General features: G+C 72.2%; 104 protein-coding genes and 2 pseudogenes (2 of these 106 only partly in view). 46 read left to right on the top strand and 60 right to left on the bottom strand.

Going from position 1 to position 111974, the window contains the following annotated elements; all coding sequences use genetic code 11:
- Both purB and ACWENQ_RS18590 read left to right on the top strand, forming a co-directional pair.
- A protein-coding gene (purB, locus tag ACWENQ_RS18585; RefSeq protein ID WP_452415292.1) for an adenylosuccinate lyase crosses the window boundary here: on the top strand, positions 1–1386 show its 3' portion. It extends 45 nt beyond the left edge of the window; the window shows 1386 of its 1431 coding nt (coding positions 46–1431); its start codon lies off the left edge, out of view; the stop codon is at positions 1384–1386.
- The gene (locus ACWENQ_RS18590) at positions 1383–2123 is read left to right on the top strand and encodes a GNAT family N-acetyltransferase (protein WP_452415294.1); all 741 of its coding nucleotides are present in this window, start codon (positions 1383–1385) and stop codon (positions 2121–2123) included. Before purB ends, ACWENQ_RS18590 begins: the two co-directional genes overlap by 4 nt.
- On the opposite strand, the gene ACWENQ_RS18595 is transcribed toward ACWENQ_RS18590, so the two are convergent.
- Positions 2072–2470, bottom strand: coding sequence for a DUF3817 domain-containing protein (locus ACWENQ_RS18595; RefSeq protein ID WP_452415296.1), 399 nt, complete (start codon positions 2468–2470; stop codon positions 2072–2074). The genes ACWENQ_RS18590 and ACWENQ_RS18595 overlap by 52 nt on opposite strands.
- Positions 2471–2635: 165 nt before the next feature.
- Here ACWENQ_RS18595 and ACWENQ_RS18600 point away from each other — a divergent pair, with 165 nt between their 5' ends.
- A complete protein-coding gene (locus ACWENQ_RS18600) occupies positions 2636–3652 on the top strand; it encodes a DUF4037 domain-containing protein (protein WP_452415298.1) in 1017 nt (338 codons plus the stop codon).
- 105 nt (positions 3653–3757) lie between these two features.
- Here the strand turns inward: ACWENQ_RS18600 and ACWENQ_RS18605 are convergent, their stop codons facing one another.
- A complete protein-coding gene (locus tag ACWENQ_RS18605) occupies positions 3758–4720 on the bottom strand; it encodes a LysR family transcriptional regulator (protein WP_452415299.1) in 963 nt (320 codons plus the stop codon).
- A 134-nt stretch (positions 4721–4854) separates the two neighbouring features.
- Between ACWENQ_RS18605 and ACWENQ_RS18610 the strand changes: the two genes are divergently transcribed.
- From ACWENQ_RS18610 to ACWENQ_RS18620, 3 genes are all read left to right on the top strand, one after another.
- The gene (locus ACWENQ_RS18610) at positions 4855–6099 is read left to right on the top strand and encodes an MFS transporter (protein ID WP_449922344.1); all 1245 of its coding nucleotides are present in this window, start codon (positions 4855–4857) and stop codon (positions 6097–6099) included.
- Between the two features lie 225 nt (positions 6100–6324).
- Positions 6325–6957: a cysteine hydrolase family protein gene (locus ACWENQ_RS18615; protein ID WP_452415300.1), complete on the top strand. Its 633-nt coding sequence runs from the start codon at positions 6325–6327 to the stop codon at positions 6955–6957.
- A 43-nt stretch (positions 6958–7000) separates the two neighbouring features.
- On the top strand, positions 7001–7267 hold the full coding sequence (locus ACWENQ_RS18620) for a Tn3 family transposase (protein WP_452415302.1): 267 nt from the start codon (positions 7001–7003) through the stop codon (positions 7265–7267).
- On the opposite strand, the gene ACWENQ_RS18625 is transcribed toward ACWENQ_RS18620, so the two are convergent.
- Positions 7197–7916: a TetR/AcrR family transcriptional regulator C-terminal domain-containing protein gene (locus ACWENQ_RS18625; protein ID WP_449922339.1), complete on the bottom strand. Its 720-nt coding sequence runs from the start codon at positions 7914–7916 to the stop codon at positions 7197–7199. The two genes, ACWENQ_RS18620 and ACWENQ_RS18625, sit on opposite strands and share 71 nt — an antisense overlap.
- Before the next feature lie 66 nt (positions 7917–7982).
- Between ACWENQ_RS18625 and ACWENQ_RS18630 the strand changes: the two genes are divergently transcribed.
- The 3 genes from ACWENQ_RS18630 (at position 7983) to ACWENQ_RS18640 (ending at position 11787) form a co-directional block, all read left to right on the top strand.
- Positions 7983–9698, top strand: coding sequence for an ABC-F family ATP-binding cassette domain-containing protein (locus ACWENQ_RS18630; protein ID WP_452415303.1), 1716 nt, complete (start codon positions 7983–7985; stop codon positions 9696–9698).
- A 187-nt stretch (positions 9699–9885) separates the two neighbouring features.
- Positions 9886–10713, top strand: a complete 828-nt coding sequence (locus ACWENQ_RS18635) for an alpha/beta fold hydrolase (protein ID WP_449922335.1) — start codon at positions 9886–9888, stop codon at positions 10711–10713.
- Between the two features lie 276 nt (positions 10714–10989).
- Entirely contained in the window at positions 10990–11787 is a 798-nt protein-coding gene (locus ACWENQ_RS18640) for a putative protein N(5)-glutamine methyltransferase (RefSeq protein WP_449922333.1), read from the top strand.
- Positions 11788–11850: 63 nt separating this feature from the next.
- Here the strand turns inward: ACWENQ_RS18640 and ACWENQ_RS18645 are convergent, their stop codons facing one another.
- The gene (locus ACWENQ_RS18645) at positions 11851–12615 is read right to left on the bottom strand and encodes a MerR family transcriptional regulator (RefSeq protein ID WP_452415305.1); all 765 of its coding nucleotides are present in this window, start codon (positions 12613–12615) and stop codon (positions 11851–11853) included.
- A gap of 81 nt (positions 12616–12696) precedes the next feature.
- On the opposite strand from ACWENQ_RS18645, the gene ACWENQ_RS18650 reads away from it, so the two are divergent.
- From ACWENQ_RS18650 to ACWENQ_RS18665, 4 genes are all read left to right on the top strand, one after another.
- Positions 12697–13467 (top strand): MerR family transcriptional regulator, encoded by a 771-nt coding sequence (locus tag ACWENQ_RS18650; RefSeq protein ID WP_452415307.1) that lies wholly within the window; start codon positions 12697–12699, stop codon positions 13465–13467.
- Positions 13468–13469: 2 nt separating this feature from the next.
- Positions 13470–13994, top strand: a complete 525-nt coding sequence (locus ACWENQ_RS18655; protein ID WP_452415308.1) for a GyrI-like domain-containing protein — start codon at positions 13470–13472, stop codon at positions 13992–13994.
- Positions 13995–14185: 191 nt separating this feature from the next.
- A complete protein-coding gene (locus ACWENQ_RS18660; RefSeq protein WP_452415309.1) occupies positions 14186–14902 on the top strand; it encodes a helix-turn-helix domain-containing protein in 717 nt (238 codons plus the stop codon).
- A gap of 12 nt (positions 14903–14914) precedes the next feature.
- Positions 14915–16084, top strand: a complete 1170-nt coding sequence (locus ACWENQ_RS18665; protein WP_452415310.1) for a cytochrome P450 — start codon at positions 14915–14917, stop codon at positions 16082–16084.
- A gap of 331 nt (positions 16085–16415) precedes the next feature.
- Here the strand turns inward: ACWENQ_RS18665 and ACWENQ_RS18670 are convergent, their stop codons facing one another.
- The 7 genes from ACWENQ_RS18670 to ACWENQ_RS18700 all read right to left on the bottom strand — a co-directional run bounded on the left by ACWENQ_RS18670 (position 16416) and on the right by ACWENQ_RS18700 (position 23519).
- Complete coding sequence (locus ACWENQ_RS18670; protein ID WP_452415311.1) at positions 16416–17045, bottom strand: LysE family translocator; 630 nt, start codon at positions 17043–17045, stop codon at positions 16416–16418.
- An 80-nt stretch (positions 17046–17125) separates the two neighbouring features.
- Positions 17126–18157, bottom strand: coding sequence for a tyrosine-type recombinase/integrase (locus tag ACWENQ_RS18675; protein ID WP_452415313.1), 1032 nt, complete (start codon positions 18155–18157; stop codon positions 17126–17128).
- Positions 18158–18265: 108 nt separating this feature from the next.
- Positions 18266–19795, bottom strand: coding sequence for a helix-turn-helix domain-containing protein (locus ACWENQ_RS18680; protein WP_449922319.1), 1530 nt, complete (start codon positions 19793–19795; stop codon positions 18266–18268).
- 49 nt (positions 19796–19844) lie between these two features.
- Positions 19845–21518: an enoyl-CoA hydratase-related protein gene (locus ACWENQ_RS18685; RefSeq protein ID WP_449922318.1), complete on the bottom strand. Its 1674-nt coding sequence runs from the start codon at positions 21516–21518 to the stop codon at positions 19845–19847.
- A 384-nt stretch (positions 21519–21902) separates the two neighbouring features.
- Positions 21903–22145, bottom strand: coding sequence for a hypothetical protein (locus ACWENQ_RS18690; RefSeq protein WP_354922778.1), 243 nt, complete (start codon positions 22143–22145; stop codon positions 21903–21905).
- 17 nt (positions 22146–22162) lie between these two features.
- Positions 22163–22621, bottom strand: coding sequence for a ribosomal protein L7/L12 (locus ACWENQ_RS18695; RefSeq protein ID WP_449922317.1), 459 nt, complete (start codon positions 22619–22621; stop codon positions 22163–22165).
- Positions 22622–23339: 718 nt separating this feature from the next.
- A complete protein-coding gene (locus tag ACWENQ_RS18700) occupies positions 23340–23519 on the bottom strand; it encodes a hypothetical protein (RefSeq protein ID WP_452415314.1) in 180 nt (59 codons plus the stop codon).
- 321 nt (positions 23520–23840) lie between these two features.
- On the opposite strand from ACWENQ_RS18700, the gene fxlM reads away from it, so the two are divergent.
- The gene (gene fxlM / locus ACWENQ_RS18705; protein ID WP_452415316.1) at positions 23841–25076 is read left to right on the top strand and encodes a methyltransferase, FxLD system; all 1236 of its coding nucleotides are present in this window, start codon (positions 23841–23843) and stop codon (positions 25074–25076) included.
- Between the two features lie 915 nt (positions 25077–25991).
- On the opposite strand, the gene ACWENQ_RS18710 is transcribed toward fxlM, so the two are convergent.
- Positions 25992–26378 carry a nuclear transport factor 2 family protein gene (locus tag ACWENQ_RS18710; RefSeq protein WP_452415318.1) on the bottom strand — a complete coding sequence of 129 codons (387 nt, stop codon included), beginning with the start codon at positions 26376–26378 and terminating at the stop codon, positions 25992–25994.
- Between the two features lie 56 nt (positions 26379–26434).
- Here ACWENQ_RS18710 and ACWENQ_RS18715 point away from each other — a divergent pair, with 56 nt between their 5' ends.
- From ACWENQ_RS18715 to ACWENQ_RS18725, 3 genes are read left to right on the top strand one after another with little or no spacing between them, the layout of a single operon-like run.
- Positions 26435–27367, top strand: a complete 933-nt coding sequence (locus ACWENQ_RS18715; RefSeq protein ID WP_449922309.1) for an ABC transporter ATP-binding protein — start codon at positions 26435–26437, stop codon at positions 27365–27367.
- Positions 27367–28125, top strand: coding sequence for an ABC transporter permease (locus ACWENQ_RS18720; RefSeq protein ID WP_449922307.1), 759 nt, complete (start codon positions 27367–27369; stop codon positions 28123–28125). Before ACWENQ_RS18715 ends, ACWENQ_RS18720 begins: the two co-directional genes overlap by 1 nt.
- A 2-nt stretch (positions 28126–28127) precedes the next feature.
- On the top strand, positions 28128–28931 hold the full coding sequence (locus ACWENQ_RS18725; protein ID WP_354918504.1) for an ABC transporter permease: 804 nt from the start codon (positions 28128–28130) through the stop codon (positions 28929–28931).
- On the opposite strand, the gene ACWENQ_RS18730 is transcribed toward ACWENQ_RS18725, so the two are convergent.
- Both ACWENQ_RS18730 and ACWENQ_RS18735 read right to left on the bottom strand, forming a co-directional pair.
- Positions 28910–29227, bottom strand: a complete 318-nt coding sequence (locus ACWENQ_RS18730) for a DUF952 domain-containing protein (RefSeq protein ID WP_354918507.1) — start codon at positions 29225–29227, stop codon at positions 28910–28912. The two genes, ACWENQ_RS18725 and ACWENQ_RS18730, sit on opposite strands and share 22 nt — an antisense overlap.
- Entirely contained in the window at positions 29224–30240 is a 1017-nt protein-coding gene (locus tag ACWENQ_RS18735; protein WP_452415320.1) for an aminotransferase class V-fold PLP-dependent enzyme, read from the bottom strand. The genes ACWENQ_RS18730 and ACWENQ_RS18735 overlap by 4 nt, the downstream gene beginning before the upstream one ends.
- 141 nt (positions 30241–30381) lie before the next feature.
- Between ACWENQ_RS18735 and ACWENQ_RS18740 the strand changes: the two genes are divergently transcribed.
- Both ACWENQ_RS18740 and ACWENQ_RS18745 read left to right on the top strand, forming a co-directional pair.
- A complete protein-coding gene (locus ACWENQ_RS18740) occupies positions 30382–30945 on the top strand; it encodes a GNAT family N-acetyltransferase (RefSeq protein ID WP_354918513.1) in 564 nt (187 codons plus the stop codon).
- Between the two features lie 1012 nt (positions 30946–31957).
- Positions 31958–32590 carry a class I SAM-dependent methyltransferase gene (locus ACWENQ_RS18745; protein WP_449922301.1) on the top strand — a complete coding sequence of 211 codons (633 nt, stop codon included), beginning with the start codon at positions 31958–31960 and terminating at the stop codon, positions 32588–32590.
- 111 nt (positions 32591–32701) lie between these two features.
- Here the strand turns inward: ACWENQ_RS18745 and ACWENQ_RS18750 are convergent, their stop codons facing one another.
- The 4 genes from ACWENQ_RS18750 to ACWENQ_RS18765 are packed head-to-tail and all read right to left on the bottom strand — an operon-like array spanning position 32702 to position 34456.
- Positions 32702–32920: a hypothetical protein gene (locus tag ACWENQ_RS18750; protein WP_452415322.1), complete on the bottom strand. Its 219-nt coding sequence runs from the start codon at positions 32918–32920 to the stop codon at positions 32702–32704.
- On the bottom strand, positions 32917–33342 hold the full coding sequence (locus tag ACWENQ_RS18755; protein WP_452415324.1) for an arsenate reductase ArsC: 426 nt from the start codon (positions 33340–33342) through the stop codon (positions 32917–32919). The genes ACWENQ_RS18750 and ACWENQ_RS18755 overlap by 4 nt, the downstream gene beginning before the upstream one ends.
- A complete protein-coding gene (locus ACWENQ_RS18760) occupies positions 33339–34079 on the bottom strand; it encodes an aquaporin (RefSeq protein WP_449922295.1) in 741 nt (246 codons plus the stop codon). The genes ACWENQ_RS18755 and ACWENQ_RS18760 overlap by 4 nt, the downstream gene beginning before the upstream one ends.
- A complete protein-coding gene (locus ACWENQ_RS18765) occupies positions 34076–34456 on the bottom strand; it encodes a metalloregulator ArsR/SmtB family transcription factor (protein WP_449922293.1) in 381 nt (126 codons plus the stop codon). The genes ACWENQ_RS18760 and ACWENQ_RS18765 overlap by 4 nt, the downstream gene beginning before the upstream one ends.
- A gap of 90 nt (positions 34457–34546) precedes the next feature.
- Here ACWENQ_RS18765 and ACWENQ_RS18770 point away from each other — a divergent pair, with 90 nt between their 5' ends.
- Positions 34547–35050: an ArsI/CadI family heavy metal resistance metalloenzyme gene (locus tag ACWENQ_RS18770; protein WP_449922291.1), complete on the top strand. Its 504-nt coding sequence runs from the start codon at positions 34547–34549 to the stop codon at positions 35048–35050.
- A gap of 176 nt (positions 35051–35226) precedes the next feature.
- Here the strand turns inward: ACWENQ_RS18770 and ACWENQ_RS18775 are convergent, their stop codons facing one another.
- Positions 35227–36786 (bottom strand): OmpA family protein, encoded by a 1560-nt coding sequence (locus ACWENQ_RS18775; protein WP_452415326.1) that lies wholly within the window; start codon positions 36784–36786, stop codon positions 35227–35229.
- A gap of 59 nt (positions 36787–36845) precedes the next feature.
- A complete protein-coding gene (locus ACWENQ_RS18780) occupies positions 36846–37262 on the bottom strand; it encodes a RidA family protein (RefSeq protein WP_452415327.1) in 417 nt (138 codons plus the stop codon).
- A 148-nt stretch (positions 37263–37410) separates the two neighbouring features.
- Here ACWENQ_RS18780 and ACWENQ_RS18785 point away from each other — a divergent pair, with 148 nt between their 5' ends.
- Positions 37411–37845 carry a MarR family winged helix-turn-helix transcriptional regulator gene (locus tag ACWENQ_RS18785; protein ID WP_354918524.1) on the top strand — a complete coding sequence of 145 codons (435 nt, stop codon included), beginning with the start codon at positions 37411–37413 and terminating at the stop codon, positions 37843–37845.
- 123 nt (positions 37846–37968) lie between these two features.
- Here ACWENQ_RS18785 and ACWENQ_RS18790 read toward each other — a convergent pair whose 3' ends face one another.
- Together ACWENQ_RS18790 and ACWENQ_RS18795 are read right to left on the bottom strand one after the other, a co-directional pair.
- The gene (locus ACWENQ_RS18790) at positions 37969–38910 is read right to left on the bottom strand and encodes a GNAT family N-acetyltransferase (RefSeq protein ID WP_452415328.1); all 942 of its coding nucleotides are present in this window, start codon (positions 38908–38910) and stop codon (positions 37969–37971) included.
- An 82-nt stretch (positions 38911–38992) separates the two neighbouring features.
- The gene (locus ACWENQ_RS18795; protein ID WP_452415330.1) at positions 38993–40039 is read right to left on the bottom strand and encodes a methyltransferase domain-containing protein; all 1047 of its coding nucleotides are present in this window, start codon (positions 40037–40039) and stop codon (positions 38993–38995) included.
- 151 nt (positions 40040–40190) lie between these two features.
- Between ACWENQ_RS18795 and ACWENQ_RS18800 the strand changes: the two genes are divergently transcribed.
- Complete coding sequence (locus tag ACWENQ_RS18800) at positions 40191–43184, top strand: BTAD domain-containing putative transcriptional regulator (RefSeq protein ID WP_452415331.1); 2994 nt, start codon at positions 40191–40193, stop codon at positions 43182–43184.
- Here the strand turns inward: ACWENQ_RS18800 and ACWENQ_RS18805 are convergent.
- From ACWENQ_RS18805 to ACWENQ_RS18820, 4 genes and pseudogenes are all read right to left on the bottom strand, one after another.
- The gene (locus tag ACWENQ_RS18805) at positions 43171–43653 is read right to left on the bottom strand and encodes a PIG-L deacetylase family protein (RefSeq protein WP_452415474.1); all 483 of its coding nucleotides are present in this window, start codon (positions 43651–43653) and stop codon (positions 43171–43173) included. The genes ACWENQ_RS18800 and ACWENQ_RS18805 overlap by 14 nt on opposite strands.
- Positions 43654–43693: 40 nt before the next feature.
- Positions 43694–43906, bottom strand: a pseudogene (locus ACWENQ_RS18810) (PIG-L deacetylase family protein); the annotation flags it as partial.
- Positions 43903–45087 (bottom strand): MFS transporter, encoded by a 1185-nt coding sequence (locus ACWENQ_RS18815; protein WP_452415332.1) that lies wholly within the window; start codon positions 45085–45087, stop codon positions 43903–43905. The pseudogene ACWENQ_RS18810 and the gene ACWENQ_RS18815, both read right to left, overlap by 4 nt.
- A 128-nt stretch (positions 45088–45215) precedes the next feature.
- Positions 45216–46151 (bottom strand): NmrA/HSCARG family protein, encoded by a 936-nt coding sequence (locus ACWENQ_RS18820; RefSeq protein WP_354918542.1) that lies wholly within the window; start codon positions 46149–46151, stop codon positions 45216–45218.
- Between the two features lie 126 nt (positions 46152–46277).
- On the opposite strand from ACWENQ_RS18820, the gene ACWENQ_RS18825 reads away from it, so the two are divergent.
- Both ACWENQ_RS18825 and ACWENQ_RS18830 read left to right on the top strand, forming a co-directional pair.
- The gene (locus tag ACWENQ_RS18825) at positions 46278–46865 is read left to right on the top strand and encodes a TetR/AcrR family transcriptional regulator (protein ID WP_452415334.1); all 588 of its coding nucleotides are present in this window, start codon (positions 46278–46280) and stop codon (positions 46863–46865) included.
- Between the two features lie 130 nt (positions 46866–46995).
- On the top strand, positions 46996–47133 hold the full coding sequence (locus ACWENQ_RS18830; protein WP_452415335.1) for a hypothetical protein: 138 nt from the start codon (positions 46996–46998) through the stop codon (positions 47131–47133).
- A 19-nt stretch (positions 47134–47152) separates the two neighbouring features.
- On the opposite strand, the gene ACWENQ_RS18835 is transcribed toward ACWENQ_RS18830, so the two are convergent.
- From ACWENQ_RS18835 to ACWENQ_RS18845, 3 genes are all read right to left on the bottom strand, one after another.
- The gene (locus ACWENQ_RS18835) at positions 47153–47848 is read right to left on the bottom strand and encodes a TetR family transcriptional regulator (protein WP_452415337.1); all 696 of its coding nucleotides are present in this window, start codon (positions 47846–47848) and stop codon (positions 47153–47155) included.
- Complete coding sequence (locus ACWENQ_RS18840; protein ID WP_354918551.1) at positions 47845–48168, bottom strand: DMT family transporter; 324 nt, start codon at positions 48166–48168, stop codon at positions 47845–47847. Before ACWENQ_RS18840 ends, ACWENQ_RS18835 begins: the two co-directional genes overlap by 4 nt.
- A 171-nt stretch (positions 48169–48339) precedes the next feature.
- Complete coding sequence (locus tag ACWENQ_RS18845) at positions 48340–48885, bottom strand: YceI family protein (protein WP_452415339.1); 546 nt, start codon at positions 48883–48885, stop codon at positions 48340–48342.
- 94 nt (positions 48886–48979) lie between these two features.
- On the opposite strand from ACWENQ_RS18845, the gene ACWENQ_RS18850 reads away from it, so the two are divergent.
- Positions 48980–49471, top strand: a complete 492-nt coding sequence (locus tag ACWENQ_RS18850) for a MarR family winged helix-turn-helix transcriptional regulator (RefSeq protein ID WP_452415340.1) — start codon at positions 48980–48982, stop codon at positions 49469–49471.
- A gap of 377 nt (positions 49472–49848) precedes the next feature.
- Here the strand turns inward: ACWENQ_RS18850 and ACWENQ_RS18855 are convergent, their stop codons facing one another.
- Positions 49849–50334: a hypothetical protein gene (locus ACWENQ_RS18855; RefSeq protein WP_449922269.1), complete on the bottom strand. Its 486-nt coding sequence runs from the start codon at positions 50332–50334 to the stop codon at positions 49849–49851.
- Complete coding sequence (locus tag ACWENQ_RS18860; RefSeq protein ID WP_452415341.1) at positions 50331–50855, bottom strand: RNA polymerase sigma factor; 525 nt, start codon at positions 50853–50855, stop codon at positions 50331–50333. The genes ACWENQ_RS18855 and ACWENQ_RS18860 overlap by 4 nt, the downstream gene beginning before the upstream one ends.
- A gap of 342 nt (positions 50856–51197) precedes the next feature.
- On the opposite strand from ACWENQ_RS18860, the gene ACWENQ_RS18865 reads away from it, so the two are divergent.
- Entirely contained in the window at positions 51198–52619 is a 1422-nt protein-coding gene (locus ACWENQ_RS18865; RefSeq protein ID WP_452415343.1) for a hypothetical protein, read from the top strand.
- Between the two features lie 35 nt (positions 52620–52654).
- Here the strand turns inward: ACWENQ_RS18865 and ACWENQ_RS18870 are convergent, their stop codons facing one another.
- Positions 52655–53146 (bottom strand): VOC family protein, encoded by a 492-nt coding sequence (locus ACWENQ_RS18870; protein ID WP_354918568.1) that lies wholly within the window; start codon positions 53144–53146, stop codon positions 52655–52657.
- Positions 53147–53423: 277 nt separating this feature from the next.
- Here ACWENQ_RS18870 and ACWENQ_RS18875 point away from each other — a divergent pair, with 277 nt between their 5' ends.
- The 4 genes from ACWENQ_RS18875 to ACWENQ_RS18890 all read left to right on the top strand — a co-directional run bounded on the left by ACWENQ_RS18875 (position 53424) and on the right by ACWENQ_RS18890 (position 57527).
- Entirely contained in the window at positions 53424–54389 is a 966-nt protein-coding gene (locus ACWENQ_RS18875) for a radical SAM protein (RefSeq protein ID WP_452415344.1), read from the top strand.
- Positions 54390–54464: 75 nt separating this feature from the next.
- Positions 54465–55181 (top strand): phytanoyl-CoA dioxygenase family protein, encoded by a 717-nt coding sequence (locus ACWENQ_RS18880; protein WP_452415345.1) that lies wholly within the window; start codon positions 54465–54467, stop codon positions 55179–55181.
- A 139-nt stretch (positions 55182–55320) separates the two neighbouring features.
- A complete protein-coding gene (locus ACWENQ_RS18885; RefSeq protein WP_449922258.1) occupies positions 55321–55827 on the top strand; it encodes a GNAT family N-acetyltransferase in 507 nt (168 codons plus the stop codon).
- Between the two features lie 143 nt (positions 55828–55970).
- Complete coding sequence (locus tag ACWENQ_RS18890; protein ID WP_452415346.1) at positions 55971–57527, top strand: protein kinase domain-containing protein; 1557 nt, start codon at positions 55971–55973, stop codon at positions 57525–57527.
- 61 nt (positions 57528–57588) lie between these two features.
- On the opposite strand, the gene ACWENQ_RS18895 is transcribed toward ACWENQ_RS18890, so the two are convergent.
- Entirely contained in the window at positions 57589–58851 is a 1263-nt protein-coding gene (locus ACWENQ_RS18895; protein ID WP_452415347.1) for a hypothetical protein, read from the bottom strand.
- 215 nt (positions 58852–59066) lie between these two features.
- Between ACWENQ_RS18895 and ACWENQ_RS18900 the strand changes: the two genes are divergently transcribed.
- Positions 59067–60104: an LLM class F420-dependent oxidoreductase gene (locus ACWENQ_RS18900; protein WP_452415349.1), complete on the top strand. Its 1038-nt coding sequence runs from the start codon at positions 59067–59069 to the stop codon at positions 60102–60104.
- A gap of 203 nt (positions 60105–60307) precedes the next feature.
- Here the strand turns inward: ACWENQ_RS18900 and ACWENQ_RS18905 are convergent, their stop codons facing one another.
- Positions 60308–60634, bottom strand: coding sequence for a hypothetical protein (locus ACWENQ_RS18905; RefSeq protein ID WP_449922250.1), 327 nt, complete (start codon positions 60632–60634; stop codon positions 60308–60310).
- Positions 60635–60844: 210 nt separating this feature from the next.
- On the opposite strand from ACWENQ_RS18905, the gene ACWENQ_RS18910 reads away from it, so the two are divergent.
- The gene (locus ACWENQ_RS18910; RefSeq protein WP_449922248.1) at positions 60845–61714 is read left to right on the top strand and encodes a helix-turn-helix transcriptional regulator; all 870 of its coding nucleotides are present in this window, start codon (positions 60845–60847) and stop codon (positions 61712–61714) included.
- Between the two features lie 153 nt (positions 61715–61867).
- Here ACWENQ_RS18910 and ACWENQ_RS18915 read toward each other — a convergent pair whose 3' ends face one another.
- The 8 genes and pseudogenes from ACWENQ_RS18915 to ACWENQ_RS18950 all read right to left on the bottom strand — a co-directional run bounded on the left by ACWENQ_RS18915 (position 61868) and on the right by ACWENQ_RS18950 (position 79865).
- On the bottom strand, positions 61868–63163 hold the full coding sequence (locus ACWENQ_RS18915; RefSeq protein ID WP_452415350.1) for an MFS transporter: 1296 nt from the start codon (positions 63161–63163) through the stop codon (positions 61868–61870).
- A gap of 58 nt (positions 63164–63221) precedes the next feature.
- Positions 63222–63656: pseudogene (locus ACWENQ_RS18920) on the bottom strand (condensation domain-containing protein); the annotation flags it as partial.
- Between the two features lie 58 nt (positions 63657–63714).
- Positions 63715–63906: an MbtH family protein gene (locus ACWENQ_RS18925; protein WP_354918594.1), complete on the bottom strand. Its 192-nt coding sequence runs from the start codon at positions 63904–63906 to the stop codon at positions 63715–63717.
- Position 63907: 1 nt separating this feature from the next.
- Positions 63908–69406: a type I polyketide synthase gene (locus ACWENQ_RS18930; RefSeq protein WP_452415351.1), complete on the bottom strand. Its 5499-nt coding sequence runs from the start codon at positions 69404–69406 to the stop codon at positions 63908–63910.
- The gene (locus ACWENQ_RS18935; protein ID WP_452415352.1) at positions 69403–74460 is read right to left on the bottom strand and encodes an amino acid adenylation domain-containing protein; all 5058 of its coding nucleotides are present in this window, start codon (positions 74458–74460) and stop codon (positions 69403–69405) included. Before ACWENQ_RS18935 ends, ACWENQ_RS18930 begins: the two co-directional genes overlap by 4 nt.
- A complete protein-coding gene (locus tag ACWENQ_RS18940; RefSeq protein WP_452415476.1) occupies positions 74457–75884 on the bottom strand; it encodes a thioesterase II family protein in 1428 nt (475 codons plus the stop codon). Before ACWENQ_RS18940 ends, ACWENQ_RS18935 begins: the two co-directional genes overlap by 4 nt.
- A gap of 442 nt (positions 75885–76326) precedes the next feature.
- A complete protein-coding gene (locus ACWENQ_RS18945; RefSeq protein ID WP_452415354.1) occupies positions 76327–78147 on the bottom strand; it encodes an ABC transporter ATP-binding protein in 1821 nt (606 codons plus the stop codon).
- Positions 78144–79865, bottom strand: coding sequence for an ABC transporter ATP-binding protein (locus ACWENQ_RS18950; protein ID WP_452415356.1), 1722 nt, complete (start codon positions 79863–79865; stop codon positions 78144–78146). Before ACWENQ_RS18950 ends, ACWENQ_RS18945 begins: the two co-directional genes overlap by 4 nt.
- Before the next feature lie 314 nt (positions 79866–80179).
- Here ACWENQ_RS18950 and ACWENQ_RS18955 point away from each other — a divergent pair, with 314 nt between their 5' ends.
- Complete coding sequence (locus tag ACWENQ_RS18955) at positions 80180–81520, top strand: FAD-binding oxidoreductase (RefSeq protein WP_449922234.1); 1341 nt, start codon at positions 80180–80182, stop codon at positions 81518–81520.
- Between the two features lie 248 nt (positions 81521–81768).
- Here ACWENQ_RS18955 and ACWENQ_RS18960 read toward each other — a convergent pair whose 3' ends face one another.
- Genes ACWENQ_RS18960 through ACWENQ_RS18970 form a run of 3 tightly spaced genes read right to left on the bottom strand, consistent with a single transcriptional unit; the run spans position 81769 to position 83211 of the window.
- Complete coding sequence (locus tag ACWENQ_RS18960; RefSeq protein ID WP_452415358.1) at positions 81769–82437, bottom strand: HD domain-containing protein; 669 nt, start codon at positions 82435–82437, stop codon at positions 81769–81771.
- Positions 82438–82441: 4 nt separating this feature from the next.
- Positions 82442–82723, bottom strand: coding sequence for a hypothetical protein (locus tag ACWENQ_RS18965; RefSeq protein WP_452415359.1), 282 nt, complete (start codon positions 82721–82723; stop codon positions 82442–82444).
- Positions 82723–83211, bottom strand: coding sequence for a hypothetical protein (locus tag ACWENQ_RS18970; RefSeq protein ID WP_452415361.1), 489 nt, complete (start codon positions 83209–83211; stop codon positions 82723–82725). Before ACWENQ_RS18970 ends, ACWENQ_RS18965 begins: the two co-directional genes overlap by 1 nt.
- A 400-nt stretch (positions 83212–83611) precedes the next feature.
- Here ACWENQ_RS18970 and ACWENQ_RS18975 point away from each other — a divergent pair, with 400 nt between their 5' ends.
- A complete protein-coding gene (locus tag ACWENQ_RS18975) occupies positions 83612–84679 on the top strand; it encodes a hypothetical protein (protein WP_452415363.1) in 1068 nt (355 codons plus the stop codon).
- A gap of 82 nt (positions 84680–84761) precedes the next feature.
- Here ACWENQ_RS18975 and ACWENQ_RS18980 read toward each other — a convergent pair whose 3' ends face one another.
- The 7 genes from ACWENQ_RS18980 to ACWENQ_RS19010 all read right to left on the bottom strand — a co-directional run bounded on the left by ACWENQ_RS18980 (position 84762) and on the right by ACWENQ_RS19010 (position 92188).
- Positions 84762–85376 carry an HAAS signaling domain-containing protein gene (locus ACWENQ_RS18980; protein WP_452415365.1) on the bottom strand — a complete coding sequence of 205 codons (615 nt, stop codon included), beginning with the start codon at positions 85374–85376 and terminating at the stop codon, positions 84762–84764.
- Complete coding sequence (locus tag ACWENQ_RS18985) at positions 85373–85720, bottom strand: PadR family transcriptional regulator (RefSeq protein WP_452415366.1); 348 nt, start codon at positions 85718–85720, stop codon at positions 85373–85375. Before ACWENQ_RS18985 ends, ACWENQ_RS18980 begins: the two co-directional genes overlap by 4 nt.
- 57 nt (positions 85721–85777) lie before the next feature.
- Positions 85778–87469 (bottom strand): protein kinase domain-containing protein, encoded by a 1692-nt coding sequence (locus ACWENQ_RS18990; protein ID WP_452415367.1) that lies wholly within the window; start codon positions 87467–87469, stop codon positions 85778–85780.
- A 130-nt stretch (positions 87470–87599) separates the two neighbouring features.
- Positions 87600–88787 (bottom strand): Ig-like domain-containing protein, encoded by a 1188-nt coding sequence (locus tag ACWENQ_RS18995; protein ID WP_452415368.1) that lies wholly within the window; start codon positions 88785–88787, stop codon positions 87600–87602.
- Positions 88788–88895: 108 nt separating this feature from the next.
- On the bottom strand, positions 88896–91109 hold the full coding sequence (gene recD2, locus ACWENQ_RS19000; protein ID WP_452415369.1) for an SF1B family DNA helicase RecD2: 2214 nt from the start codon (positions 91107–91109) through the stop codon (positions 88896–88898).
- A gap of 57 nt (positions 91110–91166) precedes the next feature.
- Complete coding sequence (locus ACWENQ_RS19005; protein ID WP_452415371.1) at positions 91167–91628, bottom strand: hypothetical protein; 462 nt, start codon at positions 91626–91628, stop codon at positions 91167–91169.
- Entirely contained in the window at positions 91625–92188 is a 564-nt protein-coding gene (locus ACWENQ_RS19010; protein WP_452415372.1) for a hypothetical protein, read from the bottom strand. Before ACWENQ_RS19010 ends, ACWENQ_RS19005 begins: the two co-directional genes overlap by 4 nt.
- 233 nt (positions 92189–92421) lie before the next feature.
- Here ACWENQ_RS19010 and ACWENQ_RS19015 point away from each other — a divergent pair, with 233 nt between their 5' ends.
- The 5 genes from ACWENQ_RS19015 to ACWENQ_RS19035 all read left to right on the top strand — a co-directional run bounded on the left by ACWENQ_RS19015 (position 92422) and on the right by ACWENQ_RS19035 (position 96976).
- Positions 92422–93759, top strand: coding sequence for a serine hydrolase domain-containing protein (locus ACWENQ_RS19015; RefSeq protein ID WP_452415374.1), 1338 nt, complete (start codon positions 92422–92424; stop codon positions 93757–93759).
- Between the two features lie 122 nt (positions 93760–93881).
- Positions 93882–94292 (top strand): TOBE domain-containing protein, encoded by a 411-nt coding sequence (locus ACWENQ_RS19020; protein ID WP_452415375.1) that lies wholly within the window; start codon positions 93882–93884, stop codon positions 94290–94292.
- A gap of 7 nt (positions 94293–94299) precedes the next feature.
- Positions 94300–95109 (top strand): molybdate ABC transporter substrate-binding protein, encoded by an 810-nt coding sequence (gene modA / locus ACWENQ_RS19025; protein WP_449922211.1) that lies wholly within the window; start codon positions 94300–94302, stop codon positions 95107–95109.
- Positions 95110–95114: 5 nt separating this feature from the next.
- Positions 95115–95945 (top strand): ABC transporter permease, encoded by an 831-nt coding sequence (locus tag ACWENQ_RS19030; RefSeq protein WP_452415378.1) that lies wholly within the window; start codon positions 95115–95117, stop codon positions 95943–95945.
- The gene (locus ACWENQ_RS19035) at positions 95942–96976 is read left to right on the top strand and encodes an ABC transporter ATP-binding protein (protein ID WP_449922207.1); all 1035 of its coding nucleotides are present in this window, start codon (positions 95942–95944) and stop codon (positions 96974–96976) included. Before ACWENQ_RS19030 ends, ACWENQ_RS19035 begins: the two co-directional genes overlap by 4 nt.
- A 258-nt stretch (positions 96977–97234) precedes the next feature.
- On the opposite strand, the gene ACWENQ_RS19040 is transcribed toward ACWENQ_RS19035, so the two are convergent.
- Positions 97235–98182: a nucleoside hydrolase gene (locus ACWENQ_RS19040; protein ID WP_452415380.1), complete on the bottom strand. Its 948-nt coding sequence runs from the start codon at positions 98180–98182 to the stop codon at positions 97235–97237.
- Positions 98175–98900 (bottom strand): GntR family transcriptional regulator, encoded by a 726-nt coding sequence (locus ACWENQ_RS19045; protein WP_354918674.1) that lies wholly within the window; start codon positions 98898–98900, stop codon positions 98175–98177. The genes ACWENQ_RS19040 and ACWENQ_RS19045 overlap by 8 nt, the downstream gene beginning before the upstream one ends.
- 186 nt (positions 98901–99086) lie before the next feature.
- Here ACWENQ_RS19045 and ACWENQ_RS19050 point away from each other — a divergent pair, with 186 nt between their 5' ends.
- Positions 99087–100061 carry an LLM class flavin-dependent oxidoreductase gene (locus ACWENQ_RS19050; RefSeq protein WP_452415381.1) on the top strand — a complete coding sequence of 325 codons (975 nt, stop codon included), beginning with the start codon at positions 99087–99089 and terminating at the stop codon, positions 100059–100061.
- Positions 100062–100164: 103 nt separating this feature from the next.
- Positions 100165–101025, top strand: coding sequence for a hypothetical protein (locus ACWENQ_RS19055; protein WP_452415382.1), 861 nt, complete (start codon positions 100165–100167; stop codon positions 101023–101025).
- Here ACWENQ_RS19055 and ACWENQ_RS19060 read toward each other — a convergent pair.
- Positions 101022–102311, bottom strand: coding sequence for an MFS transporter (locus ACWENQ_RS19060; RefSeq protein WP_449922200.1), 1290 nt, complete (start codon positions 102309–102311; stop codon positions 101022–101024). The genes ACWENQ_RS19055 and ACWENQ_RS19060 overlap by 4 nt on opposite strands.
- Before the next feature lie 47 nt (positions 102312–102358).
- Here ACWENQ_RS19060 and ACWENQ_RS19065 point away from each other — a divergent pair, with 47 nt between their 5' ends.
- The 4 genes from ACWENQ_RS19065 (at position 102359) to ACWENQ_RS19080 (ending at position 107164) form a co-directional block, all read left to right on the top strand.
- A complete protein-coding gene (locus ACWENQ_RS19065) occupies positions 102359–103144 on the top strand; it encodes an SAM-dependent methyltransferase (protein WP_452415384.1) in 786 nt (261 codons plus the stop codon).
- 325 nt (positions 103145–103469) lie between these two features.
- The gene (locus tag ACWENQ_RS19070; protein WP_449922197.1) at positions 103470–104507 is read left to right on the top strand and encodes a substrate-binding domain-containing protein; all 1038 of its coding nucleotides are present in this window, start codon (positions 103470–103472) and stop codon (positions 104505–104507) included.
- Complete coding sequence (locus ACWENQ_RS19075; RefSeq protein WP_452415386.1) at positions 104504–106066, top strand: sugar ABC transporter ATP-binding protein; 1563 nt, start codon at positions 104504–104506, stop codon at positions 106064–106066. Before ACWENQ_RS19070 ends, ACWENQ_RS19075 begins: the two co-directional genes overlap by 4 nt.
- A 6-nt stretch (positions 106067–106072) precedes the next feature.
- Positions 106073–107164, top strand: a complete 1092-nt coding sequence (locus tag ACWENQ_RS19080) for an ABC transporter permease (protein WP_449922194.1) — start codon at positions 106073–106075, stop codon at positions 107162–107164.
- A 330-nt stretch (positions 107165–107494) separates the two neighbouring features.
- Here the strand turns inward: ACWENQ_RS19080 and ACWENQ_RS19085 are convergent, their stop codons facing one another.
- From ACWENQ_RS19085 to ACWENQ_RS19095, 3 genes are read right to left on the bottom strand one after another with little or no spacing between them, the layout of a single operon-like run.
- On the bottom strand, positions 107495–108292 hold the full coding sequence (locus ACWENQ_RS19085) for an ABC transporter permease (RefSeq protein WP_449922193.1): 798 nt from the start codon (positions 108290–108292) through the stop codon (positions 107495–107497).
- Positions 108285–109067 carry an ABC transporter permease gene (locus tag ACWENQ_RS19090; RefSeq protein ID WP_449922191.1) on the bottom strand — a complete coding sequence of 261 codons (783 nt, stop codon included), beginning with the start codon at positions 109065–109067 and terminating at the stop codon, positions 108285–108287. The genes ACWENQ_RS19085 and ACWENQ_RS19090 overlap by 8 nt, the downstream gene beginning before the upstream one ends.
- Positions 109064–109966, bottom strand: a complete 903-nt coding sequence (locus ACWENQ_RS19095) for an ABC transporter ATP-binding protein (RefSeq protein WP_452415387.1) — start codon at positions 109964–109966, stop codon at positions 109064–109066. Before ACWENQ_RS19095 ends, ACWENQ_RS19090 begins: the two co-directional genes overlap by 4 nt.
- Positions 109967–110091: 125 nt before the next feature.
- Here ACWENQ_RS19095 and ACWENQ_RS19100 point away from each other — a divergent pair, with 125 nt between their 5' ends.
- Positions 110092–110370 (top strand): DUF6401 family natural product biosynthesis protein, encoded by a 279-nt coding sequence (locus tag ACWENQ_RS19100; protein WP_354918704.1) that lies wholly within the window; start codon positions 110092–110094, stop codon positions 110368–110370.
- Between the two features lie 41 nt (positions 110371–110411).
- On the opposite strand, the gene ACWENQ_RS19105 is transcribed toward ACWENQ_RS19100, so the two are convergent.
- The gene (locus ACWENQ_RS19105) at positions 110412–111365 is read right to left on the bottom strand and encodes a membrane protein (protein WP_452415389.1); all 954 of its coding nucleotides are present in this window, start codon (positions 111363–111365) and stop codon (positions 110412–110414) included.
- A 94-nt stretch (positions 111366–111459) separates the two neighbouring features.
- A protein-coding gene (gene pip / locus ACWENQ_RS19110) for a prolyl aminopeptidase (protein WP_452415390.1) crosses the window boundary here: on the bottom strand, positions 111460–111974 show its 3' portion. 433 nt of this gene lie beyond the right edge of the window; 515 of the gene's 948 nt are visible here — the last part of the coding sequence; the start codon falls outside the window, past its right edge; the stop codon is at positions 111460–111462.

Here is a 111974-nt window from a genome sequence, read left to right on the forward strand (position 1 = left end):
GCCTCTGCCGAGCTGGCTCGCCTGTGGTCTCCCGAGTCGAAGGTGGTCGCCGAGCGGCGGCTGTGGTTGGCGGTGTTGAAGGCGCAGGCCGAGCTGGGGGTGGCGGTGCCGCAGCAGGCGATCGACGACTACGAGAAGGTGGTCGAGCAGGTCGATCTGGCTTCCATCGCCGAGCGGGAGCGTGTCAGCAGGCACGATGTGAAGGCGCGTATCGAGGAGTTCAACGCGCTGGCCGGGCATGAGCATGTTCACAAGGGGATGACCTCGCGTGACCTGACGGAGAACGTCGAGCAGCTGCAGATCCGCGACAGTCTGCTGCTGGTGCGTGATCGGGTCGTGGCGTTGCTGGCCCGGCTGGGGGCGCTGGCCGAGCAGTACGAGGCGAGTGTGATGGCGGGCCGTTCCCACAATGTGGCGGCGCAGGCGACCACGCTGGGCAAGCGGTTCGCGAGCGCGGCCGACGAGCTGCTGGTGGGTTTCGCGCGGCTGGAGGAGTTGATCGGCCGCTATCCGCTGCGGGGGATCAAGGGGCCGGTGGGCACCGCGCAGGACATGCTCGACCTGCTGGGTGGTGATCGCGGCAAGCTGGCGGAGCTGGAGGAGCGGGTGGCCGCGCATCTGGGCTTCGAGCGGCGCTTGACCAGTGTCGGGCAGGTGTATCCGCGGTCGCTGGACTTCGAGGTGGTCGGTGCGCTGGTGCAGTTGGCGGCGGCGCCGTCCTCGCTGGCCAAGACGATCAGGTTGATGGCCGGGCACGAGCTGGTGACCGAGGGGTTCAAGGAGGGTCAGGTCGGCTCGTCGGCGATGCCGCACAAGATGAACACCCGTTCCTGTGAGCGGGTCAACGGGCTGACGGTGATCCTGCGCGGGTATGCGTCGATGACGGCCGAGCTGGCCGGTGACCAGTGGAACGAGGGCGACGTGTCGTGCTCGGTGGTGCGCAGGGTGGCGCTGCCGGATGCGTTCTTCGCCTTCGACGGGCTGATGGAGACCATGCTGACGGTGCTGGCCGAGTTCGGCGCTTTCCCCGCGGTGATCTCGGCCGAGCTCGACCGTTATCTGCCGTTCCTGGCCACGACGAAGATGCTGATGGCGGCGGTGCGGGCAGGGGTGGGCCGTGAGCAGGCCCACGAGCTGATCAAGGAGCACGCGGTGGCCTCGGCGCTGGAGATGCGTTCGCAGGGGTCGGCCAACCGGCTGCTGGAGCGGCTGGCGGCCGATGAGCGTTTCCCGCTGGATCGGGCGCGGCTGGAGGAGTTGCTGGCTGACCGGGTTTCCTTCACCGGCGCGGCCGGCGACCAGGTGCAGCGGGTGTGCGGGCTGGTCGGCGAGGTCGTGGCGCGCTATCCGCGGGCCGCCGGGTATGTGCCGGGCGCCATCCTGTGATCCGCGAGCTGTCCACGCCGGGTGAGCTGGAGGCGGCCTGCGGCGATGACGATCTGGTGATGTGGGCGGCTCAGGGCCTTGCGGGTGGTGGGCGGGCGTGGGCGGGCGGCCGGGCGGTGGTGGCGGGGGCGCCGGGCATCTCCCGCCGTGACCGGCTGGCGGTGTGGGGGGATCCGGCTGATGCCGCCGCCGTGCTGCGGCACGCGCTGGCCGAGCTGGGGCCGTCGTACCGGCCGCTGGGTGAGGCGGACCTGATGCGGCAGGTGGCGGAGCGGGTGCCGGGGCTGGGGAGGGTTGGGGTCTTCTCCTGGATGAGTCTGGAGCAGGTGCCGATCGGTCCCAGTGACGGGGTGTCGTGGCTGGAGGGTCGCTTCGAGGGGCAGATCGGCCGGTTGCTGGCCGAGCATGCGCCCGACTCCTATGCGGTGCCCGGTGGGCAGGGTGTGGCCCGCTGGGCGGGGGTGCGGGTGGAGGGCAGGCTGGCGGCGGTGGCGGCCGACGCGTGGAGCGCGCCGTCGGTCGGTTTCGTGGCGGGGGTGGCCACTGCCGCGCCGTGGCGGGGTACGGGGTTGGCCGGGCGGGTGTGCCGGTGGGTCAGTGGCCGTCTGGTGGCCGCGCACGGCAGGGCGGCGTTGATGGTCGACGACGACAATGTGGCGGCGTTGCGGTTGTATGCGGGGCTGGGTTACCGGCGGCGGGCGGTGGCGGCCTGCGTGGTGTCCTGCGTGGTGTCCTGAACGCCGCTGTCCTGGCCGGTGCTGTTGTGCGTGGTGGCGGTGGCTGGGGTGGTGGTGGTCTGCCGGGCGCGTTCGTGGCGCGTCTGGCGGCGTTCGAACCACACGGTGGCCAGCGGCGGCACCGCGCACACCAGGCCCACCACGACGGTGCCGCGTGACCAGCCCCGCTCGCGGGCGACCAGCAGCACGGCCGCCACGTACAGGACGAACAGGCCGCCGTGGATGGGGCCGAACACCTTCACGCCGACCTCGCCGGCCTGGAGGATGTACTTGACGTACATGCCGGCCAGCAGGCCGATCCAGGAGAAGGCCTCGGCGATGGCGACGGCACGGAACAGGCGCAGCACGGTGAACAGCCCTTTCGCTGGGTTTCGGGGTGGCCGCACGCCAGCCTAACGGCCGGGTGGGGCGGTCCGGCCCGCGGGCGGGACCGCCGCGAAAACCGGGTGAGGTTCTCGATGCCGTCAGGCACAGTTGACATAGTGATGTCTGGATTTGTGCCTGGAATTGAGTTGAGCCGCGCCTTCTACAACGAGGTGGTGGCGCCGCTGGTGGCCGGGGTGCGGCACAGCGCCGCGCTGATCGGGCCGGGGTCGGAGGTGCAGGCCTTCGACACCGAACGCAGCGCCGACCACGACTGGGGGCCGCGTGTGCTGCTGTTCGTGGCGCCGGAGGCGGTCGGCGAGGTGGAGGAGCAGGTCGCGGCCGGCCTGCCGGCGCGTTTCGGCGGGTATCCGACGGTGTTCGCCCAGAGTGGGTTGCTGCGCCACGGGGTGCGGGTGCACGAGCTGGGCGGGTGGCTGGCCGGCAGGCTCGGGTTCGATCCGCGCGGGCGGGTGAGCACCCTGGACTGGCTGTCGGCGCCGTGGCAGGCGCTGGCCGAGGTGACGCGCGGGGAGGTCTTCCACGACGGGCTCGGCGAGCTGGCCGCGGTACGGCAGGCGCTGGCCTGGTATCCCGACGACGTGTGGCGGTATGTGCTGGCCTGCCAGTGGCGGCGGATCAGCGCGGAGGAGTCCTTCCCCGGCCGGTGCGCCGAAGTGGGTGACGAGCTCGGTTCGGCGGCGCTGGCGGCGGGCCTGGCGCGGCAGGTGATGCGGCTGGCGTTGCTGCAGCGCAGACGCTACCCGCCGTACGCCAAGTGGCTGGGCAGCGCGCTGGCCCGCCTGCCGGGTGCGGCCGAGCTCGGTCAGGCGCTGGCCGGGGCGGTGGCGGCCCGCTCCTGGGGTGAGCGGGAGCAGGCGCTGTGCTCGGCCTACGAGCGGCTGGCCGCCGTGCACAACAGGATCGCGCTGACGGCGCCGCTCGATCCGGCGGTGCGGCGTTTTCACGCGCGGCCGTTCCGGGTGATCGGCGGGGACCGGTTCGCGGCGGCGTTGCTGGAGTCGATCCGTGATCCGGAGGTGCGGGGGCTGCCGCCGGCGGGCAGCATCGACCAGTTGTGCGACAACGTGGACGTTCTGACCGAGCCGGCGCTGGCCAGGGCGTTGACGTCGGCGGCGCTGGCCCCGTCGCGGGCGGCGGCCTGACCGGCGCGGGCCGTCGCCGGGCGGCGGCGGCGCGTCCGCCGGGGCCGTCCACCTGACCCGGATCGGGCCTGCGGGGAGGATCGGTCCGGGCCGCCGGGGCGGCGTTCAGCGCGGGATCGCCCAGTCCGGCGCCCAGGTCCCGGCGGCGCCGGGACCGGCCGCTGTGGCCGCTGTGGCCGCTGTGGCCGCTGTGGCGGCGAGGTGGGCGCGGAGGGTGGCCAGCGCGGGGTGGGGGTTGTCGCGGCGCCACAGGAGCGAGTGCGGGTAGACGGGTATGGGGTCGGTCACCGGGATGCGGCGCAGCCCGTGGCCGGCGGGCCAGACCAGGCGGGTCTGCCCGCCCATGAAGGTGGCCAGGGCCGGGGTGTCGGCGATGGTGTCGAGGAGCGCGTCGGAGCCGAAGTTGGGGCCGGTCGCCTCGATGGTGAGGCCGAACTCGGCGACGAGGTCGTCGTAGTAGGCGGCCCACTCGGTCCCGGGGACGATGCCGGGCATCCAGATCCGGTGCCCGGCGAGCTGAGCGACGGTCACCGACCGGGCGCCGGCCAGCGCGTGGGCGGGGCCGGTGAGGAGCTGGAGCGGCTCGTCGAGAACCCGGACGGAAGCGATGTCCTCGGGAAGGGGCCGGCCGGGCATGGCGACGGCGCGGAAGGACGCGTCGATCGCGCCGGAGCGAATGGCGGCGACGGCCCGCTCGATATCGAACAGCATCACCACGTCGAGGTCGATCTCGGGGTGCGCGCGGTGGAAGCCGCGCATCAGGCCCGACGCCGCGCTGCGCGAGGCGATCATGTCGACGCGCAGCGGACGGTGGCCGGTGCGCACGGAGGCGAGCGCGCGCTCGGCGACCCGGAGCAGTTCTCGGGCGTGGGGCAGGAACGCCTGCCCGTCGATGGTGAGCTCGGCGCCGCGCGGCGTGCGGGTGAACAGCCGCACGCCGAGGTTGCGCTCCAGCGCTGCGATGCGCTTGGAGACGGCCTGCTGGGTGACCGCCAGCTCGGCGGCGGCCTCCTGGAATTGCCCCGCGTCGGCGGCGGCGACGAAGGTCCGGACGGTGTCGTGGTCCATGCGGCCAACCCTATGGATACAACCGTGGGTTGTGTCCGGGCGGCCCTGTGGTTGTTTGATCCCTGGGCATGCTGCTCGCTTTGATGCTTCCGATCGCGGATCGGTTGTGCACGTGAGTGACGAGGAGCGTCGGCATGAGGAACGGGCACCGGTTGGGGCGGCGGTTCGGGTGGCTCTGGGGAGCGTACGGGACCAGCGCGCTGGGCACATGGCTCGCCTTCGGCGCGTTCCCGCTGATCGCGGTCCAGGTGCTGCACGCCGGGCCGGCGCAGGTCGCGGCGCTGTCCTCCGTGGGGGCTTTGGCGGGCGCGGCCGTGGCGGTGCCGCTGGGCCCGTGGGTGGAGTCGCGCCGCAAGCGGCCGGTCCTGATCGGGACGGACCTGGTGCGGTTCGCGGCGCTGCTGACGATCCCCGCCGCGTTCGCGCTCGGCGTGCTGTCCTTCGTCCAGCTCCTGCTGGTCGCGGTCGTCGTCGCGGCCGCCGACATCACCTTCCGCGCCGCCTGCGGCGCGTACCTGAAGACGCTGCTGCCGGCCGAGGACCTGCTCGTCGCCAACGCCCGATTCGAGTCCACGACCTGGACGACCACGATCATCGGACCGCCGCTGGGCGGTGCCGCGATCGGGATCCTCGGTCCGGTGGCGACGGTGGTGGCCGACGCGGTCAGCTACCTGCTGTCGGCTCTGGGCATCGGCGCGACGGGCGGGCAGGAGCCGCGGCCCGATCGCCGGCAGGCCGCGCGCATGCGGGCCGGGGACCTGCTCGACGGCTGGCGGTACATCCTCGCCGACGCGAGGCTGCGTCCGCTGTTGTTCAACACCGCCTTGTTCAACGGCCTGGTGATGGCCACCGACGCGCTGCTGGCCGTTGTGATGCTCGGCCAACTCGGGTTCGCGCCCTGGCAGTACGGCCTGGCCTTCGCCGCGCCCGCGATCGGCGGGCTGCTCGGTTCGCGGCTGGCCCGGCCGCTCGTCACCCGGTTCGGGCGGCACCGGGTCCTGGTCGCGGCCGGGACGCTGCGCGCGATCTGGCCCGTCGGGCTGGCCTTCCTGGGGCCGGGGACCGGAGGGCTGCTGCTGGTGATGGGCGTCGAGCTCGGGCTGATCTTCTGCTGCGGGGTCTTCAACCCCGTCTACGCCACCTACCGCCTCGAGCGCACCGCGACCGAGCGGGTCACCCGCACGCTGTCGGCCTGGTCGGTGACCACCAAGGTCTCGACCGCGCTCCTGACGGCCGTCTGGGGCGTGCTGGGCGGCCTGCTCGGCCCGCGCACGGCCATCGGCCTGGCCGGCGTGCTCTTGCTGGCGACCCCGCTGCTGCTTCCCCGACGCGCCGCGGCGCCCCTCGCCGAGCCGGAGCCGGCACCCAGCCGCGCCTGACGGGCCGCACCTGACGGGCCGCAACGGCCGTCACCGCGATCGGGCCGAGCCGCCCCTGCCGGAGCGGTTCGCCCCCGCGCGCAGAGCTCGCGGATGAGCGTGACGACCTTCACCGTGGCCGGTGGGGTCGCGGCGCGGCACATCGCGGCTCACGCGCCCATGTGCAGTCCGGCCCTGGCGTGCGATCTCGCCTGTCAGGGCGCCCTCATCACCCAAGGAGACAACATGACCGTCACGACCCCGGCGCTGGACCCCCGGACGGCCGCACTGCTCGTCATGGATTACCAGCAGCACATCCTGGCCTCGCTCCCCGGCCTGGCAGACCCGCAAGCGCTGCTGTCACGGGTGGCCGGCGCCATCGCCGACATGCGAGCGCACGGCGCCGCCATCGCCCACGTGCGAGTCGCATTCACCGCAGCCGACTGGGCGGCGATCCCGCCGGCCAACAAGACCTTCTCCTTCCTCGGCCGGCAGCGCCTCATGCACCACGCGGATCCCGCCACGGACTTCCACCACCAGCTCGCTCCCGAGCCTGGCGACATCACCGTCCGCAAGACCCGCTACGGCGCGCTGTCGACGACAGACCTGGACCGGCAACTGCGGGATCGCGGAATCACCACCCTGGTCATCGCCGGCATCAGCACCAGCGGCGCCGTCCTGTCCACCGTCACCGACGCCGCCGACCGCGACTACCAGCTCTACGTCCTGTCCGACGGCGTCACCGATCCGGACCCGCAGGCCCATCAGACCCTGATGGCCGGCGTCTTCCCGAGGCTGGCCCACATCATCGACACCGCCGAACTGCGCTCGCTCCTGCCCGCGAGCCGTCCTGATCGGGCAAAGCCCGGCAGGGCATGACCGCTCGGTCTGCGGCACGAGGGCCCCCACCGGGTGACTCGGCGTGCCCGGCACGCTGCGCGACCGGCTGTTCGTCCTGGACGCCATCCACGCCCGCGACGGCGGTCCGAAGCCAGCAACCGTCATCACCGACACCGCGTCGTACGTCGACATCGTTTTCGGGCTGTTCGCGATCTGCGGCTACCAGTTCTCGCCCCGGATCGCCGACATCTCCGACGCACGGCTGCGGTCCCGCTGTCTCACTGGCGGGCGTGGCTTGCAGCCTTCGTGGATGGCCCATTGGCAGCGCCGCCGGCACTGGAGGCACTGATGGTGGCTTGGATGCCGTCGAGGAGCCAGGTAAGGCCGAAGGTGAAGCTGGTTTCCCAGTCGCTGTCCTCGGCGAGGGGGCCATGGGTGGCCAGGACGGGGTACCGGTCACGGTTGGCGCGAAAGTAATCCTGAGCGGCGGCTCGCGTGGCCTGCTCCTCTCCGGCCGTCCAGGTCGCCTGCATGAGTGCGGAACCGATGACGAAGTTGGACAAGCCGTACGCGGCGGCGGTCAAGTGCGGCTCGGTGGCCCCGGCATCCAGGAGGGTGGCGTACAGGAACTCGCTGCGGGCAAGTACATGGGGGCCCAGCATCGGACGGCCGAGCAGCGCTGCCGACCAGGGATGTTCCAGCAGGACGGCACGCCACCCGCTGATCAGCGCGGTGATGCCGGCACGCCAGTCCTGGCGGTCTGCGCGCGGGATCTCAACCGCTGCGAAGATCGCGTCGAGGGTGAGGTCAAGGACATCGTTCTTGGTTTTCACGTGCCAGTACAGCGTCGTGGAGCCGGTCCCCAGGCGCTCGGCGAGCCGCCGCATGGTCAGCCGGTCGGCGCCTTCCTCATCGAGGAGGGCTATGGCCTCGTCCACGATTCGGTCGCGGCTCAGCGGCGCTTCACGCGCCGCCCGCACCGGCGGCCGCAGCCACACGTCCCCTGGCGATCCTGAGTGTTTCGTTCCCAATGCGTCCCTCCCCTTGGCGAAGGCAAGTCTAGTATGGTGTTCGAGCACTGGATCAATGATCCGGTTGCCAGAACGACGGTCCGATCATGGTCCGAAGTGCGACCGGCAGGGAGGAACACGGTGGCGGGACACATCGAGGTGGACCGGCTCACATACGTGCTGCCGGACGGCCGGCTGCTCCTTCACGAGGTGTCGTTCCGCATCGGCGAGGGCGCCAAGGCCGGGCTGGTGGGACCGAACGGCGCGGGCAAGACCACCCTGCTGCGACTGATCGCCGGAGATCTGCAACCGGACGACGGCCGGGTGGCCTGCTCGGGTGGGCTGGGGGTGATGCGGCAGTTCATCGGCAGCGTCCGCGACGACCGGACCCTGCATGATCTGCTGCTGTCCGTGGCCTCCGACCGGGTCCGCGCCACCGCCGCCGACCTGGAACGGGCGGAATCAGCGGTGGCGGAACGCGACGACGAGACGACGCAGCTGGCCTATGCGCAGGCGATCAGCGACTACGCCGACGCCGGCGGCTACGACATGGAGGTGGTGTGGGACACCTGCGCGACCGCGGCCTTGGGCCTGCCCTACGACGCGGTCCGGGAACGCCCCGTGAGTACCCTGTCGGGCGGCGAGCAAAAGCGCATCGTCCTGGAGGCGCTGCTGCGCGGGCCGGATCAGGTCCTGCTGCTGGACGAGCCGGACAACTACCTCGACGTGCCCGCCAAGCTATGGCTGGAAGATCAGCTGCGTGCCACTTCCAAGACCGTGCTACTGGTCTCCCACGACCGGCAGCTGCTGGCTAACGCAACGGACCGCATCGTGACCGCGGAGTCGCGCGGCGTCTGGGTCCACGGCGCGGGCTTCGCCACCTACGCTCAGGGCCGCCAGCACCGTATCGACCGGTTGGAGGAACGCCGCCGCCGCTGGGACGAGGAGCACGCCAAGCTCAAGCGCCTGGTGCAGACCCTCCGGCAGACAGCGGCCAACAACGACGCGCTGTCGTCCGCCTACCGGGCCGCCCGCACGCGGCTGGCGCGCTTCGAGGAGGCAGGCCCGCCCGAGCGCCCGCCCAAGCGGCAGAACGTGCGGATGCGACTGCGCGGCGGCCGGACCGGCAAACGCGCCGTCGTCTGCGACGCCCTGGAACTCACCGGACTGATGCGGCCGTTCGACGCCGAGATCTGGTACGGCGAACGCGTGGGCGTCCTCGGCTCCAACGGCTCGGGCAAATCTCATTTCCTGCGATTGCTGGCCGAAGCGGCGGACGGCGCGGTCCCCTCGGTACGTCACAGCGGTTCTGTACGGCTGGGCGCCCGGGTTGTGCCCGGCCACTTCGCGCAGACTCACGCCAGGCCCGACCTGCACGGCCACACCCCCGCCGAACTGGTCACAGCAGGGCATGCCCTCACGCTGAACGAAGCCATGGCCGCGCTCGCCCGCTACGAACTCGCACCCGCCGCCCATCAGCGGTTCGAGACCCTGTCCGGCGGGCAGCAGGCCAGGCTGCAGATCCTGCTGCTGGAACTGTCGGGTGCGACGCTGCTGCTGCTCGACGAACCGACCGACAATCTCGATCTGGCCAGCGCCGAGGCCCTGCAACAGGGCCTTGCGTCCTTCGCCGGCACCGTGTTGGCCGTCACCCATGACCGCTGGTTCGCCGCCGACTTTGACCGCTTCCTCATCTTCGGCGCCGACGGAACCGTCTACGAGAGCAGCGAACCGGTCTGGGACGAAGTTCGGGTCGAGCGTGCCCGCTGAAGCCCCTGCCACCAGCGCCCTCACCGAAGCGGGCTGTATCCGGATCTTCGCCGACGAGAAGTCCGGCAAGCACGCGCAGCGCCACGGGTCGGCCGCCCCGCCCCGCCTCCTACAGCCGGCGGCGGCCGTGCACGCCGGTGGCGAACATGATCGCCGCGGCGGCGGCCGTCCCGCTAGGTTGCCCGGCATGCTGAGTTACGAAGAGGCGGGCCACGGGCCCGCGGTGATCCTGATCCATGGCGCCATCGCCGATCGCCGCATGTGGGACCACCAGTTCGCCGCGCTGGCCGCCGGCCACCGGGTGATCCGTTACGACTGGCGCGGATACGGCCGCTCCGGCGACACCGACGGCCAGGTGTGCCACCACGAGGACCTGCTGGCGCTGATGGACAGACTCGAGGTCGAGCGGGCGGCCCTGGTGGGCTGCTCGATGGGCGGCGCCTACGCGGTCGAGGCCGCGCTGGCCGCCCCCTCCAGGGTCAGCGGCCTGGCGCTGATCGCCTCCGGGCTGGCCGGGCACACCTGGCCGCCGGAGATGCTGGAGCAGGCCCGCGAGCGGGTGAACAGCGCGGTGCCGGCCGAGCGGCTGGCCCGCTACCGGCAGGGCGGCGCCGAGGTCGAGCCGGGCGACGCGCTGGCGATGGCGCGGGCGCAGGTGCTGTGGCAGGTCGCCGGCCCTTCGCGGGGGCGGGCCGACCTGACCGACCAGGTGTGGGAGCGGGCGGTGACGATGTGCCGCAAGGTGTTCGAGCGGCTGTGGAGCGGCCCGCCGACCGTCCAGAGGTTCCTGACCCCCGCGGCCGCCGAACGGCTGGGCGAGGTGCGGGTGCCGACGCTGGTCGTCAACGGGCTGTGTGACGTGCCGGGCATCCAGCAGGTGTCGGACCTGCTGACGGCCGGGATCGCCGGGGCGCGGCGCGTCGACCTGCCCGGGACCGGCCATCTGCCGCCGCTGGAGCGGCCCGAGCAGGTCACCGCGCTGCTGACCGGCTTCACCGCGGAACTGGCGAGCTGAGCGGCCGGCCCCCGGCGGCCCCTGGGAGGCGGCCGAACCCCGGCCGACGGAACCCCGGCCGACGCCCTGGCTTCCTCGCGCCGGCCGCGGAGGGCACCCCGGGTGACGGCGCCGGGGACGCTCCGGTATCGTGGCGATCTCCAGCACGGCAGCGACCAAGGAGGTGAGACCCATTTCGCCACGTCAGGCTGGGTGCTCCCACCGCACAGCCGCCCGGGCCGCCACCCGCGCGTGACCCGGGGGAGCGCCCACAGGATCTTTTCCCGAAAGGCGCCCATGCCGGCTCCATCGCTGTCCCTCATCGTCACCACCCTGCGCTCGGCGGGCTGCGTCTTCGCCGAGGACGAAGCCGAACTGCTCATCGCCACGGCCGCCACCCCCGACCAGCTGACCTCCATGGTCGAACGGCGCGCCGCCGGCCTGCCACTGGAACACGTCCTGGGCTGGGCGCGGTTCTGCGGCCTGCGCGTGGCGGTCGATCCCGGGGTGTTCGTCCCGCGCCGCCGTACCGAAATCCTCGCCCGGCAGGCCATCGAGCTGGCCCGCCGGGCCGGCGCCCCCGACCGGCCCGCCGTCGTGGTCGACCTGTGCTGCGGGTCGGGCGCCCTGGGCGCCGCGGTCGCCACCGCCGTGCCCGGGCTCGAACTGCACGCCGCCGACATCGAGACGGCCGCGGTGGACTGCGCCCGCCGCAACCTCGACGGGCTCGGCGGTCACGTCCACCACGGCGACCTGCTGGCGGCGCTGCCCGAGCGGCTGCGCGGCCGGATCGACGTCCTGATCGCCAACGTCCCCTACGTGCCCAGCCAGGAGGTCGACCTGCTGCCCGCCGAGGCCCGCGTGCACGAGCCGCGGGTTGCGCTCGACGGCGGAGCCGACGGGCTGCAGGTCATGCGCCGGGTGACGGACGCCGCCCCGGTGTGGCTGGCGCCCGGCGCGAGCCTGCTGGTGGAGACCAGCCGCCGGCAGGCGCCGCAGGCCGTCGAGACGTTCACCAGCAGCGGGTTGCGCGCCCGCGTGGTCACCTGCGAGGAGATGGAGGCCACCGTCGTCATCGGCACCCCCGGCCCGTAGCCGGTGCCCGGCGGCCTTTGACGGTCCGCTGACGGCCCGCCCGGCCGTACCGCCCGCCTGCTCTCACGCGTCCCGCAGGCGGGCGGTGTTGGCCCGGATGGCATCGCTCAGGTAGGCGGCAAGGCCCGGCGCCTGCGCCTCGAACGTCGGGGTGAAACGCGGGTCGTTCACATACAGTTCGCCCAGGCCCCGGTGGACGTCGGGTGAGCACGGGTAGAACCAGCGGCTGATGTGCAGGCGGTGCCGCTCGGCCAGGTCCATCACCTGCCCGCTGCCGGCGGGCAGCCCGGCTTTCAACGCCTCCACCAGGTCGGCGGTGATCGCCTCGGCCTCGCCGCGCTGCCGCACCCAGTCGGCCTTGGTGTAGGAGGCGACGCGGCGGCGGCTTTCGGCGTAGAGGGGGCTGTCGCCCCAGCGCCGCTGCGCCTCCGCCTCGTAGGCTTCGGGCCGGAAGTCGCCGAAGACCTCCAGGCGTTCCTCGGGCGTCAGCGTGATGTTCATGGTGTGCGCCTCCATCGCGACCTCCACGGCCGCCACCATCTGGCGCAGCCGGTCGATGCGCGCGGTGAGCAGCTCGTGCTGGCGGCGCAGGTGCGTCATCTGGTCGCTGCCGGGCTCGTCGAGGATGCCGATGATCTCCTCCAGGCCGAAGCCGAGCTCCCGGTAGAACAGCACCTGCTGCAGCCGTTCGAGGTCTGAGTCGTCGTAGCGGCGGTAGCCCGCCTGGCTGCGCCGGCTCGGCGACAGCAGCCCGATCTCGTCGTAGTGGTGCAGGGTCCGCACCGTCACCCCCGCCAGGCGCGAGACCTGCCCCACGGACAAACTCATGCCCCCAGCATGGACCCTCCCGCTACGTGAGGGTCAACGTCGGCTGGACTCTCCCTCGGTGGGAGAGTCCATGCTTGAGCCATGGATCTTCTGCCGATCGGGCAGTTCGCCCGCCTCAGCAGGCTCAGCGTCAAGCAGCTGCGCCACTACGCCGAGCTCGGCCTGCTGCGGCCCGCCCACATCGACGACGACAGCGGCTACCGCTACTACCACCCGTCCCAGGCCCGCCAGGCGCTGTCGATCGGGTTGCTGCGTTCGCTGGACGTCCCGCTGGCGGTCATCGGCCAGGTCCTGTCAGGAACCGAAGGCGCGCTCGGCCGGGTCCGCGACGACCTGGAGGCCGAGCTTCGAAGGCGGCGGCGCACGCTGGCCGCCCTCGAAAGGGTCATGAGCGAAGGGCTGCCGGCCGCGCAGGTGGTCGAGGTGGAGGAGCCGTCACGGCTGGTGGCGGTGACGGGGGAGCAGGCCGCGGGCGACCTGGACATCGCCCGCGCCACTTCCGCCTGTGTGGCCCGCCTCCTGGCGGCAGCCGGTACGGCCGTGCGGGAGCCGCAGCTGATCGGGTTGTTCCCCGTCGAGCTGACCGAACCGTGCACGGTCGAGGTGGCGCTGGTGACCGGCGAGCCGATCGCCGGGACCAGGCCGCGCGTGCTGCCTGGCGGCCGGTTCGCCCAGGCCACCCACGTCGGCCCCTACGACCAGGTCACGCTGACCGCCCACGCCCTGCTGGCCTGGTGCGCCGAGCGGGGCCAGGCCGCAGGTGGCCCGATCCGCGAGGTGTATGTCTCCGACCCCGCCCGGACCCCTCCTGACCAGCTCGTCACCCATCTGCAGATTCCTTTGGAGGATTGATCATGAAGACCAGCTATGGGCCCGTCACCGCGCTGACCGTCACCGGTCTGGGCGAGCCGGGCGGCCCGGAGTACGGCGCGGCGGTCGCCGCCCTCTACACCGTGGCCGGCGCCATGAACGCCGCCGTCGGCCCGATGGAGGGCCGCTGGTGGGTGGAGGACAGCCGCCCGCCGCTGACCGTGCCGCGCGCCGAGTGGCGCTGGCACCTGCACCTGCCGCTGCCGCAGGCGCCCGAGCCCGGCGCGATGGAGGCGGCCAGGGAGGCCGCCCGTCCCTCCGGCGCGGCGGTCGACCGGGTGCAGGTGGTCACCTTCACCGAGGGCGAGTGTGTGGAGTTTCTGCACGAGGGGCCCTTCAGTGAGGAGCATCTGACGCTGGCGGCGATGGAGGAGTACATGAAGGAGCACGGCCTGGTCCACAACGGGCCGCATCACGAGGTGTACCTGTCGGACCCGCAGGAGCAGGACCCGGCCAAGCTGCGCACCCTGCTGCGCCAGCCGGTCAGGAGCGCCGCCACCACGGGCTGACAGGACGGGCTCCTGGTAGCGGAGGTGTTGTCTACGCATCTCGGCCTGCCAGGAGCCTTGTGGGTGCCTGCCTACACGACAGCTCGCCGGACGGCCGCGCGGCGGCAGGGGGTGAGTGAGGGGTTCGATTCCGCGTCCACCGTTCGCTTAATCGCTGGCGAACGCGGCGGCCCACCGGGTTGACTGCACGGGTGACCGCTCCGCCCGTGCCCGCCGACCTGACCCACCTGGTGTCCGGGAATTGGGTGCTCGACGGCGACGTGGTGCCCAGAGGGTTGCCGCAACCCGCCGTCGACCTGCTGGTCATGCCTGATGGGGCGTGCTGGTTGGCCGGGCCGGAGACGCGCGCTCGGCAGGGGGCGCTGCCCGAGGGCGGGTCCCTGGTGGGGGTGCGGCTGCGACCGGGGACGGTGACCGGGCTGTTCGGGGTCGCGGCCGACGAGGTGCCGCTGGCCGGGGCGCCCATCGAGGTCGGGCGCCTGGACGGGCCGGTGATCGAGCGGCTGGCAGGGGCGCTGGCACTGGTGCGGGCGCGGGCTGGGCGATGCCGGGTCGACGAGCGGGTGCGCATCGTGCTGGCGGCCATGCACGCGGCGCCAGGTGCGCCGGTCGACCGGCATGCCGCCCAGGCTGGGTTGTCCGAGCGGCAACTTCGGCGGCGGTTCATGGTGGCGGTCGGGCTGCGGCCCAAGTCCTACGCGCGCGTGGTGCGGCTGCACCACGCGCTCGCCGCCGCGCACGCCGCGGTGGCCAAGGGCGAGCGCCCGAACTGGGCGGCCATCGCCGTGCGCAGCGGCTGCTACGACCAGTCACACCTGCTCACCGAATTCCGGCACGCGGTGGGGGCGCCGCCGACCACGTTGCTGCCGGATGTCCGTTTTCTCCAAGCCTCGACCAGCCGGGGCTAACACACTCGACGCATGGCTGATGACGTTGTCATGGAGATCCTCGACTGGCACCGGGAGACCGCACGGGACGGTCTGGCCGGGGACGGGGTGCGTTTCGTCGAACCGTTCGGTGCCTGGGTGGTGCACGGCTACACCGAGGTGAACCAGGTGCTCACCGACTACTCGACGTTCTCCTCCGACGAGCTGCGCTACAGCTCGCAACCCGTGCCGCACCGGGACAACCCGGTTCTCGGCGGTCTGTCGGCGATGGACCCGCCCCGGCACCACCTGCTGCGCCGACTGGTCAGCCGGGCCTTCACGCCCCGCGCGATCCAGGCGTTGCTACCCTCGATCACCGACACCGTGCGGATGCAACTGGCCGATGTGGACGGTGAGCTGGACGTGATCGGCCAGCTCGGTTACCCGTTGCCGGTGCGCACCATCGCCGCACTGCTCGGAGTCGAAGCCGACCGGCAACCGGACTTCGTGCGCTGGACCGAGGCGATCACCTCCTTCGCCGGCTCGTTCGCCGAGGACCCGGTACGTCAGGCCGCGTTCCGCACCGCACAAGCCGAACTGGTCGAGTACCTCATGGAGGTGTTCGCCGAGCACCGCGCCCGGCCCCAAGGCGACGTGATCGACACTCTGCTGGCCGCCGAACCGGACGGCAGCCGGCTGTCCGACGATGAGTTGATCAACTTCTGCACGCTGCTGCTCATCAACGGCCACGAGACGACCAAGACCCTGCTGGTCAACACCGTGCTGTGCCTGGCGGCTCACCCGGACGCACTGGCCCAGCTGCGTGCTGACCCTGGACTGGTACCGGATGCTGTCGAGGAGGTGCTGCGGTTCCTGCCCCCGATCGGTGGCACCGACCGGTTCACCACCGGCCCGGCCGGCATCGCAGGGCACGCCATCGAGACCGGTCAGCGGGTGATCGCCATGGTGCTGTCGGCCAACCGGGACCCCCGGGTGTTCGCCGAGCCGGAGGAGTTCCGTCCCGACCGAACGCCCAACGAGCACCTTTCCTTCGGCCACGGCGTGCACTTCTGCCTCGGCGCGCATCTGGCCAGGCACGAGCTCGCGATCGCGGTTCACGCACTGCTGCACCGGTTCCCCGGCCCGTGGTCGGTGGGCCGGATCGCGACCGAGCGCACCCCGGTTGGCATCGACCTGCTCGATCTAGCGCTGGTCAGCCCGTAGCTGGGGGCTGATCCCCGGGCCGAGCTGGTCGCGCAGCGCGCCCGCCCGGCTCATCGGCCGCTGGCCTTCCTCGGGGTGTCACCGGACGCGGCACCGGGGCGCAGAGACGCAGCCGCACGTCCCCGGTCAGGGACACACGGGGACGGGCGCCAGGCACGAGACGCGGGGGAGAGGCGCCCAGGCAGCGCGGCGGGGCGGAGGGACAGGCGTCATCGGTGAGGCCCGCCACCCGCACCACCGCGCCCGCCATGCAGGTCATGCGGGTGCAGGCCACGCACACCGCCCAGGTCGCGCACACCGCCCATGGTCGTGCCCGCATCCGCCACCGGCGCTACTGCGGCGACAAGGCCAGCCGCACCCCGAAACCCACCAGCACCGCCCCGGTCACCCCGTCGACGACCCTGCGCGCCCACGCCCGCTCCAGCCACGACCGTGCCACCTGCGCCCCCGCGATCAGCACCGCGAACCACACCATGCCCTCGAGGTTGTGCACCAACGCCAGCAGCAGCCCGCCCACCAGCGGCGGCGCCTCCGGCGGCAGGAACTGCGGCAGCAACGCCACGTAGAAGACGCCGATCTTCGGATTGAGCAGGTTCGTCAGCGCGCCCCGCGCCCACGCCGCCAGCACACCACCGCCGCTCCCGGCTGGCGCGGGCGCGGACGCCGCCAGACCCTCCCGCCACGACTTGACGATCAACGACACGCCGAACCACACCATGTAGGCCGCGCCCGCGTACCGCACCACCGTGAAGGCCACCTGCGAAGCGGCCAGCAGCGCCGACAGGCCCGCCGCGGCCGCCGCCCCCCACACCAGCACACCGGTGTTGATCCCCAGGGCGGTCGCGAACGCCTGCCGCCTGCCCTGCGTCAACGCCGAACGCAGCACCAGCGCCGTGTCAAGGCCAGGGACGATCGTGAGGAAACCCGCGACAACCGCGAACGACAGCACAGCCGACATCATGCCCCCATCATGGCCGCCCGTCGCCCGCCCCGGCCACGCACCCGCGGTGGCGGCCGGCCACCGCCTGCCGTACCCGACGATCACCCACGCCCGTCGGGCGGCGGCTTCAGCAGCGGATGGACGCGCATCGCCACCTCCAGCTCACCCGGCAGCTCGTCACGGTAGCGGCCCAGCGTCGACAGGTCACTGTGACCCAGCACCCTGCGCACCGCGTCCATGTCGACCGCGTCAGCCAGCAGATGCGTCGCCGTCGTGTGCCGCAGCCCGTGCGGCGTCACCGAACGCCGCTGCGCCGGATCCACCCCCTGCTGCACCCTGTCGATCACCGCCTGCACGTCACCACGCGCCAGCCGCCGCCCCCGCCACGACAGCAGCAACGCCTTGTCGGCCGACTCGGCCCGCCCGCCCGCCAGGTACGCCTCCAGCGCCTCGGCCACCACCGCGGGCAACGGCACGTCCCGCGTCCTGCCGCCCTTACCGAAGATCCGCCAGTAGCGCACCCCGTCGTTGGTGTAGAAATCCTCCACATTGGCCCGCACCAGCTCCGACACCCGCGGCCCCAGCGTCGACAGCAGCAGCACGATCAACCCGTCACGCAGCTCCATCCGCTGGTCGCCGCGCCTGCGCCGCCCCCCGGCCGCCGGCTCGGCCGGCCGCAGCTCCCGCGCCGCCCCGATCAAGCCCTGCGCCTGCTCACGCGTCAACGCCCGCCGTTCGGGCCGCAACCCGCCGCGCTCCCTGGCCGTCACCGTCGCCGCCGCCATCGGATTGATCTGCACCCAGCCGGCCAGCGTCGCGTGCTTGAACAACGCCGAGATCGACCGCCGGAAACGCGCCTGCGACGAAGCGCTCTGCAACCCCCCGCCCGCACCGGAGCGCCGCCCGTCCGGCTTGCGCGCGAACGCCAGCAAGATCGCATCCACGTCCTCGCCGGTCAGATCGTCGAGCACGGTCTCCTCACCGGCCAACGCCACCAGCGTCGCCGCGTCACGCGCGTACACCTCGGCCGTCGAGGCCGACAGCGCCCCCGTCACCGTCCTGGCGCGCACCAGCTCCACATAGCGGTCGACCGCCTGCGCCACCGTCAGCCTGTTGAGCTCCGCCGGCCGCATGCCCCTCCTCGCCTAGAAGATCCGCGGCACGACCGTATCGAGCGGCACCGACAAAAGCACAGCCGGTCCGGGGCCGGCCGGCTCGTCCGCCGGCCCCGGACCCGCACCCTAGATGTCGCGGAAGATCTCGATCCGCGCGCCCAGCGCCGTCAACCGCTCGGCCAGATCCTCATACCCCCGGTTGATGACGTAGACGTTGCGCAGCACCGAAGTGCCCTCGGCCGCCATCATCGCCAGCAGCACCACCACCGCCGGACGCAGCGCCGGAGGGCACATCATCTCCGCCGAACGCCACCGCGTCGGCCCCTCCACCAGCACCCGGTGCGGATCCAGCAGCTTCACCGACGCCCCCAGCCGCGTCAGCTCCGTCAGGTAGATCGCCCGGTTGTCGTAGACCCAGTCGTGGATGAGCGTCGAGCCCTGCGCCGTGGCCGCGATCGCCGCGAAGAACGGCACGTTGTCGATGTTGAGCCCGGGAAACGGCATCGGATGGATCTTGTCGGTGGGGGAGACCAGCCGCGAGGGCCGCACCGTCAGATCCACCAGCCGCGTACGGCCGTTGGCCGCCCGGTACTCCGCCCCCCGGTCATGGTCGAGGCCCATCTCCTCCAGCACCGCCAGCTCGATCTCCAGGAACTCGATCGGCACCCGGCAGATCGTCAGCTCCGAGGAGGTCACCACGGCGGCCGCCAGCAGGCTCATCGCCTCCACCGGATCCTCGGAGGGGGAGTAGTCCACATCCACCTCGATGTGCGGCACCCCGTGCACCGTCAGCGTCGTGGTGCCGACCCCCTCCACCTTCACACCCAGCTCCTCCAGGAAGAAGCACAGGTCCTGCACCATGTAGTTGGAGGAGGCGTTGCGGATCACCGACACCCCGTCGTGACGCGCCGCGGCCAGAAGCGCGTTCTCCGTCACCGTGTCGCCCCGCTCGGTCAGCACGATCGGCCGGCTGGGGGAGACCGAGGCGTCCACCTTGGCGTGGTACATCCCGCCCGTGGCCGTCACCTCGAGCCCGAAGTGCCGCAGCGCGCTCATGTGCGGCTGCACCGTCCGCGTCCCCAGGTCGCACCCGCCGGCGTACGGGATCTCGAACTGGTCGGTGCGGTGCATCAACGGCCCCAGGAACATGATCACACTCCTGGTACGGCGGGCCGCCTCGGTGTCCATCGAGGCCAGGTCCAGCCGGGCCGGCGGCACGATCTCCAGATCGCCGCCGCCGTTGATCCACCGCGCCCGCACCCCGATGGAGGCAAGCACCTCCAGGATCCGGTAGACCTCCTCGATCCGCGCCACCTTGCGCAGGATCGTCCGGCCGGAGTTCAGCAGCGACGCGCACAGCAACGCCACGCAGGCGTTCTTGCTGGTCTTCACCTCGATGCTGCCCGACAGCCGCCGGCCGCCCACCACCCGCAGGTGCATCGGACCGGCGTAGCCCAGGGACACGATCTCGCTGTCGAGCGCCTCACCGATACGGGCGATCATCTCAAGACTGATGTTCTGGTTGCCCTTTTCGATGCGGTTGACCGCGCTCTGGCTGGTGCCCAGCGCCTCCGCGAGCTGCTGCTGCGTCCACCCGCGGTGCTGGCGCGCGTCCCTGATCAGCTTACCGATCCGTACAAGATAGTCATCTGCCACAAGAGGCAACATATCTCACATATGAGATCTTGCAGCGACAGGCGTGACCTCAGAGACCAGACACACCACGATGAGACGCAAGATGCTCAGGCGTCACCACCGCCTTAACCTTCCCCACAAAATCCCGCCGCGCCGCAGCGAACCCCCGCCGATCATCGAACATGTCCCGGCTCATCTCCGCCAACTCCTCGATCCGATACGCGTCCAACGGCTTGCGCCGCTCATCCTCCTCCCGCCGCGCCAGCTTCCTCCGCACCAGATCCCCATGGTCATCACGCCCCGCCAACCGCTCGGCGTACTCCAGAACCTCCTGCTCGAACTCCTCCCGCGACCCCTTCACCACCCGATCGGCCAAGCCCATCGACACCGCCTGCTGCGCCCCCACCGGCAACGCCGCACCCGTCAACTCCTGCGCCCGCTCAGCACCCACCCGCGCCGGCAACACATACGTCCAATACTCCGAACCGAACAACCCCATCGTCCGATAGTGCGGGTTCAACACCCGACCCTCCCGCACCAACACCCGATCGGCCCCCAGCGCCATCATCACCCCACCGGCACCCGCATTACCACCCACCGACGCCACCACCAACTGCCCCGTACACCCGATGATCTCCCGGCACACCCCGTTGATCGCATTGATGTTCATCCACGCCTCCATCTCCGGATGACGCGCCGACTCGATCACATTGAGATGGATCCCGTTGGAGAACACCTCACCACCCCGCACCACCAGCACCCGCGTGTCCTGCGCCACCGCGTACTGCAGCGCCTCCACCAACCGCCGGCACTGGTTGGTGGCCATCGCCCCGTTGTAGAAGTCGAAACTCACCACCCCCACCCGGCCGGCCCGCTGATACGTGATCTCCGAGAACCCCGGCTGAGAAGCCGGAGCCCGCCCCAGCCGCCGCCGCAGCACCGACACCGCCGGCAGCTTCACCCCACCACGGTCCTCACGCCGCAACTGGCCCACCCACACCGTCCCGTCCCCGGTGTGCACCAGCACCGCCCCACCCCGGCGCGCCGCCACCGAACCCGGCTGACCCAGAAGCTGCGGCCCCAGCCGCGCGTCGAACACCCGCACGTCCATCCCGCACAACACCGCCGCCGCCCCCGGCGCCCCGTCAGCGGCCCTGATCCGACGCACCACCCGATCCGACGACTCCGCCCACGAGAACTCCCGATCCGCCCGCCGCATCGCCGGCCGCAACCGGCCCCACACCTCGGGCCGCCCGTAGTCCAGCGGCGCCGGCACGAACGACGGGTCCTCCGCCTTGCGCGCCACCTCCAGCACCAGCTCCGTGGCCGCATCGGTCACCAGGCCGTTGTACAGGCTGCTCTTGCGCATCGGATCCTCCGGCAGCGCGAACTCCCGCCACCCCCAGATCGGCCCCGCGTCCATCTCCTCGGCCGCCTGCAAGGCCGTCACGCCCCAGCGCCGCTCGCCGTCCAGGATCGCCCAGTCCAGCGACGACGGTCCCCGGTCGCCGCGCGGGCCGGGGTGAATGATGATCACCCGGTGCTCGCGCCAGAGCCGCTCGGGCACCCGGTCCTTCAGGAAGGGGCAGATGATCAGGTCCGGCTTGGCCAGGGACACCGCCTCGAGCATGACCTCCTCGGAGATCGCGAGTTCGACGGTCACCTCGTGACCGGCTTCGCGCAACTCGATCCACGCGCGCTGGGTCAGGCCGTTGAACGCCGAGACAAGAAGCAGAATCCGCACTTTGGAGCATCCTTCAGAGCTGAACCTTCGACTAGGCAAGTGATGCTGACACGCCCAAGCAAACCCGAGTGACAGAACAGCGCAAATTCCCGATTTTTCCGGCGCCGAAATCTGGGCGAAAAGGGATAAAGCGGGCATTTCGCATGGGTTTGTGGCGTGAGCGAAAGCGGGCCGCGCCGGGGGAGAGGGTGTCACGCGACCCGATGTGCTCGCATGATCCGCGACCGGGGGAGAGGCGGCGGGGGGAGCGGCGCCGCGCCCGCTTTGTGGAGCCGGTTGCGGGAGCCGGCTGCGTGCGTGAGCCGTCGAGGGCAGGCCGGAGGTCCGGTTCGCCCCGTTTTCTAAACCAAACAGAATTCACCTTCTGTCCGGTTTAGCGTCGATTCATAGCTTCCGTACGAATCGGGTGGCGGCGCGGTGACTCATGCCCGTTTCGCCGCGCACCAGGAAGACCGCGTCCTGGAACTGGCCCGTCGCCTTCAGTTCGCGCGCCTGGTCGGTGATGTCGAGGCTGGGCAGGAGCCGGTTGCGCGGATGCCGCGTCAGCCGTACGGCCAGGACGATCAGCGAGATGATCACGGCGGTCACGAGAACGGTCAGCAGGACGAGGGAGCCCATGCTCGTCATGATGCGATCGTAAGGGATCACAGGGTCCGGACGAAGGTCTCGGCGTCGCCCAGGCTCATGCCCGTCTCGCCGATCACCAGGTGCACGGCCTGCTCGGTACGGCCGGCGGCCTTGAGCTCGCGGACCCTGGTGGCCAGGTCGGGCCTGGCCAGAGCGGGTGCGGGCGGTCGCAGGCGGGCCAGCGCGGGGTGGTCGCGGCCCGCGGCCATGGCCTCGACGGCGTCCTTGGCGGATTTGAGTCCGAGGCCGGTGTGCTGGCGCAACAGCTTGATGGCGTGGATCTGCTTGCCGTCGGCGATCAGTGTGCGCAGGGCGCTTTCCAGGTCGTGTGGCGGCAGCGGGCCGCCGGTGCTCATGTGGGTGACGGAGGTGCGGCCTGCGCGCGCGGCGGCCGTCACGACGAGGACGACGGCGATGGCGATGACGGCCAGGACGGCGACGAGGATGCCTATCTCGGGCACTCCGATGTTGGGCATGGCGCGATCGTACGCGATCAACATTTGCTCGATAATGAACATTATGTCAAGTAGTGCTTTCGCCGCGCTCTCCTGACGGAGGCTTTGACGGTTCGTGGGAAAGGCTGACCCGGGATGGAGGTGTCGCATAGTGTGGGTAGTCCGTACGTCGGATAAGGGAGCACACGTGGGGAACGACGCGGTCTTGTGCCAGGTGTGCCAGGGGGTTCTGCCCGCTTCGGGGCGTGAGTCGTACACGGCGACTCGTGCTCGGCTGATCGTCACCAACGGTTACTGCGAGGGCGGGTGTGCCGAGCGGATCGCCGCGCGGCAGCAGCCGCAGCTTCACCAGCAGCCGGTGGAGGTCGTACGGCAGGCGCCCGTGGCGGTGCCGCAGTCTCCTGGTGTACGCGTGTTGACGTCCTAGGTTCTTCAACCGGTCGTGATGGCCTGCGGGGTACGGCCCTGCGGGCCTTTCGGTGTTCGGGCGTGCTCCTCTCCCCCGCTGCCCGGTTCGGGGTGCTTCGGCCGGTCCGCCTGGGCCGCGCACGATAATGGTCAGGAGCGGTTCGGTAGGCGCAGGCCGTTCATGAATTCGGTTTCGGCCTCTTCCGCGGTGGCGGCGGTGAGGATGGCGTCGGCCGTCTCGACGGCGTCGAGGCGTCTTCTATTGAGCACCTGGCGGGCGGGCTGGCCGAGTCGGCCGACAAGGCGTTGCTTCTGTCTTGGCGGGCTGATCTCAAGGCTTCAGCGGGGTGCCGAGCGTGTCGGTGGTGGCCGCGATCCTGCCCTGGTGGGCGGCGGCGGGGTGCCGGAGGGGGCTCCACTTCTCCGCCATCGTCTCGGCGCGCTCCCCCGCCGCGATGAGCTCTCGTGCCGAGATGGGCATTCTCGTCGCCGTCCTGGCCGTCCTGGCCATCGCCGTCGTCCTCGTCGTGGCGGCCGCCGCCCATGGTCACGCCGCCCATGGTCACGCCGCCCATGGTCACGCCGCCCATGGTCACGCCGCCCATGGTCGGCCCCTGCCCGCACACCCGCCTGCCCCTGTCCACCTGCCTTCCCCTGTCCTGCGCCGGCCTTCCTGGCGTTCGGCGGGAGCAGGCCCCTGGCGTGCGGGGGGCTGATCTTTCGTGGCGGTTGGGGAAGGTCCGGGTCGCCGCTTGCGGGTGGCATTGGCCGGGGCTGTCCGTACCTCGTCCGCAGGCCCGGGACTGTCGCCGGGCGAACGTAGTGTTGGCCGATGACCGCAGACGCCCCGTCATCCGAGACGCCCGACCGCCTGCGCGCCGACATGGTCGCGGCGCTGACCGAGCGGGGGTCGATCCGCTCCCCCGAGATCGCGACGGCCTTCGCGAAGGTGCCGCGCGAGAGGTTCGCGCCGGAGGCGCCGCTCGAGGCCGCCTACTCCGTGCAGGACGTGGTCGTCACCAAGCGCGATGACGCGGGCAGGGCGACGAGTTCGATCAGCGCGCCCTGGCTGCAGGCGGAGATGCTGGAGGCCGCCCGGCTCTTTCCGGGGGCGAAGGTGCTGGAGATCGGGTCGGGCGGGTACAACGCGGCGCTGATCGCCGAGGTGGTCGGCCCGGCGGGTCTGGTGGTCACCGTGGACATCGACCCGTTCGTCACCGAGCGGGCGGGCCGTTTCCTGGCCGAGACCGGCTATCCGCAGGTGACGGTGGTCCTGGGGGACGCCGAGGACGCGGCCGACGGGTACGTGCCGGTCGAGGGCTTCGACGCCATCCTGGTCACGGTCGGGGCGTGGGACTGCCCGTGGGGGCGCCTGCTGGCCGTGGGCGGCCGGATGGTGGTTCCGCTGGTGTTCGGGACGATCACCAGGTCGATCACGTTCGTGCGTGAGGGCGACGGGTTCGTCGGGCTGGATCCGACCGTGTGCGGGTTCGTCGCGATGCAGGGCGCGGGGGTGCATCCGCATCAGGAGGCGGTTGTCGCGGATGGTGGTGTGCGGCTGACGATCGAGGGCGGGCCTGAACTCGACGTCGGCGCGCTCGACCGGGCGCTGACGTCGAGCCGGGTCGAGGCGTGGACTGGGGTGACCGTGCGGCGCGGCGAGTCGTTCGACTCGCTGAACCTGTGGATCGTGACCATGGATGAGTCTTTCGGCATGATCTGGCGGGACTGGGAGCGCGACGGCGGCCGGGTCGTGGAGCCCGCCACGCGCTGGTACTGCCCGGCCCTGATCACGCCGGACAGTTTCGCCTATCTCACCCTGCGCGAGGCTCCGGTGGACGGCGAGGCCGGGGAACGCGGGTGGGAGCTCGGTGTGCACGGGCACGGGCCCGGCGCCGCAGAGCTCATGCGGCGGCTTCATGGCCATGTGCGGACGTGGGATCGTGACTGGAGGGGGCATCCCGGTCCGGAGTTCGCGCTCTATCCCGCTGAGATCGCAGTGCCGGTTCCGGCTGTCGGCCGCGTGTTCGCCAAGCGTCACACCCGGCTGGTCATGGCCTGGGCGTGAGACCGGTCGGCCGTATGGTGGCCGGATTCAGCACGTGGCGATGCGAGTTGCCGCAGTCCTGCAGACCGGTCATCGGAGACGGGGGTCAAGCGGAGAACCGGGTTAGGTGTCGCCCGGACACGGGGCCCTGGGACACCTGGGTCCTGAGTCACGGGGTCATGGTGGGGTCGTGCGTCGCGGGGGTCATGCGGTTGCGTGAGGTGCGGCGTGAGGCGTGAGGCGGGGTGATCGTCCCGCTCCCCCGGTCTGCGCTGGTGTTGCCGGCCCGGGTGGGAGGTGCCTCTCCCCCGCTGGCGGGCGGCGCGGGCGGTACGCGTCCGACGGCGGCGAGTTGGTGGGCTGGCGAGCCGGCCATGGCTCTGCGCTGACGGTGCGGGGGCCGGCGGTGCTGAGGGGTGGAGGTATGGGAGGCCCGGAGTGTGGGGCGCGCTGGGTGTCGTCGAGCCGGTGGGTCGGCCGGCGTCGGACGCGGGCGGCGACCTCTGGCAAGCGCGGCGGGGATGCAATCCCCCACGGACCGCCGCACGGCCGGATGGGCTGTCGGCTTTCCTGGCCGTCCGCGGGAGGTGCCCGCGCCCACCCGTAGTCTGCGCCATCCGCAGTCCGCGCCCACCTGTAGTCTGTGCCGCCATCCGCAGTCCGCGCCCACCTGTAGTCTGTGCCGCCATCCGCAGTCCGCGCCCACCCGTAGTCTGCGCCATCCGCAGTCCGCGCCCACCTGTAGTCTGTGCCGCCTGCCGCCTGCCGCCTGCCGCCTGCCGCCTGCCGCCTGCCGCCCGCCGCCCGCCGCCCGCCGCCTGCCGCCCGCCGCCCGCCGCCCGCGCTGCGCCGCCGGGGCGGGCTGGTCACCGCGTGCATCGATCCGTTGCCCCCGATGGTGGTGGCGGTGGGGTTGGCGACGGGGCCGCGGGTTCGTCACGGTGTGTGATCGTGCGGTTCCGGTTGGGTGTGCCAGTAGTCGCGGGTTTCGACGGCGAGGCCGTCGGGGTCGAAGCGGGCGAAGACGCAGCCGGCCAGGACGGTGGGCTGGTCGCCGTCGAGGGCGTGGACATGGAACTCGATGGCGGCGCGGTCGGCGTCGACGAGCGGGGTGTGGAAGGTGACGGTGATGGGGGTCTCGCCGTCGAAGGACCAGCGGATGTAGTCGAGGATGGCCGCTTTGCCGTGGTGGGGTGGGCGGAAGGGCATGCTGGTGTGGACGGCGTGGTCGGCGTAGAGGCCGGCGAGGGCGTCGATGTCGTGGTGCGTCCAGGCCTGCTGCCAGGTGTCGGCGAAGTGTTGGGCGGCGGTGCGGGTGTCCATGGCGTTGATTTAATCGGTTGCGGTTTTGTCGGTGGCGTTGGTTAGGGTGCGGGCTCGTGGCTGCTCTTCATCCTCTTATCTACGCGCGCGGGCTGGTCAAGCGGTTCGGTGACTTCACCGCGGTGGACGGCATCGATCTGGAGGTGGCGCCGGGCGAGGCGTTCGGGTTCCTGGGGCCCAATGGGGCCGGCAAGTCGTCGACGATGCGGATGATCTCGTGTGTGTCGATGCCGTCGGCCGGTGAGTTGCGGATCCTGGGGATGGATCCGGTGCGGGAGGGGCCGGCGATCAGGGCGCGGCTGGGTGTGTGCCCGCAGCTGGACAATCTCGATCCCGATCTGACGGTGCGGGAGAACCTGACGACGTATGCGCGTTACTTCGGGTTGTCGCGGGCGCAGGCGCGGGAGCGGGCGGCGGAGATGCTGGAGTTCGCGCAGTTGACGGAGAAGGCGTCGAGCAAGGTGGAGCCGCTGTCGGGTGGGATGAAGCGGCGGTTGACGATCGCGCGGGCGTTGGTGAACGAGCCTGATCTGGTGTTGCTGGACGAGCCGACGACGGGGCTGGATCCGCAGGCGCGGCATCTGCTGTGGGAGCGGTTGTTCCGGTTGAAGCAGCGTGGGGTGACGTTGGTGTTGACGACGCACTACATGGACGAGGCCGAGCAGTTGTGTGATCGGCTGGTGGTGATGGACGGCGGGCGGATCGTGGCCGAGGGGTCGCCGCGGTCGCTGATCGAGACGTATTCGTCGCCCGAGGTGGTGGAGTTGCGGTTCGGGGGTGCGCCGCTGCGGGGGTTCACGGAGCGGTTGTCGGGGGTGGGTGATCGGGTGGATGTGCTGCCTGATCGGATCCTGCTGTATGCCAAGGACGGGGACGAGGCGGTGGCGGAGGTGCATCGCAGGGGGTTGGCGCCCTCCAGCGTGCTGGTGCGGCGTTCGTCGCTGGAGGATGTGTTCCTGCACCTGACCGGCCGGACGTTGGTGGACTGATGGCGCATCCGACGGTGGCGGTGCTGGAGCGGCATCTGACGCTGTACAGGCGGTTGTGGCGGGCGTCGTTGTTCTCGTCGTTCCTGTTGCCGCTGTTGTTCTTGGCGAGCATCGGGCTGGGTGTCGGCGGTTATGTCGGCACGGTGGGTGGCGTGCCGTACGTGGAGTGGATCGTGCCGGGGGTGTTGGCCTCGACGGCGTTCCAGATGGCGGTCGGTGAGTGCACCTACAGCGTGATGGGTGAGTTCAAGTGGACGCGGGGTGCGCACGCGATGTTCGCCACGCGGGTGTCGGCGTGGGACATGGTGCGCGGGTGGATGCTCTACATCGTGTTCCGGGTGCTGATCGCGGCCGTGGTGTTTCTGGTCGTGGTGGGTGCGTTCGGGGCGTTGGCGTCGGTGTGGTCGGTGGCGACGGTGCCGGTGGTGGCTTTGCTGGCGGTCGCGGTGGCGGCGCCGGTGACGGCGTTCGCGGCGTCGATCGATCATGACAGTTACTTCGCGTTGCTGTTTCGGTTCGTCATGATTCCCTCGACGTTGTTCGCGGGGGTGTTCTTTCCGGTGGAGCAGTTGCCGGCGCTGGTGCGGTTGGTGGCGTATGCGTCGCCGTTGTGGCATGCGGTGGAGTTGTGCCGGGCGGCGACGCTGGGTGCCGCTCCCCCGTGGCCGGTGTGGGCGCACGTGGGTTATCTGCTGGTGTTGTGTGTGGCGGGGTTGTATTGGGCGGCCGTCGCCTACCGTAAGCGACTTCAGGACTGATCATGGTGACCTTGGTGGTGGCCCGGCGGGTGTCGGCGGGGCGGGTCGGTGCGGTGGTGGGCCGCAATGTGGGGGCGTTGCGGAGCGGGGCCTCGTACTGGCTGGTGCTGGTGTCGGGGTTTTTCGAGCCGTTGCTGTACCTGCTGTCGATCGGGATCGGTGTGGGTGCGCTGGTGGGGCGGATTCCGCTGGGTGATGGGCGGGTGGTGTCCTATGCGGTGTTCGTGGCTCCGGCGATGCTGGCGGCGTCGGCGATGAACGGTGCGCTGGCCGAGACGACGTTCAACTTCTTCTTCAAGATGAAGTACGCCAAGACGTTCGAGGCGATCCTGGCGACGCCGGTGCGGCCGATCGAGGTGGCGCTGGGTGAGCTGACGTGGGCGATGATGCGCAGTGCGTTCTATACGGCGGCGTTCTTGCTGGTGATGGCTGTGATGGGGTTGGCCGAGCCGTGGTGGGCGCTGGCGGCTTTTCCGGCGACGATGCTGGTGGGGGTGGCGTTCGGGGCTGCGGGGATGGCGGTGTCGACGTTCTTGCGGGGGTGGCAGGACTTCGATCTGATGACGGCGGCGCAGTTCTCGTTGTTCCTGTTCTCGGGGACGTTCGCGCCGGTGGGGGGTTATCCGCCGGTGCTGGCGGCGGTGGTGGAGGTGACGCCGCTGTATCACGCGGTGGAGTTGGTGCGGGGTCTGGCGTTGGGGCGGCTGGAGTGGGCGCTGGCGGGGCACGCGCTGTATCTGGTGGTGCTGGCGGGGGTCGGGTTGTGGGTGGCGTCGCGGCGGATTCAGCGGGTGTTGTGTTCGTGAACGGCGGTCACTGAGCTGGTGGGCAGGGGGCCGTACAGGTGGGGGAAGGTCTCGTCGGTTCCTGGTGGGGTTTCGTAGCGGATGTCGAGGCCGGTGGGGTCGATCTCCAGGAGGAGGAGCGGCTCGGTGACGTCGGCGTAGAAGCGGTCGGTGACGGTTCGGGCTTGGCGGCGGTCGGCGCTGAGGTGGATGAAGCCTTCCTGGTCGAGGGTGCGGCCGCGGGTGGAGATGCGGTATTCGCCGCTTTGCTGGGCGTGGTGCCAGTCGGTGGCGTAGGCGATGTGCAGCACGGTCATGCCAGGGCCTCCAGGGCGAGGTCGACGTCGAGTTCGGTGGTGTAGAGGTGGAAGCTGGCGCGTAGTTTTCCGGCGCGTACGGCCATGCGGACGCCTGCGCGCTCGAGGCGTTGGGGGGTGTCGGGGTGGGGGCTGTCGAGGGAGACGATGGCGCTGTCGCCGGGCGGTTGGCCGAGGCCGGTGCGGAAGCGGTTGGCCATGGCGAGGTTGTGCCGGTGGATGTCGTGGATGTCGAGCTGGTTGAGCAGGTCGAGGGTGGGGGCGGCGGCGACGTAGGAGAACCAGGCCGGTGACAGGTCGAAGGCGCGGGCGTCCGGGTGGTGGGTGAGCGGCATGCCGTACATGCTGGTGCCGGAGTACCAGTTGGCGGCGGTGGGTGTCATGCGTTCGCGCAGGCGGGGTGACAGGTAGCCGAAGGCGGCGCCGCGGGGGCACATGAGCCATTTGTAGGCGGCGCAGACGAGGGCGTCGAGGCCGTCGGTGGTGAGGGGTAGCCAGCCGCAGGCTTGGCTGGCGTCGGCGATGACGAGGGTGTCGTGGGTGCGGGCGGCCTGGATGATGTCGTCGAGGGGGGCGAGCTTGCCGGTGGCCGACTGGACGAGGCTGAAGGCGACGGCGGTGGTGTCGGGGGTGATGGCGTCGGCCAGCCGGTCGGGTGGTGCGGTGTCGATGTGGGCGGCGATGGCCCACGGGTAGACGTTGCTGGTGAATTCGATGTCGGGGATGAGGACGCGGGCGCCTGGTGGGAGGGCGGTGGCGAGTTGGGAGATGATCTGGGAGGCGGTGGAGCTGACGGTGATGTCGGCGGTGGGGGCGCCGATGAGGGTGGCGAAGGCGGCGCGGGAGTGGGTGACCTGGTCGTCCCAGGGTTGCCAGTCGGTGCTGCCGTGGCGCCATTGGGTGAGTGCGGTCTGGAGCTGGTCGTAGGCGGGGGTGGGCGGCAGGCCGTAGCTGGCGGTGTTGAGCCAGCCGGGGGTGGGTTGCCAGAGTTTGCGGGCGGCGTCGAGGTGCATGCGGGTCAGCTTAGGTGGCGCGGGTGTGCGGGCCTGTGGGGAGGGCGGCTGTGGGGGGTCGGCCCGGGAGCTGGTGTCGCCGGTTCTGCCGCAGGTGGAAATTGTGTCGCTTTCGGGGGGTGTGGTTTCTAGACTGCGGGCGTGCTCACGCCTTCTTTTCCGATCGTGACGGATCGGCTGTCGTTGCGTCCTTTCACCCGTGATGATCTGGCGGCTGTTCATGCATGGGAGCGGTTGCCCGAGGTGGCGCGGTTTCTGTACTGGGAGGCGCGGGATCTTGAGGGTTCGCGCGAGATGCTGGACCAGCGGGTGAGGCGGGTGGCGTTGCGGGAGGAGGGCGATCTGCTCGACCTTGCCGTGACGTTGCGGGAGTCGGGGCAGGTGATCGGGCAGGCGCTGCTGATCTGGACCAGCCGGCAGCACGAGCAGGGTGAGATCGGGTACGTGCTGCACCCTGACTACCACGGCAAGGGGTATGCGCCGGAGGCGAGCAGGGAGATGCTGCGGCTGGGGTTCGAGGAGCTGGGGCTGCATCGGATCGTGGGGCGGCTGGATGGCCGCAATACGGCTTCGGCGCGGGTGCTGGAGAAGCTGGGGATGCGGCGTGAGGCGCACCTGGTGGAGAACGAGCTGGTCAAGGGCGAGTGGACCGATGAGGTCGTGTACGCGATGTTGGGCTCGGAGTGGGCCGGCCGGTCGCGGTAGCGGGGCCGCCTGTTCGTAGCGGGTCGCCTCTTCATCGGATGATTCGGGAGATCTGCGGCCCTACGGTCAGCCTGTGACCGAGCAGCTGGTGGTGCGCCACCGGCAGCGCGTCGAGCATCGTCGGTGCGACTGCGACTGCGACTGCGACTGCGACTGCGACTGCGACTGCGACTGCGACTGCGACTGCGACTGCGGATCGGGAGGGGTGCAGGGTGCAGGGTGCGGCATGCGGAGATCGCTGCGCTGTGCGGCGCGGAGGCGCGCTGGGCTGCTGTCGAGTGTGGGCTGGTGGAGGCGGCGTGTGATCTGGACGCATGCGGGCCGTGCTGGGTGAGGACCGTCTGAACGCTCTGCGGCGCCTTCTGCGACGGTCAGGTGTGGGGGTTCGCGCGGGGCGGGCAGGCAGGTGCCGCACTCCCCCGGCGATCCAGCGAGGGATTCCGTTTCGCCGTGGCTCCGGCATGCAGCGTGGCGCCGTGGCTCCGGCGAGGGATTCCGTGGCGCCGTGGCGCAGGGTCGCTGTAGCGCAGGCAGGGCGCAGCGCCGCGCTGGGCGGCCGGGCTGCGTGGCCGGGCGTGAAAGTGGCCGGGCTTAGGAAGAGATGCGTTCTGGGGTCGGCGAGGGCGGATCGGCCCCTGGACAAACTGCAAGGCGTCGACTCTGGCGCTCTTGTCCAGCGGGTGCGCCGGAAGCGTGCTGAGCGGGATCAGCCATCAGCTCGGCGAGTCGCCGGCGTCCGGCGCGTGAGGGCGGCGCCGCGGACGGTGGATCGGTTCCTGGCGGGGTTGTAGAGCGTCGGCTGCCGGCGGCGCGCATCGGCGAAGTCGGCGCAGAAGGAGACCTTCACCGACGCAGCCGGAGTCGCAGAACCTCTATGCCGCGCAGACGTGGTCGACGCGGGGCTCGGCTCCATCGACCTGCTCTACGGCGCCAGGGGCAGCCTCGCGTTGTCCTCGCGCCTGGTGATCGCGGTGGGTAGGGTCGAGGAACCGGGAGAAGGGCTGGTGCCGTGGTGGCTGACTCCGATACGCGCAACGTGCGGCTACGCACGTTCTGGGACCGCCAGGCCCCGGCCTACGACCGGAAGATGGCCTTCGCTGAACGCCGGTTCTTCGGCGACACCCGCGCGTGGCTCTGCCGGCAGGCGTCCGGCGAGGTGCTGGAGGTCGCGATCGGTACCGGCCTGAACCTCGGGCACTATCCGGGCGGGGTGCGGCTGACCGGTGTGGAGTGGAGCGAGGCGATGCTCGCGGTGGCCAGGCGCCGTGCCGGGGTGCTAGGCGTGCCGGCCGATCTGCGGCAGGCCGACGCGCAGGCGCTGCCCTTCCCCGACGCGTTTTTCGACACGGTGGTCTGCACGTTCGCGCTGTGTGCGATCCCCGACGAGTCGCGGGCGCTCGCCGAGATGGAGCGTGTGCTGCGGCCGGGCGGCCTGCTGCTGCTGGCCGACCACGTCGCCTCCTCGTCGTGGCCGATCCGGGTGCTGCAGGCGGCGGCCGACCTGGTGAGCGTTCCGTTGCAGGGTGAGCACTTCCGCCGCCGGCCGCTGCCGCTGGTCCAGGCCATGGGGCTGGCGGTGGAACGGCACGACCGTTTCAAACTCGGCATGATCGAGCGGTTCGCCGCCCGAAAGCCCGTCGCCTGACGACGACCGGCCCCGCCCCGCCCCGTCTTCGGCGTCGCACGCGCTGAACCTTCAGCGTGCGCCCGGGCCAGGGCGCCCGTCGTGGGACGAGGTCGCCGCACGTTGCCGAGCCTACCGGCCGAGTACCCGGCTGTCGGGGTCGAGGGCGAGCAGGCGGTGGGCGGGGGGGGGCTTGGCGGCGTCGAACTCGGTCCAGGTAGGGGCTTGGGTTTCGAAGGTGGCGTGACCGGTGTCGATCCCGGCCTGGTAGATGGCCGGCACCTGGTCGGCGTAGTCGGGAAGCGTCGGCCCGATCCGAACCCCGGCGGCCGTCGTGTGGGGATTGGTCATGTGGTCGTGGGGACGCCGAGTTCGGCGAGCAGGCGGCGGACCCGGCGTTCAATCTCGTCCCTGATGGGCCGGACGGCGTCGACGCCCTGCCCGGCGGGGTCGTCGAGGACCCAGTCGAGGTAGCGCTTGCCGGGGAAGAACGGGCAGGCGTCGCCGCAGCCCATGGTGATGACGACGTCGGAGGCCTCGACGGCGTCTGCGGTCAGAACCTTGGGAGTCTCGGCGGAGATGTCGATCCCCACCTCGCGCATCGCCTGGACGACGGCGGGGTTCACGGTGTCGGCGGGGGCGGATCCGGCGGACCGGACCTGGACGGCGTTCCCGGCGAGGTGGGTGAGGAACGCTGCGGCCATCTGGGAGCGGCCGGCGTTGTGGACGCACACGAACAGTACCGAAGGGGCTGCGGCTGGCGGGGTGGTCATGGGGTGGGAACGCTTCCTTGCTCGGCGGGGGCGGGCAGCGGCACGGCGGGTGCCGAGGGGGTGAGCGGTCCGAAGGTGAGAACCATGAGGCCGACGCCGAGGACGGCTCCGGCGAGCTGGGCGGCGACGAACGCCGGGACGCCGGCGGGGGCGATTCCGGCGAAGGTGTCGGTGAACGCGCGCCCCAGGGTGACGGCGGGGTTGGCGAAGCTGGTGGAGGCGGTGAACCAGTAGGCGGCGCCGATGTAGGAGGTGACCGCGACGGGCGCCAGGTGGGCGCGGCGGGTGCGGGCGAGGCCGCCGGTCAGCCAGATCAGCCCGGCGGTAGCCACGACCTCCGACAGCCACAGGTGCGGGGCGGAGCGGTCGTGCGTCGACCAGGCGATGAGGGGCTGGTCGAACATCGCGTCGGCCAGGATCGCGCCGCCGATCGCTCCGGCGGTCTGCGCGGCGATGTAGGCGGCGGCCTCGCGGAGGGTCGGGCCGTCGCCGGTGCGGCGCCCGGACCACCAGGCGACCAGGGTGACGGCGGGGTTGAAATGCGCGCCCGACACCGGGCTGAGCAGCACGATCAGGACGCCGAGCCCGAACATGGTGGCCAGGGAGTTGGCCAGGAGTTGGAGGCCGACGTCGTGCGTCAGAGCGGTGGCCTGGATGCCGGAGCCGACGACGACCGCGACCAGCACGGCCGTGCCGAGCGCCTCGGCGACCGTGCGGCGGGCCGGCGAGATGCTCACGCCGAGACCGTCGCGACGGCCTCGGGGGTCTGGAGCAGCGCCGACAGGCGTTCCAGGGCATGCGGGAGCACCCAGTAGTACACCCAGGTGCCGCGCCGTTCCGACCCCACGAGCCCGGCCTCACGTAGCACCTTCAGGTGGTGGGAGATCGTCGGCTGGGACACCTCGAACGGGCCGGTCAGATCGCACACGCACGCCTCCCCTCCCGCGTGCGAGGCGATCAGGGACAGCAGTCGTAGCCGGATCGGGTCGGCGAGGGCCTTGAACATCTTGGCCAGTTCGACGGCGTCGGTCTCCCCGAGAGGCTCACGCGCCATCGGCGCGCAGCACGCCGCGTCGTCCTGGTCGATGACCGGCAAACGACTCTGATTCGACATGTCTCTATGTTGACAGATGTCTAATCAGGATGGCAATCTCCGCTGTATCGACAGACGTCGAAACAGTCTCATTGTGAGGAGGGACTCGTCATGTCCCGTGTCCAGCTCGCCCTACGCGTCGCCGACCTGGAGGACTCGATCGCCTTCTACTCCAAGCTGTTCAGCGCCGAACCCGCCAAGATCCGCGACGGGTACGCCAACTTCGCGATCACCGAGCCGCCGCTCAAGCTCGTCCTCATCGAAGGCGAGGCCGGCGAGGCGACCCGCCTGGACCACCTCGGGGTCGAGGTCGCCACCACCGCCGAGGTCACCGCCGCGGCCACCCGCCTGGCCGAGGCCGGGCTGGTGACGTTCGAGGAGAACGACACCTCCTGCTGCTACGCCCTCCAGGACAAAGTGTGGGTCACCGGCCCCGGCGCCGAGCCGTGGGAGGTCTACACGGTCAAGGCCGACGCCGACAACCTCGGCAAGAGCGCCGGCGGTGCCCCGCAGGCCTGCTGTACCAGCACCACCGCTCCGGCCGACGCCACCGTCGGTGCCGCGGCGCGGACCTCGGCCGAGGGCGGCTGCGTGTGCGGCCCGTCCGCGCCCTGACCGGACGAACGAGCTCCGGCAACCCGATCAACGGGACACCGGGGCTCGATGCTTCATCAATTCGAACCTGGATCCGGCCACGCGACAGCGGCCACGGGCGCCACTGACACGAAGACCCTACTTTGGGGCTGGGGACGCCTTCGGGAGCGGAGGGCCGGGTCGCGTGGGTGGGGCCTCTACCGGACGGGGACCTGGAGGTCGCGGAAGGAAGCGATCTTGACGTTGAGGGTCCTGGTGTCCGGGAGGGCGAACAGGCTCCAGAACTCGCGGGTCTGGCCGGGAGCGAACTTCTCGGTGGCGAGGCGGACGCCGGAGACGTCGGTGCAGGCGCAGTAGGAGTCCACGCCGTTGTCGGTGGGGACCTGGAGGCGGCCCGGCAGGTACTGGCGACGGGCGGTGGCGTCGGTCAGGCGGGCGTTGCTGGCAGCCTGGTACTTGTAGGACTCCCAGTCCTGGGCGTGGTGGAGTTCGTTGAACCACGCCTCGGCCGAGCCCTCGTTGGTGACCTTGTAGGTCAGCAGGCCTAGGCCGCCGTCCAGGCGGCGCAGGCCGGTGATCTCCATGGCGATGGGCTGGCCTGCCGCCTTGCCCGTGGCGGTCAGGTCCGCGTCGGGGCCGAGGGTGGAGACGACCTCGGCGGCGGGGTCGGCGGGTTTCGGCTGCGGCTTGGCGAAGGTGACCGTCACGCGGCGGTTGCGGCGCTTGCCCTCGTCGGTGTCGTTGCCGTACAGCGGGCGGCGGGAGCCGTATCCCTTGGCCTGGAAGCGGATGCCGTTCCTGGTGAGACGGCCGGACAGGGCGCGCTGCACCGCCTGGGCGCGGCGCAGTGACAGGGGGTCGTTGATGGCGTTGTTGCCGGAGGAGTCGGCGTGGCCGTCCACCTTCACCACGGTGGTGGGTGAGGAGTCGATCAGCTTGGCCGTGCGGGCCAGGACGGCCTTGGCCCGCGGGGTCAAGATCGCTTTGTCCACCGCGAACAGCACGTCGGAGGAGAGGTTGACCTGGAGGTCGGTGCCGTCGTCCGCGGTCTCCTCCGACTTGTCCAGCGACTCCGACGGCAGGATGACGCGGCGTGTGACAGGGGTGACGGGTTCGGCCTCGGGGTCGGGGAAGTCGCCTGCCGGTGGGGCGTCGCTGATGGGGACGTCCGGCATCGGCGCACCCACGGGGGTGACGACGGTGGTCGTGGCGGGATCACCCGCCGGGGCGGGGGTGACCGCGTAGACGGTGATCGACTGGCCGGGGTCGATGAAATGGCCGAGGTCGTCGCGGTCCTGGTCGCTGCACAGGCACGGGGAGCCGGCGGGCTTGTACGGCAGGATCCAGGTACGGGATCGGGCGTCGAGGACGCCGATCCCCGAGGCCCATTTCATCTCGCCGAGCGGGCGGGTCTGGTCGCCCATGTCGGCGGCCCAGGGCAGGTCCTCGGTGCCGGTGTTGGACAGGCGGATCTGTACGACCAGGTGTTTGCCCTTGACGCGGTTGAGCCCGACCACCTCGACCTTCATGGCCGCGTTCTCGGTGCTGGTGGTCTCCGCCAGGGCCGGGCGGGTGTCCTGGCTTGACGGTGTCGCCGTGGCGGCCGGGGCGCTGGTGGCCGGGGTCGCCGCCGGTGGGACCGCGGTGGGCGGGGCGCTGTCTGGTGGTGGCGGTGCGGCCTCGCGCAGCGGCAGGACTCCGCACCCGGTGGCGGTGAGGGTGAGGGCGGTGGCGAGGGCCAGGATGCGGTGCGGCATGGCGGAGATTGTGCCATGTCCGAAATATCTCCCGGGTCGCTTCCGGGGAGCGGCCGCCATCAGTCGCGTCCACCGGCCAGAACGGCGACGGCCTCCACCTCGACGAGTTGGTCGTTGTAGCCGAGCACGGTGACCCCGAGCAGGGTGCTGGGCACGTCGTGGTCGCCCATGTACTCCCGGTACACCTGCCAGGCCCGCCCCAGGTCCTCCTGCCGGGACGAGGCCACGTACACCGTCGTCTTGACCACATCGGTCAGCGAGGCGCCCGCCCCTTCCAGTGCGGTCACCAGATTGCGCATCACCTGATGGGCCTGGCCCGCGTAGTCGCCGATCGCGACGGTCTGGCCGTCGCGGTCGAGGGGGCAGGCGCCGGCCACCCAGATGGACCGCACGGGCGCGTCGGCGACCGCGGCGTAGGCGTACTCCACGGTCGAGGCGAGCTGGTCGTTGCGAATCAATCGGACGCCTGTCGTCACGGCATGCTCCTCAAAGGTGAAAGTCGGTGCGGCCGGTTCGGTGGGTGGCCGCGGCTTGGCCGGCGGCCCGCGAAGAGGCTGCGAATTCGTAGACGTCCGCATATAATCTACATGTGCTTATTATCTGTCAACGAGTTTTCCCGGCCGCATGACAGAGCGCCGCGACCTCGCCGCCATGCTGCAGCCTCTGGTGCGGTCGCTGATCGCCGCCGAACTGCCGGTGCTGAAGGCGCACGGGATCTCCATGTGGGGCTACGCCGTCCTGAGCGCGCTCGACGACAGCGCGGTGCGCACCCAGGCCGCCCTCGCCGACTCGATCGGCGCCGACAGGACCCGCATCATCAGCACGCTCGACAGACTCCAGGAGTCAGGGCTGATCTCCCGCACCCCCGACCCGCGCGACCGCCGCGCGAGAGTGCTGGCCATCACCGAGGACGGCCGCGGCGTCCGCAGGTCCGTGCAGGCCGGCATTCACGCCAACGAGGACCGCGTGCTCGCCCGCCTGCCCGCCGCCGACCGTCAGGCCTTCCTGCGCTGCGTGCGGACGCTGTCGGAGCTGTCCCGCGAGGACGTCACCGGCTGAGCAGCCACCGGCGACCCGTGGTCCCGCCGGGCCCGGCCTCCCCCGGTCCGGTCAGGCCCGCTCCGGTACGGCCGGGGCCGCTGGTGCCGGGCCCGGGGCGGGCCGTGGCTCATGCCGTCCAGCTCATGCCGTCCAGCTCATGAGGTGGAAGCGGCGGGTGACCCGGTAGCCGGCCTTGGCGTACAGGTTGGCGGCCGGGCTGTCGGCGCCGGTCCACAGGAACCAGGAGGAGTGCAGGCCTTCGGCGCGCATCCTGGTCATGGCGAGGTGGAGCAGGATCGTGCCCAGGCCGGTGCCGCGCTCGCCGGGGTCCACGCCGAAGGGCCCGAACCGCTCGGGGATGCCGCGGTAGGCGCCGTAGAGGGCGAATCCGGCGAGCCGGTCGCGCCGGGTGGCGATGACCATGCGGGTGGTGTCCCTGTGGTGGCGGATCGCCTCGCCCCAGTCGGGGTTGAACGTCTCGGCCGCGAACCTGATCAGCTGGGGCAGCCGGCCGTCGGTGGGGTCGCCGAAGCGGTACCCCTGGCTCTGGCGGGCGGCGCGCAGCCGGTGCACCTCGGGCGGGGTGTGGTAGCCGACCAGGGTGCGGTCCATGGCGACCGGGGTGGACCGGGTGGTGAACCCCAGGCTGGTCAGCAGGCCGAGCGCGGCGGGATACAGGTCGGGGTCGGCGCCGGGCAGGACGTAGTGGGGCGTGTAGGAGGCGAAGTCGATCCGGGTCCGCCCGGCGGCCCGCAGGAAGTCCAGTGCTTGGGTGAGCAGCCGCCGGCCGAGCCCGTGGCCGCGGTGTGCGGGGGCGACGAAGAAGAACGGGATCCAGCCGGTCTGCGGTTGCAGGTCGGTGCCGGGGGCCGGCGGGATGAGCCGGCGTACGGCGTAGGCGCATCCCACGACGTTCCCGCCGGACACGGCCACGCGCAGGCCGTCGGGGTCGAAGTTGGGGTCGAGCAGCACGCAGTCGCGAAACCACGCCGCGGTCGTCGGGTCGGCCGGGAGGCTGTGGTTCCAGGATTCGATCAGGGAGCGCTCGTCTCCGGGGGCGAACGCGCGGACTGTGATCGTCATGCCGACGAGCTTGGCGACGGGCGGGGGCGCGGATCAAGAGGGCGGCGGCCGTACCGGGGGCGCGACCGCCGCCCCGCCGTCGTTACGGTCTGATCTCGTACACCAGGTTGAAGGGGGTCTGCGCGGCCCTGCGGAAGCGGGTGAAGCCCGCCTGTTCGGCCAGCTCGCGGATGGCGCTCTCCCCCGCCTGGGCGCCCAGGGCGTTGCCGCCCGGCTGGGAAAGGCCGTTGGGCACGCACAGGAAGGTGGAGGCGCTGTAGTACAGCCGGCCCACGGGGGTGAAGTTGTCCTCGAGCTTGTCGCAGGCGTACGGCTCGACCAGCAGCCACGTGCCGTCGGCGGCCAGCGCCTGCCGTACCCGCCGGGCGGCGCCGAGCGGGTCGCCCATGTCGTGCAGGCAGTCCAGCGTCGTCACCAGGTCGTAGCCGGCGCCGCTGAAGGTCTGCGCGGTGGCCACCTCGAACTCCACCCGGCCGGCCAGGCCGGCCTCGGCGGCCCGCTCGCGGGCCAGCGTGATCGACTCGGTGTGGTAGTCGGAGCCGGTGACGGTGGTGCGCGGGTAGGCCTCGGCCAGCAGGATCGACGACGAGCCGAGCCCGCAGCCGACGTCGGCCACCCGGGCGCCGGCGGCCAGCTTGGCCTCGACTCCCTCCAGGGCGGGGATCCAGCTCGGGATGAGCTCGGCGACGTAGCCGGGCCGGAAGAAGGCGTCGCATCCGACGAACACGTCCTGGTCGTGCTCGTGCCAGCCGAGGCCCGCCCCGGTGCGGAACGCCTCGGTGACGCGCGGTTCGGCGCGCAGCATTCCCAGCGAGATCAGGAAGGCCGCCGGCGCGTTCGGGCCGTTCGGGTCGGCCAGGCAGTAGGCCTGCTCCTCGCTGAGGCGGAACTGTCCGGTCCGTGGTTCGTAGTCGACGTATCCGCCGGCGGCCTGGCCGCGCAGCCACTCGGTGAGGTAGCGCGGGTGGCAGCCGGTGCGTTCGGCGAACCGCTCGGGCGTGGCGGGCCCCTCGGCCAGCGCGCGGTACAGGCCGAGCCGCTGGCCGATCACGACCGAGCCGGCGGCGTCGGTGGCCGCCAGGTCGGACACGATCCGGCCCATGAACGCCGTCACCTTGTCGTGGTTCATCCCTGGTCTCCTTCCCGGCGGGCCGGCTGGTGCCGGCCTGTGAGGAAAGGTTCGGCGCGGGGGCTGTCACGGCGTTCGCACGGGCTATCTTCGTGCTAACAGGCTGAGATCTGTCCTGGTCGCGGGGGTATGCCGGCCGTGGGGAGGTGCCATGTCAGTCCGGTGCGCGCCGCTGGTGCGGGTGGAGGTGCTCGGGCCGCTGCGGCTCCTGGTCGACGGCGCCCTCGTGAAGGTTCCCGGGCCGAAGCGGCGGGCGGTGCTGGCGCTGCTGGCCCTGGCCGAGGGCCGTATCGTGACGACCGATCGCCTGGTCGACGCGCTGTGGCCGGCGCAGGTGCCCGAGTCGGGGCGTCAGGCCCTGCACAACCACATCTCCCGGCTGCGGGCTCACCTCGGCCCGGCGGCGGTCCGGCTCGAGACGCGGCAGGACGGTTACCGGCTCGACCTCGGGCCCGACGAGCTGGACGTGGCGCAGGCGCGGCAGCTGCTGGCCGCGGCGCGTGCGACGGCGCGCCAGGACGCGGACGCGGCGCTGGAGCTGCTGCGGCGGGCGCACGGGCTGTGGCGGGGGGTGCCGCTGGCCGACCTGACGGGGGTGGTGCCCATCGCCACCGCGGTCGAGGAGTACGCGCAGCTGCAGCGCGAGGTGAGCGACGCGCTGGTCGCCGCCGCGGTCGCCGCCGGGCAGGCCGACGGCGTGCTGGGTCTGGCCGCCGCCTGCTCGGCCGCTGACCCGCTGCGCGAGCCCGGCGTTCTGCTGCTCATGCGGGCGCTGGCGGCCACCGGGCAGGCGCCGCAGGCGCTGCGCGCCGGCCGGGAGTACCGGCACCGGCTCGTGGAGGAGACCGGTCTGGACCCCACGCCCGCGCTGGACGAGCTCGAGCGGGAGATCGCCGGCGGGCAGGCCGCCTGCTCGCCGGCCGGCCGGTCCGAGGCGCCGGCCGGGCCGGCCACTGCGCTGATCGGCCGCGAACGGCAGGTGGCGGCGCTGCGCCGGCTGCTGGCCGGCGAGCGGCTGGTCACCCTGGTGGGGCCCGGCGGCGTCGGCAAGACCCGGGTCGCCCTCGAGGTGGCCCGGCAGAACGGCGCGGCCACGGTGCTGCCGCTGGCGCCGCTCACCGACCCGGCCGCGCTGCCGCACGCGCTGGCGGCGGCCCTGAACCTGCAGGTCGTCCAGGGCGATGTGCTGTCGGCCTGCCTGGCGCTGCTGGGTGACCGTCCCGGCCTGCTGGTGATCGACAACTGCGAGCACCTGCTCGACGGCGTCCGGGACCTGGCCGACGTGATCCTGTCGTGCTGTCCGGGCCTGTCGGTGCTGGCCACCAGCCGCGAACCGCTCGGGCTGGCGGCCGAGTACGCCGAACGGCTGGCGCCGCTCGCGCTGCCCAGCCCCGGCGAGGATCCCGCGCGGGCCGCGTCGGTGGCGCTGTTCGTGGAGCGGGCCGGCCGGGTGCGTCCCGGGCCGCCGCCGGCGCCGGCCGAGCTGGGTACGGTCGCCGAGATCGTGTGCCGGCTCGACGGGATGCCGCTGGCCATCGAGCTGGCCGCCGGCCGGCTGTCCACCTTCTCCCTCACCGATCTGCGTGACCGCCTCGACCGCTCGCTCGACCTGCTGGGCGGCGGCAGGCCCAGCGCCGACTCCCGGCACCGGACGCTGCGGGCGACCATCGAATGGTCCTACCAGCTGCTCACGCCCGACGAGCGGCGGCTGTTCCGGCAGCTGTCGGTCTTCGCCGACGGCGTCGACCTCGAGACCGCCGAACGGCTGGCCGCCGAGCTCGGCCTGGACAGCGATCCGGGAAGCGTGCTGGCCCGCCTCGTCGACGCCTCCATGATCGAGGCCTGTTTCGGCGGCGGCACCCGGTACCGCATGCTGGAGACGCTGCGGGCCTTCGGGCTGGACCGGCTGGCGGCGGCCGGTGAGCAGGAGGCGGCCGCCGGGCGCATGCTGCGGTGGGCGGTCGAGCTGACCGCGTGGATCAGCGCCGCCATGACCACCGAGCGGGAGCCGAAGGCCGACGCCGTCCTGCGCCGCGAGATGGCGAACCTGCGGGCCGCCTGGCGGCTGGCCCGCAGCCGCGGGTCCGTGGACGAGGCCGCGGCGATGGTGGTGGCGCTGTTCGACGCGATCGCCTACCGCGATCTGCTGGAGATCCTGGACTGGGCCGAGGAACTGGCCGAGGAACTGGCCGGTGATCCGGCGCTGGCCGCGCACCCGCGTGCTGGGGCCGTGCTCGGCACGGCGGCCGAGGCGGCCTACCATCGCGGTGACTACCGCAGGGCCGACCGGCTGGCCCGCGCCGGGCTGGAGAAGGCGGCCCGCGGCACCGGGTCGTGGCACTGCCTGGTGGCGCTGTCGGCGGCCGACCTGGCCCGCGGCGCCTACGACGAGGTCGTCGAGCACGCGCTGGCCGCGGCGGTCCTGGCCGACCGGCAGCTGGAGAGCTTCGGGATCGCGGCGCTGGCCAGAGCGTACGCGGGTGACCTGGAGCAGGCGCGCAGGCTCAGCGAGCGGCAGCGGCACGGCGGCGCGGGATCGCCCACGATGGCCTCCTGGGGCGCCTACGTCACCGGGGAGATCGAGAGCAGGGCCGGCCACAGCGAGCCGGCCGAGTGGCACTACCTTCGCGCGATCGAGCTGGCCCGCGCCTCGGGCGCGACTTTCCTGGTCGGTGTCGCCACCGTCGGGCTGCTGTCGGTGCGCGCCGGCGCCGGCCGCGTCCACGAGGCGCTGGGCGGCTACCGCGAGGTCATCGCCTACTTCGCCCGCAACGGCAACTGGACGCACCTGTGGGTCACCCTGCGCAACCTCGCCGGGCTGCTGCGCTGGCTCGGCGACGACGAGCCGGCCGCGCTGATCGAGGCCGCGGCCGAGCAGGCTCCCGACGCTCCGGCGGGAATCGGCAGTCGCGGCGCCGAACCGCTGCCCGGCGCCCCCGCCGGAAGCCGTCCTTCCGGCGCCGTCCCCACCGGGGACGGCCCCACCGGCGGCCCCACCGCCGTCCCCACCGGCGGCCCCACCGGAGGCGGCCGTCGCGACGGCGACACGCATGCCTGGGCGGCCGGGGCGCCGCCGGTGCCCAACCGGGTCGCCGTTCTGGAGGTGGCGCGGCAGGCGATCGAGCGGAACCTCACCCGCTCATGAGACTCCGCTCGACGAACGCCTCGTCGCTCACCCACGCCGTGTAGAGATCGACGCCCAGGCCGGCGATGAGCCCGGCGGTCTGGCTCTCCTGCGCCGCCAGGGCGCGGACCTTGCGGGCCGCGGTCGCCGGGTCCAGCACGAGGTCGACGGCCAGCCGGTGGGCGGGCGTCATGATCGGTTGTCCCGGCGGGAAGACGCCCAGGCTCTGGTTCAGCGCGCTCCAGCGCGGTGCCCGCCGTTCGGAGAAGGTGGCGTACAGCAGCCGCGCCCCCGGCGGGGCGGCGCGGTCGAAGGCCGCGCTCGCCCAGGCCGAGACCGCCCGATGGTCGGGGTGGCCGGTGATGCCGTTCGGGCCGAAGGTCAGCACGGTGTCGGGGCCTACCTGTTCGATCAGCTCGCACAGCGGCGCGACCGCCTCCGGTTCGGGGACCGCCGCGCAGTGACCGTCGCGGTGGTCGAGCCCAGTGATGTTCGGCGACGCCGAGGATGCGCAGGCAGCGTGCCAGCTCGCCGGTGCGGGCGGCGGCCAGCCGGGGCGGCGGCCAGTCCACGTGGGCGGTGCCGCGCTCGCCGCGGGTGGCGGTCACGCACACCACGCGCGACCCGTTGTCGCGTGCCATCGCCATCAGCCCGCCGGACAGGTAGGCCTCGTCGTCTGGGTGCGCCCAGATCCCCAGGACGGTGCCCAGCCCGGCGACGACGGCCGCAGAAGAGTCGATCATGACGTGCCGGCCTTTCTGGTGTGGATCTTGTGGAGGGACAGCGCCGCGGCCAGGCACGCCACGGTCGGCAGCCACAGGCGGCCGGCGCCGGCCGTATCGACGAGGAGGCCGCCGAGCAGCGCGCCGGTGGCCGACCCGAGGTGGACCGCGCAGCTGTTGAGGGCCAGCGGCAACGGCGCGGGCCCGTCGCCCAGGCCGATCAGGCGGTGCTGCTGGGCGGGGACGAAAGCCCAGGCCGCGATCCCCCACCCGGCTGTGACGGCCAGCGCCCCGGCCGGTACGGCCGCGACGTGCGCGAGCGCCGCGAACATGACCGCCAGGGCGGTGAGCGCCGGCACGATGACCCGGCCGGCGCCGCTGCGGTCGGCCGCGCTGCCGCCCCACCACACCCCTGCCAGGCCGCCGATGCCGAACGCCGCGACGGCCGCCCCGAGCTGTCCGGGCGCGGCCGCCAGCAGCGACGGCAGGTAGGTGTACATGCCGAAGGAGGCGGTCATCACCAGGAAGGTCACGCCGAGCGCCCCGGCCACGGCCGGCGACCGCAGCGGGCGCAGCCGCTCGCGCACCGTCGCGCGTGCCGGCGGGGCGGACCCGGCCGGGGTCAGCAGCAGAGCGCCGACGGTGACCGCCGCGAGCACGGCGACCAGCCCGAACGCTGCCCGCCACGACAGCGCCGCGGCCAGCGTCACACCCAGCGGGGCGCCCGCCACCATCGCCGCCGACGTGCCGGCCAGGATCACCCCCAGTGCGCGCCCCCGGTGCGCGGCGGGGACGGCGGCCACGGCCGCCGCGCCGGCGGCAGGCACGTAGACCGACGCGGCGAGCGCGGCCGGCACCCTGACGGCCAGCAGCGCGGGGAAGGCCGGTGCCGCCGCCGCCAGCACGCTCAGCGTCCCGAACAGCGCCATCGAGCCGACCAGCACCCGCCGTGGGGGCCGCCCTCCCAGCAGGGCGCTGAGCAGCACCGCGCCGATCGCGTACGCCAGCGCGAACACCGTCACCGTCAACCCCGCGGTGCCGATCGTGACGTCGAGGTCGTGGGCGATCCCGGCGAGGAGGCCGGCCATGACGAACATGTCGGTTCCGATCGCGAACGTGCCGGCGGCGAGCGCCGCGACCGGGAGCCAGCGCTGCCGCCGCCGCCCGGGTGTGTGGGTCGTCCGGTCCAGGACCGTTGCCATCTCATCACCTCCGTGGTCCTGCTTGCGATGCTCGGAGCACGGCCTGGCACGGCACTACCGCGGCGCTGACACGGCGATAACACGGCCCTGATGCAGGCCCGCGGCGAGAGATGCCCGGCGCCGGCCGCTCACTGGTGCCGCGGCGCGGGGTCCTCGCCGGCCAGGAAGCGCGTGATCTGGGCCGCTCCGGTCCTGGCCAGCCAGGTGCGCAGGTCCATCAGGCCGGGGTGCAGCGCGCGGGTGAAGGCGACGTCGGCGCGGTAGCCGCGTTCGTTGAGCCAGGTGTAGGCGTAGGCGAACTCCTCGCCGATCTGCGCGATCACCCCGATCGGGATCTGGACGTACGGCAGCCGCCGCCCGACAGCCTCGGAGACGGCCGCGGCGAGCCGTACCGGGGTCAGCTCGTCCCCTGCCAGGTCCACCGCCCGGCCGATCCAGTCGTGCGGGTGGGCGAAGGCCATGGCGGCGAAGACGCCGACATCGTCGACGGCCATGATCTGCTGCGGCACGTCGGCCGCGAACGGGGCGGTCACGCTGCCGTCGCGCAGGTGGTAGCCGCCGGTGTAGTTCTCCATGAACGAGACCGGGCGCAGGAAGGTGGCGGGCAGGCCGAGGCGGGCGATGTGCTGTTCGACGCGCCACTTGCTCACCACGTTCTGGGGCAGCTTCTCGGTGTTGTGGCGGCCCGCTCCGGCGACCGAGGCGTACACCAGGTGCCGGACGCCGGCGGCCTGTGCCGCGTCGGCGACGTTGCGGCCCCAGCGGACCTCGTCCTCGGTGGAGAAACCGGCCGGGGTGCCCGGGGAGCCGACGGTGGGCTGCACGCCGAACAGGCCGTGCGCGCCGTCGGCCGCGGCGATGAGGGAGGCGACGTCGTCCATCTCGGCGCTCACGAGGTCGGCGCCCGCCGCCGCGAGCGCCCTGGCGCGGGCGCCTTCCGGGTCGCGGGTCACCGCGCGTACCCGCCAGCCGTCGGCCAGTAGGTGCGCCGTCACGGTACGGCCCTGCAGGCCGGTCGCCCCCACCACCACGATGGTGTTGTCCGCGGGGTTCACAGTGTTCACAGTGTTCACGATGTGGCTCCAGAAGATGGGCATGCTGAGCCGCCCCACTAAGTGGGGTGGCCCTCCGGTTATGGTCGGCTAGAATATGGAGGGCCACCCCGTTTCTGCAAGCCCCCAGGAGAACCGATGCCGTCCGAGCGGCCGATGCGCGCCGACGCGCGCCGTAACTACGACCGCCTGCTCGCCGCCGCCGCCGCGGTCGTCGCCGAACAGGGAGCCGAGGCGTCGCTGGAGGAGATCGCCCGGCGCGCGGGCGTCGGCTCGGCCACCCTGCACCGGCACTTCCCCTCCCGCCGGCGGCTGCTGGAGGCTGTCTTCCGCGACAAGGTCGAGACCCTGTGCTCCGCCGCCACCGACCTGGCCGGCGCCCCCGACCCCGAACAGGCGCTGGTCCGCTGGCTCGGCGCCGTGGCCGCGCACGCCGTGTCCAACCGGGGCCTGGCCGCCTCACTGATGGGCGGCTCCGACGACGGCGATCCCCTCGTGGGAGCCACCTGCCACACGATGATCGTCGAGGCCGGACAGGGCCTGCTGGCCAGGGCCCGGCAGGCGCGCGCCGTACGGTCCGACGTCTCGATCGTCGAGCTGCTCACCCTCGTCCACGCCATCTCCCTGGCCGCCGAGCAGCAACCCGACGGCGCGGCCCTGGCCGACCGGCTGCTCACCCTCGTTCTGGACGGCGTGCGCCCCCGGCCGGAAGGCCCGCCTCGCTGATGGCGCCGCCGGGAGGGTACCGGCTCCCCGGCGAGGCGTGACGCTCAACGGCCACCCGCCACGACGGACCGGAGAAGGATCTCGGCGGCCACCCGCCAAGCCGGCCCTGGAGAGGTGCGAGCCGCACGGGGTGGGCGACTTCACCGGCCGGGCCCGCGAGCTGGGGCCGCTGCGTGAGCCGGTGGGCAAGGCCGCACCCGACCGCGTGCGAGGGGTGCCGAAGGAGTTCGCCGTCGAACGCTCCCGGTCACCGCAAGGATCGTCGTGAACGCCTCAAGAGGGGCGGCTCAGCCGATGGCTCGCAGGGCCAGGTCGAGCAGGGCGCGGGCGTCGCCGGCCGGGCGCTGCTCGACCACGTGTTCCAGCCACAGCGCCGAGACGGTGGTGTAGAGCAGCCGCACGCGGGCGTCGGAGGCGGGCAGGCCGAGCGCGTCGGCGATGACGGCCACGCAGCCGTCGGTCCAGCGGCGGGCGATCTGTTGCAGGACGGGATCGCGTCCGGCGTGCACGTACAGCTCCCACAGCGCCAGCTGGCGCATGCGGTCGGCCGCGACGACCTCGTCGAGGACGGCTCGCGGCCCGTGGTCGGCCACCCATCGGCGGGTGGCGGCCAGCTCGACGTCGACGAGCCGGCCGAACGCCTCGGCCAGCAGCTGGTCGCGGGAGGCGAAGTAGTAGGTGGTGGCCGCCAGCGGGAGCTCGGCCCGCTGGGCGACGGCGCGATGGGTCACCGCGGCGAAACCGCCCTCGGTGAGCAGGTCGACGGCCGCCTCCAGCAGCGCGGCCCGGCGCTTTCGGGCGCGCGTCTGCTGCGGCCGGCCGGCCGCCTCAGGCATGTCCCGCTGCGCGGTCCGCGCAGGCCGTTCCGGCCGCTCGGGCCGCTGGGGCTCCTCGGGCCGCTGGGGTCGCTTGGGCTCCTCGGGCTGTTCCGGCTGCTCGGGCCGCTCGGCCGGTACGGCGGGCCCGGCCGCCCGCCCCGTCAATGGGCACCGGCCAGGTTGAGCACGACCACCCCGCCGATGATCAGCAGGATCCCCGCGACCTTGGCCAGGGTGAGACTCTCCCCCAGGAACGCGGCGCCGATGAGCGCGATGGCGGCGGTGCCCACACCGGACCAGACGGCATAGGCGGTTCCGACATCCATGTGCGCCTTCAGCACCTGGGCCAGCAGGACGAACGAGGCGACGTATCCGGCGACGACGACCAGGCTCCAGCCGAGATGGCTGAAACCGTTACTGAGTTTGAGCGCGGACGTCGCCACGACCTCTGTCGCGATCGCGCCGAAGAGCAGCAGCCAGGCCATGGGGGACCCTCCCGCAAAAACTGGTACGACCGTACCAGTTTAGCTGTGGCCTGCCACGACGCCTAGCCCCCGGATCCCGTCGCCCGGTCCGGGCGCGCAGGTCAGGGTGAGGGCGCCGGCGAGGACGGGGATCGTGACGGTACGCATGATGTCGCTTTCAGGGGGTTGGGCTCAGGCGGTCTTGACGGCGGACAGGTCGAAGTCGAGGGTGACCTTTTCCGAGATCATCACTCCGCCGGTCTCCAGGACGGCGTTGTAGGTGATGCTGAAGTCCTTGCGGTTGATCACGGTGCTGCCTTCGAAGCCGACCCGGGTCAGGCCCTGGGCGTCGACCGCGGTGCCGGTGTAGTCGAGGGGGATGGTGATCTGCCTGGTCACGCCGCGGATGGTCAGCCGGCCGGTGACCTCGAAGCTGTCGCCGCCGACGTGCTTGACCCCGGTGGACTCGAAGGTGATGGAAGGGTGGCCGGCGGCGTCCAGGAAGTCGCCGGTGCGCAGGTGGGCGTCACGCTGCTGGTTGCCGGTCTGGATCCCGGCCACGTCGAGGACCACGTGGACGCTGGAGGCGGCGGGGTCGCCGGCGTCGAGGAAGGCGGTCGCCTCCTTGACGGGGATGCTGCCGTGGACCTTGGTGACCATCGCGTGCCGGGCGACGAAGCCGAAGCGGCTGTGCGCGGGGTCGATGGTGTAGGTGCCGGTGGACGCGCTGGGATGCATGTCTCGCTCCAAGCCGATTAGTTCAGTGCTGGAAGATTCAGCAGGACGGTACATCGGCTTATTTCAGCGCGCAACTTTTGAGTACGATGGTTTTGTGACACGATGGCTCAACGACGACGAACAGCGCGCCTGGCGGGCGTTCGGGCTGGCCACCCGCCTGCTGACCGACCGCCTCGAGCGCGACCTGCATGCCGCGGCCGGCATGCCGCCCACCTACTACGAGCTCCTCGTCCTGCTCTCCGAGGCGCCCGAGCGGACCATGCGCATGAGCGAACTGGCGCACTGGACCAACTCCAAGCCGAGCCGCATCTCCCACGCGATCAACAAGCTCGAGGCGAAGGGGTGGGTGCGCAGGGAGCACTACGCCGACGACCGGCGCGGCTGGCTCACCGTCCTGACCGACGACGGCCTGGCGGCACTGCGGGCCGCGGCCCCCCGGCACGTGGCCAGCCTGCGCGAGCATCTGATCGATCTGCTCACCCCCGAGCAGCTCCGGCACCTGGGCGACATCAGCCAGGTCCTCCTCGACCATCTGACCGCCGACCCGGAGCCGGCCAAGGAAGCCGGAGCCGGCCATGGAGCGTGAGGCCGTGGCGCCGAACCTCGATCGCCGGCTACCGGGCGGGCCCCCGAGGTGCACGTCGGTGAGGAGGGCCCAGGACGTGCGGTGAGCTCAGCGCCCGGCGTCGCCGTGTGGCCAGCACTCCATGCCGGACGGTGCGATGCCAGCGGGGGGCCACAGCGTGGTGGCCTCAGGCCGGCAGCATGATGAGGCCGGCGACAAGCAGCCCGGTGACGACCAGGACCGCCACGAGCAGCGCCACCGTCCCGAACCGGCGCCGGATCAGTTTCGCGTTGTGTGCCATCGGTATTCCTTCCCTTCGAAGATGTCTGTCGTCTCGCCACGAACCGCTGTCGTGGCGCGCCCGGGCAGGCGTCACCGTTGAGGGCCGGGGCGGCCGTTCACTCCTCCTGTCCGCCGGTCAGTTCCCGCACGCGGCGCAGCAGCGCCGTCCTACGGGCATGGGCGCGCACGGCCAGCACCAGCGCCGCCGCGACGAACAGTCCCCCGACGGCCAACGCCAGGACCAGGCCGGCGCCACGCTGAACGGCGGCCGCCGCCAGCGCCGCCGTGGTCGCCAGCGAGGCGGCCAGGCCGATCCAGGCGGCGATCACCCGGTCGGTGGCGAACAGCGGCACCCGGCGCGTCAGCAGCCACCCGCCGTAACCCGTCCAGGCCAGGCAGAACACGGTGAACAGGGCGAAGGCCAGGTGGGTACGGCCGGGCAGCGGGCCCGGCTCGCTCCACCACAGCGCGGCCACGAACACCGCCCCGGCCAGCCCGGCCACCAGCGCGGTCACCGCCCGCAGACGCCTGCCCGGTGACAGCGACGGCTCCAGCCGTTCGATCATCTCCTGTGCCGACAGGCGCGGTCGCTCCTCGGTCACGGCCGGTATCCCTTCTCCTCCAGGCGGGCGCGTAGCAGGCGACGGGCGCGGTTGAGCCGGGACTTGACGGTGCCGACCGGGACCCGGCAGATCTGCGCGCAGTCCTCCACCGGCAGGTCCTCCAGGTAGAACAGCACGAGGACCTCCCGCTCCGGCACCGGCAGGCCCGACAGCAGGCTCACCAGCTCGGCCCGATCCACCACGGCCTCCACCGGGTCCTCGGCGACCGCGTCGCCGGCCGCGAGCGTCTCCTGTTCCCGGGCGTACTGGTCGCGCAGGCGGTCGGTCACCGACCGGCGGGCGATCGTGAACAGCCAGGGCGCGAACCGGGACGGCTCCCGCAGCCGGGGCAGCCCCCGGACCACGGCCAGCCAGATCTCCTGGGTCACGTCATCGGCCCGTTCGGCATCCAGCATGCGCCGCACGTAGGTCCACACCGGCATCCGCCAGCGGGCCACCAGTTCGGCCAGCGCCGCCCGCTCGCCCAGCTGCGCGCGCACCACCAGCAGCTCATCGGTCATCACGTCCTCCCGTCACCCCGAACAGTCGGGCGGCGCGCCGGTCAGGTTCACCACTTGCGCATCTTTCCGGCCATCGGGCAAGGGCGGCCGGGTCCGGGCTGCTCAGGCCGCGCGTCCTTACCGCCGCCGGGCCGGGTGCGCCGGGCGGCGTGAACCTGTCGCGGCCGTGACGGCAATCAACAGATGAGGACGCGGGACCGCCCACCGGCGCCACGCCGAGCCGTTCCGCGCGCCACGACTCGGAACCCGTTCCGCCCGTGACACGACGGGAACGGCCACACGATCACGTCGGCGGGGGCTCGGGTGAGCAGCCCCGGCCGGCCCTGCCGAAGGAGCCTCCCCATGACGGCGCCGGCCGTTGTCTTCGTGCTGCCAGGAAAACGGCACCTGCCGCTGCTGATCGCGCTGGTGCCCGCGCTCGCCCTGAGGGGGCTGGCGATGCTCGGATACCGGCCGGCGCTGTGGTTCTGGGCCGACTCCTTCACCTATCTGAAGGCGGCCGCCGCGCCCGAGCCGGGCGCGTTCCGGCCGCTGGGCTACCCGCTGTTCCTCGCCGCGCTCTCCCCCGGGCCCGGCCTGACGCTGGTCACCGCCGTCCAGCACCTGCTCGGGCTGGGTACGGCCGTGGCGGCCTACGCGCTGCTGCGGCGCCGGGGGCTGCCCGGGTGGGGCGCGACCGCGCTGGTGGCGCCGTTGATGTACGACGAGTTCCTGATCCTGCTGGAACACATGATCATGGCGGACTCCCTGTTCGTGGTGCTGACCACGGGCGGGATCCTGGTGCTGCTGCGGCGGCAGCTCACCCCGGCGGCCGCGGCGGCAGGGGGCGCCCTGCTGGCCCTGGCCACGCTCACCAGGACCATCGGGGCCGTGGTGCTCGTCCTGGCGGCCGGCCACCTGCTGTGGCACCGCCACAGGTGGCGGGTCTGGAGCCGTTTCGTGCTGGCGGGCGCGGTGCCGTTGCTGGCGTACGCGACCTGGATGGGCGCCACGAGCGGCACCTTCGGCCTGACCAGGGCCGACGGCCAGTTCCTGTGGGCCAGGACGACCACGTTCGCCGACTGCGCCGTGATCCGCCCCGAACCCCGCCTGGCCCCGCTGTGCCCCCGCATACCGGTGGCCGCCAGGCCGGCGCCGCCGTTCTGGCTGTGGGCTCCGTGGTCGCCGATCAGGGCGGTGCGCGCCGACCGGAACGCGCTCGCCGGCCGGTTCGCCAGGGCCGCCATCCTGGCCCAGCCGGGCGACTACCTGGCCGCCGCCGGCGCCGACCTGCGGTGGCTGTTGCGCTGGGAACGCACCACCGAACGGGACCCGTCCGTCAGGCGGACCAACCCGTACTGGTTCCCCTTCGAGGCGCGGCCCTTGCGGGAGTCGGTGCGGGCCGTCGCCGAGTCGTACGAGAAAGGCCCGGCCGCCACCAGGATCGCCGAGCCGTACGCGGGCTGGCTGCGCGCCTACCAGCGTTTCGGCTACCTGCCGTTCCCGCTGCTCGTGCTCGTCCTGGCCGCCGCGCTGGTCCTGGCGGTCGTACGGCGGCGCGGTGAGGCGCTGCTTCCCGGCCTGGCCGCCGTGGCGCTGGTCCTGCTACCGCCGTTCGCGGTCGGCTACGACGTTCGCTACGTGGTCCCGGCCATCCCGCTGACCTGCCTGGCCCTGGGCCTGGCCGTCACGCGCGGGCCGCGCGGGCAGGACGACGGCGGGGTGAGCCGGACACCGCGGGCCCGCCCGCGGGTCTCCTGCGCCGGTGGAGCGCGATCAGGGTGACCGTCTCGGGGCCGCCGGACCGGGGTGGCCGGGGTTCAGGCGTCGGCGCGTCGTCCGTCCTCGGTCCCGAAGCCGTCGAGCGACTCGCGCTCCTCCAGGGTGCGCAGTTCCTGGAACAGCGTGATGTGCAGGCCGCCCGGCGTGTCGAGCCTGGAGTTCAGCGACTGCCACGGCGTGACGGTGGGCGGCGCGACCTGCTCGGCGCCGGCCGCGACCAGCTCGTCGGTGGTGGCTCGGGCATCGTCGACCTCGAAGGCGACCCGGATCTTCGGCGCCACCTGACGACCCACCTCGACGTCGTCGATCATCTTCTTCTGCGCGGGATTGGCGATCTCCAGCGTGGCCTGGCCCGCATCGAGGATCGCCACGCGGGCGCCGTCGCCGCTGGAGAAGGCGGCCTGCTCGGGCAGGCCCAGAACGTCCCGGTAGAAGGCCAGGGCGGCCTCGTAGTCCTCGGCCTCGACGACCAGGCGCAGCTGGCGGACGGCGGGCGGCCTGCGGTTCCCTGCATCGTGGGGCGCGGTCATATGGGATCTCCTCGTCCGAGACGCTGATGTCGGGGTTCACGATAGAGGGGCGCCGGACGCGCGCTCTCGGCGGCACGGGCCGCCCCTGCGGAACGGCGATCGCCGACCCGGGGACGCCTCGTCCAGCCGGCGAAGGCCGCCGAGCCCGCCCGGCGCGGGACAGTGGTGTCGCCCTCGTGGCCGGCCTGAGGGCCCGGCGGCACAGTGGCGGCGCAGTGGCGGCGCAGTGGCGGCGCTGTCGCCGTTCTGCTTGAAACCGGTGTCGAATGCGTGTTCTATGGTGGCTGTGGCTTGGGACGCGCTTCCGCTCGTGGACGTCGTCGACGAGCGCCCCGCGATAGAGCGGCGTGCCGTCGTGCGCGACGGGTTCTACGAGACGCAGGCCCGCACGATGATCGAGAAGGTGCCCGTGACCTCGGCCGTCGCCGAGCGGTGGGCGGTCAGCCCCTACCGGGGGTGCGCCCACGCCTGCCGCGGCTGTGTGGCCAGGCGCGGCCACCGTTCGCTCGGCTGGGACACCGGGCGCGACTTCGACACCAGGATCGTGGTCAAGGCCAACGCCGGCTCGCGGTTGCGCGACGAGCTGGCCCGCTGGCCGGGCGAGCCGCTCGCGATCGGCGTGGCCGGCGACTGCTACCAGCAGGCCGAGGCCACCTACCGGCTGATGCCCGCGCTGGTCACGGCGCTGGCCGAGGCGGGCGTGCCGTTCACCGTCTACACCAAGAGCCCGCTGGTGCTGCGCGACGCCGGGCTCCTGGCGGCGGCGCGGGCACCGGTGGCGGTCTCGATCGCGTTCGTCGACGAGAAGATCCGCCGGGTGGTCGAGCCGGGCGCCCCGACCGCGCAGCGGCGCCTGGAGCTGGTGGCGGCCTTGTGCGAGGCGGGGGTCGACTGCCAGGTGCTGATGTCGCCGGTGCTGCCGCTGCTGAGCGACGCGGCCGACCAGCTGGCCGCCACCGTGCGGCGCATCGCGGCCGCGGGGGCCTCGGGGGTGCGGCCGGTGGTGCTGCGCCTGCCGTACGGCACGCGGCAGTGGTACCTGTCATGGCTGGAGCAGGCGCATCCCGGGCTGGTGGAGCGCTACGCGGAGCTGTACGACGCGGCGGGGCTGCCCGCGCCGGGCTACGAGGAGCGCATCACCGGGCAGATCGAGCAGCTGGCCCGCGCCTACGGCATGCGGTGCGGCGCCGCCCCTTCCCCCGCCCGCCGGACGCCTAGGGCCGACCAGCTCACCCTGGTCTGACGGGCGCCCGCCGGCGCCGTAAGGGGCCGATCCGCCGCCGGAAAACCGGTTGACCGCGCTTGTAGCGTGGCCGTCATGAGTTGGACTGACCAGTTCGTGAAGCAGGGTTTCGTCAAGGTGCAGGCGGCCTCGCCGCAGGTGGGTCTGGCCGCGCAGGAGCTGCTGTGGAAGCAGATCGGCCTGTCTCCCGACGACCCTTCGGGCTGGACGCAGCCCGTGGTGTGGGCCGCCGACATGACCGGTGTGGGGCCGTTCGGGGAGATCATCCGCTCTCCGGTGCTCGCGCAGGCGCTGGACGAGGTGTGCGGGCAGGGCGGCTGGCGGCCGAGCGGCGCCTGCGGCAACATCCCGATCCGGTTCCCGAACCTGCCGCCGGCCGATGACAGGGGCTGGCACATCGACCTCAACGTCATGCATGAGGACGGCAGCTGGGCCGTCAGCGGGCGCCCCGGCACGCTGCTGCTGCTCATCCTGTTCTCCGAGGTGGGGCCGGACGACGCGCCGACCAGGATCAGGGTGGGTTCCCAGCGCGACGCGGCCGCCGCCCTCGGCGACGGCACGTACGAGCATGTACCGGCCAGCCGGCTGGTGGAGGCCGCCAGCGCCGAGCGGCCCCTGGCGTACGCCACCGGGCTGCCCGGCGAGGTGTACGTGGTGCATCCGCTGACCGTGCACGCCGCCCAGGAGCACCTGGGCAGCCGGCCGCGGTTCATGGCGCAGACGCCGATCTTCCTGTCAGCGCCGCTGGACCCGTCGGCGGACACGCCGCTGGCGCGCGCCGTACGGGAGTGACGTGTCCCTCCGGGGTCGCCCTCGGAGGGAGGTCCGGGCGCCGCGTCCCCCGGCCGGGTGCCGACAGGGGACGCGGCGGCTGACGGCAGGGGACGGGGCGGCGGTGGGCCTGCCGGCGGACCGCTCGTAGGATTCCGGGATGAATATCCGTAAAGGTGGGCCGGGCGACGTGGCGGCGGTGGTCGCGATGTTCGACAGCGCGATCGAGTGGCTGGTCTCGCAGGGCCGGACGGGACAGTGGGGCAGCGAGCCGTTCTCGGCCAGCGCCAAGCGCGTGGAGATGGTGACCGGCTGGGCGGGCGGCGACGGGATGCGCATCGCCGAGATCGACGGCCTGCCGGCCGGGTGCATGACGCTCGGCGAGCCGGTCACCTACGTGGCGCCGGCGCCCGAGCCCGAGGTGTACGTGCAGGGCCTGGTCATCGACCAGCGTTTCCACGGCCGCGCGGTGGGCCGGACGCTCCTGGAACAGGCGATGGCCGAGGCCGCCGAGCAGGGTGTGGACCTGGTGCGGGTCGACTGCTACGCCGGCGATGACGGGCAGCTGGTGCGCTACTACGAGAGCTGCGGGTTCCGCCCCACCGAGCGGTTCACGGTCGGCGAGTGGCCCGGCCAGGTGCTCGAGCGGAGGGTCTCGGCCGCCTGAGAGGTGCCCGCCGGGCGCCCGGCGGGCACCCTGCCGCGGGGCGGCTCCAGCCGTACGGTCCGCAGGACACCGTGGGCGCGGATGCGTGATCCGACTGCGGCAATCAGCCGGACGCGGATGTTCTTGTGCAGGAGTATGGGGCGATGGATCCTGTTCGGAATGGCGACCCCCGGCAGATAGGGCCGTACCGGCTGATCGGGCATCTGGGCAGCGGCGGGATGGGCCGGGTCTTCCTGGCCCGCTCCCGCGGCGGCCGGGCGGTCGCGGTGAAGGTGGTGCACGCCGAACTGGCCGGCGATGCGGAGTTCCGGCGCCGGTTCGCCGAGGAGGTCACGGCCGCCCGCCGGGTCGGCGGCTTCTACACCGCCGAGGTGGTCGACGCCGACCCTGAGGCCGACCCGCCCTGGCTGGCCACCGCCTACATACCCGGCCCCTCCCTGTCCGAGGCCGTCGCGGCGCACGGGCCGCTGCCGGCCGCGGCAGTCCGCGTGCTGGGGGCGGGCCTGGCCGAGGGACTGGCCGCGATCCACTCAAGCGGCCTGGTCCACCGCGACCTCACCCACCGCAACGTGATCCTCGCCGACGACGGGCCGCGCGTCATCGACTTCGGCATCGCCAAGGCCCTCGACACCGTGCACGCCTCCACCCGCGTCATCGGCACCCCCGGATTCATGTCTCCCGAACAAGCCAGGGCCGGCCAGATCGGCCCGGCGAGCGATGTGTTCTCCCTCGGCTGCGTGCTCGCCTACGCCGCCACCGGCACCGGACCGTTCGGCGGCGGCATGGCCGACCTGGTCGTCTACCGGATCGTCCACGAACCGCCCGACCTCGACGGCGTCTCCGCCGACATCAGGGCCCTGCTGCGTTCCTGCCTGGCCAAACTTCCGGCCGACCGGCCCACGCTGGACGACATCCTCGACCAGTTGGAGGCGCCCGCGGCCGACGCCACCGCCGCCACCCGCTGGCTCCCACCGGACGTCACCGCCATGATCACCGAACGCGGCACGATGATCCGCACCCCGACCCGGCCCAGCGCCCCCGAACCGCCACACGAGCTCGTACCGCGACAAGACCCCGTACCGCCGCACGAGCCCGTACCGACAGAAGGCACCGGGATCGGCGGAACGGTGCCCGGCGATCGAGCGGGCCGCGTCGCCGTCGGGGCGGACCCGCGACGCCCCGCTCCTGAGGTGCGGCCGGCGGACAGCCGCTCAGGCGCGACGCCCGCTCCTCATCCTTGGCAGCCCGCGGACCGTCCGGCGGCCGGGCCCGGTGGCGGCACCGCGACCGCCGCGACAACCCTGGCACTGCTGTGCCTTCCCGGGCTTCTGGTTCTGATCCTCAAGGCCGCCCAGATGTTCCTGCGCTTCGCCGACGAGCCGTTCGGGTTGCTGATGGCGGCGAATCTGGCGGTGGCTGTGGCGGAGGGGGTCGTGCTCGTCATGGGCGCTCTGCTGCTGTCCCAGCGCAGGGTGGCAGGGCGCCGGATGATCGCGACGGCCGGCGGTGTGGCGGCTGTGCACAGCATGAGCGCCGGCGTGCAGTTCTTTCTGACGGGCGGGGAACTGACGACGGACACGCCCGTCTCCGTGATCGTGCCGCTCTTCGTGGCCGCCCCGGTGACGGGCTTGTTCGCGGTTGCCGCCGTGCTCATGGCCATGCTTCCGGCCACCGGCCGATGGTGCCTTCGCCGGGACTAGATGTTCTGTCCCGTGAGGTTGGTGACGCGGCCGGCGGGCGTCAGCGCGGCGCGTGCGGCCGTCATGAGGTGAAGCCTGTGGTGTCGAAACGGGCGAGTACTTTCCTTCCGTCTGTGACCCAGACCGTGATCGCGTCATAACCGGAGAGGAAGGCGAGTTCGTCGTCGCCGTCACCGTCGTAGTCACCTGCCGTCGCGGCCTGGGCACCACCCGTCGCGACGACTCCTCCCGCGTTCCGCAAGCCGCCGGAACCGCCCACGAAGAGCCAGGTCGGCGAGGCATCCTGGGCCATCCCGCCGAAAGCGAGGTCATCGCGGCCATCCCCATCGACATCGCCGGACACCGCCGGGCCGTGGGTGCCCCTGAACACCTGGCGCCGGCCGTTCCCGTAATAGACCGTCAGAACCTTGTCGACCGAGGGCGCTTCCGTCTCGTAGGGAGGCTCGTTGTTGCGGCTACCGTCGTCGCCGATCACGACGTCTCTGGCGCCGTCACCATCGAAGTCGCCGAACGCGGTCGCCATGCCTTTGTTGAGTCTGCGGCCTTTCTCGGACAGGCCGTCCCGGCCGGCGGTGAGGAGCCAGCCGGCGGTCTGCTCGCCGTCGTCGGCCTCGTGCACGACCAGCCCGGTGGCACGCCGCCCGGCGATCTTGTCCGCAGTCATGGTCCCTGATCCCATGCCGCCGGTCGGTGACGGCTGGATGGTGCGGCGTGCGGGAACGGCGTCCCGGCTGAACGGCCCGTACAACACGGCCAGGCTGCCATCCTCCCCGGTGCCGTCATCCCGACCAGGTATCGCCACGTCAGCGGCGCCATCTCCGTTGAAGTCACCGGCGACGGCCCCATTGACCGCCCCATGTCTCATCGCGGGCGGGTGGATGGGGGTGGGCGGCGTCCCGACGTCGATGCCGTGAGGTCCGCCCCAGAAGACATGCAGACGGTCCTGCTCTTCGTGGCCGGGCAGGCTGCCGTGGCGCAGAACGTCGCCGAACCCGTCATCGTCAAGGTCGGCCCTGAGCACCGGGTCGCTCAGCAGCGGGACGAAGGTGTCGGATGAGATGACCGCCCGTGTCGCGGGATCAAGCCCTTGGGGCGAGCCGTAGACAATGGCGAGATATCGCCGATCGTGGTCGTTGAACTCGAACGCCAGGTCCGCGCGTCCGTCACCGTTGACGTCATCGGCGCGCTCGCTGCCCGTGCCCGAAGGTATCGGGGACACCTTCGGCGGCATGTTCGTCGCGGTTGCGGAGGTTCGCGGCGCGGCCTGATGTTGATGACGTGGTGCGGTTCCGCATCCCGCGATCGTCAAGGCCAGCAGGAGCAAGATCGTCGCCCTGTGTGGCATGGAGGCAGAGCCTAGTGCAGGCCGTCATGCTCTGCTCGCCGTACCAGGAGGCCGGATCCCGCCTGCCGGCGGCATGAGCGACCCCTGTTCCCGACGTCCCGCCACGAGGCCGGGCCCGCTCCGTCACAAGGGGTGTGCGGCGGGCCGTTCCTCGACCATGATGTGATCACTGCATCTGGCGACAGGAGGCGGCTGTGCGACTCGGATTGAGCATCGGCACCCTCGGCCCCGCGGCGGCCGACCCGCGAACGCAGCTCGCACTGGTACGGGAGGCCGAACGGCTCGGCTACGACTCCGCATGGGCCGCCGAGGGCTACGGCGCCGACCCCGCCACCACCCTGGCGTGGCTGGCGGCCGGCACCGAGCGCATCGCGCTGGGCAGCGGGGTGATCCAGATGTCCAGCCGTACGGCGGTCGCCACCGCCATGGCCGCGGCCACGATCGACAGGGTCTCGGGCGGCCGGTTCCTGCTGGGCCTGGGCGCCTCCGGGCCGCAGGTGGCCGAAGGCTGGCACGGCCAGCGCTACGAGCGGCCGCTGGCCCACTTACGCGACTACGTGACGGTCGTGCGGACCGCGCTCGACCAGCGGCCCGTCGAGCACGAGGGCCCGGCCATCGTGCTGCCGCTGCCCGGCGGCCGCGGCAAGGCGCTGACGATGACGACCGGCCCGCTCCGGCAGCCGCTGCCGATCCACCTGGCGGCCATGGGGCCCAAGGCCGTCGAGCTCGCGGGGGAGATCGCCGACGGCTGGCTGCCCATCCACTTCCCGCCCGAGCACCTCGCCGAGACGCTCGACCGCCTGCGGGCGGGGGCGGCGCGCGCCGGCCGCGACGCCGCGGGGATCGAGGTGTCGCCGATGGTCATGGCGATGGTGGACGACGATCCCGACTACGCCCGCGACATGGTGCGGCCTATGGTGGCGCTGTACCTGGGCGGCATGGGCACCAAGGGCGTCAACTTCTACAACCGGCTGGCCCACCGGCTCGGCTTCGGCGCGGCCGCCTCCCGGGTGCAGGACGCCTATCTCGACGGTGACATGGGTGAGGCCGTGGAGGAACTGCCCGACGACCTGATCGACGCGCTGACCCTGTGCGGCACGCCGGATCGGGTCCGGCGGCTGCTGGCCGACTACCGCAAGGCGGGTGCGACCCGGCTCATCGTCGGGCTCAACGTGCCCACCACGGACGACCGCCTCGAGCAACTGGCCTGGCTGGCCGAACTCAACGACTGAGCTTGCCTGCCGCCTGGTGTCGCGGGAATCGGGAATGCGGAGGGTGACGAATTCCGGCGACTGGCGGCTCCTTGGACCACTCGGTGGGCATGACCGCCGATTCGGTGACCGGACCAAAGAAGGCGCCGGAAAGATGATATCCGGCGCCTTTTCATTCCTTTTCCAGGAGTTTCCGGGGATTTCTGCGAATTTTAGGAATTTCATTAATTGTTCTTGTTGCTGCCTCCGCCGCCGGGATTGGTGCCGCCGGAGTTGCCAATACCGGGGTCGTCGATACCGGACGCGCTGACGTGCGTCGCGGCCGCGGCGCCGGCGCCGAAGATCTCGGCCGACAAGGTCACGGGCGCCATGAGAGCGACCGCCGCCGCGGTTCCAGCTGCCAGAACGTTCCTCAGCTTGATCATCGAGCTCAGCTCCAGTCGGATCGGATGCGTCCCGGGCGATGCCCGGCTGGCGAAGCGCCGAATCGGTACGGCGAACGGCACCGACACGACGTCTGAATTCACGCTAAGGGCGGTTTCGCCGAGCATGGTAGGAGTGTCGCTCCCAGGGAGCGGTGCTCACCGTTTGCGCAGCGTCATGGGTGCGCGGCGGTCGGCGCATACGGCGACGATCGCCGCCGTGTCCCGACGCCCGGCCTCCCGCCGGAATCGGTAAAAGTTAAATCACCGTAAATCCGGAATACGGCATCCGGCCGCCTGGTTTCTGCCGTTGTATGCACCCGAATATCTGGTGATGAGATGGACAGTCACAACCTTCTGGGGGAGTTCCTTCGCGCCCGACGCGAGGCGACCACACCGGCCCAGGTAGGACTGCTGGACTCAGGTCCTCGCCGGACCCCGGGACTGCGCCGGGAGGAGGTGGCCATGTTGGCCGGGGTCAGCACCGACTACTACGTCCGTTTGGAACAGGGACGCGAGCGCCACCCGTCCGACCAGGTGATCGACGCCCTGAGCGCGGCGCTCGACCTCGCGCCCGAGGCCGTGACGCACCTGCACGAGCTCGCCCATCCCAGGCCGCGACGGCACAGAAGGCCCGGCGACACCGGACGGGCCGGCCCGGAGCTGCTGCGGCTGATACGGAGCTGGCCGTACACCCCGGCCCTGGTGGTCAACCGCCGGATGGACGTGCTGGCCGCCAACCCGCTGGCCGCCGCCCTCTTCGAGGGCCAGGAACACGCGGACAACCTCCTGCGGATGGTCTTCCTGAACCCGGCCGCGCGCGACTTCCACGCCGACCGGGACCGGGGCGCCCGCGTCATGGTCGCCCAGCTGCGCGCCGACGCGGGAGCCGACCTCGACGACCCGCACCTGAGCGATCTGGTCCGTGAGCTGTCTCGCGGCAGCCCCGACTTCCGCCGGCTGTGGGCGCGCCAGGACCTGTCCCCGATACGGCACGGCATGACGCTCGTCTGCCGTCACGACGTCGGCGACCTGGTCCTCGCCTGTGAGTCGTTCACCGTCGACAGCGCTCCGGGCCAGCGGCTGATCACGCTGCAGGCCGAGCCCGGCAGCCCCTCGGAGTACGCCCTGACCGTGCTCGGCAGCCTTCACTTCCTGACGGCCGACGAGGAGGACACCGGTTGCGCGCTGTGGGAGGCCCGGCGCTGAGTCCGGCGTCATGCGCGCGGTGACGACGTCGGGCTCACCGTGCCCGCCACGGACGATCGCCCGGCGTCATGCGCGGTGCCGATGGCGGTGCCGGTGCCGCCGCCGTCCCGGCGGGCTCGGCGGTCTCTCGGCGCCGGGACGTCCGAGGACGTCTCAGGCGGCCACCGGGGCCTCGGGCACCGTGCGCATCTTCGGGATCGGCGACAGCGCCAGCACCGCCATCGGCACCAGCGCCCCGATCAGCGCCGCCACCAGCACCACCGGACGCATCCCCACCGCCTGGCCGAGCAGGCCCGCCACCAGGGCGCCCACCGGCGCCGGCACCAACCCCATGGCCCAGATCGTGGCGATCACCCTGCCGGTCAGCTCCCTGGGCGTCGCCGTCTGCAGCACGGTGATGTTGTTGACCATGAACACCTGAGCGCACAACCCCACCAGCAGCTGCGCGAACGCCAGCATGCCCACCGCCAGCCACAGCGGCCCGCCCGCCAGCGGCACCAGGATGAGCGCGCTGTTGCCGACGACCGTGGACCACAGCATGGTCGGCCCGGGACCGATGCCCTTCATCAGCCGCACCGACAGCCACGCGCCGATGATCGCCCCGATGCCGCCGACCGCCAGCACCCCGCCGACCCAGGCGGCGGGCACGCCGACACTGTCGACGACGTAGGGGAAGTACAGCGTCTGCAGGATGCCGATGTCGAAGAAGGAGTAGACGGCGGTGGCGATGGCCAGCGGCCGTACCTGGGGTTGGGCCATCACCCAGCTGAACCCGGCCCGGACGGCGCCGATCAGGGTGCCGCCGCCGTCGGCCGCGGGCGGCTCCTCCTTCTTCCTGATCGACAGCAGGCACAGGGCCGAGGCGAGGTAGCTGGCCACGTCGATGAGGATGACCAGCGGTGCCGAGCGGGCGGCCACCAGCACGCCCGCCAGGCTGGGGCCGATGGCCTTCGACAGCGAGTCGCTGAGCTGCAGGCGGCTGTTGCCCTCGCCGAGCTGCTCGGCGGGGACGAGAACCGGCAGGTAGGAGCGGTAGGCGACCTCGAACAGCACGCCGAAGACGCCGATGACGAGCACCACGACGTACAGCCACCACAGCGTCAGCAGGTCCATCACGAACAGCAGCGGCACGGTCCCGAGCATCACGGCGCGCAGGGCGTCGCTCCAGATGAGCACCGGACGGCGGCGCATCCGGTCGACCCACACCCCGGCCACGAAGAAGAGCACCATCGGCAGCCTGGCCAGGGCGCCGAGCACGCCCATCTCCGCCACCGAGGCGTCGAGCAGGAGATAGGCCACGATGGGCATCGCCAGCACGGTCACCTGGGTGCCGATCAGCGACAGGCTCTCTCCCGTCCACAGTCCGACCGGCTCGACCTGCCGGCCGACCGGCCACGGCCGCCGGTGCGCGGCCACCAGGGCCGGCGCCTGCTGTTCGAGCTGGACCATAGCCGGCGTACTGGACGGGCAGCTCGGGCAGCCGGGGCGGGCGGCCCTGCGCGAGGGCCGCGTCGATCTCCAGCAGCTCGGCGACGAAGACGGCGGCGGAGGTGGCGTCGAAGACGGCGTGGTGGACGACGAACACCAGCCGCTCGCCGCCGCCGGGCAGCCGGACCAGGCGGGCCCGCCACAGCGGCGCCTGATCCAGCTCGAACGGCAGGCGGGCGTCGGCGCGGGCCAGCGCGTCGAACTCGCGCTCGGCCCGCTCCGGGGGCAGGCCGAGCAGGTCGGTGCGGGCGAGGGCGACCGGCAGCTCGGCCCTGACAACATGGACGAGGGAGCCGTCCTCGACGGCCAGTGCCGTGCGCAGCGTCTCGTGAGGCCTGACCACCTCCGCCATGGCCCTGGTCAGCCGGTCGTGGCCGGTGCCCTCGGGCAGGCCGACCACGATGTTGACGTGGTGCGCGGGCAGGCCGGGGTCGAATCTGGACAGGAACCACAGGCGTTCCTGGGGCGTAGGAGGCGGGGAAGACGTACGAGCCGCTCACCGGTCCTTCCTCCTACCCCTCCATGGCCTCACGCAGGCTGCGCGGGCGCATGTCGGTCCAGACCTGTTCGATGTGGTCCAGGCACTGCTGCTTGTCACCGGCGAAGCCCGCCTCCTGCCAGCCGTCCGGCAGCGGCCGGTCGGCGAACCAGAGGGAGTACTGCTCCTCGTCGTTGACCACGACTTTGTACTGGCCGTCGCGCATGTCACGCCCTTTCGTGCCGGGGCAGCCTGGTCAGGGCCACCTGCTTGTCCGGTTGCCGGCCGCGCATTTCCTCCACCAGCGCGGCCATGCCCGCCACCGTCGGGACCTGGAAGAGGCTGCGCATGGGCAGCCTGACGCCGAGCTTCTTCCTGATGAGGGCGATCAGTTGGACGGCGACGAGTGAGTTGCCGCCGAACTCGAAGAAGTCCTGCTCGACGCTGACCTGCTTGGCGCCGAGCACCTCGCCCCACAGTCCGGCCAGCGTGCTCTCGAGCTCGTTGCGCGGCGCGACGTGGTCGGTGTCCAGGGCCGTGGCGGCCTCCCCTGCCGCGGCCGCGTCCAGCTCCTCGGCGACGGTGTCCTGGGTCAGGTCGCGGACGCCCGCGACGAACTCTTCCAGCGGGGTGGCGTTGACCACGACCTGGGTGCCCAGGCCGACCGACAGCAGCCGGCGGAAGGCGTCGGCGCCGGCGGCCGGCGAGATGCCGGACTTGGCGCCGTCGAGGTCCATGGCCATGCCGGCGGCGGCCGACTCCTCGTTCACGGCCTGGTCCTCGACGCTCTCCTTGGCGCCGTCGTCGACGGACTGGGTGACGGCCGCCGTGTCGATCCTGCGCAGCACGAAGTCGGAGATCGTCAGGACCTTGCCGCCGTCGTCGTCGTAGAGGGTGTAGTCGGCGGCGACGATCTCGCCCCCGCCGCCGTCGCGGCGGACGGCGTGGCTCCACACCCGCGGCGGGATCGGGGCGTGCACCACGAGCCTGCCGTAGCCGAGCGGCAAGTATGGGTGCTCGTCCGAGGGGTCGAGGAAGGCGGTGGACTCGTCGAGCAGCGCCGGGTGGATGGTGAACGTCCCGGTCTCGGCCGCGACCTGCGGGCCCGCCTCCAGCCGGGCCAGCGCCTCGTTCTGCCCGAGGTGGATCGAGCGCAGGCTGGTCCAGTGCGGGCCGAACGACAGCAGGCCGGAGGCGGAGGTGAAGATGCTGGAGACGTCGTCGGTGCCGGCCAGGGAGCAGCGGGCGCGTACGTCGGCCAGGTCGTCGGTGTGCTCCTGGTCGGTGCGGACCCAGGCCGCCGCGCCCCTGGCGTGCTGGTGGGAGCGGCCGCCGACGACGCTGACGACCTCGAACTCCATGCCGTCGCCGCTGGGGGTCAGCAGCACGCGCAGCTCGGCGCTGCCGCCGTCGGCCACCGGCAGCGGCGCGACGAAGGCCACGTCGCGCAGTTCCATCCGGTAGCCGGGGCCGGGGCTGGGCACGCTGTCGCGGAAGGCTGCGGCGGCGCTCTCCAGGTAGGCGGTGCCCGGTATCACGGGCACCGCGCCGATGCGGTGGTCGGCCAGGATCCAGTGGGTCTCGGGCGCGACCGTCCCGCTGTACCAGGGGGTGCGGCCCGGGGTCTCGTGCCGGTGGGTGAGCACGGGGTGGGCGACCGAGGAGACCCGGTCGCCGCGCTGCAGCGCGCGGAAGGCCACGGGCGCGGCGACCTCGGCCGCCATCCCGACCTCCAGCCAGGCGCCCCAGTTGACCGACAGCACCCGGCCTGGCCAGGTGTGGGCGTAGGCGTCCATGAAGGAGTTGGCGCCGCAGTAGTCGACCTGGCCGAAGCCGCCGGCGACGGCGGTCACCGACGAGCACAGCAGCACGAAGTCGAGGTCGAGGTCGCCGAACGCCTCGCGGAGGGCGATCGTGCCCGCCAGCTTGGGCGCCATGACGAGGTCGGCCGCCGCGCGCTCCTTGACCTCGGCCATGCCGCCGCCGGGCAGGCCCGCGGCGTGGATGAGGCCGTCGACGCGGCCGAACCTGTCGACGGCGGCCGCCCTGACCCGCCGGAGCGCGTCGGGGTCGGTGACGTCGGCGGCCAGGACGAGCACCTCGGCTCCCGCTGCCTCCATCCTGCGGACGGCACGGACGGCGCGGCCCGTGCGGTCATCGGCCGGTTCGAGGGCGTCCCACTGCTCGCGCGGGGGCAGTCCCGACCTGCCGAGCAGGACGAGCCTGGCACGCAGGCGGGCGGCCAGGTCCTCGGCCAGGGTCAGGCCGATGCCGCCGAGGCCGCCGGTGATGACGTAGACGCCCTGCTCGCGCAGGTTCGCCGGCTCGTCCGTGGCGGTCAGCGGCACCTGCTGGTAGCCGCGCACCCAGCGGCGGCCGGCCCGCAGGGCCACGGGGGACGGCGGCACGCCCTCCTCCGGCTCCTCGGGCGTGGCGGCCAGCTCGGTCAGCAGGGCGGCCAGGTCGCCGGTCGGCGACTCCAGGTCGATGTGGCGCACCGACAGCCAGCGGGCCTCGAGCGGGACGACCTTGGCGATGCCGGCCACCGTGGCGTGCTCGGGTCTGGTCAGGTCGGGGCCGGTGACGCCCTGGGTCGCGGCGGTGACGACGTCGAGGTGGACGTCGTGCTCGCGTTCGGCCTGGGCCAGGGCCTGAACGAGGCCGAGCAGGCTGTGGAAGCCCACGTCCTGGGCGTCGAGGGTGTCCTGGACGCCGGTGGCCGGCGCGCCGTCGAGGGCCCAGGCGTGGATGACCCGCGCCGGTACGCCGACGTCGGCCAGCAGCGTCTCGTAGTCTTCGCGGTGGCCCGGCCTGAGGGAGACGGTGCCGTCGGCGGCCACGCCGTAGGCCTGGCCGGGGACGACCGGCACGACGTCGGCGCCTGCCGTCCGCAGCGCCGCCACCAGCGGCGCGGCGGCCTCGCCGGCGAACACGACCTGGCGGCCGGTCCAGGTGGCCGGGCTCGCGGTGACGGCCAGGGGGGTCTGCCGCCAGGTGGGGACGGAGTACCACTCCTCCGGTGGGAGCGCGCCCGCCCGCGGCGGCAGCGGGTAGATCAGCTGGGAGTCGATGGGCGTCTGGACCCAGTGGTGGGTGCGCTCGTAGGGGTAGGCGGGCAGCGGGACCCGGCGGGCCGGGTCGCCGAAGGCGTCGGCGTCGAGGGGGACGCCGCAGGTCCACAGCTCCCCCGCCGCGGCGTAGAGCACCTCGAGGTCCTGCTTGGGGTCGGCGGGGCCGGGCAGGCTGGCCAGCGGCGCCGGCCCGGTGCGCGGCAGCTGGGTGCGGGCCAGGCCGACGAGCTGGCGGCCGGGGCCGCATTCCAGCAGGCGCCATTCCCCTTCGGCGGCCAGGGTCGCCACGCAGTCGCCGAACCTGACGGCCTCGCGCAGGTGGCGGGTCCAGTAGGCGGGGTCGACGGCGTCCTGCGCGGTGATCCAGGTGCCGGTGACGTTGGACAGGAACGGCATGCTCGGCGCGTGCCGTTCGGCCTGGGCGACGATGTCGTGGAAGTCGCCGAGGACGGGGTCCATCATCGGGGAGTGGAAGGCGTGCGAGGTGCGCAGCCGGGTGTGCCCGACGCCGGCCTCCTCCAGGCGTGCGGCGAACTCCTCGACGAGGCTGGTCGGCCCGGCCACGACGCAGGTGCCGGGGCCGTTGACGGTGGCGATCGACAGCCCGTCGGGCAGCTGCCGGCGCACCTCGTCCTCGTCCAGGCGAACGGCGAGCATCGAGCCCTCCGGCATGCTCTGCATGAGCCTGCCCCTGGCGGCCACCAGGCGCAGCGCGTCAGGCAGGTCGAAGACGCCTGCGCAGGTGGCGGCGACGTACTCGCCGATGCTGTGGCCGATCATGGCGGCCGGCTCCACGCCCCACGAGCGCCACAGCTGTGCCAGCGCCCATTCGAGGGTGAACAGCGCGGGCTGGGTGAGCGCGGTGCGGCGCAGCTGCTCCTCGGCCTGCTCGCGCTCGTCGTCGGCGGGGAACATCAGGGTCCTGATGTCGCGGCCGAGGTCCTCGTGCAGGAGCTCGGCGCACTCGTCGACGGCCGCGGCGAAGACCGGCTCGGTGCGGTACAGCTGGGCGCCCATGCCGGCGTACTGCGCGCCCTGCCCGGAGAACAGCCAGGCCACGCGCGGCTTGCCCGCCTTGCCCTTGACCAGGCGGCGCGCGTCACGCAGCGCGGCGACGGCGTCGGCGGCGTCGGCCGCGACGACGGCGGCGCGGTGGGTCATCTCGCGCCGGCCCTTGCGCAGGGTGAAGGCCACGTCGGCCAGGTCGATCTCGGCGCCGTCGAGCCGGTCGGCCAGCCGGCGCACGGCGGCCTCCAGCGCGGTGGGCGTGCGGGCCGACAGCTGCAGCAGGTGGGCGGGGCGAGGCTGGGTGGTGGGCACGGCGGCGGGCGGCGCCTGCTCCATGACGATGTGGGCGTTGGTGCCGCCGATGCCGAAGGAGCTGACGCCCGCGCGGCGGGGGAAGCCGTCGGTCTCCCACTTGGCCAGCTGCGAGGCGACGTAGAAGGGGTTGGTGCCGAAGTCGATGCGCGGGTTGGGCTTCTCGAAGTGAAGGTTCGGCGGGATCATGCCGTTCTCGACGGCCAGCACGGCCTTGATGAAGCCGGCGATGCCCGCGGCCGGGCCGAGGTGGCCGATGTTGGTCTTCACCGAGCCGATGCCGCACCAGCCGGCCTCGTCGGTGTCCCGGCTGAAGACGCTCGACAGGGCGGCCACCTCGATCGGGTCGCCGAGGGCGGTGCCGGTGCCGTGGGCCTCGACGTAGGTGACGGTGCGCGGGTCGACCTGGGCGACGCCCAGCGCCAGCGAGACGGCGGCGGCCTGGCCCTCGGCGCTGGGGGCCGAGAAGCCGACTTTGGTGGCGCCGTCGTTGTTGATGGCGTTGCCGACGACGACGGCGCGGATGTGGTCGCCGTCGGCGATGGCGTCCGACAGGCGCTTGAGGACGGCGACGCCACCGCCGCCGCCCCAGATGGTGCCTTGCGCGGCGGCGTCGAAGGTGCGGCAGTGCCCGTCGCCGGCGTAGATGCCGTCCTGGTGGTACTGGTAGCCCCACTCGGCGGGCAGTTCCAGGGAGACGCCGCCGGTCAGCGCCATGTCGCACTCGCCGGCGCGCAACGCCTCGCAGGCGACGTGGACGGCCACCAGTGAGGAGGAGCAGGCGGTGTGCATCGTGACGCTGGGCCCGCGCAGGTCGAGCTTGTAGGAGACGAGCGTCGCCAGGTAGTCGGGGTGGTTCCCGGTGAAGACGGCGAGGTTGCCGACGGAGGCGAACACCTTGCGGTTGGGGCGGATGTACAGCCATTGGTATTCGTCCGACCCGATGGTCCCGTAGACCCCTACCTCCCCGTGGTAGCGGGACGGGTCGTAGCCGGCGTCCTCCAGAGCGGTGTTGGACAGCTCGAGGAACATCCGCTGCTGCGGGTCACGCAGCTCGGCCTCCCTGGGAGACATCCCGAACAAGGCCGCGTCGAGCCCGCCGTAGTCCTCGGCCACCGAGGCCGCCCGCACGAAGGTCGGATCGTCGAGCATGTAGTCGGGGACGCCGAGCGCCTCCTGCTCCTCGCGCGTGTAGAACTTGACGGACTCCACCCCGTCGACCAGGTTGCGCCAGAACGCGGGCACGTCCGCGGCGCCTGGCACTCGGCAGGCCAGGCCGATGACCGCGATGGGCTCGACGGCCTGCTCGGGTACGTGGTTCGCCGGACCGGTCATTCCTTGTTCTCCTGTCTGGCCTGGTAGGGCCTGCGAGATGACGGTCGTGCCTGGCGCGCCGCGATGCGTCGGGCGGCGCGCTCCGGTCCGGCCGTGCGGCGCTCGCCGTCGAGGTGGGCGGCCAGCGCGCGGACGGTCGGGAAGCGGAAGAGGTCGACGATCGGCACGTCCCTGCCGAGCGCGGCGGCGAGACGGGCCTGGACCTGTGCGGTGGCGAGCGAGTGCCCGCCGATCTCGAAGAAGTTCTCGCCGGCCGAGATCCTCGGCCGGCCGAGGATCTCGCGCCAGACGCCGGCGATGAGCCGTTCGGTGCCGGTGGCGGGCTCCTCGCCGCGCCGGGGGGCGGGCCTGGGTGCCGGCGCGGGCAGCGCGGCTCTGTCCACCTTGCCGTTGGGGGTCAGGGGCAGCGCGGGCAGCAGGACCAGGTCGGCGGGCACCGCGTGGTCGGGCAGGCAGGCGCGCAGGTGCCGCTGCAGTTCGCCGGCCTGCGTCGCGGCGCTCGCCGGTACGGCGTAGGCGCGCGTGACCTGGCCGCCCGGCTGGTCGACGGCCACGGCGACGGCGGCCCGCACGCCGGGGTGGGCCAGCAGCGCGTGCTCGATCTCGCCCAGCTCGACCCGGTAGCCGCGGATCTTGACCTGCCCGTCCTCCCGGCCGGCCACCACCACGCCGCCGTCGGGGTCGTACCTGCCGAGGTCGCCCGTGCGGTAGCGGCCGGTCACGCCGTCGGCCTCGACGGTGAAGCGCTCCTTGGTGAGGTCCTCGTCGAGGTAGCCGTCGGCCAGGCGGCGGCTCCTGACCACCACCTCGCCCAGCTCTCCTACCGCGGCGGGCGCGCCACCGGCGTCCAGCACCAGCAGTTCGGCGCCGTCGACACCGTGGCCGACCGGCACCGGGTCGCCGGTGTCGCCGCCCGGCCCGATGATCCCGGAAGTCCCGGTGATCCCGGTGATGAGGTGCATCGCCTGGATCTGCGGCGTCTCGGTCGTGCCGTAGGCGTTGACCATGCCGGCCCGCGGGGCGACCTTCGCGAACCTGGCCACCTCCGCCCAGGTCAGCCGGTCGCCGCCGAACACCGCCAGCCGCAGGTCCGGCAGCGGCGTGCCCGCCGCTGCGACGAGGGTGGCCAGCTGCGGGGTGAGGTGGGCGACGGTGACGGCCTGGTCCCGCAGCCACGCCGACAGCCTGGCGGGGTCGCGGACGTGGTCCTGGTGGGGCACGCACAGGCGGGCGCCGAGCACGAGCGGGGTGAACGCGTCGCGCAGCAGCGGGTCGTGCGCGAGGCCCGCCAGCAGGGCGAAGGTGTCGCCGGCCGTGAGCTCGAAGGCGGCGGGGTACCAGGCGAGGAAGCGGGCCAGCGGCCGCTCGCCGGTGCGGACCGGTTTGGGCGCTCCGGTGGTGCCGGAGGTGAAGGACAGATACCCCCGCCGCTCTAGAGGCACGAAGGGGAGCTCGTCCCCGGGGCGCGCGCCGGGGGCGGCGGGCTGGGTGAGGAGAGGCAGCCGGTCCAGCTCGGGCGGGACCGCCACCCCCTCGCAGGCGATCATGGCGTGCGCGCCGGCCGCCCTGGCCTGCGCCTCCAGCCTGGCGGGCGGCAGCGCGGAGTCGAGGACGGCCCAGCGCGCCCCCGCCGCCAGGACGCCCAGCAGCAGGGCGGGCAGCTCGGTTCGACGGGCGGCCAGGACGGCGACCGCCTCCCCCGGCCGCACCGCCGCCGCGACCCGTGCCGCCGTCGCCGTCACCGTCGCGGCCAGCGCGGCGTAGGTCAGCTCGCCGCCTTCGCCGCTGACGGCCACCCGCCGCGGATGGGCGGCCGCCTGCCGCAGGAAGCGCTCCACGACCCCGGAACCGCTCCAGCCGGGCAGCGCCGCCGTTCCCCCCGGCAGCGCCCGAACGCCGCCGGGCGGCGCCGGAACGCCGCCGGGCGGCGATGCGGTGCCATCGGGCGGCGACGCGCCACCGGGCAGGACAGCGGGCGGCGCCGCGGTCCCGCCGGGCAGGACAGCGGCGCCGTCGGGCGGGTCGATCGTGGCGGGGCGCAGGGCGGCGTGCCGTACCGGCTCGTCGGGCGCGGCGACCAGGTCGCCGAGCAGCCTGAGATAGCCGGCCAGCAGCGCCTCGACCCGCTCGGCCCGGAACAGCCGCGGGTTGTAGACGGCCTGCAGGACGTGGCGGCCCTGCCGCTCGCCGACGTACAGGGTGAGGTCGAACAGCGACCCCGGCAGTCCGGGAGGCAGCGGGGTGGCGGTGATCCCGGGCAGGCTCAGGCGGGGCTCGGTGAAGTCGTACATGTTGAACAGCACCTGGATGAGCGGGTTGCGCGACAGGTCGCGGCCGGGGCCCAGCCGGTCGACCAGCCGCTCGAGCCGCACGTCGAGGTGGGCGAGCGCGTCCGACAGCGTCGCCTGGCAGCGCGTCACGTGCGTGGCGAACGCCTCGCCGTCGGCCACGCGCATCCGCACGGGCAGCATCTGCACCAGGCATCCGGCCATCGGCTCCAGCGCCGGGTCGCGCCGGTCGGCGACGGGGGTGCCAACGACGAGGTCCCGCTGTCCGGTCAGCCGTCGCAGCGCCTGGGCGAAGGCGGCCAGCATGACCGCGTACGGCGTGGCCCCCAGACGTGCCGCAAGCGCCCGGACGGCGGCGCTGACCGCCGGGTCCGCCTCGGCGCTCGCGCTCGCGCCCTCGAAGGTCTGCACGGCCGGCCGCGGGTGGTCCCTCGGCAGGTCGAGCACGGTCGGGGCGCCGTCGAGGTGGGCGCTCCACCAGTCGAGGTCCGCCGCGGCCTCCCTGCCGCCGAGCCAGGCGACGTAGCCGCCGAACGTCGCGGGCAGCGGGGCGAGCGCTTCGCCGCGGTAGGCGCGGCCGATGTCGTCGTAGAGCACCGACTGCGACCAGCCGTCGAAGACGATGTGGTGCGCGGTGACGGCCAGGACGTGCTCGTCGCCGCCCAGGCGCAGCAGGCGCGCCCGCCACAGCGGGCCCCCGGCCAGGTCGAACGGCTCGGCCGCCGCGGCCTGCAACCGCTCGCGCACCTGCTCCCCGGTGACCTCTTCCACGGGAAGCGGCACCTCGCCGGGCGGGTCGACGGCGACGGCAGGGACACCGCCGGACTCCGGCACGCGCCACCTGAGCACCTCGTGGCGGCGGGCGACGGCGGCCAGGGCGGCGCGCAGCGCGCCGACGTCGAGCCTGCCCGACAGGCGCTGCGCCATCGCGATGTTGTGGACGGGCGTTCCCTGCGCGAGCCGTTCGACGAACCACATCCGCCGCTGGATCGCCGACAGCGCGGCGGGCGCGACCCCAGGCGCCTCGTGCAGCGGCGGCGCGCCGGCCACGCGCGCGGCGATGCCCGCCACCGTACGGCCGGACAGCACGTCCTCGACGGCGATCTCCCTGCGCAGCCGGGCTCGCAGGCCCGCGGTCAGGCGCATGGCCAGCAGGGAGTGCCCGCCGGCCGCGAAGAAGTCGTCGTCGAGCCGGGGCTCGGCGCTCTCGAACGTCCCGGCCCACACCGCGGCGACGGCGCGCTCCTCGGCGCTTCGCGGCAGCCCGCCCCGCGCCGGTGCCGTGGACGGCCGGTGGGCGCGCAGTGCCGCCATGTCCACCTTGCCGCTGACCGTCATCGGCAGGACCGGCAGGCGCACCACCCTGGTGGGCACCATGTAGGCGGGCAGCGTCCGCAGGCAGTGGGCGCGCAGCCCGGCCAGGTCGGGGGCGTCCTCGGGAGTCAGGTAGGCGGTCAGCTCCTTCAGCCCGCCGGCCCCGGTGTCCAGGTCGACGACGGCCTGGCGGACGCCCTCGTGGGCGCGCAGCACGGACTCGATCTCGCCGATCTCGACACGCTGGCCCTGCACCTTGACCTGCCGGTCCAGGCGGCCGAGGAAGCCGATCCGGCCGTCGGCGTCGAGCACGACCCTGTCGCCGGTCCGGTACAGGCGCGCGCCGGGCGGGCCGTAGGGGTCGGGGACGAACCGCTCGGCCGACAGGCTGGGCCGGTCGAGGTAGCCGCGGGCCAGCTGCGGGCCGCCGATGTAGAGCTCGCCCGGCACACCGGCAGGGCAGGGGTCGAGCTGGTCGTCCAGGACGTGCGCGGTGCAGCCCGGCAGGGCGTGACCGATCGGCAACGGCCGGTCCCATGCGCCCTCGAGCTCGGTGCCGACGACGCACACCGTGGTCTCGGTCGGGCCGTACCAGTTGTGGAAGCGCCGCCCGCCCGGCCGGGCCCAGCGCGCGACCTGCTCGGGACCGGCGGGCTCGCCCGCGGTGAGCAGGTCGGCGAGCGAGGGCAGCCGGTCGGGGTCCAGCAGCGGCAGCAGGGCGGGCGGGATGGTGCCCCAGGTGACCTCGTGGCCTTCGAGGAAGCGCTGGAGCCTGGCCGGGTCGACCCTGTCCTCGTCGGGCACGAGCATGACCGATCCGCCCCTGGCCAGCGGGGCGAAGATGTCGAGCACCGACACGTCGAACCCGAGCGCGGCGAAGCCGATCGAGCGGCAGCCCTCGCCCAGCTCGAACCGCCCGCCCGCCATCGTGACGAAGGCGACCACCGCGTCGTGGCTCACCACGACGCCCTTGGGCCGTCCCGTCGAGCCCGAGGTGTACAGGACGTAGGCCGCGCCGGCCGGGTGGGTGCGCCGCGCGGGCGGCTCGGGCGCCGCGCCGGCATCCGGCTGCAGGAGCACGACGGGGGCGCCCGCCAGCGTCCGGTCGCCCGCGGGGTCGGCGACGACGAGGTCGATGGCGGCGTCCTCGACGATCGTCAGCAGCCGTTCGCGGGGATGGGAGGGGTCCAGCGGCACGTAGGCGCCGCCGGACAGCAGGACGCCCAGCACCGACACCAGCAGGTCGGGGGTGCGCCTGGCGCAGACGCCGACGCGCGTCTCGGGGCCCACCCCGTGCCCGCGCAGGCGGTGCGCCAGCGCGTTGGCGGCGCGGGTGAGCTCGCGGTAGGTCAGGCGCCGGTCCCACTGGCGGACGGCGACGGCGTCGGGCGTGCGGTCGGCCTGGGCGGTGACCAGCTCGTGCAGGAGCGGGCCCGGCTTCACGTCGGTCATCCGGTCCGGCCCTCCAGCGTGAACAGCGCCGGTCTGGCCGGCCCGTACGGCACGGCGACCGCCGCCTGCGCCTGGCCGCGCGGCGTGTGCAGGGGCAGGTGGAGCACGTGCCAGCCGTCGACCTGCCACGGGCCGCCATCGCCGAGGTCGGCGAAGGGGCCCGGCGCGCCGCGGCCCGCGCCCGCGACGAGCGCCCGCCTGGCGGTGACGGCGCGCTGGGCGAGCCAGTGCCGGTCCTCCTCCGCCGCGTCCTCGATCTGCTCGCGCTCGCCAGGGTCGAGCTCGGACAGTTCGACGGGCTCGGCCGCGGTGGTCAGCCGCAGGGCCACGCCCGCCCGGTGGTCGCGGGTGACGGCGATCAGGGTCAGCCCGCCCGTTTCGGCGATGCCGGCCACGGTGCCGCCGCCGTAGCGGCTCAGCACCTCCTTCGCGCCGGCCGGGCGGTCGGCCAGCCAGAGGTGGACCTCGTCCGCCTCCGGTCCGTCGACCTGTTCGGCCTGGTCGGCGGTGATCAGGCGGGCCAGCTCCTCGGGCGCGTCCTTGACGAACAGGTGGCCGGCGCGCACGGTGCGCAGCCCGAAGCCGGCGGCGGTGTGCCGGGCCCAGCCCAGCATGTCGGGCGGGGCCACCTCGCCGTCGTGCAGACCGGCCACGGCCACGACGGGGGTGTCCAGCGGGGGTTCGGGGGTGTACCGGTAGCGCTTGATCCAGGCCATGTCGGATCGCAGCAGGGGCAGCATCAGCTCGCGCAGCTCGGGCTCGTCCCTCAGCTCGGGCAGCGCGCCGGCGCGCCGTACGAGTTGGTCGATGAACGCCTCGTCGGGCAGGTCGGCGGTGGCCGCCAGCGGCACCCTGAGGTGGGGCGGGTGGGCGGCGCCCACGTACAGGCGTACGGGCGGGGGCAGGCCGCGGCGGCGCAGCTCCCTGACCACCTCGAAGGCCAGCCGCGCGCCCATGCTGTGCCCGTACAGGGCGTAGGGGGAGGTGGTGGCCGGGGCGATCTGGTCGGCGACCTCCTCGACGGTGAAGGCGGGCGGCTCGGCGAGCCGGTTCTCCCTGCCGGGCAGCTGGAGCGCCACCACCTGGAGGCCGGTGAGGGCCCGCTGCAGGGAGGAGAAGGCGCTGGCGCCTCCGCCGGCGAAGGGGAGGCAGAACAGCGTGCGGGCGCGGCGCGCGGTGGCCTGGAGGGGGCCGCGCGGAGCCGCGGTCAGCTGGCCGCTGATCGCTGCGCACCTCCCCCGCCGCGTCGGGTGTCGCGTGCGACGGTGAGGACGGGACTGGGTGGCCAGGGTGTCGGTCGCGCAGGAGGGGATTGCTTCGTCGCCATGGTGCGAGCGCTCCTCGGCAGAGCTGCAAAAACACTGGAAATTGAATCCCGTACAAGAATGTACGTCGTACCCCGGTTTTGCCGCATTCGCGGTCAGAACCTCTTATATCGACTCCTAACGGGAGGCGTCAACGGCGCTTATCGCGGCCCGCCATCCGATGCCCAGCCGGCAGCTCGTACACTTGGGGCCTTCTCGTATCGGCATTCAGGTGATATAGGCTGCTCTTTACGCCCTGGGACCAAATCGAGGATTCGGTCACACCCATACCCGTGGGCCTTCCGGCGGCGAAGTGAGCGGAATTCGCCTCCCCTGCCTGAAGATGGGAAAGGCGGCAATAGCAAGATCGTCATCTTGTCGGGCGGGCGTGGCGGCGACAGCGGATTCACTGAACGGTCCGGTGTCAAGGCGCCGTCATCCTTGTCGGGATCTGCTGGTTTCGGTCCCTTTCTGCATGGTAGTCCGGCTCCCTCGAGGGGAGCCGAAACTCCGCGAAATCAGCGAGATAACAGAAGAGGGAATTGATATCGACTTTTCCCTGTCAGCGGCTTCTCCGGCCAGAGGGATAATGCGGATCCTCTTCGGCCTCGGAGAAAAGTTCCTCGCTCCACAGCCGCCGCATTTCCGCGCAGCCGTCCAGCAGCTCGGACAGCCGGCCGCGGCCGGCGACGCGCCCGCGGTCGAGGACGATGATCTGATCGGCCCGCTCCAGCGCCGCCTTCCGGTGCGACACCACCACGAGCGTCGCGGGGCCGCCGCCGTCTCCGGCCGCGGCGATCCGGTCCCACAGCAGCATCTCGGTCTCGACGTCCAGCGCGGACGACAGATCGTCGACGACCAGCAACTCCGGGGCCCGCACCAGCGCGCGGGCCGCCGTCGCCCGCTGCACCTGACCGCCGGACAGCCGCACCCCGCGCGGCCCGACCACCGTGGCCGCGCCGTCCGGCATCCCGGCCAGGTCCTCGTCGAAGGCGGCCAGCCTCAGCGCGCCGGCCAGATGGTCGTCGGGCCGGCCGAGCAGCAGGTTCTCGCGCAGCGAGGCGGAGAACAGCCGCGGGACCTGGCTCACGTAGGCCGCCCTCGGCGGCACCATGAACGTGCCGGGGTCCTCGACGCGCATGCCGTTCCAGGCGATGGTGCCACCGGTGAGCGGCACCAGGCCGAGCAGGGCACGCACCAGCGTCGTCTTGCCCGACCCGACGGCGCCGGTGACGACCGTGAACGACCCCCGCCTGACCGTCAGGTCGACCTCCCGCACGCCGTGGCCGCCGCCGGCGTGGCGCACGCTCAGCCCGCGGATCTCGACCACCTCCAGCGGGTCCGCGCGATCGGGCGCCGGGCCGGCGGGCGGCGGCTCGCGGTGGAACCACACGCCGCTGCTCCTCGACAGGTCCGCGGCGTCCTCGTGGCCGGCCATCAGCCCGGTGAGCCGCTCGGTGGCGACCGCGGCCTGTGGCAGCCGGTAGAGGATCCCGCCGACGGTGCGCGGCAAGGCCGCCAGCCAGCCGACGTAGCTGGTGAACAGTGCCAGGTCGCCCACCGTGAACTCGCCACGGCGCATCGCCGCCGCCGACAGCAGCAGGACCAGGCCGATGCTGACCTCGACGCTCGCGGCCGTCGCGGCGCCGAGCAGGTCGGTGGCCATGCCGTCCTTGACCGCGGCCGCGCGCCGCCTGCTGTTGTGCAGGCGCAGGCGCTCCAGCGCCGCCTCCTCGGCCCCCGTGGTCTTGATCGCCAGGACGGCGCCGAACATCTCGCCGACGTAGGCGGTCACGGCCGCGCCGAGCGTGCGGGCATGTTGGTGCAGCCGCCTGACGACCTCGTTCATCAGCCGGCTCAGCACCCCGATCCCGATCATCGGCAGGACCAGCACGAGGGTGATCAGGGGGTCGATCGACACCATGATCGCGACCGCGGCGCCGCCGAAGAGGAGCGCTCCCGCGAGCGGCACCGACTCGTCGGCGAGTTCGACGAGGTCACTCACGTCGTCGCGCAGCCGGCCCACCGACTCACCCGGCGCGTGCGGCAGCCTGGCCGCCGCGGGCCCGCGCGCGGTCATGACCGACCGCAGCACGTTGGCGCGCAGCAGCGTCGCGGCGGCGTCCCACCAGTAGACCCCGTAGGTGAAGGCGACGACCAGGACGGCGCCGCGAACCAGCTCGACCCCCACGAACGCCGCGCACAGCCACAGCGACACCTCCAGCGCGGCGCGCTGCCCGCTGATGTGGTCGAACAGCGCCCGTAGCAGCAGCCCGCCGGCCAGCGGAATGACGCTGACCGGCAGCCACAGCAGCGCGCCGATCAGGTAGCGGCGCAGGTCGAAACCGGTCAGCCGGACGGCGACCAGCAGGGCGGCCCTCATCGGCGCACCCCCGCCACATCCAGCAGCCGCCCGAACCGGCTGCCCGGGTCGGCGGCGAGGTCGGCGCGCCGGCCGTACTCGACGATCCTGCCCTCGGCGACGACCGCGATCTTGTCGACCCGCGACAGCGACGACAGCCGGTGCGCGATGAGCACCCCCGTCCGGCCGGCCAGCAGCCGGTCGATGCTCCGCTCGACGCGCCGCTCGGTGGCCGGATCGAGCCTGCTCGAGGCCTCGTCGAGGACGACGAGTCCCGGGTCGGCGAGGAACGCCCGCGCGAAGGCGAGCAGCTGCGCCTCACCGGCCGAGACACCGCGCAGCTCGGTGTCGAGCCCGTCGGGCAGCCCGGCCAGCCACGGGCCGAGACCCACCTCGTCCAGGACGGCCCGCAGCCGGTCATCGTCCGCGTGCGGCCGGAACAGCGTCAGGTTGTCGCGGACGCCGGCGGCGAACAGCTGCACGTCCTGCGTGACCGCGCACACCCGCCGCCGCACCGAGGCGGGATCGGCCGCGCGCAGGTCCAGCCCGCCGACCAGGACCGCGCCCTCGGTGGGGTCGTACAGGCGCAGCAGGAGCCTGGCGATGGTCGTCTTGCCGCTGCCGGTCCGGCCGACCAGGCCGAGCGTCTCGCCCGGCGCCAGCGTCAGGGTGATGCCCGACAGCACCTGCTCGTCGTCGCCGTAGGCGAACCCCACGCCGTCGAGCTCCAGGCCGAGCGGTCCCGCGGCAGGCAGCGGACGCGGGTTCACGGGGTCGGGCAGCGCCCGCCGCCGCGCCAGCAGGTCGCCGACCCTGGCGAACCCGGCCAGCGCCGACTGGTACTGCCGCAGCTGCTCGATCAGCCGCTCGAAGGGCGCGCGGACCATCAGCGTGTACTGGAACAGCAGGACGGCGGTGCCGACGGTGAGCGTGCCCGCCTGCTGCGCCCACGCGGCGAGGGCGAGGATGATCGCGGTGCCGGCCGCGAACGCCACGCCGGTCGAAGCCAGCAGGACGCTGCCGATCCGCGAGGCCCGCAACTCCTCCCGGTACCAGGAGGAGGCGACCTGGTGGAAGCGGTAGACGGTGTGCTCGCCCGCGCCGTTGGCGCGGATGTCCTCCGCGCCGGCCAGCCGTTCCTCGAGGTGGCCGAAGAGCATGGCGCTCGCCGCCCGCGACCGGGCGGCCGTCGGTACGGCCAGCCGCTGCGCGCGGGCCATCCCGAAGCCGGCGAGCAGGCAGTAGGCCAGCAGCGCGCCGCCGATGAGGGGATCGACGGCGAACACGACGACCAGCACGCCGCCGAGCAGCAGCAGGCTCGCCACGACGTCCATCAGGAACGCGACGACGAATCGGGCGACGGCCACGACGTCGCCGTCCACCCGCTCGATCATCTCGCCGGGCGTGTGCCGGCCGTGGAAGGCCATGTCGAGGCCGAGGGCGTGCTGGGCCAGCCGCTCCCTGAGCCGGTTCGTGCCGTCCCAGGCGAGCCGGCCGGCGAGCCAGGCGGTGACCACGCGCGCGGCCTGCGCGGCCACGGCGACCGCGAGGAAGGCCAGGGCGAGCAGGACCAGGTGGCGGGTGCCGGCTCCGGCGACGGCGTCGTCGACGAAGCGGCGGGTGAGCTGGGGCGCCGACAGCGGCAGGAGCGTGGCGGCGCTGATGGCGGCGGCGAGCGCCACGGCGGAACGGCGTCCGGGCCGCAGCTCGCGCAGGACGCCGGTGATGGGTGTCGTCATCGGGCGGTGTCACCGCCCGATGACGGTCTACCGGCGGCTACATAGGCCGCCGTCGGTGGGGTCAAGGCGTGCACGAAGCGTCATGTCCTTGGGGTCGGGGAAGGTTCGCGGCTGGGTGGACATGAACGCTCTCCGCATCGCTGCGCTCCCTTTCTCGACGACTCGCTGCCCGGGAGTACAACAGACGGCCGCCCTGGCGGACAACCGATTTTGCCGGCCGCCGTGGGCCGTACGGCCGTACTTCCTGGGTCGTAGCCGAAGGAGTCTTCCCTCGTACGACGACCGGAGGCGGCCGGCACCGCGACGATCACAACATGGAAGACACACTGCGCGCCCTCGTCAAAGGCGCTGTCCTCACCCCCGGCCACGAGCGCTACGACACCGAACGGCAGGCGTGGAACCGGACCATCGACCCCCGGCCCGCCGCCGTCGTGGAAGCCGAGGGCCCGGGCGACATCCGGGCCGCGATCGCCGTCGCCCGCGAGCACGGCGTGCCCTTCGCCGTGCAGTCGACCGGGCACGGCACCCTCGTGCCGGCCGACGGCGGCATCGTGCTGAAGACCTCTCGCATGGCCGAGGTGCGGGTCGATCCCGAACGGCGCACCGCGCGCGCCGGCGCCGGAGCGGTGTGGTCCGACGTCATCGCCGCCGCCGCGCCGTACGGGCTGGCGCCCGTGTCCGGCACGCCCGCGATCGGCGTGGCCGGCTACACGCTGGGCGGCGGCACCGGCTGGCTGTCGCGCCGGTACGGCTACGCCGCCGACAACCTGCTGGGCGCCGAGGTCGTGACGGCCGGCGGCAGGCGCCTCACGGTCAGCGCCGAGGAGCATCCCGACCTGTTCTGGGCGCTGCGCGGCGGCGGCGGCAACGTCGCGGTCGTGACGTCGCTGGAGTTCGCGCTGCACCCGGTCACCGACGTCTACGCGGGCATGACCCTGTTCCCCGCCGAGCGGGCGGCCGACACGCTGGCCCGCTACCGGGAGTGGGCGCCGGACGAGCCCGACGAGTCGAACACCTCGATCATCCTCATGCGGATGCCGGACACGGGCGGGTGGGCGCTGGCCGTACGGGCCTTCTACGCGGGCGGTGCCGAGGCGGCCGAGCGCTGCCTGGCCCCGCTGGTCGACGCGGCGGGCCCGGCGCTGGCCGGCGGGTTCGCGGCGATGAGCTTCGCGGAGGCGGCGACCGCGTTCGGCGGGCCCCCTCCCCCGCCGATGGCCGTGCGCCAGCACCTCGACCTGCTGCGCGAGGTGCCGGACGACGCGATCGAGGCGATCGTCAAGGGCGCGGAGCAGCCGGTGAGCGCGATCGAGCTGCGCCACTGGGGCGGGGCCATGGCGCGGCCCGCCGAGGGGGCCGGCCCGGTCGGTCACCGCGACGTGCCGTTCTCGGTGATCACGACGGCCGTCCTGGACGGCTCCCGCGACGCCGCCGAGGTGGACGAGCGGATGCGCGAGGTGACCGGCTGGCTGGGCCCGCACGTCACCGGCGGGTCGTTCCTGAACTTCCTCACCGACCCGGACCGGACCGCGGCCGCCTACACTCCCGCCGACCACGCGCGGCTGGCCGAGGTGAAGCGGGCCTGGGACCCGGACAACATCCTCGGGCGCTCGCACAACATCCCGCCCGCCGCGGCCGCCCGCTCGGCTTCGTGAGGGCCGTGACGCCCCGGCGCCGGCAGAGTCGGTGTCCTTCAGCGTCCGTGTCGCCGGCCGAAGGTGCGGAGGTCAGTCCTGCGCGTCGGCCCCGGCCGCCCAGCCGGCGGTGATGTCAGCGCCCACGTCGTGCAGGAGCCCGAGGAAGACGGAGACGAGCGGGGTGAGGGAGGGGTCGGCGGGGGCGGCGGCGTGCGGCCGGCGGTGCAGCCCGCCGGTGGGGGCGAGGAAGCGATGGGCCAGGGGCGTCAGTCGCCGCCGAGGCCGTCGAAGTCGTTCCAGCCGGGGCTCCGGGACATGAGCTGGTCCCAGGTGGGCCAGCTCATCCGCGTCTTCTGGCGGACGAGCTCACCCATCATGCTGTACGGCGGAGCCTTGTGCGGCTTGTCGAGCGCCTGGCCGACGATCGCGTCGCGCAGCGCGGCCGCGGCGTGCAGGCGGGGCAGCACGGCATGGATGCGATCGGCGTAGCCCGCGGGGAGGGGGTGCGCCGCCGCGGGGGTGAGGTCGTATCCGGCGCCGGCCGTCACGAGCGCGATCTCGGGCCGCTTGCGGTGGGCGACGTCGAAGAACAGGTGGAGGGCTACCGCGTCCCAGACGATCTCGACCTTGTCCGGCGCGACTCCCTGCTCGGTGAGGAAGCGCGCGGCCACGTCGGCGCCGTCGACGTCGAAACGCTGGTCTCCGTTGCCCTCGTCGCTGAGCCCCACGTCGTGCAGGACGCATCCCAAAAACAGCAGTTCGTCGTCGTAGTCATGGCCGGGTCGCAGACCCTGCTGTTCGCCGAGGAAGCGCCCGTAGAGGTAGGTGCGCATGCTGTGGTTGAAGATCGCCGGCTCTTCGATGTCCCTGGCGAAGCGCATCGCCTTCAACGCCGGCTCGGTTCGGGGAAAGGGCAGGTCGCCGTACGTGTCCATCGGGTCAGCCTTCCTGGGCGCCGGGGGCGGGGTGTCGTACGTCGGAGTGGAGGCGGCGCAGGGCGAGCAGGCCGCCGACCGCCGGGACGCAGGCAAGCCGGCGGGCGCCGGAGGAGGCCCCCGGGACCAGCGACGCGGCTCCGATGACGGCGACGTAGCACATGCCGTGCACCGGGCCGACGAACGTCGTGATCGTCTTGGCGTGCACGGTGAGCAGGTTGACGATGAGGATCACCAGGGAGGCGGTCTCGAGACCGGCCGCGATCCGCAGGGCGCGCACGGACATCACGCTCCCGTGCCCGAGCCGGGTCGGACGATCATGAGGACCACGACGGTCGCCCATGCCAGGTTGTAGATCCCGGTGAACATCGACAGCCGGCGCAACCGCCTGCCGTCGTCGGGACGGCTGAGCGCGTCACGCTGGCGCGGGTAGATCTGCGTGGCCAGCAGGCCGCCGGCGATGGCGGTGAGAACCATGGAGATGGTGATCCAGATCTCGCCCATACGGCCCTGGCCACTGGCCAGGATGATCCCGGCGGCGGGCACGACGAGCCCGAGGATGCTGTAACCCCGGGTGATGCGGTGCAGGGCGACGGCCACCGCCCGGTTCCTGTCGCCCTGGTCGGGTGGCGGCGAGGGGTCGGCTGCGCCCGCGCCGGCCGGTACGCCGGCGGCGACGGGCGCGTAGCGGGGAAACAGGCTCGTCGCGACGGCCGAACCGCCGACGAACACGATGGCGGCGAGCACATGCACCGACAGCAGCAGACTTTCCACAGGTCCTCCTCAGGTCATCCTTCAGGCAGGCTGAAACCTACCATGAACCTTCAGTCGGCCTGAAGGTAACCCCCTGTCCCGGCCTTCCGGGCCACGCGACCCGACCACGAGCGGCCGTTCTGGGCGCCCCCGAGCGGCGGCGATGGCCAGGACCGTGATCCGCTGAAAAGATCTCCCGAGAACTCCTGTCAGGGACGAGACGGTGTGCCGCGAGGGTGTGAGATCACTTGCTGCCGTGTCCACCGTCGGTGGACGCCGCACGCGGGCGACGACCAGGCACCCGCCGGGCCCGGACAGCGGATGACCAGCGAGGAAGCGAGGACAGAGGCGAGTGTCAGATCGTGACGACCCGGTAGCCGAGGATGGACGAGGACACCGGCCGGGGTCCGGCGAGGACCCGGTGGACGTCTTCATCGGAGAGTTACGGGCGCTGCATCGGCAGCAGGGGTCACCGTCGGTACGGGAGCTGGCGGACCGGACCCGGCGCGCCCAGGCGCCCTACTCGAAGTCGGTCATCGGCCAGGCGCTGCAGGGGCATCGTCTGCCGTCGGAGGGCGTGCTGCGAGCGCTGGTTCACGCTCTCGGTGTCGACGATCCTCAGCCGTGGGTGGATCGCCGTGCGCAGGTCATCGCCGCCGGCAGAACCGCACCGGCGGCGCGGCACAACCCTGTCGAGCAGGCGGCCGGCGAAGGCGCCGGCACCGACGAGCCGGGCGCCGCAGCCGAGGGCCCGGTCGTGGGCCCTACGGACCCCGGCGCCGGCCGCGGGCTCCTGACGCGGAAGAAGTCCCTGCGATGGGTGATCACGACGGCGGTCGTGGCGGCGACCGCCGTCCTCTTCGCGGCGGGGATGTCGGCGCTGGGCGGCACGGAGACGGCCGCCGGCCCCGGGCCCGTCGTGACAAAGGTGTCGCCCGCCCTGCCTGAGGCCGTGCCCTCCCAGGTGAGTGCCCCTGTCGCGGGCTCCTCGCCAAGCCGTGCCACGCCTGCCGCCACGAACACCTGGAGCGCGGTGCACGGCCTCGGCTGCCAGGCGGAATGGTCCTACGCCGACCCCGGCTGGCGACCGACCGGCGGCGGCTGGAGGCAGGACGGCTGCACAGGCACGGCGCTGTTCCTGCAGGTGACGTCCGAATTGGGCCATGCCACGCAGCTGGTGAACTGGTACTTCGACACCCGGCCGCGCGCCAGGTGCACCGTCGAGGCCTTCATCGCCGACGACCGCCGGTCGGCCGGCACCGCCTACTACTACCTCGACGACGACGACACCACCGCCCCGCACCTGGGCGGACCGGTCACCGTTGACCAGAAAGCCCATCGCGGCACCTGGGTCACCCTGGGCAGTTGGCCGGTCCCCGGGCCGGGACGCCTGACCCTCATCCTGGCCAACCAGCCCCATCGCGCCCACGACACCTCCACCGTGACGGCATCCGCGGCCCGCGCCACGTGCCGCTGGAGTGACGAATAAGGTCGGTCCGTCGGCGGCGCGTGCCGATCAACGGCCCCACACGGCGGGCCACGCCGGTCCGAGAGTCCGGACCGGCGTGCGTTCAGCGGGGGTCGACGACGCGGCCGTGCCTGATGGCGCCGACCACGAGAAGCAGGGAACCGGCGACCGCCGCCACCCCGAGGCCCACCGCCACCCAGCGTGAGACCTCGACGAGCGAGGTCTGGTCGTCGAGCAGGACCTCCGACAGAGGGAAGGAGGCGAGCGAGGCCACCAGGGCGCAGCCGCCCAGCACGCCGTAGACCTTGCCGTTGGCGAGCGCGGTGGCCGCGCAGAAGGAGAGGGAGATCCCGGCCGTCATCAGGGCGAGGAAGGCGATCCCCCCGACGGTGTCCGCCGTGGTGAAGGACGCCGCGGGCCCGTCGGCCCGTAACGCCCTCCAGAGCAGGGTCAGGCCGACGTAACCCAGCGCACCCGTGGCCAGCCCCCCGATCGCCTGGTGGAGGGGCGAGGGCTTACCCGACCGCGTGTCGAGCTGTTCGGCGATCGTCGCCGCGTACTCCTTGGGGGTGCCGAACGCCGTCGTGGGGTCCTCGCCCGTCTCCGCGACGTGCGCCTCGACCTCCGCCAGCACCTCGCCGACCCGGACCCCCGAGATGTCGCGCAGGCGCAGCGCCAGCATCAGCTCCTCGCGGTACTTCCTGTCGAGAGCGGTCATCCCTTGACTCCTCGCTCGATCACGCTGATCGCGGTCTTCGCGAATGCCGCCCATTCGGGCCCCTGCGTCGCGAGCGCCGCCCGGCCTTCGTCGGTCAGCCTGAAGAACTTCCGGCCCGGCCCGCCCTCTCCGGCCCGCCACTCGGCCTGCAGCAGGCCGTCGGTGGTCAACCGGTTGAGCAGCGGGTAGAGCGTGCCCGCTTTCATGTCGGGCATCCCGGCCCTCTCCAGGCGCTGGAGCAGGGCGTAGCCGTAGTCCTCGCCGGTCTCGGCGAGCAGCGCCAGCACGGCGAGGTCGAGCACCCCGCGCAGCCACTGTGTCCGCCTGGACGTCACGTCCGCCATGAGAGGAAGGTAACACCTACTAGTAGGTCTCGCATGGTAGTGGGGCAGGTGGCGCCCCTACGAGCCGGGCGCTCGAACCTCGCCCTCGCGCCAGTCGCGGTAGGTGGTGGTGAACCTGGCGGTGAGCTTGGTCGTCTCGTCGAGCGGGAAATGCCACGAGAGCTCGAACGTCTTCGGCCTGTTCCGCCCGTCCAGCACCAGCACCCACGACAGGCTGGTGTCGCCGGTTTCCCGCTCGGTGCGTTCGTCACCGTGGAGCGCCCTGATCTGCCGCGCGAGCGGCGCCGGAGCCTTCCTGGTGACCAGCGCGCCGGCGTAACGGCGGCCCGAGGCGCTCACGTTCTCGGTCGTCCTGGCCAGATCGGCGATCACGCCCACCGCTCCCATGGTGTGAGGGCACCGGGCGTACAGCAGGATCGGCGCTCGGGACGGGTCGGGCATCTCCTTCCCGTCGATGTACTCGGTTTCGGTGAGGACCACGCGTTGGGTCAGCTCGAGATTCTCCGCCGTCACCGTCATGTCCATGCGGGTGTCGACCGACGACACCGCGTCGTGATCGTAGGACAGCTTCCCCTGCGCCTTGGTGGCCCAGGTGCCCTGGGGCAGGAACCCCTCGAAGGTGAAGTCGGCCATGGGCGTCACGTTGACCGCGCTCTCCAGGGCGAGCGGGAGGTCCCGGGAGGTCGGCGGGGCCGTCGAGGAGCCGGTGGGGGTCGGCTGGTCGGCCATGTCGTCCCCCGGCGTGCCGAAGCCGCGCCACAGGACCACGCCGGTGGTCGCCGCGGCCACCACGGCCGCCACCCCACCCGCCAGGAGAGCCCGCCGTGACGCCACACCGGATCCGCGCTCTGCCGTCGGGCGCTCGCGCCCGACGCCATCGGTCGGTACGGCGCCGCCGGGCACCGCCCCGCCCCCGCCCGGCACCCCTGCAACGCCGCCGGCCGTCGGTACGGCGCCGCCGTGCGCCGCCTCGGCGCCGTGGCGCAGGGCGGCGTCCTGCTGCGCGGGCGCCCGCTCCCCGAGAAGCTCCAGCAGCAGGTCACGCGCCGACGGCCGGAGCGCCGGATCCTTGGCCAGGCACCTGGCGACGATCCCGCGCAACGGTTCCCGCAGCTCGCCCAGGGCCGGCTCGTTGTGCAGGATGCGGTAGGCGGTCGCCGCGAAGGTGTCGTTGCCGAACGGCGGCCACCCGTTGGCGGCGTGGACCATCGTCGCGCCCCAGGCGAACACGTCGGACGCCGGCCCCACCGGCAGGCCGCGGAACTGCTCGGGCGCCATGTACGGCGGCGTGCCGGACGCGCCCTCCCTGGTCGCGGTGACGTCGACCAGCCTGGCGATGCCGAAGTCGATCACTCTGGGCCCGTCGGGGCCGATGAGCACGTTGCCCGGCTTGAAGTCGCGGTGGACGACGCCCGCCCGGTGGATGGCGGCCAGCGCGGTGGCGGTGCCGATGGCCAGCCTGGTCAGCGCGGCGCCGCGCACGGGCGCGACGGCGGCGAGGGCGGGGCCGTCGATGTACTCGCTGGCCACGTAGGGCGGCTGGTGGTCGAGGTCGACACGCAGCACGCGGGCCGTGCAGAACTCGGCGACCTGGCGGGCCGCGGCGACCTCGCGGGCGAAGGCACGGTCGATCCCGCCGGTCATGACCTTGACGGCGGCGAGCCCGCCGTGCTCGTCCTGCCCCAGGTAGACCGTGCCCTGCCCGCCCTGTCCCAGCTGACGGAGGATGCGGTATGGGCCGATGCGCACGTATGCCTCACATCATCGCGGGACTGCGGCTCGAGAATGGCCTGTGGCGCAGGACGGAGTGTCCGGTTCGACCGGGTGCGCGCCGCAACCGGTCGGTGGCGAGGCGCGGACCGCCTCGCCACGGGCGACGCTACAGGGCGCTGCCCTTCTTCCACTCCTTGAACGACAGCTGCCAGAAGCCCCAGCCGTTGTTCCACTCCAGCGCCCGGTTGGTGCCCTTGATGTCGACGATGTCGCCGCGCTGCGCGTTGTCGAAGAACCACTTGGCCTGGTCGGGCCGGGCGTTGATGCAGCCGTGGCTGACGTTGCGCCTGCCCTGGGCCCAGACGTTGTCCTTGGCGTGGACGTACTCGCCCGAGTTGGAGATCCGCACCGCGTGGTTGATCATCACGTCGTAGTAGCCGGGGTCGCCCTTCTTGCGGCCCGGCGAGATCATCCGGACCGGGTTGCCCCTCTCCATCGTCATGTGGATGCCGGACGTGGTGGTGTACTCCCGGGTGGTGGCCATGCCGGCGCTGATCCGCATGGTCTGCACCCTCTTGCCGTCTCGGTAGACGTACATCATGTGCGTCTTGGCATTGATCTTGCTGATCTGCTGGGCGCCGATCTTGATCGAGGTGGTGTAGTCCTCGAGCCCGTACATGTCCTTGCCGCCCTGCACGCCGTTCAGGCGGGCGGTCACCTTCACCGTCTGGTGCGCGGGCCAGTACTTGGCGGTGCGGTAGATGACGGTCGTGTCGTTGATCCACCGCCACGCGCCCTCGACCGGCTTCTCGGCCTCGACCTCGAGCGCCCCCTCGACGGCGGCCTTGTCGGACACCGGGTTGTTGAAGGTGAGGATGATCGGCGCCCCCACGCCGACCTTCTCACCCTTCTGGTTCGGCGTCAGGTCGGCGACGTCGAGGACCACCGCGGGCTTGAGGGTCTTGAAGCTGGCCGCGGCGGTGGTCGTCCCGGCCTTGGCGGAGACGCTGTAGGCGCTGGTGGGCCGCAGCGGCTCCTTGGAGACCCATTTGGTCTTGTCGGCGTTGAAGGAGCCTTCCACCCGCTTGCCGCCGCCCTCGACGACAACCTCGTCGAGCGCGCCACCCGAGGCCGTCACCACGACCTTCTTGTTGGGCTTCACCTTGGCGCTGCCCTCGGCCGGGCTGATCTTGATCTGCGGCGCGGGCGTCGCCGACGTGGTCGCGGATCCGCCGTCCGCGGTGGTCCCTCCGGTGACCGCCGAGCCGTTCGAGCACGACGCGGTCAGAGCCGCCGCCACAATGACCGCGACCCCGGCGGCAGGCTTCCGCCACGCTGGCGCAACGCTCAACACAACCCTCTCCCCCATACCAGCAAAGTGCACCCAAAAACCTTAATGGCCATATCCATTGGATGCTGCATCTTATGGGAGAGTTCATTCAAATTCGGACACATTGTGCTGTCAGCCGCTTGACAGCCTGTGCGTCAGTCCCGTGTGCCTCCTTCCCGCACCCTTGGTCCTGACGGCCTGCGCCAGCGCCCGCCGCGACCCGACGATGACCACCAGCTTCTTCGCCCTGGTGATGGCGGTGTAGAGCAGGTTGCGCTGCAACATCATCCACGCGCTGGTGGCCAGCGGGATCACCACGGCCGGGTACTCGCTGCCCTGCGACCGGTGGATCGAGACGGCGTAGGCGTGGGCCAGCTCGTCGAGCTCGTCGAAGGAATAGTCGACGCTTTCCTCCTCATCAGTCAGGACTGTCAGCTTTTGATCGTCCAGCCTGATGTCGGTGACCACGCCGACCGTGCCGTTGAACACACCCGCCGCGCCCTTGTCATAGTTGTTGCGCAACTGGGTGACCTTGTCGCCGACCCTGAACACGCGCCCGCCGTACCGGCGCTCCGGCATGCCCTCGCGCGAGGGGGTCAGCGCCTCCTGCAGGGCGGCGTTGAGCGCGCCCGCCCCCGCCGCGCCCCGGTGCATGGGCGCCAGCACCTGCACGTCGCGGCGCGGGTTGAGGCCGAACTTGCGGGCGATCCGGCGCGCGACGACGTCGACGGTGAGCGAGGCGATCTCCTCGGGCTCATCGCACGGGAAGAGGAAGAAGTCCTTCATGCCCTCCAGCACGGGATGGCGGCCGGTGTTGACCCGGTGGGCGTTGACCACGACGCCCGACTCCTGCGCCTGGCGGAAGATCTGCGTCAGCCGTACCCGGGGGATGTCGTCGGCGGCCAGCAGGTCCTTGAGCACCTCGCCCGCGCCGACCGACGGGAGCTGGTCGACGTCGCCGACCAGCAGCAGGTGCGCGCCGGGGGCGATCGCCTTGACGAGCTTGTTGGCCAGCAGCAGGTCGAGCATCGACGCCTCGTCGACCACGACCAGGTCGGCGTCCAGGGGGTTGTCGCGGTCGAAGGTCGCCTCGCCGCCCGGCCGCAGCTGGAGCAGCCGGTGCACGGTGGTGGCCTCGTGACCGGTCAGCTCGGCCAGGCGCTTGGCCGCCCGGCCCGTCGGGGCGGCCAGGATGACCTTGGCCCGCTTCGCGCGGGCCAGCTGCACGATCGACCGGACGGTGAACGACTTGCCGCAGCCGGGCCCGCCGGTCAGCGCCGCGACCTTCTCGGTGAGAGCCAGCCGGACGGCCTGGCGTTGCTCGGCGGCCAGCTCGGCCCCGCTCTGGCCGCGCAGCCAGTCCTCGGCCCTGACCCAGTCGACGTCGGCGAAGGCCTTCAGCCTGTCGCGGCCGGTGCGCAGCAGGCCGAGCAGGCTGCCGGCGAGCGACAGCTCCGCGCGGTGGAAGGGGACGAGGTAGACGGCCGGAACGAGGTTCTCGCCCGCCGGGATGTCCTCGCGGACCACGCCCTCCTCGGCGACCAGCTCGTCCAGGCACGTCCTGACCAGCTCGGCCGGCACGTCGAGGATCTTGACGGCGTCGGCGACCAGGTTGGGCGCGGGCAGGTAGCAGTGGCCGTCGTCGGCGGCCTGGGACAGCGTGTAGCGCAGCCCGGCCTTGACGCGTTCGGGGCTGTCGTGCGGGATCCCGACGGCCTGGGCGATGGTGTCGGCGGTCTTGAAGCCGATGCCCCAGACGTCGTCGGCCAGCTTGTACGGCTGGCTCCGGACGACCGAGATCGACGCCTCGCCGTACTGCTTGAAGATGCGGACCGCGATCGAGGTGGAGACGCCGACGCCCTGGAGGAAGATCATGACCTCCTTGATGATCTTCTGTTCCTCCCAGGCGATCGCGATCAGCTTGGTCCGCTTGGGCCCCAGCCCCGGCACCTCGACCAGGCGCTCGGGAGCGGTCTCGATGATGTCGAGGGTGTCGGTGCCGAAGTGGCCGACGATGCGCTCGGCCATCTTGGGACCGATGCCCTTGATCAGGCCTGATCCCAGGTAGCGCTGGATGCCCTGGATCGTGGCGGGCAGCACGGTGGTGTAGGACCACACCTCGAACTGCTTGCCGTAGCGCGGGTGGGAGGTCCACCTGCCGGTCAGCCGGAGCGACTCGCCGACCTGCGCGCCCAGCAACGGCCCCACCACGGTCAGCAACTCGGCGCCCGACCGCTCGGTGGCGACGCGGGCGATGGTGTAGCCGGTCTCCTCGCTGGCGAAGGTGATCCGTTCGAGCACCGCTTCCAGCGTCGTCGCGGGGGGACCGCCTGATCCAGCCGTCACGCCTACCTCTCTCCCGAGCTCTTCTGGCCAGGGTAGAGCAGCGGCGGCCGACTGTGATCAGCGGTGGACGGCCCGCGGGGACAGGCGCCGCACCAGAGGCCGGACGTACAGATGGGCCAGGATCGCCAGGCCGCCCAGCAGCAGCAGCGCCGTGAACATCCACTCCCCCGAGCCGTCCGGCCCGTAGACCCGGTTGGGCCGCCCGACGTCGATGGCCCTGGTCTCCGTGCCGGCACGGTGTGACTCCCGGTCGCTGTCGTACATCGCCACCTCGGCCCGGCGCACGGTGCCGTCGTCGGAGCGGAAGGTCCCGATCCAGCTGCAGCTCTCGTGTCCGGGATGCTGGACGCAGTAGAGGCGTTGCGCGGTGAACGTGCCAGGAAGACCGTCGGCCCGTGCCGCCCGGATGACATGACCGATGTTCGGGGTGGCGAGGTACAGCAGGAAAGCAGCGACGAGGGTCATCGCCACGGCGAAGGCCGGAGACCGCTTGCCGGGCCGTCCGCCCGCCATCGTCATCGCCCGTAGGCGAGCGCGCAGCCGCACCGCATCCCGGCACGCTCGGACTCGCGGGGGCGCCGGTGCAGGAGCATCGCCACCACCATGGGCGCGAAGACGACGGCGTTGTAGAACAGATGCAGCTCCACCCGGGGGACCAGCAGCTGGATGATGCTGGTGGGCACCGGCCTGCCCAGCAGGTTGTTGCCGGTCACCGCCTGCATGAGCAGGAGGAAGTGTTCCAGGTGGTGCCAGGTCTGGATGGCCAGCGCGATGTTCCACCAGGTGCGGGCGCGCCCGGTGAAGCCCTTGCGCAGCAGGAGGAAGCCGGCGAGCATCAGCAGCGCGTAGCCGTAGTGCATCCACTCCGACTTGACCAGCCAGGGGAACGGCACGCCGAGGACGCCACGGGCTTCGGGGATCGGCCAGTCCAGGACGTAGATCTGGACCGCCTGGGCCAGGTGCTCGGCCCAGTGCGCCACCACGACGGCCAGGAACAGGCCGAGGGCGGCCCGGTGGTGACGACCGTTGAGCAGCGATGTCTGAACGGTGTCGGGGTGCGTCCAGGACTGGGCGGCCATGTGCGAACACCTCTTCCTCGGAACCTACGGCGTGACCTGCGCGCGTTCCAGACCGGCGCCTGCTGCGCGTGCGCTGAGCCCCCCGAGCGCCGAATCCGCAAGGATCGTAGAACGGCGCATGCGTCGCGGCGATCGCGCTGACAGCTTTCCGTCAGGACGACCTTCTGGAGCGGTGCCGCCTGATCATCCTGACGTGGGCAGAGCGGGGGTTGACCCTCGGTAACCTTCCGCTCATGAGTGAAGTGGGTCAGACGGCGGCCAGGGCGCTGCTGCGCAGGCTTGCCGTGGAGCAGGCGGAGTCGAGGGTGCCGTCGCTGGCGGCAGTGATCGTGCGGGACGGCCGGCCGGCCTGGTTCGGGGCCAGGGGCCAGGTCGGGGACGGTGCGCCCACCCCCGACACGCAGTACCGGATCGGCTCGATCACCAAGTCCATGGTCGGCGCCGTCGTGATGAGGTTGCGCGACGAGGGCCGGGTCGACCTGCTCGACCCGCTCGGCAAGCACGTGGAGGGCACGCCGTTCGAGCACGTCACGATCGCCCAGCTGCTCTCGCACACCGGCGGGCTGACGGCCGAGCCGCCGACGGAGTGGTGGGAGCGCACGCCCGGCCTGCCGTTCGACGAGCTGGCCGCCCGACTCGGCCCGGAGGGCTCGCGGCACCGGCCGGGCCGCCGCTTCCACTACTCCAACCTCGGGTTCGGCCTGCTGGGCGAGGTGGTGGCGCGCCATCGCGGCATGACGTGGCTGGAGGCGGTCCGCAGGGAGGTCCTGGAGCCGCTGGGGATGAACGACACCACCGCGCGGCCCCGGGCCCCGCACGCCACGGGCTACGCCGTGCACCCCTTCGCCGACGTGCTGCTGCCCGAGCCGGAGCACGACGCGGCCGCGATGGCCCCGGCGGGACAGCTGTGGTCGACGCCCGCCGACCTGGCCAGGTGGGCGGCGTTCCTGGCCGGCTCCACGCCGGGCGTGCTGGCGCCAGGGACGCTTGCCGAGATGCGCGAACCCGCCACCGTGGACGACGGTGACGCGTGGACCTCGGGGTACGGCCTGGGCCTGCAGCTGGCCAGGTCCGGCGGGCGGCGCCTGGCGGGCCACACCGGGTCGATGCCCGGCTTCCTGGCCACCGTGTGGAGCGATCCGGCCGACCAGGTCGGCGTGCTGTTCATGGCCAACACCACCTCGGGCGTGAGCCGTACGCTGGCGACCGAGCTGCTGGCCATCCTCGACGAGCACGAGCCGCGCCTGCCCGAGCCGTGGAAGCCGGTCGCCGCCGACCCCGGCCTGCTGGCGCTGACAGGGCTGTGGCACTGGGGTCCCACGCCGTACGTGCTGAGGCTGCTGCCCGAGCGCGGGCTGTCGCTGACGCCGGTGAACGGCCCGGGCCGGGCCTCGCGCTTCGTGGCCCAGCAGGACGGCACCTGGCTCGGCCTGGACGGCTACTACGCGGGTGAGGTGCTCAGGGTGGGCGACGGGTTCCTCGACCTGAACACCTTCGTCTTCACGCGCGAGCCGTACCAGGACGGGACGCCGATCCCCGGCGGGCCCGGCCAGTGGGGCGCCCCCCGCTAGCGCGCATCGCCCGCCGCAGCGCGGGCTCGCCGCATCTGCCATGACCTGGCGGCGATTCGCCCCGCAGATGCGCGGCGACCCGGGTGTTCAGACTGGAATGTGCGAAGGTATGGTGATTACTTGTGACGACGTTCCGGATCAGCGAGGCGGCCGCCCTGCTCGGAGTCAGCGCCGACACCGTACGCCGGTGGGTCGACGCGGGCCGGCTGGCCGCCGAGCGCGACGAGAACGGCCACCGCCAGGTGAACGGCGCCGACCTGGCGGCCTTCGCCCGCACCCAGATCGAGGCGGAGGACGGCACGGGCCACTCCTCGGCGCGCAACCGCTTCCGCGGCATCGTGACCGAGGTCATCAAGGACGCGGTGATGGCCCAGGTGGAGATCGCCGCGGGTCCCTTCCGGGTGGTGTCGCTGATGAGCCGCCAGTCCGCCGACGAGCTCGACCTGCGGGTGGGCGTGGTGGCGGTCGCCGTGATCAAGTCCACGAACGTCGTCGTGGAGATCCCCGACCACACTCGCACTGTGAGTCAGTAAGGAGTCCTTGGTGCTCAGGCGTCAATCCCGATGGGCCCTCGCCCTTCCCCTCGTCGTCGCCCTGGCGGGCCTGTCCGGCTGCGGGTCGACCGAAGCGGCCGCTCCGGCCGCCCCGGCCGCCACCGCCTCCGCGGCGGGCGGCGAGGCCGCGACGGTGACGGTGTTCGCCGCCGCGTCGCTGACCGGCACGTTCACCGAACTCGGCAAGACCTTCGAGGCCGCCCATCCGGGCACGACGGTGAAGTTCAACTTCGGCTCCAGCGCCACGCTGGCCCAGCAGATCACCGCTGGAGCGCCCGCCGACGTGTTCGCCGCCGCCAGCCCCGCCACGATGAAGACCGTCACCGACGCGGGGCTGGCGGGCGCGCCTGCCACGTTCGTGCGCAACAAGCTGGAGATCGCCGTCCCGGCCGACAATCCTGCCAAGGTCGACGACCTGAAGGACCTGACCGACGCCAAGGTCAAGGTCGCGCTGTGCGCCGAGCAGGTGCCGTGCGGCGCCGCGGCCGTCAAGGCGCTGGACGCGGCCGGGCTGAAGGTCACCCCGGTGACGCTCGAGCAGGACGTGAAGGCCACGCTCACCAAGGTCGAGCTCGGCGAGGTCGACGCCGCCCTCGTCTACAAGACCGACGTGATCGCCTCCGGCGGCAAGGTGCGCGGCATCCCCTTCCCCGAGGCCGACAAGGCGATCAACGACTATCCGATCGCGGCGCTGTCCAAGGCGCCCGCGCCCGGCCCGGCCAAGCAGTTCGTCGACCTGGTGCTGTCGGCTGAGGGCAAGGGCGTGCTCACCAAGGCCGGATTCGAGGCGCCCTGACCCCGATGACCGCCACACCCACGGCACCCGCCCAGGGCGCCGAGCGACGAGGCACCACCGGCCGCCTGCCCTGGCTGCTGGTGGTGCCCGCCCTCCTCGGTCTCGCCTTCCTGGTGCTGCCGCTGGCCGGCCTGCTGGTCCGGGCGCCGTGGGCGACGCTGCTGGACCGGCTGGCCGAGCCGCAGGTGCTGGAGGCGTTGCGGTTGTCGATGGTCACCTCGACGGTCGCCACGGCCGTCTGCCTGGTGTTCGGCGTGCCGCTGGCCTGGCTGCTGGCCAGGGTGTCCTTCCCCGGCCGGCGGCTGGTGCGCGCCCTGGTCACCGTGCCGCTGGTGCTGCCGCCCGTGGTCGGCGGCGTCGCGCTGCTGCTGGTGCTCGGCCGGCGCGGCCTGATCGGGCAGTGGCTCGACGCCACGTTCGGCATCACGCTGCCTTTCACCACGGCGGGCGTGGTGGTCGCCGAGGCGTTCGTGGCCATGCCGTTCCTGGTCATCAGCGTCGAGGGCGCGCTGCGCGCCACCGACCAGCGCTTCGAGGAGGCCGCGGCCACGCTCGGCGCCTCCCGCTGGACCACCTTCCGCCGCGTCACGCTGCCGCTGATCATGCCGGGCGTCGTGGCCGGCGCGGTGCTGTGCTGGGCCAGGGCCCTCGGCGAGTTCGGCGCCACCATCACCTTCGCCGGCAACTTCCCCGGCACCACCAGGACGATGCCGCTGGCGGTCTACCTGGCGCTGGAGAGCGAGCCGGAGGCGGCCATCGTGCTCAGCCTCGTCCTGCTCGCCGTCTCGGTGGTCATCCTGGCGAGCCTGCGCGACCGGTGGGTGAGCAGCCCATGACCCTGCGCGCCCGCCTGGTCGTCACCAGACCGGCCTTCGGCCTCGACGTCTCGCTGGAGGTCGCCGCCGGCGAGGTCGTCGCCCTGCTCGGGCCCAACGGCGCCGGCAAGACCACCGCGCTGCGCGCCCTGGCCGGCCTCACCGGGCTGTCGGCCGGCGGGCACATCACCCTCGACGATCAGCCGCTGCACGACATGGCCGTCGAGCAGCGCCCGATCGGCATGGTCTTCCAGGACTACCTGCTCTTCCCGCACCTGTCCGCGCTGGACAACGTCGCCTTCGGGCTGCGCTGCCGCGGCGCGGCCAAAACCGAGTCGCGCCGTACGGCACGCGACTGGCTGGAGCGCGTCGGCCTGGCCGCGCACGCCGCGGCCAGGCCCCGCCGGCTGTCCGGCGGCCAGGCCCAGCGCGTCGCCCTGGCCAGGGCGCTGGCCGTACGGCCCCGGCTGCTGCTGCTCGACGAGCCGCTCGCGGCGCTGGACGCGCACACCAAGCTGGAGATCCGCTCCCAGCTGCGTCATCACCTGGCCGGCTTCGACGGCGCCACCGTCCTGGTGACCCACGACCCGCTGGACGCGATGGTGCTGGCCGACCGGCTCGTGGTCATCGAGGACGGCGCGGTCGTCCAGGAGGGCACGCCCGCCGAGGTGGCCCGCAGGCCGCGGACCGACTACGTCGCCCGCCTGGTCGGGCTCAACTTCTACCGCGGCCTGGCCGGCGGGCACCAGGTCAAGGTCGGCGAGCTGGTGGTCAGCACCACCGAGCAGCTCGACGGGCCCGCGTTCGTGGCCTTCCCGCCCGCCGCGGTCGCCCTCTACCGCTCGCGTCCCGACGGCAGCCCCCGCAACCTGTGGCAGGCGCGCATCGAGGGCATCGAACGGCACGGCGACAGCGTCCGCGTCCACCTCAACGGGCCGATCAGCGCGTTCGCCGACATCACCCCGGCCGCCGTGGCCGAACTCGACCTGACACCAGGGCAGAGCATCTGGGCGTCGGTCAAGGCCACGGAGACCCACGCCTACCCGGCATGAACCGTTCGGGCCCGGCGTCGAGGTGTTCGGCCCCGAGGTGGAGATCGGGAAGGACGCGTCTTCGCAGGACAGGCTGCCGGCCTTCATCGGGCGCGATCCACGGTGGCGGCCATGGGCGAGACCGTGAGCGAGCGTCGGCCGTCGCGACGCCATCCGGAGCGGGCGATCGTCACGCTCCGGACGGCAGGCCGCCGTCGACGCGGTCGGGCGGCGGAACCCTCGCAGCCGGCCCGGGCGTCAGGCTGAAGCCCGGCTCCTTCACCGCCGGGTGAGGACGTCCAGGCAGTGCCGGTAGAACCGGTCGGGGTCCACGGTGACGGCGGCCTTGACCGGCCGCCCGCCGGGGTCGCGCACGGTGCGCCCCTGGCCGGCCCCCTCGGTGACGACGTCGCAGTGGACCGTCTCGAAGCCGCAGATGCCGGGTTCGGCCAGGTATGACGTGGTGAGGCTGTCCCAGCAGCAGTACGGCAGGCCGGTGGTCTCCAGCACGCCGAACGTCAACGCGAGCAGCGACCCGGCCAGATCGCTGAGCGGCTTGCCGTAGTGGCGGCCGAAGGCGTGGGTGAAGGCGGTGGTCACCGGCACCTGGTCGGTCACGTCCAAGGGGAAGAGCGTGATGGGCAGCGTCGAGTCGAAGACGCGCTTGGCGGCTTCGGGGTCCCAGTAGACGTTCCACTCCGCCGAGCCGTCGTGCCCCGGCTCGTCGACGTTGCCGGGAACGTCGAGGGCTCCGCCCATGAAGACCACCTCCTCGATCGTGGCCGCGACCTCCGGGTGGTGGTCGAGGCACCAGGCGAGGTTGGTCAGCGGGCCGGTGGCGAGGATGGTGACGGGCGCGTCGGCCTCCAGCAGCCACGCGGCCAGACGTTCGTGGGCGGGAAGCGCCCCGTCCCGCGACGTCGGCGGCGCGCTCCGGTTGAGCACGGGCAACGCGTCGGCGCGGAGGGCGTCGATGCGCCAGGCGAGCGGGAAGGGGTTGCGCCCCGTCAGTTCGCCGAGGGCCGTCGGCACCTGCGGCAGCCCGGCCAGCTCGAGGATCTTGCGGGTGGCCGACATGGCCGGCACGGGCAGGCAGTCAGCCGGCGTGACGGCGATCCCGCGCAGGTCGACCGTGTCGTACTGGGTGAGGAGAAGGAGCGACAGCAGGTCGTCGAGGGCGCCGTCGTGGTCGAAGAGCACCGGACGGCGGGTCGTCAGGTCAGTCACGGCGCCTCACCAGGTGGAAGGAGAAGTCGGTGCCCCGGTGGTAGTCCTCGGAGTAGAGCAACGGCTGCCCGCCGCTGTCGTGGTGGGTCTGCAGCAGCGCCAGCCAGGCCCCGCCTGACTCCTCGATGCCGACCCGTGCCGCCTGTTCGGCCGTCAGGGTGACGGCACGGACATGCGTCACCGCGTACGCGACGGTGTGGCCGTGCTCGGTGAGGGTCTGGAACAGCGAGCCGGTCCAGTCGACCTCGTCCAGCGGGCGCGAGATCAGCGACCGGGCGAAGAAGTCGATCGAATACAGCAGGACGTCGTGCTCGTGCCGGCGCAGCCGCTCCAGCCGTACGATCGCCTGCCCGGCCGGCAACCGCAGGGTCTCCCGCTGGTGGCTGTCGGGCTCCAGGACCGAGACGTCCAGGACCGCGTTGTCCCCCTGGTAGCCGCGGCTGGCGAGCATCTCGGTGACGCCTTCCAGGCGGGTCAGCGGGCGATCGAGGCTGGGCTGGGAGGTCAGGTAGCGCCCGTCGCCGTGGCGGGCCTGGATGAGTCCTTCCTGCTCGAGGAGCTTGAGGGCCTCGCGGAGGCTCGTCCGGCTCACGCTGAAGCGCGCGATGAGGTCGTTCTCGGAGGGCAGCCTGTCGCCGGGGCGCAACCCCTCCTCGACGACCAGTGTCCGGAGCCGGTCGCGCACCTGCACGGCCAGCGTCCGATGTCGCCGTGTCACATTCGATCTCCCTTCGTGGCCACGATCACGCCGGTGGCCACCATGGTGCGGATTGAACAGAGAAGTGTCAACACTTCTCATACAAGTCCTGGTACAGGGCCTCGATCTCCCTTCCAGGAATAAGTGGACACCGCATCCACTTAGGCGTAGTGGACACAATGTCCGGTTAGTCGTCGGAAGGAGACCATGGTGGACACCAGCATGATCGGAGTCGTCTTCGGCAGCCTGACGCCGCCCGAAGAGCTCACCGAGGGGGCGGCGCTGGCCGAGCGGCTCGGCTTCGCGCAGCTGTGGTTTTCCGAGGACTGCTTCTTCACCGGCGGCCTGTCCGGCCTCACCCAGCTGCTCGCCGCCACCCAGGCGGTGCCCGTCGGTCTGGGTCTGGCCAGCGTGGTGACCAGGCATCCGGCGATCCTGGCGATGGAACTGGCCGGACTGGCTCGCATGTACCCCGGACGCGTCCGGGCCGCCGTCGGCCTGGGCAACACCCACTGGCTACGGCAGATGGGGTTGCTGCCCGAGCGTCCGCTGACCGCCGTCGTCGAGACCTTCGACGTGGTGCGGGAGCTGCTGGACGGCGAGCGGGTCGACCGCCGGACCGCTACCCACGAGCTGAACGGCATCCGGCTGGAGTTCCCGCCCCGGCAGCCCCCCGAGCTGTGGATCGGGGCGGTCAACCAGCGCGCGCTGCGGGCCGCGGGCGCCAGGGCCGACGGAGTCCTGCTGTCGGTTCTCGCCGGCCCTTCGTACGTCGCCTGGGCCAGGGAACAGGCGGCCGTGGCGGGCCGGCCGGCTCCCCCGGTCACGGCGTTCGTCCTCGCCTCGGTCTCCGATGACGCCCGGAAGGCGCGGGAGGCGGTACGGGAGGCCGTCGGCTTCTTCCTGAAGGCCGAAGCGCACACCGCGCTGGTCGGCCGGTCGCGCTACGGCGCCGAGATCCGGCAGCGGGTCGCCGCCCTGGCCGACGGGCAGCCGCTGGCCGTCGAGGACGCCTGGATCGACGAGTTCGCCGCCGCCGGCGACCCCGAGCACGTACGGGAGCGGCTCCAGGGGTTGCTCGACGCCGGCGCCGACTCGCTCGGCCTGTGGCTGTTCCCGCCCGACCGCCTCACCGACCAGCTCCACCGGATCGCCGCGGACGTCCTCGGCCCGACCCGCTGACCGGACGGTGCCGTGCATGCCCGGACGCCCGTTCGGAGAGGTGACGTGGGGGCATGGCCGATCCGTACAAGACCGCAGGCCGGCGGCCGGGAAGGATGGGGGCATGGATATCGACAAGGTGAGAGCGTTCATGGCCGGTCACGCGCGGCTGCTGGACCGCCGCCGCTTCGAGCTGCTGGCCGGTACGGGCACGCCCGAGGCGACGCTGGCCGCGCTGGAGGGATACCGCAACGCCGACGGCGGCTACGGCTGGGGCCTGGAGCCGGACCTGCGCTCGCCGGAGAGCCAGCCGGGGGCGGCACTGCACGCCTTCGAGGTGTTCGAGGAGGCGCCGAGCCCGCGGGCCGCCCAGCTGTGCGACTGGCTGGAGACGGTGACGCGGCCCGACGGGGGGTTGCCGTTCGCGCTGCCATTGACCGTCCCCGCCGCCACCGCGCCGTGGTGGCGGGACGCGGACACCACGACGTCGTCGTTGCAGATCACCGCGGTGACGGCGGCGGCCGCCTGGCGGGCGGCCGCCCGTGACGGCGCGGTGGGCGGGCACCCGTGGCTGGCCCGCGCCACCGCCTACTGCCTGGAGGCGATCGCGGCCCTGAAGGAGCAGCCGCACGCCTACGTGCTGGCGTTCGCCGTCCGCTTCCTCGACACCCGGCCCGAGCACGCCGACCTGCTCGACAAGCTGGCCGCGTTCATCCCGCCGGACGGCGAGCTGCGGGTCGAGGGCGGCACGGAGGAGGAGAAGCTGCGGCCGCTCGACTTCTCGCCCTACCCGGAACTGCCGTCGCGGCGGCTGTTCGCGAAGGAGGCGGTGGCGGCGGACCTGGACCGGCTGGCCGCGCTCCAGCAGGAGGACGGCGGCTGGACCGTCGACTACGCGACCGTCTCCCCCGCGGGCGCGCTGGAGTGGCGTGGGGCCACCACCGTCCACGCCATCGATGTCCTGCGCCGCAACGGGAGAATCTAGGCGGCGGCCACCGCTTCGGGGTGTGGCACGACGCGCCGCCGTACGGCGAGGCCGAAGGCCACGACGAGCAGCCCGCACGCCCCGGACAACGCGAAGGGGGCGGCCGGCCGCCACAGGTCGTACAGCCAGCCACCGACCCCGGAGATGACGAAGATCCCGATCGCGCCGCAGAGGACCTGCACGCCGAAGGAGGAGCCGCGGTAGCGGGCCGGCACCTGCTGGGCGAGCAGCGGCCCGGCCGTGGTGATGACGCCGATCTCGCCGAGGCCGATGAAGGCGGCCACCAGCATCATCCCCGGCCCGAGCGGGTCGCTGACCAGCAGGGTCGACAGGTAGGCGGCGGCGGCGACGGCCTGGGCGAGGATGACGACGTGCTGCCGCCGCATCCGGTCGCCGAGCCAGCCGAACAGCGGCGCGCCCACCACGATCACCGTGTAGGCGATGCCGACGACGGCGCCGCTCCTGGCCAGGGCCTCGGTGGCCGACATGCCTCGTACGGACGTGGCGTGGTCGGCGATCCACAGCGACAGGAAGCTCGCCACGAGGGCCAGATCGGCCCGCGCCACGAAGGAGGCGGCGTAGGACAGCGCCACTCCGGGGTCGCGGGCCAGTCTGACGCCCTCGGCGATCAGCCGCGTCAGCGGCACCCTGGGCGTCTCGGCCGCGCCCAGGGCCGGCGAGAGCGTGTGGCGCAGCGCCAGGGCGCCGAGCAGGACGAGCGCGGAGACGACCAGGAAGCCGGTCCTGGCGGCGGCGGTGGGCTCCATGCCGCCCTCCTCCAGCATGCTGGGCAGCCTGACCAGCACCAGCACGGCGATCATCGCGCCGATGCCGCTGAAGAGCCCGAGCCAGCCGTACGCCTTGCCGCGCGCGTGGTCGCGCACGTAGTCGGCCGTGATCGCGGACATCGTGACGTGCAGGGCGGCGATGCCGAGGGCGAACAGGACGCGCAGCGCGACGAGGACGGCCGTGTTGCCGGCGAACGGGTACAGCGCCGCGCCCGCCGCGCACAGCAGGAGCCCGGCGACCGCGACGGGTCGCCTGCCGATCCGGTCGGCCAGCGCGCCGTACCAGGTCAGGCTGAGGATCAGCGCCACCTCCGCGGCGATCTGCAGGTAGCCGGTGATCCTGCCGAGGTCGCCGGAGGACAGCCGCAGGACCTCGTTGAGGATGTACGGCTGGCCGGCCGGCAGGAAGGTGATGACGGCGGTGCCCAGGAACCCGAGCCCCATGCAGGCCCACAGGTTGGTCTTGCTGATGCCGGGCGTCGCGTCCAGACCTAACATGCGCACGATCATCGCAAGACAAGACGTAGATCGTCTAGGTTTGCCTCATGAGCAGTGAGCGGGTTCCTCCGGGTATCAGCGCAGTTGTCCCCAACGTGGCGCGGATGTACGACTACTACCTGGGTGGCAAGGACAACTTCGAGGTGGACCGGCGTGCCGCGGAGAAGGTCCTGGCGCTCATCCCCGAGGTCAGGGGCGATGCCCGCAACAGCAGGGCGTTCCTGCAGCGGGCGGTCCGCCACCTCAGGCAGTCGGGCGTCGACCAGTTCCTCGACATCGGCTCGGGCCTGCCGACCGCCGGCCACGTCCACGAGGTGATCGACGGCGCGGAGGTCGTCTACGTCGACAACGATCCCGTCGTCCTGACCCACTCCAGGGCCCTGCTCGGCCACTCCCCCGGCGTCACGGTCCAGGAGGGCGACCTGCGGGAGCCGGAGAAGGTCATGGCCGGAGCGGCGCAGGTGCTCGACCTCGAGCGGCCCGTCGCGCTCCTGGTGGTCTCCCTGCTGCACTTCATCACCGACGCGGAGGACCCGGGCGGCATCATCCGCCGGTACCGCGACCTGCTTCCCGCCGGCAGCCACCTGGTGCTGACACACGTCGCGCCCGACACGATGCCGCAGAAGGCCGGCGAGGTCAGCGCCGTCTACCGGAACGCCTCCTCGCCGTTCACCACCCGGCGCCGCGACGTGTTCGAGAGCTTCCTCGAGGGGTTCGAACTGCTCGAGCCCGGCATCGTCAACACCCGCGAGTGGCGTCCCGACGCGACCACCGACAGGTCGTCCGTCAAGGGCGACTACCACCTGTGCGCGGTGGCCGCCAAGCGCCCCTGACCCGGCGCCCGCCCTCGCGACCGCAGGGCCGGCCTCGCCCGGCGGCGGACCGCCGAGACCCCCCGACCTCGCCGGCCGCCGCCCAGCGCGCGGTGCCGGCAACGGTTGCGAGTAATGAGTTCTTTTCTCTTTACGAGTTTTCCCCGAGACCCTTCCAGGGCTTTGCTGGAAGCGTCCGACCAAATGAGCACGTGTTGACTGAAAATTTCTCCATGGGCGCACCTCACCGCTTTGGGCGCTGGTCCGTCCCCCAAGCCGACGAGCGAGCCTGAAAGCCGCCTGAGACGCCTGTCGAGATCCCTGAAAGCGCTTTCAGGAGGCCGTCATGGCTCGCTCACGTATCGTCTTCTCGCTGTCGCTCGTCGCGGCCATAGCTCTGGTGGCACTGGTGATCGGAGTGGTGGGAGGCCGGGCGACGAGTTCGGCCGCTCAGGGGACCGGCGGAGGCGCGGGCGGGGCGGCGAGTGGCAAGAAGATCGACGTGGTCATCAAGGCGAGTGATTCCTCGTTCTGGCAGACCATGATCGCCGGGGCGAAACACGCGGGCGGAGACTTCGGCCTCAACGTGAGCACCTTCGGCCCCACGTCAGAGACGAACATCGACGAGCAGGTGCAACTGGTGGAGAACGCCATCTCCCGAGGCGTTGACGGGCTCGTGATCGCGCCCAACTCCTCCAGCGCCCTGAACTCGGCGATCGACCGGGCGCGCAAGGCGGGGCTCAAGGTCATCACCGTGGACAGCCGCGTGACCACCGCCTCGGAGGGCTTCATCGGCACCGACAACGTCAAGGCCGGGATGCAGGCAGGCAAGCGCATGTGCGACCTGCTCAAGGCGCTGAACAAGACGAGCGGCGGCGTCATGATCGAATCGTCCGTGGCCGGCATCCAGTCACTGGTCGCCAGGGACGCCGGCTTCAAGCAGGGCCTCGCGCTCAACTGCCCGCAGGTCAAGGTGGTACTGCAGCGCTTCAACAACAACGACATCAACACCGCGGCGTCGCAGGTCAACGACGCGCTCACCGCCAACCCCGACCTGGCGGGCGTGTTCGCGGACAACAACACCTCGGGAGTCGGCGCGGCGCGGGCGATCCAGGACAACAAGGTGGCTGACACCGTCCCCGTCGTGGCGTTCGACTCCGACCCGCAGGAGAACGCCGCGCTGGCCGCCGGCACCATCGACGCGCTGGTGGTGCAGAACCCCTACTTCTTCGGCTACCAGGGCGTTCTGGGGGCCGGAATGGCCACGGTCGGTCGCATCCCGCCGCGTGACATCGACCCCGGCGCCGTCGTGGCCGACAAGGAGAACATGAACGAGCCGGATGTGAAGCAGTTGCTCAATCCGCCGACGATGAAGGCGGAATGATGATGGAACCCGTCGTCGAGCTACGTGACGTCTCCAAGGCCTTCGGGCCCGTGCAGGCGCTCAGCAACGTCTCGCTCCGTCTCGTTCCCGGCCAGGTGAACTGCCTCGCCGGGGAGAACGGCGCGGGGAAGTCGACCCTGATCCGGGTGCTGACGGGCGCGCTGCGCCGCGACAGCGGCACCTACGAGATCGACGGCCAACCGGTCACCACGCCGACCCCCGCGCACATGCGCACGGCCGGCATTCAGGCCGTCTACCAGGAGCTCAGCCTGCTCCCGCACCTGTCGGTCGAGGAGAACCTCTTCATGGGACGTCTTCCCGCGCGCAAGGGGATCATCGCCAGGGCCCGGTTGCGGTCCCATGCCAGGAAGGCGCTCGACGAGGTCGGACTGACCGACATCAGCCCCGCCACTATCGTGGAACGGCTCCCCGCGGCCACGCGCCAGCTCGTGGAGATCGCCAAGGTGCTGACCGCCGACTCCGTCAAGGTGATCGTGTTCGACGAGCCGACCACAGCGCTGACCGAGGCCGAGTCCGAGCGACTCCTGGAGCACATCCGGCGGCTACGCGAGCGCGACATCGCGATGCTCTACGTGACCCACCGGCTGGAGGAGATGTTCGAGATCGGCGACTGGGTGACCGTATTGCGGGACGGGGGCCTGTCCGAGGAAGGGCCGATCAGCAACTACGACGAGGACCGCCTGATCACCGCGATGGTCGGCAGGGAGATCAGCTCGCTCTACCCGGAGACCCACCGGCACGCGGGAACGCCCGCGCTGCGGGTCAGGGGACTGCGCCGGTTCGAGAACTCGCCGGCCATCGACCTCCACGTCGGATCAGGAGAGATCCTCGGCATCGGAGGGCTGCTGGGGTCGGGGCGCAGCGGGTTGTTGCTGTCCATCTTCGGGGCGTCCCCCATCGTGGCCGGTGAGGTGGAGGTCGAGGGCAAGTCCGTGAAACCGTCCGGACCGCGCACGATGATGAGCACCGGGGTAGGACTGCTGACCGAGGACCGCAAGGTGCTGGGGCTGCTGCCGCAGCTGTCGATCCGGGAGAACGTCACCATCGCCAGCCTGCGCACCGGCTCCCGGCGTGGTCTCCTGCCCGGTCGTGAGCAGGTCGAGGAGGCCGACCGGCTGCTCGACAGCCTGCGGCTGCGGGCCGGTTCCTACGCCCAGCCGGTGTCGACGCTGTCCGGCGGCAACCAGCAGAAGGTGCTGCTCGCCCGATGGCTGCTCACCAAGCCGAAAGTACTGATGTTCGACGAGCCCACGAAGGGCATCGACGTCGGGGCCAAGGGTGAGCTGTACACGATCATCGGCGACCTGGCCGCGAAAGGGTTGGGGATCATCGTGGTCTCGTCGTACCTTCCGGAGCTGCTGGGGCTCGCGGATCGCATCCTCGTGCTGCGCGACGGGGCGGTCGCGGGTGAGCTTCCCGGATCCGCCACCGAGGAGGACGTGCTCCACCTGGCGAGCGGTACCGCAGGCGCCGAGACGCCGCCGACCCGAGAGCCCACGGTGGCCCCGGGCGTGACTCCACCGACTCAGGAGGAGTGAGCCGAAATGCCGAAGCTGATCTGGCGTGAGCCGATCGAGACCACGACGATCGTCAACAGGCCGCCCGGGGGTGCGGAACCCGGGCTGGCGACGGTGCCGAAGGCCAGGGAGGCGCCCGAGCAGGTGGCCGAGCCCCGGCGACGGGTCGTCACGCTGGGCGACATCGCAGGACGAGAGAGCGGCGGCCTCGTCGTGCTGCTCGTGGCGGTCGGTGCCCTCACGCTCGCCAGCGACGAGTTCCTCACCGCCAACAACCTGGCCAACCTCGCCCGGCAGGTCGCGATCTTCGGGATCATCGCGGTCGGCGAGCTCCTGGTCATCCTGACCGCCGGGATCGACCTGTCGGTCGGGTCGGTCCTGGGCCTGACCGGCGCCACCACCGCGCAGCTCCTGGTCGCCGGCATGCCGATCCTGCCGTCGATCCTGCTCGGCGTGGGGATCGGCACCGCTCTCGGGATCGTCAACGGTCTGCTGGTGACCCGTGCCCTGCTGCCACCGTTCATCGCGACCCTGGGCATGCTCGGCATCGCCCGTGGAATGGTGTTGCTCAGCACCGACGCCCAGACCATTCAGGGCGTGCCGGAGTCGTTCCAGGCGATCGCCAACGGCACCGTCCTGGGCATTCCCAACCTTCTCATCATCGCCCTCGCGGTCACCGCCGTGATGTGGTTCGTGCTCACCCGGACGGTCTTCGGCCGCTACATCTACGCCGTCGGCTCGAATCCCGAGTCGGCCCGCCTCGCGGGTGTGCCCGTGCGCCTGGTGACGGTCTCGGTCTACATGATCTCAGGCATGCTGGCCGGTCTCGGCGGGGTGCTGCTCGCCTCCCGGCTGGGAGCGGGCATCCCCACCGCGGGCACGGGCTTCGAACTGAGCGCGATCGCCGCCTGTGTCATCGGCGGCGCGAGCCTGTTCGGCGCGAAGGGCAGCGCCATCGGCGCCTTCACCGGAGCACTGATCATGGGAGTGCTCAACAACGGTGGCAACCTGCTGGCGATCAACGCCTTCTACCTCCAGATCGCCATCGGTGTGCTCATCCTGGTCGCGGTCGGGTTCGACCAGCTGAACACCAGGCGGTCGGCGACCAGCGGCGGTTGACGACGGCCTGCGCTCCCGGTCGGCGGTCAGCGGGCGCCGGCGGCATGGCGCTGCCGCCATCTGTCGATCAGCGGGACCAGCTCGTCGAGCATGTAGGCGTAGAAGTCCTGCATCTCGCTCACCGCGCTGGCCGGATGGCGACTGCGCCGAACCGACACCATCAAGGCCTGAACAGCAGCCCCTTCCGCGGCACGGCCTGCCGTACGGAACGGGCTGCTGTCCCCGACCGGCATGACCTGGACGGGCACGGCTGACTTGCCGGAACGAACGGCGGCGTCCCCGCGTGCCCCGCTCCGGTCACCCCTGCCGACCTCCCCGGACCGGCTTGGGTCAGGCGCCGACGCTCTGATAGTGGCGCAGCTGCCCCGCCCAGATCCGGTAGGCCACCGCGAACAGCGCGACGCCCAGCAGGGGGCTGGCGTAGGCCAGCGGCATGACGGCCTTGCCCAGCACGACGGTCGCCGGCACGTACGCGACGAACGCGACCGGCAGCACGAACGTCAGCACCCACTGGGTGACGCCGCCGAAGACGCTCATCGGATAGGAGCCGAACCGGCTGAAGACGTCGTCGACGAAGACCCGCAGCGCGAAGGTGTCGAGCATCCGCAGCGCCGTCGACGACAGGGCGAGGAAGAAGGCCGCCTCCACCAGCGCGCCGCCGACGACGGCGGCCGCGCAGAAGGCGAGCAGGCCGGGCGTCCAGGCGATGCCGGCGGCACCGCCCGCGACGGCCAGCAGGACGACGCCGACCAGCAGGTCGCCGAGCTGGCCCACCCCCATCCGCTTGGCCATCACCTGGACGAGCGGGTTGAGCGGGCGCAGCAGGATCCTGTCGAACTCGCCCTCGCGGACCAGCCAGTCGATGCCGATGAGGCTGCTGAGCGGCAGCATGCACAGCGCGTGGGCGGTCAGGCGCATGCCGTACAGGAAGGCGATCTGGGGCAGGCTCCAGCCGGCCATGCTGGGGAAGGTGTGCATGATCACCCAGATGAAGGCGAAGCCGCTGCCCTGGTAGACCGCGCCGGTGAGGATGCCGATGACGGTGTTGAGCCGGTACTGCATGGCGCCGCGCATGGCGGCGCGCTGCAGCCGCCAGTACAGGCGCAGCGTGCGGGTGAGCTCAGCCACCGTTGATCACCACCCTGCGGTGCGCGAGCCGCCACAGCGCCCACAGCAGCGCCCACAGCGCCGCGATCCACGCCAGCTCCACCAGCAGCGCGCGGGCGATCTCGGCGGAGGACAGCCGGCCGACGTAGATGGCGGCCGGGACGTAGCCCAGGTACTTGAACGGCAGCGCGTCCGCCAGCACGCCCAGCGCCCCGGGGAAGAACGAGAGCGGGACCATCGTGCCCGCGAAGAACTGGCTGACCAGGCGATACAGCAGCGAGATCGCGCCGGTCTCCATCGTCCAGAAGCCGATCAGGCAGATCAGCAGCGCCATGAGCAGGCCGATGACGTACCCGAGGGCCAAGGTCACCGCGTACGGCAGCGCGTGCGAGGTGGGGGTGATCGAGCCGACCAGCAGCACCACCGGCACGACCGGGGAGAGCAGCAGCAGCGCGCCCGCGGTGTGGCCGGCCTGGAAGGCGGCCATCTGCGGAAGGTAGCCGACGGGCCTGGCCAGGTCGAAGAACACCGTGCCGGTGCGGATCCGGAAGTGGGCGAGGCGCGTGATGACCGGCATCGTGGCGAACGTCTGCAGGTTGGCCAGGGTGAGGTAGGCCAGCAGCTGCTCCAGCGTGAGATCGGCGGCCTGCCTGCGCTCGCCGTACACCGCGGTCCACACCATCCGCAGCAGGAACACCTGCGCGATCAGCGTCAGCGACGTCAGGACGACCTCGCTGCGATAGGCGAACTGGAAGCGCAGGCCGATGCGGGCCATGCCGCGTAAGGACCGGATCATGCGGCGTAGATCCTCTTGATCACGCTCTCCAGGTCGGGCTCCTCGATCGACAGGTCGCGGACGGCGTGGTTGGCCAGCAGGTCGGGGACCTTCAGTCCCTCGGTGAGCTCGTAGGTGTGGCTGCCGTCGTCGGTGTGCACCACCAGCCTGCGGGGTGGCGCGTAGGCGCCGACCAGGTCCTCGATGCCGCCGTCGTAGAGCACCCGGCCCTTGTCGATGAGGATGATCCGCTTGCACAGTGCCTCGACGTCGGCCAGGTCGTGCGTGGTCAGCAGGACGGTGGTGCGGCCGGCCCGGTTGGTGTCGAGGATGAACTCGCGTACGGCCTGCTTGGCCAGCACGTCGAGCCCGACGGTCGGCTCGTCGAGGTAGAGGATGGGCGGCTCGTACAGCATGGCGGCGGCCAGGTCGCCGCGCATGCGCTGGCCCAGGCTGAGCTGGCGGACGGGGGTGGCCAGGAAGTCGTCGAGCCCGAGCAGGTCGCGCATCCTCTTCATCGACGCGGTGAAGCGCGCGGCGGGCACGTCGTACAGGTCGCCGACCAGGCGCAGCGACTCGATCAGCGGCAGGTCCCACCACAGCTGGCTGCGCTGGCCGAAGACCACGCCGACGGCGCGGGCGTTGGCGTGGCGGTCGCGCCACGGCACCCGGCCGGCGACCTCGACGACGCCGCTGGTGGGGGTGAGGATCCCGGTCAGCATCTTGACGGTGGTGGACTTGCCGGCGCCGTTGGGGCCCAGGTAGCCGACGACCTCGCCCTCGGCGATGTCGAAGCTGATGTCGTCGACGGCGGTGCGCTCGTCGTACTGGCGGGTCACCAGCGTGCGCAGGGCGCCGAAGGGTCCGCCGAACGTGCGCGGGCGACGGAAGATCTTGGTCAACTTCTCGACGCGGATCACCCGTCAATTTCTTTCAGACATGTGCGGCAGTCGGCAAATTACTTTCTGTGCGCGTCGCCGTTTATGGTTGCAGGGTAACGTTGCGGCAAACGACTTCGAGGCGTCTGGTGTCTGATCTTGCATGGGTGGAGCGGATCCGAGCGGATTTCGCGCATTGGGTGCTCGCATTGCCCGCCGAACATCCCGGCGTGGGGGCGCTCCTCGACCAGCACGTCGCCGCCGTACGGCACGCCATCCGCTCCATCGGCGAGCAGGTGGGCCACACGGCACTGCTCAGCTACCTGATCGGCTTCTGGGACGGCGCGCACGAGAAAGGGTGGCGGGCCCCCGAGCCCGGCCACCCTCTCGACTTCGCCACGCTGCGGATGAGCGCGGTGTGCCTGATGCTCTCCCCCGCGACCTGACGCTTCTCCGTCCATCTCGTCGGGAGGGCGCGGGCACCGGCTCACCTCGGCGGCGGCTCACCGGGGCCTGGCCGGTAACCGCCGGCCTCACCAGGGCGTGACTCGTAGCCGCCGGCCTCGCCCGGCCGTGGCGGGTAACCCCCGGCCTCGCCTGGGCGTGACTCGTAGCCCCCGGCCTCGCCCGGACGTGACTGGTAGCCGCCGCCCTGTGCCGGCTGGGCCGATCCCGGCGCTCCGGCCCGCGCCGGGGCCGGAGCGGTCGCGGGTGCCTCCGCCCCCGCCATGGCGTCCCGGCGTCCGCGGTCGTAGGCCGCCGTCTCGGTGCGGATGGCGTTGGTCTCCGCCTCGGCCCTGCTCAGCCACGCCTCCCAGCGCTGCTGCATCGGTTTGACCAAGCCGCCGCCGAGGCCGACGATCAGGACGCCGGCCACCGCCGCCAGGAACGCGATCAGCACCGGCATGGTGACCGTGGTGGCGATCTCGATCTGGTTGAGCGCGGCGATCACGCCGAGGGCGATGATGAACACCTGCGCGATCGTGGCGAGCAGGCTGCCGTACGACAGGCCGCCCAGCGCGGCGCTGACGACGTCCTTGACCGCCCTGGCGATCGCCGTGGCCACGACGATGATGATGATCGCGACCGCGGCCTTGGGCAGCCAGGCCACCACGCCGCCGAGGAGCGCGCTGATCGGGTTCGGCCCGAACACCGAGAACGAGATCTGCAACGTGATCAGCAGCACCGCGTAGTACACGAGCTTGGCGATGAGGTCCGACGCGTCGTAGCGGCTGCGTTCCATCATCCGGCCGACGCCGCCGCGCTCGACCCAGCGGTCGAACCCGATGCGCGTCAGCCCCTTGTCGACGATCTTGTACAGCAGCTTGGCGATAACCCAGCCGACCAGCAGGATCACCAGGAACGCGACGAACTTGGGAACGAAGCTGGCGGTCGCCGTCCAGGCGTCGACCAGCCCTCTTCTCCAATCGTCAGGATTCATGGCTCAGGTTCCCCCCTCCAGCCTTGTCCAGCCTGGCACGGGACCCCTGCCCCTTTACCTGGTGACTATGCGCGACCTGCGGTGACGCCCGGCGTCAGCGGGCGAAGCCGGCTACCGCCGCGAGAATCTCCTCACGCATGGTGTCGCTGCCGGTGTGCCCGGAGTCGTCGACCACCACGAGCCTGGCGTCGGGCCACGCCTGGGCCAGTTCCCACGCGGTCCCCAGCGGCGACCCCAGGTCGAAGCGGCCGTGGATGAGCACGCCCGGGATCCCGGCCAGCCGGTGCGCCTCACGCAGGAGGACGCCCTCCTCCAGCCAGGCGTCATTGGCGAAGTAGTGCGCGCAGATCCTGGTGAACGCCGCCAGCTCGGCGGGGGGCCGGTCGCTGTAGGCGTTCGGCTTGCCGTTGGTCTCCAGGGAGATCACTGTGTCCTCCCATGTGGCCCAGTCGTTGGTGGCCTTGGCCCGCACGTCGGGGTCGGGGTCGGCCATCAGCCGCGCGTAGGCCGACAGCAGGTCGCCGTCGCGGTCGGCCTCCGGTACGCCCTCCCTGAAGCGCTGCCACTGCTCGGGGAAGAACGCGCCCACGCCCTTGTAGAGCCAGTCGG

The sequence above is a fragment of the Nonomuraea sp. NPDC004354 genome (assembly GCF_053602555.1).

Excerpts from the sequence above, each read along its gene's own strand:
- ACWENQ_RS18605 (WP_452415299.1), bottom strand. The coding sequence starts at position 4,720 with ATGGACCACGACACCGTCCGGACCTTCGTCGCCGCCGCCGACGCGGGG.
- ACWENQ_RS18610 (WP_449922344.1), top strand. The coding sequence starts at position 4,855 with ATGAGGAACGGGCACCGGTTGGGGCGGCGGTTCGGGTGGCTCTGGGGA.
- ACWENQ_RS18615 (WP_452415300.1), top strand. The coding sequence starts at position 6,325 with ATGACCGTCACGACCCCGGCGCTGGACCCCCGGACGGCCGCACTGCTC.
- ACWENQ_RS18630 (WP_452415303.1), top strand. The coding sequence starts at position 7,983 with ATGGTGTTCGAGCACTGGATCAATGATCCGGTTGCCAGAACGACGGTC.
- ACWENQ_RS18635 (WP_449922335.1), top strand. The coding sequence starts at position 9,886 with ATGCTGAGTTACGAAGAGGCGGGCCACGGGCCCGCGGTGATCCTGATC.
- ACWENQ_RS18640 (WP_449922333.1), top strand. The coding sequence starts at position 10,990 with ATGCCGGCTCCATCGCTGTCCCTCATCGTCACCACCCTGCGCTCGGCG.
- ACWENQ_RS18645 (WP_452415305.1), bottom strand. The coding sequence starts at position 12,615 with ATGAGTTTGTCCGTGGGGCAGGTCTCGCGCCTGGCGGGGGTGACGGTG.
- ACWENQ_RS18650 (WP_452415307.1), top strand. The coding sequence starts at position 12,697 with ATGGATCTTCTGCCGATCGGGCAGTTCGCCCGCCTCAGCAGGCTCAGC.
- ACWENQ_RS18655 (WP_452415308.1), top strand. The coding sequence starts at position 13,470 with ATGAAGACCAGCTATGGGCCCGTCACCGCGCTGACCGTCACCGGTCTG.
- ACWENQ_RS18665 (WP_452415310.1), top strand. The coding sequence starts at position 14,915 with ATGGCTGATGACGTTGTCATGGAGATCCTCGACTGGCACCGGGAGACC.
- ACWENQ_RS18670 (WP_452415311.1), bottom strand. The coding sequence starts at position 17,045 with ATGATGTCGGCTGTGCTGTCGTTCGCGGTTGTCGCGGGTTTCCTCACG.
- ACWENQ_RS18675 (WP_452415313.1), bottom strand. The coding sequence starts at position 18,157 with ATGCGGCCGGCGGAGCTCAACAGGCTGACGGTGGCGCAGGCGGTCGAC.
- ACWENQ_RS18690 (WP_354922778.1), bottom strand. The coding sequence starts at position 22,145 with ATGACGAGCATGGGCTCCCTCGTCCTGCTGACCGTTCTCGTGACCGCC.
- ACWENQ_RS18695 (WP_449922317.1), bottom strand. The coding sequence starts at position 22,621 with ATGCCCAACATCGGAGTGCCCGAGATAGGCATCCTCGTCGCCGTCCTG.
- ACWENQ_RS18700 (WP_452415314.1), bottom strand. The coding sequence starts at position 23,519 with ATGGCCAGGACGGCCAGGACGGCGACGAGAATGCCCATCTCGGCACGA.
- fxlM (WP_452415316.1), top strand. The coding sequence starts at position 23,841 with ATGACCGCAGACGCCCCGTCATCCGAGACGCCCGACCGCCTGCGCGCC.
- ACWENQ_RS18710 (WP_452415318.1), bottom strand. The coding sequence starts at position 26,378 with ATGGACACCCGCACCGCCGCCCAACACTTCGCCGACACCTGGCAGCAG.
- ACWENQ_RS18720 (WP_449922307.1), top strand. The coding sequence starts at position 27,367 with ATGGCGCATCCGACGGTGGCGGTGCTGGAGCGGCATCTGACGCTGTAC.
- ACWENQ_RS18725 (WP_354918504.1), top strand. The coding sequence starts at position 28,128 with ATGGTGACCTTGGTGGTGGCCCGGCGGGTGTCGGCGGGGCGGGTCGGT.
- ACWENQ_RS18730 (WP_354918507.1), bottom strand. The coding sequence starts at position 29,227 with ATGACCGTGCTGCACATCGCCTACGCCACCGACTGGCACCACGCCCAG.
- ACWENQ_RS18735 (WP_452415320.1), bottom strand. The coding sequence starts at position 30,240 with ATGCACCTCGACGCCGCCCGCAAACTCTGGCAACCCACCCCCGGCTGG.
- ACWENQ_RS18750 (WP_452415322.1), bottom strand. The coding sequence starts at position 32,920 with ATGACCAATCCCCACACGACGGCCGCCGGGGTTCGGATCGGGCCGACG.
- ACWENQ_RS18755 (WP_452415324.1), bottom strand. The coding sequence starts at position 33,342 with ATGACCACCCCGCCAGCCGCAGCCCCTTCGGTACTGTTCGTGTGCGTC.
- ACWENQ_RS18765 (WP_449922293.1), bottom strand. The coding sequence starts at position 34,456 with ATGTCGAATCAGAGTCGTTTGCCGGTCATCGACCAGGACGACGCGGCG.
- ACWENQ_RS18770 (WP_449922291.1), top strand. The coding sequence starts at position 34,547 with ATGTCCCGTGTCCAGCTCGCCCTACGCGTCGCCGACCTGGAGGACTCG.
- ACWENQ_RS18775 (WP_452415326.1), bottom strand. The coding sequence starts at position 36,786 with ATGCCGCACCGCATCCTGGCCCTCGCCACCGCCCTCACCCTCACCGCC.
- ACWENQ_RS18785 (WP_354918524.1), top strand. The coding sequence starts at position 37,411 with ATGACAGAGCGCCGCGACCTCGCCGCCATGCTGCAGCCTCTGGTGCGG.
- ACWENQ_RS18790 (WP_452415328.1), bottom strand. The coding sequence starts at position 38,910 with ATGACGATCACAGTCCGCGCGTTCGCCCCCGGAGACGAGCGCTCCCTG.
- ACWENQ_RS18795 (WP_452415330.1), bottom strand. The coding sequence starts at position 40,039 with ATGAACCACGACAAGGTGACGGCGTTCATGGGCCGGATCGTGTCCGAC.
- ACWENQ_RS18800 (WP_452415331.1), top strand. The coding sequence starts at position 40,191 with ATGTCAGTCCGGTGCGCGCCGCTGGTGCGGGTGGAGGTGCTCGGGCCG.
- ACWENQ_RS18815 (WP_452415332.1), bottom strand. The coding sequence starts at position 45,087 with ATGGCAACGGTCCTGGACCGGACGACCCACACACCCGGGCGGCGGCGG.
- ACWENQ_RS18825 (WP_452415334.1), top strand. The coding sequence starts at position 46,278 with ATGCCGTCCGAGCGGCCGATGCGCGCCGACGCGCGCCGTAACTACGAC.
- ACWENQ_RS18840 (WP_354918551.1), bottom strand. The coding sequence starts at position 48,168 with ATGGCCTGGCTGCTGCTCTTCGGCGCGATCGCGACAGAGGTCGTGGCG.
- ACWENQ_RS18845 (WP_452415339.1), bottom strand. The coding sequence starts at position 48,885 with ATGCATCCCAGCGCGTCCACCGGCACCTACACCATCGACCCCGCGCAC.
- ACWENQ_RS18860 (WP_452415341.1), bottom strand. The coding sequence starts at position 50,855 with ATGACCGATGAGCTGCTGGTGGTGCGCGCGCAGCTGGGCGAGCGGGCG.
- ACWENQ_RS18865 (WP_452415343.1), top strand. The coding sequence starts at position 51,198 with ATGACGGCGCCGGCCGTTGTCTTCGTGCTGCCAGGAAAACGGCACCTG.
- ACWENQ_RS18870 (WP_354918568.1), bottom strand. The coding sequence starts at position 53,146 with ATGACCGCGCCCCACGATGCAGGGAACCGCAGGCCGCCCGCCGTCCGC.
- ACWENQ_RS18875 (WP_452415344.1), top strand. The coding sequence starts at position 53,424 with ATGGTGGCTGTGGCTTGGGACGCGCTTCCGCTCGTGGACGTCGTCGAC.
- ACWENQ_RS18880 (WP_452415345.1), top strand. The coding sequence starts at position 54,465 with ATGAGTTGGACTGACCAGTTCGTGAAGCAGGGTTTCGTCAAGGTGCAG.
- ACWENQ_RS18885 (WP_449922258.1), top strand. The coding sequence starts at position 55,321 with ATGAATATCCGTAAAGGTGGGCCGGGCGACGTGGCGGCGGTGGTCGCG.
- ACWENQ_RS18890 (WP_452415346.1), top strand. The coding sequence starts at position 55,971 with ATGGATCCTGTTCGGAATGGCGACCCCCGGCAGATAGGGCCGTACCGG.
- ACWENQ_RS18905 (WP_449922250.1), bottom strand. The coding sequence starts at position 60,634 with ATGCTCGGCGAAACCGCCCTTAGCGTGAATTCAGACGTCGTGTCGGTG.
- ACWENQ_RS18910 (WP_449922248.1), top strand. The coding sequence starts at position 60,845 with ATGGACAGTCACAACCTTCTGGGGGAGTTCCTTCGCGCCCGACGCGAG.
- ACWENQ_RS18915 (WP_452415350.1), bottom strand. The coding sequence starts at position 63,163 with ATGGTCCAGCTCGAACAGCAGGCGCCGGCCCTGGTGGCCGCGCACCGG.
- ACWENQ_RS18925 (WP_354918594.1), bottom strand. The coding sequence starts at position 63,906 with ATGCGCGACGGCCAGTACAAAGTCGTGGTCAACGACGAGGAGCAGTAC.
- ACWENQ_RS18930 (WP_452415351.1), bottom strand. The coding sequence starts at position 69,406 with ATGACCGGTCCGGCGAACCACGTACCCGAGCAGGCCGTCGAGCCCATC.
- ACWENQ_RS18935 (WP_452415352.1), bottom strand. The coding sequence starts at position 74,460 with ATGACCGACGTGAAGCCGGGCCCGCTCCTGCACGAGCTGGTCACCGCC.
- ACWENQ_RS18945 (WP_452415354.1), bottom strand. The coding sequence starts at position 78,147 with ATGAGGGCCGCCCTGCTGGTCGCCGTCCGGCTGACCGGTTTCGACCTG.
- ACWENQ_RS18950 (WP_452415356.1), bottom strand. The coding sequence starts at position 79,865 with ATGACGACACCCATCACCGGCGTCCTGCGCGAGCTGCGGCCCGGACGC.
- ACWENQ_RS18955 (WP_449922234.1), top strand. The coding sequence starts at position 80,180 with ATGGAAGACACACTGCGCGCCCTCGTCAAAGGCGCTGTCCTCACCCCC.
- ACWENQ_RS18960 (WP_452415358.1), bottom strand. The coding sequence starts at position 82,437 with ATGGACACGTACGGCGACCTGCCCTTTCCCCGAACCGAGCCGGCGTTG.
- ACWENQ_RS18965 (WP_452415359.1), bottom strand. The coding sequence starts at position 82,723 with ATGTCCGTGCGCGCCCTGCGGATCGCGGCCGGTCTCGAGACCGCCTCC.
- ACWENQ_RS18980 (WP_452415365.1), bottom strand. The coding sequence starts at position 85,376 with ATGACCGCTCTCGACAGGAAGTACCGCGAGGAGCTGATGCTGGCGCTG.
- ACWENQ_RS18985 (WP_452415366.1), bottom strand. The coding sequence starts at position 85,720 with ATGGCGGACGTGACGTCCAGGCGGACACAGTGGCTGCGCGGGGTGCTC.
- ACWENQ_RS19005 (WP_452415371.1), bottom strand. The coding sequence starts at position 91,628 with ATGACGATGGCGGGCGGACGGCCCGGCAAGCGGTCTCCGGCCTTCGCC.
- ACWENQ_RS19010 (WP_452415372.1), bottom strand. The coding sequence starts at position 92,188 with ATGGCCGCCCAGTCCTGGACGCACCCCGACACCGTTCAGACATCGCTG.
- ACWENQ_RS19015 (WP_452415374.1), top strand. The coding sequence starts at position 92,422 with ATGAGTGAAGTGGGTCAGACGGCGGCCAGGGCGCTGCTGCGCAGGCTT.
- ACWENQ_RS19030 (WP_452415378.1), top strand. The coding sequence starts at position 95,115 with ATGACCGCCACACCCACGGCACCCGCCCAGGGCGCCGAGCGACGAGGC.
- ACWENQ_RS19035 (WP_449922207.1), top strand. The coding sequence starts at position 95,942 with ATGACCCTGCGCGCCCGCCTGGTCGTCACCAGACCGGCCTTCGGCCTC.
- ACWENQ_RS19050 (WP_452415381.1), top strand. The coding sequence starts at position 99,087 with ATGGTGGACACCAGCATGATCGGAGTCGTCTTCGGCAGCCTGACGCCG.
- ACWENQ_RS19055 (WP_452415382.1), top strand. The coding sequence starts at position 100,165 with ATGGATATCGACAAGGTGAGAGCGTTCATGGCCGGTCACGCGCGGCTG.
- ACWENQ_RS19060 (WP_449922200.1), bottom strand. The coding sequence starts at position 102,311 with ATGTTAGGTCTGGACGCGACGCCCGGCATCAGCAAGACCAACCTGTGG.
- ACWENQ_RS19065 (WP_452415384.1), top strand. The coding sequence starts at position 102,359 with ATGAGCAGTGAGCGGGTTCCTCCGGGTATCAGCGCAGTTGTCCCCAAC.
- ACWENQ_RS19070 (WP_449922197.1), top strand. The coding sequence starts at position 103,470 with ATGGCTCGCTCACGTATCGTCTTCTCGCTGTCGCTCGTCGCGGCCATA.
- ACWENQ_RS19075 (WP_452415386.1), top strand. The coding sequence starts at position 104,504 with ATGATGATGGAACCCGTCGTCGAGCTACGTGACGTCTCCAAGGCCTTC.
- ACWENQ_RS19080 (WP_449922194.1), top strand. The coding sequence starts at position 106,073 with ATGCCGAAGCTGATCTGGCGTGAGCCGATCGAGACCACGACGATCGTC.
- ACWENQ_RS19090 (WP_449922191.1), bottom strand. The coding sequence starts at position 109,067 with ATGATCCGGTCCTTACGCGGCATGGCCCGCATCGGCCTGCGCTTCCAG.
- ACWENQ_RS19105 (WP_452415389.1), bottom strand. The coding sequence starts at position 111,365 with ATGAATCCTGACGATTGGAGAAGAGGGCTGGTCGACGCCTGGACGGCG.